The 113,849-nt window shown below is 66.5% G+C and carries 105 protein-coding genes, 1 pseudogene and 1 other annotated feature (2 of these 107 cut by a window edge); of the genes and pseudogenes, 50 read left to right on the top strand and 56 right to left on the bottom strand.

Annotated features, from left to right (window positions below; translation table 11 throughout):
• Positions 1–534, top strand: the 3' portion of a protein-coding gene (locus tag ACFTS5_RS13750; protein ID WP_378630765.1) for an SDR family oxidoreductase. Its footprint begins 303 nt before the window's first position; 534 of the gene's 837 nt are visible here — the last part of the coding sequence; the start codon falls outside the window, past its left edge; its stop codon occupies positions 532–534.
• 55 nt (positions 535–589) lie between these two features.
• A complete protein-coding gene (locus tag ACFTS5_RS13745; RefSeq protein ID WP_378630764.1) occupies positions 590–1,093 on the top strand; it encodes an SRPBCC family protein in 504 nt (167 codons plus the stop codon).
• A gap of 30 nt (positions 1,094–1,123) precedes the next feature.
• Here the strand turns inward: ACFTS5_RS13745 and ACFTS5_RS13740 are convergent, their stop codons facing one another.
• From ACFTS5_RS13740 to ACFTS5_RS13730, 3 genes are all read right to left on the bottom strand, one after another.
• Positions 1,124–1,936, bottom strand: coding sequence for an alpha/beta fold hydrolase (locus tag ACFTS5_RS13740; protein WP_378630763.1), 813 nt, complete (start codon positions 1,934–1,936; stop codon positions 1,124–1,126).
• 194 nt (positions 1,937–2,130) lie between these two features.
• Positions 2,131–2,781, bottom strand: a complete 651-nt coding sequence (locus ACFTS5_RS13735; RefSeq protein ID WP_378630762.1) for a 2'-5' RNA ligase family protein — start codon at positions 2,779–2,781, stop codon at positions 2,131–2,133.
• Positions 2,778–4,097 carry a helix-turn-helix domain-containing protein gene (locus ACFTS5_RS13730; protein WP_378630761.1) on the bottom strand — a complete coding sequence of 440 codons (1,320 nt, stop codon included), beginning with the start codon at positions 4,095–4,097 and terminating at the stop codon, positions 2,778–2,780. Before ACFTS5_RS13730 ends, ACFTS5_RS13735 begins: the two co-directional genes overlap by 4 nt.
• 92 nt (positions 4,098–4,189) lie before the next feature.
• Between ACFTS5_RS13730 and ACFTS5_RS13725 the strand changes: the two genes are divergently transcribed.
• The 4 genes from ACFTS5_RS13725 to galE are packed head-to-tail and all read left to right on the top strand — an operon-like array spanning position 4,190 to position 8,233.
• A complete protein-coding gene (locus ACFTS5_RS13725; RefSeq protein ID WP_378630760.1) occupies positions 4,190–4,864 on the top strand; it encodes a hypothetical protein in 675 nt (224 codons plus the stop codon).
• A 13-nt stretch (positions 4,865–4,877) separates the two neighbouring features.
• Positions 4,878–6,191: a phosphomethylpyrimidine synthase ThiC gene (locus ACFTS5_RS13720; RefSeq protein WP_378630759.1), complete on the top strand. Its 1,314-nt coding sequence runs from the start codon at positions 4,878–4,880 to the stop codon at positions 6,189–6,191.
• Positions 6,192–6,194: 3 nt separating this feature from the next.
• The gene (locus ACFTS5_RS13715) at positions 6,195–7,259 is read left to right on the top strand and encodes a hypothetical protein (RefSeq protein ID WP_378630757.1); all 1,065 of its coding nucleotides are present in this window, start codon (positions 6,195–6,197) and stop codon (positions 7,257–7,259) included.
• Positions 7,256–8,233: a UDP-glucose 4-epimerase GalE gene (galE, locus tag ACFTS5_RS13710; RefSeq protein ID WP_378630755.1), complete on the top strand. Its 978-nt coding sequence runs from the start codon at positions 7,256–7,258 to the stop codon at positions 8,231–8,233. The genes ACFTS5_RS13715 and galE overlap by 4 nt, the downstream gene beginning before the upstream one ends.
• 91 nt (positions 8,234–8,324) lie before the next feature.
• Here the strand turns inward: galE and ACFTS5_RS13705 are convergent, their stop codons facing one another.
• From ACFTS5_RS13705 to ACFTS5_RS13675, 7 genes are all read right to left on the bottom strand, one after another.
• Positions 8,325–9,116: a hypothetical protein gene (locus ACFTS5_RS13705; protein ID WP_378630754.1), complete on the bottom strand. Its 792-nt coding sequence runs from the start codon at positions 9,114–9,116 to the stop codon at positions 8,325–8,327.
• A gap of 486 nt (positions 9,117–9,602) precedes the next feature.
• Positions 9,603–10,877: a dihydrolipoamide acetyltransferase family protein gene (locus ACFTS5_RS13700; protein WP_378630752.1), complete on the bottom strand. Its 1,275-nt coding sequence runs from the start codon at positions 10,875–10,877 to the stop codon at positions 9,603–9,605.
• Between the two features lie 26 nt (positions 10,878–10,903).
• Complete coding sequence (locus ACFTS5_RS13695) at positions 10,904–11,887, bottom strand: alpha-ketoacid dehydrogenase subunit beta (protein WP_378630751.1); 984 nt, start codon at positions 11,885–11,887, stop codon at positions 10,904–10,906.
• A gap of 19 nt (positions 11,888–11,906) precedes the next feature.
• Positions 11,907–13,004, bottom strand: coding sequence for a pyruvate dehydrogenase (acetyl-transferring) E1 component subunit alpha (gene pdhA, locus ACFTS5_RS13690; RefSeq protein WP_378630749.1), 1,098 nt, complete (start codon positions 13,002–13,004; stop codon positions 11,907–11,909).
• Positions 13,005–13,014: 10 nt separating this feature from the next.
• Positions 13,015–14,463 (bottom strand): dihydrolipoyl dehydrogenase, encoded by a 1,449-nt coding sequence (gene lpdA, locus ACFTS5_RS13685; RefSeq protein WP_378630748.1) that lies wholly within the window; start codon positions 14,461–14,463, stop codon positions 13,015–13,017.
• Between the two features lie 160 nt (positions 14,464–14,623).
• Positions 14,624–15,790 carry a PucR family transcriptional regulator gene (locus ACFTS5_RS13680; protein ID WP_378630746.1) on the bottom strand — a complete coding sequence of 389 codons (1,167 nt, stop codon included), beginning with the start codon at positions 15,788–15,790 and terminating at the stop codon, positions 14,624–14,626.
• 100 nt (positions 15,791–15,890) lie between these two features.
• The gene (locus ACFTS5_RS13675; protein ID WP_378630745.1) at positions 15,891–16,229 is read right to left on the bottom strand and encodes a MarR family winged helix-turn-helix transcriptional regulator; all 339 of its coding nucleotides are present in this window, start codon (positions 16,227–16,229) and stop codon (positions 15,891–15,893) included.
• A gap of 264 nt (positions 16,230–16,493) precedes the next feature.
• On the opposite strand from ACFTS5_RS13675, the gene ACFTS5_RS13670 reads away from it, so the two are divergent.
• From ACFTS5_RS13670 to ACFTS5_RS13660, 3 genes are all read left to right on the top strand, one after another.
• On the top strand, positions 16,494–16,865 hold the full coding sequence (locus ACFTS5_RS13670) for a VOC family protein (RefSeq protein ID WP_378630743.1): 372 nt from the start codon (positions 16,494–16,496) through the stop codon (positions 16,863–16,865).
• Positions 16,866–16,928: 63 nt separating this feature from the next.
• A complete protein-coding gene (locus tag ACFTS5_RS13665) occupies positions 16,929–18,212 on the top strand; it encodes a class I SAM-dependent methyltransferase (protein WP_378630741.1) in 1,284 nt (427 codons plus the stop codon).
• A gap of 95 nt (positions 18,213–18,307) precedes the next feature.
• Positions 18,308–19,795 carry an SDR family oxidoreductase gene (locus ACFTS5_RS13660; protein ID WP_378630740.1) on the top strand — a complete coding sequence of 496 codons (1,488 nt, stop codon included), beginning with the start codon at positions 18,308–18,310 and terminating at the stop codon, positions 19,793–19,795.
• Positions 19,796–19,798: 3 nt separating this feature from the next.
• Here ACFTS5_RS13660 and ACFTS5_RS13655 read toward each other — a convergent pair whose 3' ends face one another.
• Genes ACFTS5_RS13655 through ACFTS5_RS13645 form a run of 3 tightly spaced genes read right to left on the bottom strand, consistent with a single transcriptional unit; the run spans position 19,799 to position 23,446 of the window.
• Positions 19,799–20,761 (bottom strand): phytoene/squalene synthase family protein, encoded by a 963-nt coding sequence (locus tag ACFTS5_RS13655; protein WP_378630738.1) that lies wholly within the window; start codon positions 20,759–20,761, stop codon positions 19,799–19,801.
• A complete protein-coding gene (gene crtI / locus ACFTS5_RS13650) occupies positions 20,758–22,284 on the bottom strand; it encodes a phytoene desaturase family protein (RefSeq protein WP_378630737.1) in 1,527 nt (508 codons plus the stop codon). Before crtI ends, ACFTS5_RS13655 begins: the two co-directional genes overlap by 4 nt.
• A 34-nt stretch (positions 22,285–22,318) precedes the next feature.
• Positions 22,319–23,446, bottom strand: a complete 1,128-nt coding sequence (locus ACFTS5_RS13645) for a polyprenyl synthetase family protein (RefSeq protein WP_378630735.1) — start codon at positions 23,444–23,446, stop codon at positions 22,319–22,321.
• 217 nt (positions 23,447–23,663) lie between these two features.
• Between ACFTS5_RS13645 and ACFTS5_RS13640 the strand changes: the two genes are divergently transcribed.
• Positions 23,664–24,290 (top strand): TetR/AcrR family transcriptional regulator, encoded by a 627-nt coding sequence (locus tag ACFTS5_RS13640; RefSeq protein ID WP_378630734.1) that lies wholly within the window; start codon positions 23,664–23,666, stop codon positions 24,288–24,290.
• Positions 24,291–24,452: 162 nt separating this feature from the next.
• Here the strand turns inward: ACFTS5_RS13640 and ACFTS5_RS13635 are convergent, their stop codons facing one another.
• Positions 24,453–25,085, bottom strand: a complete 633-nt coding sequence (locus ACFTS5_RS13635; RefSeq protein WP_378630732.1) for an NAD(P)-dependent oxidoreductase — start codon at positions 25,083–25,085, stop codon at positions 24,453–24,455.
• Between the two features lie 138 nt (positions 25,086–25,223).
• Here ACFTS5_RS13635 and ACFTS5_RS13630 point away from each other — a divergent pair, with 138 nt between their 5' ends.
• Both ACFTS5_RS13630 and ACFTS5_RS13625 read left to right on the top strand, forming a co-directional pair.
• Positions 25,224–25,862 (top strand): TetR/AcrR family transcriptional regulator, encoded by a 639-nt coding sequence (locus tag ACFTS5_RS13630; protein ID WP_378630730.1) that lies wholly within the window; start codon positions 25,224–25,226, stop codon positions 25,860–25,862.
• 180 nt (positions 25,863–26,042) lie between these two features.
• A complete protein-coding gene (locus ACFTS5_RS13625; protein ID WP_378630729.1) occupies positions 26,043–26,969 on the top strand; it encodes an SMP-30/gluconolactonase/LRE family protein in 927 nt (308 codons plus the stop codon).
• Here ACFTS5_RS13625 and ACFTS5_RS13620 read toward each other — a convergent pair whose 3' ends face one another.
• Entirely contained in the window at positions 26,970–27,182 is a 213-nt protein-coding gene (locus ACFTS5_RS13620) for a hypothetical protein (protein ID WP_378630727.1), read from the bottom strand.
• A gap of 197 nt (positions 27,183–27,379) precedes the next feature.
• On the opposite strand from ACFTS5_RS13620, the gene ACFTS5_RS13615 reads away from it, so the two are divergent.
• Genes ACFTS5_RS13615 through ACFTS5_RS13590 form a run of 6 tightly spaced genes read left to right on the top strand, consistent with a single transcriptional unit; the run spans position 27,380 to position 35,707 of the window.
• Positions 27,380–28,849, top strand: a complete 1,470-nt coding sequence (locus ACFTS5_RS13615; RefSeq protein WP_378630726.1) for a serine/threonine-protein kinase — start codon at positions 27,380–27,382, stop codon at positions 28,847–28,849.
• On the top strand, positions 28,846–30,045 hold the full coding sequence (locus tag ACFTS5_RS13610; protein WP_378630724.1) for a hypothetical protein: 1,200 nt from the start codon (positions 28,846–28,848) through the stop codon (positions 30,043–30,045). Before ACFTS5_RS13615 ends, ACFTS5_RS13610 begins: the two co-directional genes overlap by 4 nt.
• Before the next feature lie 5 nt (positions 30,046–30,050).
• Positions 30,051–31,577 carry a serine/threonine-protein kinase gene (locus tag ACFTS5_RS13605; protein ID WP_378630723.1) on the top strand — a complete coding sequence of 509 codons (1,527 nt, stop codon included), beginning with the start codon at positions 30,051–30,053 and terminating at the stop codon, positions 31,575–31,577.
• Positions 31,564–33,006 carry a serine/threonine-protein kinase gene (locus ACFTS5_RS13600; RefSeq protein ID WP_378630721.1) on the top strand — a complete coding sequence of 481 codons (1,443 nt, stop codon included), beginning with the start codon at positions 31,564–31,566 and terminating at the stop codon, positions 33,004–33,006. Before ACFTS5_RS13605 ends, ACFTS5_RS13600 begins: the two co-directional genes overlap by 14 nt.
• A gap of 3 nt (positions 33,007–33,009) precedes the next feature.
• A complete protein-coding gene (locus ACFTS5_RS13595; protein WP_378630719.1) occupies positions 33,010–34,242 on the top strand; it encodes a hypothetical protein in 1,233 nt (410 codons plus the stop codon).
• Entirely contained in the window at positions 34,235–35,707 is a 1,473-nt protein-coding gene (locus ACFTS5_RS13590; protein ID WP_378630718.1) for a serine/threonine-protein kinase, read from the top strand. The genes ACFTS5_RS13595 and ACFTS5_RS13590 overlap by 8 nt, the downstream gene beginning before the upstream one ends.
• Before the next feature lie 181 nt (positions 35,708–35,888).
• Here ACFTS5_RS13590 and ACFTS5_RS13585 read toward each other — a convergent pair whose 3' ends face one another.
• The gene (locus tag ACFTS5_RS13585) at positions 35,889–36,440 is read right to left on the bottom strand and encodes a hypothetical protein (protein WP_378630716.1); all 552 of its coding nucleotides are present in this window, start codon (positions 36,438–36,440) and stop codon (positions 35,889–35,891) included.
• A 270-nt stretch (positions 36,441–36,710) separates the two neighbouring features.
• On the opposite strand from ACFTS5_RS13585, the gene ACFTS5_RS13580 reads away from it, so the two are divergent.
• Positions 36,711–37,337 carry a TetR/AcrR family transcriptional regulator gene (locus tag ACFTS5_RS13580; RefSeq protein WP_378630715.1) on the top strand — a complete coding sequence of 209 codons (627 nt, stop codon included), beginning with the start codon at positions 36,711–36,713 and terminating at the stop codon, positions 37,335–37,337.
• 21 nt (positions 37,338–37,358) lie between these two features.
• On the opposite strand, the gene ACFTS5_RS13575 is transcribed toward ACFTS5_RS13580, so the two are convergent.
• Positions 37,359–38,423: a lipocalin-like domain-containing protein gene (locus ACFTS5_RS13575; RefSeq protein WP_378630713.1), complete on the bottom strand. Its 1,065-nt coding sequence runs from the start codon at positions 38,421–38,423 to the stop codon at positions 37,359–37,361.
• Positions 38,424–38,440: 17 nt separating this feature from the next.
• Positions 38,441–39,808, bottom strand: coding sequence for an oxygenase MpaB family protein (locus tag ACFTS5_RS13570; protein ID WP_378630711.1), 1,368 nt, complete (start codon positions 39,806–39,808; stop codon positions 38,441–38,443).
• A 107-nt stretch (positions 39,809–39,915) separates the two neighbouring features.
• Between ACFTS5_RS13570 and ACFTS5_RS13565 the strand changes: the two genes are divergently transcribed.
• The gene (locus ACFTS5_RS13565) at positions 39,916–40,584 is read left to right on the top strand and encodes a hypothetical protein (RefSeq protein ID WP_378630710.1); all 669 of its coding nucleotides are present in this window, start codon (positions 39,916–39,918) and stop codon (positions 40,582–40,584) included.
• Between the two features lie 55 nt (positions 40,585–40,639).
• Here the strand turns inward: ACFTS5_RS13565 and ACFTS5_RS13560 are convergent, their stop codons facing one another.
• The 5 genes from ACFTS5_RS13560 to ACFTS5_RS13540 form a co-directional block, all read right to left on the bottom strand.
• On the bottom strand, positions 40,640–41,809 hold the full coding sequence (locus ACFTS5_RS13560) for a serine hydrolase domain-containing protein (RefSeq protein WP_378630708.1): 1,170 nt from the start codon (positions 41,807–41,809) through the stop codon (positions 40,640–40,642).
• A 124-nt stretch (positions 41,810–41,933) separates the two neighbouring features.
• Entirely contained in the window at positions 41,934–42,674 is a 741-nt protein-coding gene (locus tag ACFTS5_RS13555; protein WP_378630706.1) for a hypothetical protein, read from the bottom strand.
• A gap of 315 nt (positions 42,675–42,989) precedes the next feature.
• A complete protein-coding gene (locus ACFTS5_RS13550; protein ID WP_378630705.1) occupies positions 42,990–43,472 on the bottom strand; it encodes a nuclear transport factor 2 family protein in 483 nt (160 codons plus the stop codon).
• Positions 43,473–43,552: 80 nt separating this feature from the next.
• Complete coding sequence (locus tag ACFTS5_RS13545; RefSeq protein WP_378630703.1) at positions 43,553–44,089, bottom strand: hypothetical protein; 537 nt, start codon at positions 44,087–44,089, stop codon at positions 43,553–43,555.
• A gap of 314 nt (positions 44,090–44,403) precedes the next feature.
• Positions 44,404–45,081 carry a hypothetical protein gene (locus tag ACFTS5_RS13540; RefSeq protein ID WP_378630702.1) on the bottom strand — a complete coding sequence of 226 codons (678 nt, stop codon included), beginning with the start codon at positions 45,079–45,081 and terminating at the stop codon, positions 44,404–44,406.
• Between ACFTS5_RS13540 and ACFTS5_RS13535 the strand changes: the two genes are divergently transcribed.
• Positions 45,055–46,254, top strand: a complete 1,200-nt coding sequence (locus tag ACFTS5_RS13535; protein WP_378630700.1) for an SMI1/KNR4 family protein — start codon at positions 45,055–45,057, stop codon at positions 46,252–46,254. The two genes, ACFTS5_RS13540 and ACFTS5_RS13535, sit on opposite strands and share 27 nt — an antisense overlap.
• Positions 46,255–46,457: 203 nt before the next feature.
• Here ACFTS5_RS13535 and ACFTS5_RS13530 read toward each other — a convergent pair whose 3' ends face one another.
• Positions 46,458–47,096, bottom strand: a complete 639-nt coding sequence (locus tag ACFTS5_RS13530; RefSeq protein WP_378631442.1) for a hypothetical protein — start codon at positions 47,094–47,096, stop codon at positions 46,458–46,460.
• 36 nt (positions 47,097–47,132) lie between these two features.
• On the opposite strand from ACFTS5_RS13530, the gene ACFTS5_RS13525 reads away from it, so the two are divergent.
• Positions 47,133–47,324: a hypothetical protein gene (locus tag ACFTS5_RS13525; RefSeq protein WP_378630699.1), complete on the top strand. Its 192-nt coding sequence runs from the start codon at positions 47,133–47,135 to the stop codon at positions 47,322–47,324.
• A gap of 126 nt (positions 47,325–47,450) precedes the next feature.
• On the opposite strand, the gene ACFTS5_RS13520 is transcribed toward ACFTS5_RS13525, so the two are convergent.
• Positions 47,451–47,627, bottom strand: a complete 177-nt coding sequence (locus tag ACFTS5_RS13520; protein WP_378630697.1) for a hypothetical protein — start codon at positions 47,625–47,627, stop codon at positions 47,451–47,453.
• Between the two features lie 615 nt (positions 47,628–48,242).
• Between ACFTS5_RS13520 and ACFTS5_RS13515 the strand changes: the two are divergent.
• From ACFTS5_RS13515 to ACFTS5_RS13500, 4 genes and pseudogenes are all read left to right on the top strand, one after another.
• A pseudogene (locus ACFTS5_RS13515) lies at positions 48,243–48,392 on the top strand (DUF1214 domain-containing protein); the annotation flags it as partial.
• Positions 48,371–48,712 carry a DUF1214 domain-containing protein gene (locus ACFTS5_RS13510; RefSeq protein WP_378631441.1) on the top strand — a complete coding sequence of 114 codons (342 nt, stop codon included), beginning with the start codon at positions 48,371–48,373 and terminating at the stop codon, positions 48,710–48,712. The pseudogene ACFTS5_RS13515 and the gene ACFTS5_RS13510, both read left to right, overlap by 22 nt.
• Positions 48,713–48,741: 29 nt before the next feature.
• Entirely contained in the window at positions 48,742–48,909 is a 168-nt protein-coding gene (locus tag ACFTS5_RS13505) for a CsbD family protein (RefSeq protein ID WP_378630696.1), read from the top strand.
• 90 nt (positions 48,910–48,999) lie between these two features.
• On the top strand, positions 49,000–49,839 hold the full coding sequence (locus ACFTS5_RS13500) for a DUF1206 domain-containing protein (RefSeq protein ID WP_378630694.1): 840 nt from the start codon (positions 49,000–49,002) through the stop codon (positions 49,837–49,839).
• A gap of 45 nt (positions 49,840–49,884) precedes the next feature.
• On the opposite strand, the gene ACFTS5_RS13495 is transcribed toward ACFTS5_RS13500, so the two are convergent.
• Positions 49,885–50,331: a MarR family winged helix-turn-helix transcriptional regulator gene (locus ACFTS5_RS13495; RefSeq protein ID WP_378630692.1), complete on the bottom strand. Its 447-nt coding sequence runs from the start codon at positions 50,329–50,331 to the stop codon at positions 49,885–49,887.
• Positions 50,332–50,462: 131 nt separating this feature from the next.
• Here ACFTS5_RS13495 and ACFTS5_RS13490 point away from each other — a divergent pair, with 131 nt between their 5' ends.
• On the top strand, positions 50,463–50,789 hold the full coding sequence (locus ACFTS5_RS13490) for a cupin domain-containing protein (RefSeq protein WP_378630690.1): 327 nt from the start codon (positions 50,463–50,465) through the stop codon (positions 50,787–50,789).
• Between the two features lie 396 nt (positions 50,790–51,185).
• Complete coding sequence (locus ACFTS5_RS13485; RefSeq protein ID WP_378630688.1) at positions 51,186–51,488, top strand: hypothetical protein; 303 nt, start codon at positions 51,186–51,188, stop codon at positions 51,486–51,488.
• Between the two features lie 250 nt (positions 51,489–51,738).
• Here ACFTS5_RS13485 and ACFTS5_RS13480 read toward each other — a convergent pair whose 3' ends face one another.
• A complete protein-coding gene (locus tag ACFTS5_RS13480) occupies positions 51,739–51,876 on the bottom strand; it encodes a hypothetical protein (protein WP_378630686.1) in 138 nt (45 codons plus the stop codon).
• Positions 51,877–51,926: 50 nt separating this feature from the next.
• Between ACFTS5_RS13480 and ACFTS5_RS13475 the strand changes: the two genes are divergently transcribed.
• Positions 51,927–53,164 (top strand): IS3 family transposase gene (locus ACFTS5_RS13475; protein ID WP_378630684.1). Its coding sequence is split into 2 segments (ribosomal slippage): positions 51,927–52,209 and positions 52,209–53,164, totalling 1,239 coding nucleotides; the frame shifts between segments, so codons are not numbered across the junction.
• Positions 52,202–52,330, top strand: a sequence feature (AL1L pseudoknot). (Overlaps the previous gene by 129 nt.)
• A 37-nt stretch (positions 53,165–53,201) precedes the next feature.
• Here ACFTS5_RS13475 and ACFTS5_RS13470 read toward each other — a convergent pair.
• Positions 53,202–53,795 (bottom strand): tetratricopeptide repeat protein, encoded by a 594-nt coding sequence (locus ACFTS5_RS13470; RefSeq protein WP_378630682.1) that lies wholly within the window; start codon positions 53,793–53,795, stop codon positions 53,202–53,204.
• Between the two features lie 723 nt (positions 53,796–54,518).
• On the opposite strand from ACFTS5_RS13470, the gene ACFTS5_RS13465 reads away from it, so the two are divergent.
• The 3 genes from ACFTS5_RS13465 to ACFTS5_RS13455 all read left to right on the top strand — a co-directional run bounded on the left by ACFTS5_RS13465 (position 54,519) and on the right by ACFTS5_RS13455 (position 57,530).
• Positions 54,519–54,785, top strand: a complete 267-nt coding sequence (locus tag ACFTS5_RS13465) for a hypothetical protein (protein ID WP_378630680.1) — start codon at positions 54,519–54,521, stop codon at positions 54,783–54,785.
• Positions 54,786–54,933: 148 nt separating this feature from the next.
• A complete protein-coding gene (locus ACFTS5_RS13460) occupies positions 54,934–56,268 on the top strand; it encodes a lipase family protein (RefSeq protein WP_378631440.1) in 1,335 nt (444 codons plus the stop codon).
• A gap of 41 nt (positions 56,269–56,309) precedes the next feature.
• Positions 56,310–57,530 (top strand): PucR family transcriptional regulator, encoded by a 1,221-nt coding sequence (locus ACFTS5_RS13455; protein WP_378630679.1) that lies wholly within the window; start codon positions 56,310–56,312, stop codon positions 57,528–57,530.
• A gap of 54 nt (positions 57,531–57,584) precedes the next feature.
• Here ACFTS5_RS13455 and ACFTS5_RS13450 read toward each other — a convergent pair whose 3' ends face one another.
• Complete coding sequence (locus tag ACFTS5_RS13450; RefSeq protein WP_378630677.1) at positions 57,585–58,358, bottom strand: sulfite exporter TauE/SafE family protein; 774 nt, start codon at positions 58,356–58,358, stop codon at positions 57,585–57,587.
• A gap of 675 nt (positions 58,359–59,033) precedes the next feature.
• Between ACFTS5_RS13450 and ACFTS5_RS13445 the strand changes: the two genes are divergently transcribed.
• On the top strand, positions 59,034–59,585 hold the full coding sequence (locus tag ACFTS5_RS13445) for a S1 RNA-binding domain-containing protein (protein WP_378630676.1): 552 nt from the start codon (positions 59,034–59,036) through the stop codon (positions 59,583–59,585).
• A gap of 14 nt (positions 59,586–59,599) precedes the next feature.
• On the opposite strand, the gene ACFTS5_RS13440 is transcribed toward ACFTS5_RS13445, so the two are convergent.
• From ACFTS5_RS13440 to ACFTS5_RS13430, 3 genes are all read right to left on the bottom strand, one after another.
• Positions 59,600–61,012 carry a phytoene desaturase family protein gene (locus tag ACFTS5_RS13440; protein WP_378630675.1) on the bottom strand — a complete coding sequence of 471 codons (1,413 nt, stop codon included), beginning with the start codon at positions 61,010–61,012 and terminating at the stop codon, positions 59,600–59,602.
• 42 nt (positions 61,013–61,054) lie between these two features.
• Positions 61,055–62,866, bottom strand: coding sequence for a DUF3556 domain-containing protein (locus ACFTS5_RS13435; RefSeq protein WP_378630673.1), 1,812 nt, complete (start codon positions 62,864–62,866; stop codon positions 61,055–61,057).
• A 90-nt stretch (positions 62,867–62,956) separates the two neighbouring features.
• The gene (locus ACFTS5_RS13430; protein WP_378630672.1) at positions 62,957–64,399 is read right to left on the bottom strand and encodes a class I adenylate-forming enzyme family protein; all 1,443 of its coding nucleotides are present in this window, start codon (positions 64,397–64,399) and stop codon (positions 62,957–62,959) included.
• Between the two features lie 161 nt (positions 64,400–64,560).
• Between ACFTS5_RS13430 and ACFTS5_RS13425 the strand changes: the two genes are divergently transcribed.
• A complete protein-coding gene (locus ACFTS5_RS13425) occupies positions 64,561–65,841 on the top strand; it encodes a helix-turn-helix domain-containing protein (RefSeq protein WP_378630670.1) in 1,281 nt (426 codons plus the stop codon).
• Positions 65,842–65,946: 105 nt separating this feature from the next.
• On the opposite strand, the gene ACFTS5_RS13420 is transcribed toward ACFTS5_RS13425, so the two are convergent.
• A complete protein-coding gene (locus ACFTS5_RS13420; RefSeq protein ID WP_378630669.1) occupies positions 65,947–66,669 on the bottom strand; it encodes a PaaX domain-containing protein, C- domain protein in 723 nt (240 codons plus the stop codon).
• A 62-nt stretch (positions 66,670–66,731) separates the two neighbouring features.
• Here ACFTS5_RS13420 and ACFTS5_RS13415 point away from each other — a divergent pair, with 62 nt between their 5' ends.
• Both ACFTS5_RS13415 and ACFTS5_RS13410 read left to right on the top strand, forming a co-directional pair.
• Complete coding sequence (locus ACFTS5_RS13415) at positions 66,732–67,595, top strand: SDR family oxidoreductase (protein ID WP_378630667.1); 864 nt, start codon at positions 66,732–66,734, stop codon at positions 67,593–67,595.
• Between the two features lie 148 nt (positions 67,596–67,743).
• Entirely contained in the window at positions 67,744–71,046 is a 3,303-nt protein-coding gene (locus tag ACFTS5_RS13410; protein WP_378630666.1) for a protein kinase, read from the top strand.
• A 13-nt stretch (positions 71,047–71,059) separates the two neighbouring features.
• Here ACFTS5_RS13410 and ACFTS5_RS13405 read toward each other — a convergent pair whose 3' ends face one another.
• A complete protein-coding gene (locus ACFTS5_RS13405) occupies positions 71,060–71,464 on the bottom strand; it encodes a MarR family winged helix-turn-helix transcriptional regulator (protein ID WP_378630665.1) in 405 nt (134 codons plus the stop codon).
• A 77-nt stretch (positions 71,465–71,541) separates the two neighbouring features.
• Here ACFTS5_RS13405 and ACFTS5_RS13400 point away from each other — a divergent pair, with 77 nt between their 5' ends.
• Positions 71,542–73,362, top strand: coding sequence for an ABC transporter ATP-binding protein (locus ACFTS5_RS13400; protein ID WP_378630664.1), 1,821 nt, complete (start codon positions 71,542–71,544; stop codon positions 73,360–73,362).
• A gap of 28 nt (positions 73,363–73,390) precedes the next feature.
• Here the strand turns inward: ACFTS5_RS13400 and ACFTS5_RS13395 are convergent, their stop codons facing one another.
• Positions 73,391–73,903 (bottom strand): hypothetical protein, encoded by a 513-nt coding sequence (locus ACFTS5_RS13395; RefSeq protein WP_378630663.1) that lies wholly within the window; start codon positions 73,901–73,903, stop codon positions 73,391–73,393.
• Positions 73,904–74,336: 433 nt separating this feature from the next.
• On the opposite strand from ACFTS5_RS13395, the gene ACFTS5_RS13390 reads away from it, so the two are divergent.
• Positions 74,337–74,879: a hypothetical protein gene (locus ACFTS5_RS13390; RefSeq protein WP_378630662.1), complete on the top strand. Its 543-nt coding sequence runs from the start codon at positions 74,337–74,339 to the stop codon at positions 74,877–74,879.
• 129 nt (positions 74,880–75,008) lie between these two features.
• On the opposite strand, the gene ACFTS5_RS13385 is transcribed toward ACFTS5_RS13390, so the two are convergent.
• From ACFTS5_RS13385 to ACFTS5_RS13365, 5 genes are all read right to left on the bottom strand, one after another.
• Positions 75,009–76,085: a family 2 encapsulin nanocompartment cargo protein polyprenyl transferase gene (locus tag ACFTS5_RS13385; RefSeq protein ID WP_378630661.1), complete on the bottom strand. Its 1,077-nt coding sequence runs from the start codon at positions 76,083–76,085 to the stop codon at positions 75,009–75,011.
• Complete coding sequence (locus tag ACFTS5_RS13380; protein ID WP_378630660.1) at positions 76,082–77,473, bottom strand: family 2B encapsulin nanocompartment shell protein; 1,392 nt, start codon at positions 77,471–77,473, stop codon at positions 76,082–76,084. Before ACFTS5_RS13380 ends, ACFTS5_RS13385 begins: the two co-directional genes overlap by 4 nt.
• Positions 77,470–79,755 carry a germacradienol/geosmin synthase gene (locus tag ACFTS5_RS13375; RefSeq protein WP_378630659.1) on the bottom strand — a complete coding sequence of 762 codons (2,286 nt, stop codon included), beginning with the start codon at positions 79,753–79,755 and terminating at the stop codon, positions 77,470–77,472. The genes ACFTS5_RS13380 and ACFTS5_RS13375 overlap by 4 nt, the downstream gene beginning before the upstream one ends.
• A 4-nt stretch (positions 79,756–79,759) precedes the next feature.
• Positions 79,760–81,181: a family 2B encapsulin nanocompartment shell protein gene (locus tag ACFTS5_RS13370; RefSeq protein ID WP_378630658.1), complete on the bottom strand. Its 1,422-nt coding sequence runs from the start codon at positions 81,179–81,181 to the stop codon at positions 79,760–79,762.
• 1,136 nt (positions 81,182–82,317) lie between these two features.
• Positions 82,318–83,070, bottom strand: a complete 753-nt coding sequence (locus ACFTS5_RS13365) for a hypothetical protein (protein ID WP_378630657.1) — start codon at positions 83,068–83,070, stop codon at positions 82,318–82,320.
• A 672-nt stretch (positions 83,071–83,742) separates the two neighbouring features.
• Here ACFTS5_RS13365 and ACFTS5_RS13360 point away from each other — a divergent pair.
• Complete coding sequence (locus ACFTS5_RS13360; protein WP_378630656.1) at positions 83,743–84,699, top strand: helix-turn-helix domain-containing protein; 957 nt, start codon at positions 83,743–83,745, stop codon at positions 84,697–84,699.
• A gap of 77 nt (positions 84,700–84,776) precedes the next feature.
• On the opposite strand, the gene ACFTS5_RS13355 is transcribed toward ACFTS5_RS13360, so the two are convergent.
• Together ACFTS5_RS13355 and ACFTS5_RS13350 are read right to left on the bottom strand one after the other, a co-directional pair.
• Positions 84,777–85,913: an acyl-CoA dehydrogenase family protein gene (locus tag ACFTS5_RS13355; RefSeq protein ID WP_378630655.1), complete on the bottom strand. Its 1,137-nt coding sequence runs from the start codon at positions 85,911–85,913 to the stop codon at positions 84,777–84,779.
• A gap of 495 nt (positions 85,914–86,408) precedes the next feature.
• A complete protein-coding gene (locus ACFTS5_RS13350; RefSeq protein ID WP_378630654.1) occupies positions 86,409–87,080 on the bottom strand; it encodes a TetR/AcrR family transcriptional regulator in 672 nt (223 codons plus the stop codon).
• A 123-nt stretch (positions 87,081–87,203) separates the two neighbouring features.
• On the opposite strand from ACFTS5_RS13350, the gene ACFTS5_RS13345 reads away from it, so the two are divergent.
• From ACFTS5_RS13345 to ACFTS5_RS13330, 4 genes are all read left to right on the top strand, one after another.
• A complete protein-coding gene (locus tag ACFTS5_RS13345) occupies positions 87,204–87,815 on the top strand; it encodes a malonic semialdehyde reductase (RefSeq protein ID WP_378630652.1) in 612 nt (203 codons plus the stop codon).
• A 69-nt stretch (positions 87,816–87,884) separates the two neighbouring features.
• Positions 87,885–90,650 (top strand): AMP-binding protein, encoded by a 2,766-nt coding sequence (locus tag ACFTS5_RS13340; protein WP_378630650.1) that lies wholly within the window; start codon positions 87,885–87,887, stop codon positions 90,648–90,650.
• Between the two features lie 11 nt (positions 90,651–90,661).
• On the top strand, positions 90,662–91,597 hold the full coding sequence (locus ACFTS5_RS13335) for an NAD-dependent epimerase/dehydratase family protein (RefSeq protein ID WP_378630648.1): 936 nt from the start codon (positions 90,662–90,664) through the stop codon (positions 91,595–91,597).
• Positions 91,594–92,007 (top strand): nuclear transport factor 2 family protein, encoded by a 414-nt coding sequence (locus tag ACFTS5_RS13330; protein WP_378630646.1) that lies wholly within the window; start codon positions 91,594–91,596, stop codon positions 92,005–92,007. The genes ACFTS5_RS13335 and ACFTS5_RS13330 overlap by 4 nt, the downstream gene beginning before the upstream one ends.
• Positions 92,008–92,059: 52 nt before the next feature.
• Here ACFTS5_RS13330 and ACFTS5_RS13325 read toward each other — a convergent pair whose 3' ends face one another.
• Positions 92,060–93,151 carry an alpha/beta hydrolase family protein gene (locus tag ACFTS5_RS13325; RefSeq protein ID WP_378630644.1) on the bottom strand — a complete coding sequence of 364 codons (1,092 nt, stop codon included), beginning with the start codon at positions 93,149–93,151 and terminating at the stop codon, positions 92,060–92,062.
• Positions 93,152–93,535: 384 nt separating this feature from the next.
• On the opposite strand from ACFTS5_RS13325, the gene ACFTS5_RS13320 reads away from it, so the two are divergent.
• Positions 93,536–93,991: an NUDIX hydrolase gene (locus ACFTS5_RS13320; protein ID WP_378630642.1), complete on the top strand. Its 456-nt coding sequence runs from the start codon at positions 93,536–93,538 to the stop codon at positions 93,989–93,991.
• A gap of 119 nt (positions 93,992–94,110) precedes the next feature.
• Here the strand turns inward: ACFTS5_RS13320 and ACFTS5_RS13315 are convergent, their stop codons facing one another.
• The 5 genes from ACFTS5_RS13315 to ACFTS5_RS13295 form a co-directional block, all read right to left on the bottom strand.
• On the bottom strand, positions 94,111–96,015 hold the full coding sequence (locus ACFTS5_RS13315; RefSeq protein ID WP_378630640.1) for an alkyl/aryl-sulfatase: 1,905 nt from the start codon (positions 96,013–96,015) through the stop codon (positions 94,111–94,113).
• A 179-nt stretch (positions 96,016–96,194) separates the two neighbouring features.
• Positions 96,195–97,637, bottom strand: a complete 1,443-nt coding sequence (locus ACFTS5_RS13310) for an NAD-dependent succinate-semialdehyde dehydrogenase (protein WP_378630638.1) — start codon at positions 97,635–97,637, stop codon at positions 96,195–96,197.
• Positions 97,634–98,758 (bottom strand): alcohol dehydrogenase catalytic domain-containing protein, encoded by a 1,125-nt coding sequence (locus ACFTS5_RS13305; RefSeq protein ID WP_378630636.1) that lies wholly within the window; start codon positions 98,756–98,758, stop codon positions 97,634–97,636. The genes ACFTS5_RS13310 and ACFTS5_RS13305 overlap by 4 nt, the downstream gene beginning before the upstream one ends.
• Entirely contained in the window at positions 98,758–99,885 is a 1,128-nt protein-coding gene (locus ACFTS5_RS13300) for an acyl-CoA dehydrogenase family protein (RefSeq protein WP_378630634.1), read from the bottom strand. The genes ACFTS5_RS13305 and ACFTS5_RS13300 overlap by 1 nt, the downstream gene beginning before the upstream one ends.
• A gap of 9 nt (positions 99,886–99,894) precedes the next feature.
• Positions 99,895–101,058 carry an acyl-CoA dehydrogenase family protein gene (locus ACFTS5_RS13295; protein ID WP_378630632.1) on the bottom strand — a complete coding sequence of 388 codons (1,164 nt, stop codon included), beginning with the start codon at positions 101,056–101,058 and terminating at the stop codon, positions 99,895–99,897.
• Between the two features lie 56 nt (positions 101,059–101,114).
• Here ACFTS5_RS13295 and ACFTS5_RS13290 point away from each other — a divergent pair, with 56 nt between their 5' ends.
• Complete coding sequence (locus tag ACFTS5_RS13290; protein WP_378630630.1) at positions 101,115–101,714, top strand: TetR/AcrR family transcriptional regulator; 600 nt, start codon at positions 101,115–101,117, stop codon at positions 101,712–101,714.
• Here ACFTS5_RS13290 and ACFTS5_RS13285 read toward each other — a convergent pair.
• Together ACFTS5_RS13285 and ACFTS5_RS13280 are read right to left on the bottom strand one after the other, a co-directional pair.
• The gene (locus ACFTS5_RS13285) at positions 101,711–102,295 is read right to left on the bottom strand and encodes a QsdR family transcriptional regulator (RefSeq protein WP_378630628.1); all 585 of its coding nucleotides are present in this window, start codon (positions 102,293–102,295) and stop codon (positions 101,711–101,713) included. The two genes, ACFTS5_RS13290 and ACFTS5_RS13285, sit on opposite strands and share 4 nt — an antisense overlap.
• Positions 102,296–102,326: 31 nt before the next feature.
• The gene (locus tag ACFTS5_RS13280; protein WP_378630626.1) at positions 102,327–102,779 is read right to left on the bottom strand and encodes a MarR family winged helix-turn-helix transcriptional regulator; all 453 of its coding nucleotides are present in this window, start codon (positions 102,777–102,779) and stop codon (positions 102,327–102,329) included.
• A gap of 63 nt (positions 102,780–102,842) precedes the next feature.
• Here ACFTS5_RS13280 and ACFTS5_RS13275 point away from each other — a divergent pair, with 63 nt between their 5' ends.
• The gene (locus tag ACFTS5_RS13275; RefSeq protein ID WP_378630624.1) at positions 102,843–103,211 is read left to right on the top strand and encodes a VOC family protein; all 369 of its coding nucleotides are present in this window, start codon (positions 102,843–102,845) and stop codon (positions 103,209–103,211) included.
• Positions 103,212–103,262: 51 nt separating this feature from the next.
• Here ACFTS5_RS13275 and ACFTS5_RS13270 read toward each other — a convergent pair whose 3' ends face one another.
• Positions 103,263–104,480, bottom strand: a complete 1,218-nt coding sequence (locus ACFTS5_RS13270; RefSeq protein WP_378630622.1) for a TerD family protein — start codon at positions 104,478–104,480, stop codon at positions 103,263–103,265.
• Positions 104,481–104,607: 127 nt separating this feature from the next.
• Here ACFTS5_RS13270 and ACFTS5_RS13265 point away from each other — a divergent pair, with 127 nt between their 5' ends.
• Positions 104,608–105,405: an EI24 domain-containing protein gene (locus ACFTS5_RS13265; RefSeq protein WP_378630620.1), complete on the top strand. Its 798-nt coding sequence runs from the start codon at positions 104,608–104,610 to the stop codon at positions 105,403–105,405.
• 6 nt (positions 105,406–105,411) lie between these two features.
• Here the strand turns inward: ACFTS5_RS13265 and ACFTS5_RS13260 are convergent, their stop codons facing one another.
• The 3 genes from ACFTS5_RS13260 to ACFTS5_RS13250 are packed head-to-tail and all read right to left on the bottom strand — an operon-like array spanning position 105,412 to position 106,959.
• Positions 105,412–106,062, bottom strand: coding sequence for a zinc ribbon domain-containing protein (locus tag ACFTS5_RS13260; protein WP_378630618.1), 651 nt, complete (start codon positions 106,060–106,062; stop codon positions 105,412–105,414).
• Positions 106,063–106,112: 50 nt separating this feature from the next.
• The gene (locus tag ACFTS5_RS13255; protein ID WP_378630616.1) at positions 106,113–106,403 is read right to left on the bottom strand and encodes a hypothetical protein; all 291 of its coding nucleotides are present in this window, start codon (positions 106,401–106,403) and stop codon (positions 106,113–106,115) included.
• Entirely contained in the window at positions 106,354–106,959 is a 606-nt protein-coding gene (locus tag ACFTS5_RS13250; protein ID WP_378630615.1) for a hypothetical protein, read from the bottom strand. Before ACFTS5_RS13250 ends, ACFTS5_RS13255 begins: the two co-directional genes overlap by 50 nt.
• 314 nt (positions 106,960–107,273) lie before the next feature.
• Here ACFTS5_RS13250 and ACFTS5_RS13245 point away from each other — a divergent pair, with 314 nt between their 5' ends.
• Positions 107,274–107,885 (top strand): hypothetical protein, encoded by a 612-nt coding sequence (locus ACFTS5_RS13245; RefSeq protein ID WP_378630613.1) that lies wholly within the window; start codon positions 107,274–107,276, stop codon positions 107,883–107,885.
• Between the two features lie 249 nt (positions 107,886–108,134).
• Here ACFTS5_RS13245 and ACFTS5_RS13240 read toward each other — a convergent pair whose 3' ends face one another.
• A complete protein-coding gene (locus tag ACFTS5_RS13240; protein ID WP_378630611.1) occupies positions 108,135–109,790 on the bottom strand; it encodes an FAD-binding dehydrogenase in 1,656 nt (551 codons plus the stop codon).
• 333 nt (positions 109,791–110,123) lie between these two features.
• Between ACFTS5_RS13240 and ACFTS5_RS13235 the strand changes: the two genes are divergently transcribed.
• Both ACFTS5_RS13235 and ACFTS5_RS13230 read left to right on the top strand, forming a co-directional pair.
• Complete coding sequence (locus ACFTS5_RS13235; protein ID WP_378630609.1) at positions 110,124–112,232, top strand: acyltransferase family protein; 2,109 nt, start codon at positions 110,124–110,126, stop codon at positions 112,230–112,232.
• A gap of 94 nt (positions 112,233–112,326) precedes the next feature.
• On the top strand, positions 112,327–113,238 hold the full coding sequence (locus ACFTS5_RS13230; protein WP_378630607.1) for an alpha/beta hydrolase family protein: 912 nt from the start codon (positions 112,327–112,329) through the stop codon (positions 113,236–113,238).
• 44 nt (positions 113,239–113,282) lie between these two features.
• Here the strand turns inward: ACFTS5_RS13230 and ACFTS5_RS13225 are convergent, their stop codons facing one another.
• Positions 113,283–113,849, bottom strand: the 3' portion of a protein-coding gene (locus ACFTS5_RS13225) for a hypothetical protein (protein ID WP_378630605.1). The gene runs 279 nt beyond the window's last position; 567 of the gene's 846 nt are visible here — the last part of the coding sequence; its start codon lies beyond the right edge, outside the window; its stop codon occupies positions 113,283–113,285.

The following is a 113,849-nucleotide window of genomic DNA, read 5'->3' as shown; positions in this document are numbered from 1 at the left end:
TTCCCCGCCGCCGCCGTCGGCATGTCCGCCAACGGATTCAAGTCGGTCGTCGACATCGACCTGCTCGGCACCTACAACGTCCTGCGCGCGAGCTACCAGTTCCTGCGCAAGCCCGGCGCCTCCGTCATCAACATCTCGGCACCGCAGTCGGAGCTGCCGACGATCACCCAGGCGCACGTGTGTGCCGCCAAGGCCGGCGTCGACATGCTCACCAAGGTCCTGGCGATGGAGTGGGGCCCGTTCGGCATCCGCGTCAACGGTGTGATCCCGGGCCCGATCGATGGCACCGAGGGCATGGCCCGGCTGGCCCCGACCGAGCAGGACCGGGCCCTGGTCACCGGCAGCGTGCCGCTGCGCCGCTACGGCACCCCCCGCGATGTCGCCAACGTCTGCCGATTCCTGGCTTCCCCGCTGGCCGACTACGTCTCCGGCGTTGTGCTTCCGGCCGACGGCGGGTGGGTCCTCGGTGGCGCGTCGCAGGCGATGGGCGTCATCGGGCAGCCGCTTCTCGACGCCGCGCACCAGGGTCAATAGGCCCGCAGCCTCAGCCACGTGAGGACAGCACCGCATTTCGGATAGGTTCGAGTCCATGAGCCGCACCACGACCGTCTTCGACAGCATCGACATCGCTGCCGATCCGGTGTCCATCTATCAGCAGGTCAGCGATCCGACACTGATGGGTCGGTGGAGCCCGGAGAACCGTGGCGCGAAGGTTGCCCAACCGCGCGAGTCCACCTATGTGGGAATGGAATTCGAAGGGTTGAACAAGCGTGGCGGTGCTCGCTGGGTGACCCGCTGCGTGGTGATCGCGGCCGAGCCGGGGAAACGGTTCGCGTTCCGGGTGGAGGCGATCGGCGTCCGGCGGCCGTGGATCCGGGCGGGCATCGCGACCTGGGAATACCGATTCGAGCCGGACAACGGTGGCACCCGGGTCACCGAGACCTGGCACGACGATCGCAAGTCATGGCCGAACGCGGCGGTTCAGGTCTTCGACCGGGTCGTCACCGGCGGCGACACGTTCGTGGAATTCCAGCGCAAGAACATCCGCCGCACGCTGCGCAACCTCAAGCAGCAGCTGGAGTCGAAGGACTGAACGCGGGCGTCGGAGGGTCCTGCCGTCTTCCTACCGGTCGGCGTCAGGGCTCGCCGACGGCACGCCCGTCACGGTGGGCACGGCACCCGTCGTCGCCAGGATCGTCGCGGCGACCAGTTTCGGATCGTCGATCATCGGCACATGTCCGACGCCCGGCAAGATCTCGAAGCGGGCCTGCGGGAAGCGCTCCTGGGCGATGCGGCCATTGACCGCCGACGGCAGGATCGCATCCTTCTCCGACCAGGCCAGGGTGACCGGACACGGCAACTCCGGCACCGACGCGATCTGCTCCCTGGTGTCGAGCACGTCTTCGGTGACCGTGCACCCGATGAGGTCAGCGGCCGCTGTCATCGCCTGCGCCGGCATCAAACGGTCAGCTCGACAAGCGATATCGCGCAGCGCGAGCCGCCGGACCACCGCCGACCGCAGGACCACCGGTTGAACTGGGCGCGACAGCTGGACCAAGGCGCCCATGCGGCGCAGCTTCCTGACCGCGTCGGTCTGTCCATGACCACCACCATCCCAGAACCCCGCAGGCGAGAGCGCGCAGACGCTCAACGCCCGACCACGCAACGCGAGCTCGATGGCCATCCACCCGCCGAGCGAGTTCCCCGCGAGATGAGCCTTCGCGATACCCCGCTCGTCCAGCATCCGCTCCGCCGCGTCGACGATGTCGCGCACCTTGACCGGGCGCTCCCGCACCGCCGGCCCGCCCCGATGCCCGAGCGCGGTCGGAGCGATCACGTCGTGATGATCGGTCAAGCACGGAACAACGTCCTCCCACGCCGCCGCCGACATGGTGACGCCATGGAACAGGACAATCGAAGACTTACCGGAACTCATGGGCAGATGCTACTCACCGCCGGTCAGCCGATGGGCAACGTTCGCGGTCGACCCAATTCCTTCAATGCAGCGCCCCAGGACCGCGCCGAGTCCTCCGTCGATATGGACGAAGCGCACGCCCCACCGGGACAACTTGTCGACAGCCTCGCGGATTGCTGGAAACGCCATCTGCTCTGGCTTCACGGTCGACGGCACTAACCCGGGAGCCCCGCTTCGGCCAAACCGCTTCGACTGTCCCGACCCAGTTCGATCCGTTCGATGACATCCCATATATAGGAGTTGTCCCGAAGTTCGAGCGAAACCAGCACGGCCTCGGTGGTCACGACATCGAAGCCGTAGATAGCACTGCCAGCCGTCGCTGCAGTCGTGGCAGCCACCTCTTCCAGACCTTCGAAAACCGGGTACGCGATCGTCACATGGGGATCCGATGTTGATTCCTTCAGCGACGCGTGCGGCAAGACGGAGATCGTTGCCGCTCGTAGCGTGTCGCGAAGCTCCATCACCGGCGCCGCGGGTGAGATCACGAAGCCGATCGCACCACGAATGTTGGTCAGCCGATCGACGGATAAGCTGAACGGGCCCAGGTCTCGGCAGGCATGCTGCGCGGCCTCCGCAATAGAAGCACGTTGCTCGAACGTGCACGTGTACGGGCGTGAGATTCGATCCAACGTCAGGTGGAGTCCGTCGGGCGGCGTGGTCTTGAAGTACGCCGGATCGATGGCCTGCTGGCATTCTTTGGTCCGCGAATGAAGTTCCGAAGCGTGATCGAAGGTCAAGAACCAGTAGTAACCGAGCGGGCCGTTTTCGAGCGGACGGGGTCGCAGGCTGTCCGAGTTTCCGGTCACTTGTCGCCGTCCTTACTGGCCAGCGCATCCCGGACGCCCTTCAACTGCGAGGTATCCCCCCACCTGTCGGCCACGTCACGGAGAAATTCCGAAGCTCGGCGCTGAACCTGGGCCATAGGCTTGTCTGGCGAAGTGTCCAGAGCATCGTGCATTATCGCCACTGCAGCATCCAGGTCGGCATCTTCGGCCAAGACATGCGAGCGGGCCACGTCGATCATCACCAGCGACCTACCCCACGGCGAGTTCGTGTTGTTCATGTCCGCCAACGCGAGCTCCGCATACTGTTCGACCTTGTCCGGCATCGCCAACGACAGATACGATGTCGCGGCATTTCCAGCCACCTGCGCCGCACTGTAGCTTCCCAGAGAGATGCTGGATGGCACTCCATCTGGGGCACTATCGCACGCGACCAGCTCGTATGCCCGGTCCACCGTGCGTCGTACGCCGTCAGTATCGCCGAGCTTACCCATTGCTCGCGCGACTCCGTTGATCGCTAGTCTTACGCTTTGCGGCCCATCTTCGGCGCGAGCGAGGCCGTCTCGAGCATAGTCCAACGCTCGTTCGTACCTCCCTGCGTAGTACTCACAGAAGCTTTGCAGCCCACGCGCCCATGCTGTGAGGTTAGCGTTCTGCGCATTGTCCCCCAGATGGAAAGACTCCAGACAGTAAGCCCGTGCCATCGAATAATGGCCAGTCCCGACGGCGATATAGCCGAGCAGTCCCGAAGTTTCGCTGGCGATGTCGAACAGCTCGCTGCGCTGTTTCGGATGGCTGCATTCATCGATGAGCCCATCGAGCCATGCCCGCTGCTGCTTCAACGCGGGAACGAGTCCGGCAGGATCTACAGTTTCATAGTTCGCGATTGCGTGGTGCGTACTGATTCGCAGCTGGTCAATGATCTCGGGATTGACAGATCGGCTCAGCTTGTGGACGCGGCCCAGGACCGCGAGCAGATCCGTCGTGATCGCCTGGTCACCGTTCTCCGGCAACCCGTCATCATCATCGCGGTCGGAGTGTGCGATCGCGGTCTGGGTGTGACGCAGCACGGTTGAATGGCGGTCCCGCCAAACGGCTTCCCCGTCCGCCACGATCTGCTCGAAGCGTTCTCTATCCGCTGGAGATGCACGCTGACGGTACGTCGTATCCAGGATCGCTTGCGCCGTGGATCTGGGTTTCACGGCGCTCAGGCCTGAGCGCCAGTTGTTGACCGTGGTCGTCTCGACACCGAGCAGCGTGGCGAACTCTCGAATCGACTTTCGCATCGCCTCTTGAAGCGCAGCTGCCTCAAAGCCTGTCCAAGCCCGCCCTCGCATCATCGCCGCTTCCTACTTTTCAGCACCTGATCTCGGAAGTCCACACGATACGCCTACGGTACGCGATCGCTACACGGTTACCTCCGATACCGCTGGTGGGCGACGCTTTTCATCAGTACCTGTTCCAGGGAATCCATGGCGAGGCCGCCAGATCGATGCCCTTCGCTGCCGGATGCGTCGCCAGGAGGCCGCACATGTCGAGCCACTTGCTCACCGATCTGATCAGGCTGGTCGAAGTGATGAGAGAAGCCGGTTGGGTCAACCTCACCCTGGCTACCCCGAGTTCCCCTGTTACCGACAATCCCCATGCTGCGGAAACTGACGGCGTTTTTCCTACCGCGCACGAACTGCCAACCGGCTACCAGCTGATCTCCGCCTTCCGTGGCGCATTTGGACACCTTCCTGGTGACCACCTGATCGCGCGCTGGGCTCAAGCCTTCGCTCACCTGCACCGCTGCCGCCACATTAACCCCGCAAACACTGCCCGAATCGACACGCGCAGAGTTGAACTCGCTGAACTGGTCGATACCTGGGTCGCGAATCACTCCCGGCTGCCCGATCGGGACTACGGCGCCGCGCTAGATGAACTGGCCGCCGCGTACATCGGATTCGAAGCGAAGTTCCACGCGAGAGCGCCCATCGACTTCGACGAGCTGCATCAAGCATGGACCACCGTCGCCGACCACGTCATCGACTGGGGCGACCTCCGTACCGGCCAGGCAGCCATGCCGCGACCACTGCAGCATTCCTCCCCCATATCCAGCGATTGAAAGGTGTACTACCATGCTCGATCTCGACTACCCGACTGATCCACAGTTCCTCGAAACCTGCGCGCGCGAAGGAATCGCAGTCACCGAGGCCGCGACCGCCATCGCGGGCGGCACTCTGGTGTTCTTGCGCTCCAACGATTCTCGCTATCACAAGGGCTTTGCCCCGATCTTCGTCGGCGCGGGTACTCGACGAAAAGTCACGGCGCTGATCGGGTTGGGCCCCAAGGACACCAACCGCGACGCGATCGTCGACAGCATGTCGGTGATCTTGGCCGCCAAACCCGACGCGGTGATCGACCTGACCACCAACCCCGAGGGCATCGCGCTGCGCCGCGAACTGAAGCAAGTGGTGGGGATTCCGTTGGGCTGCTGCCTCACCTACGACCTGTTCGCCCAACCTCGCAAGAAGCTCGGTCGTGCCGAGTTCTTGGAACGTTTCGAACTCGGCCTGGACTCCGGCGTCGACTTCGCATTGATCCACGCCGGGATCAACCCGGAGTTGGCGCGAATGAGTGAGCAGTCGACACGGATCATGCCCACCACCTCCCGCGGTGGCGGACTGATCGCGCGCTACATGCGCATGCACAACGTCGAATCGCCGTTGCATGAATACTTCGACGGCATCCTCGACATCTGCCGACGCCGCAGCGTGGTGCTCGACCTCGGCGACATTTTCCGCCCCGGCGCCACAGCCGACGCCGGTGACGATCTGAAATGGCGCGAGATCGAGTTGCTGGCCATGCTGCGACGCCGAGCCCTCGACGCCGGCGTCCAAGTCCTGTGCGAAACCGGCGGCCACATCCCGCTACACCGCATCCACGAAATCATCCCCGCCTACAAGAAGGCCCTCGGTGGCGAGCCATTGTGGCTGGCAGGCCCGATGGTCATCGACAACGCTGTCACCCTCGACTCGATCGTCAACACCATCGGCGTGGCCACCGCCGGGCAGCACGGCGGAGACATGTTCGCCTCCATCACCCAGGTCGAGCACTACCTGATGCCCACCGGTTCCGATACCGCCGAAGCCGTACGCAACGTCAAAGTCGCTATCACCGCGCTCGAACTGGGTCGCGGCAACACCGACAAAGCAGCCCGCCAGCGTGCCATCTCCGTCGCTCGGCGCGCGAACAACTGGGAGGTGCAAGCCACCCACGCGCTCTACCCACGGCTGGCCGGTAACGCCTTCATCAACGCCGGATTGAAAACCGGTGCACCGTGCACTATCTGCGGATCGCTGTGCCCACACCTGACAGCCAAGAAGGCCAACGAGGAAATTCCCCTCCCCGCCAGTACCGCTACGTTGTCGATCACTCCTGTGGAGAGCTGAGCAATGACCACGACAGCTCCTCAGCCCATCGGCACCACAGCATCCCTGGCCGCCACGATCACCCGGCGTCTCCCCGACACAGCAGAGCTGACGACGGTCGCAGCCCGCGTGGCCGATGACCTGCTCGCCCTCGGCGAACACGTGCCCGACACCGACTGGCTCATCTTGGGTGGATCAATGGCCCGCGGCGAACCGAGCTGGATTCGCTATCACCACGACCAGCACCAACTCATCAGCGACCTCGACCTGCTCTATGTCTCCTCTGGTGAGACACCGACAGCGCTCATATCCCAAATGCGCACGAGCGCTGAAAAGCGCTTCCCCACCGTGGATTTGATGACGCTGCCGCTGCGCGACTACCGCACCGTCACAACGTCACTGGGCTACGACTTCAAGAACCTCGGCGTCCCGCTGACCCTGCACGGCCTGCCAGAGCACAATCCCGTGCGACTCGACGACCGCGACGCCTACGAGATCCTGCTGTACTACATCCAGGCCTACTACTGGCATCGACTCAACTACAGGTGGCAGACCGGCCTGGACTCCACCCAATTCCACCTGCTGGCAAACCGGCTGTGCATGAAAGTGCTTCGTGCGACGGCAATGCTGGAACGCGGCGCCTACGCCCATCACGACTTCGCCCGCATGGCCCCGCATCTCGCCGAACAGATGCGCGCCGAACTGGCTTGGCGCATCGATCCACGGCAGCCGCCGTTGGACCCGTCCCGATTCTGGGTCTACGTGCACGACGCTTTCCACCGATTCGACTTCGCCTTCGGTGGCCCACGACCAGACGCAGTACGGCTGAGCAAATACGCCACCACCAGCAGCGGGCAGATCATCGCCAGCCATCAGAAGCGAGCCAGCGAGCTGGCCCGGGAAGTCGCCGCCGCGTGGGTCTCGAACCCTCGCCTGGACAAGATCGGTACCGTGGAGCGCGCAACCTGGTCACGAGTCACCGGCTGGGCAGGAACGCAGCAACAGCCCGGCCCCGACTCCTACTTCGCCAAGCACCGACGCGAAATCCACGACCACCTCCTCGCCATGAAAGTGCAGGTCGCTGCATGAAGATCCTCGTCACCGGTGGCGCCGGCTACGTCGGCGCGACCGTGACCCGGCTCCTTCTCGACGCCGGGCACCAAGTCGACGTCGTCGACGACCTCTCCCGCAACGACGACCGGCAGATCCTCGCCGAAGCACGGTTCCACCAACTACGCGTACACGACATCGCCGCCGTCCTCACCCCCGACGCCGGATTCGACGCAGTGCTCCACTTCGCCGGACTCATCGCCGCCGGCGAATCAATGAACCACCCAGAATGGCACTGGGACAACAACACCCGAGCCTCACTCGCCCTCCTCGACGCCATCCGCGCCGCCGGGATACCGCGCCTGGTGTTCTCCTCCACCGCCGCGGTCTACGGCGAGCCCGACACAGTTCCGATCACCGAGAACGCCCCCACGAACCCGGTCAACACCTACGGCGACACCAAACTCGCAGTCGACCGAGCTATCGCATCGATCACCCGCGCGAGCAAACTCGGTGCCGTCAGCCTGCGCTACTTCAACGTCGCGGGCGCGCATACCTGCGCTGACGGTTCGATGATCGGCGAACGCCACACTCCTGAAACCCATCTCATTCCCTTGGCGCTGGAAGCCGCCGCCGGCCTCCGCGACAAGTTCAATCTCTTCGGCGACGACTACCCGACTCCTGACGGAACCTGCATCCGCGACTACATCCACGTCACCGACCTCGCACGGGCGCATCTACTGGCGCTTGATTCCATTGGCTCCGGCGAGCACCGAATTTACAACCTGGGCAATGGAATCGGGTTCTCCAATCAACAAGTCCTCGACGCCGTTCGGCGCGTCACAGCCTCTCAGTTCGAAGTCGAGACAGCACCACGCCGACCTGGTGATCCTGCGGTTCTATACGCCTCCTCTGAACTAGCAGAACGTGAGCTCGGATGGTCGCCGACGAACCCCGACATCGTCGACATCGTCGGTGACGCTTGGAAATTCCACAAGACTGTCGCTGGGTAATTGGTCACCGAGGCGCGCCGCGTCCACCGCACGCGCCGTGCGGCGGTGGACACGGCGGTCGACATCGGTCGTTGAGCCCGGGCGCCAACACCTACAGTTCCCTTGTGGAACCGGTCTCGGTAAACCGGTCAGGAACGGGCGCGTCGAAGATATCGACAACCCAGTAGTGGTCAGGATCCGGGTCGTCAGGCCCGTCGTCATCGACAAACGGCACATAGTATGGGCGTGCCAGATGTATCCGGACGCGGCGACCCTTCGATGACCCTGCAAGAGCGATCTCGAGAGCGCCGTAGATATCCTCGAAGAGATGACAGGTCTCCACCAGTTCGACATGGGGAGGAAGAGTCCAGGTGCGCCGCTCCCCTGACCATGTAGTCCGATCGTTCCGGTAGGTTCCGGTAGACGTACGCACTGTGGCGATCCATTCGATCTGACAGCCACACTGAGCATTTGCGATGCGAAGGCCCAAGTCGAGATCGAATGCCGACTCCATTATTCTGGCAAGATCCTCCATCGCTCCCGTGCTGAAATGCCGGATGTCACGGACAACCTGGCCGCGCTCCTCATCGAACGAGCCTGGCTCGATCGGTGCTAACCCGTGGAGAAATGTTGCGACGGACTGCCAAACGGGCCGAGGGAGCTTAGACCTCAAGAAGTGCAGGTTCTCGTCGGTCGGCCCGGATCGCGATGGCCCACCGCACAGAAACTCGTTCATGCACCAGACCGCCCAGTCTGCATGTTCAACGTGCGGCCCAGACAGCGAGGCCACCACTGTCAGGTTCGAGATGTAGCTGGTGCCCTGCGAGTGACCTCGTGGGTGTTCGTCCAACGCGTAAATCGTTGCCCTGTTATGAGTTTTCTGTACGACGAATTGAGCAATCACGGGGATCTCCGGTCAGCAGACATGCGGAAGACTCGCGAGAGTTGCAGAGTCTTTGGCGGCTGCACCTGCGTCGGTATCGGATACGGTCCGAACCGCATAGGGCGGAGCTTGAGAATCTAGGTTCATAGGCTAGCACCTCGAATCACCCCGAACCAGAACAAATTCAGCCTTGCCGCGACAGCATCGCGGGTGTGTCACGGATGGCTTTCGAAACGTTCCATGGTGGATTCGTCGGCGAACCGTTCACCAAGGACTATCCCGCCAGGTCTTCATAGCCGCAAGCACTAACTCCATTGCTGCAGTTCGTCGCGCTGGCTTACCTCGGTTGTATGAGCTATCTGCCGACCTCGAATCCGCAAGTCGCCTGCCTGCAGGGGCTACCCGCGGACTGTGTAACCATCGCAGACAGTACGGCTCGCGTGCGACTCATCCAGCGCCGACAGTCGGCCTCCGCAGACGCATATCCGCAGAGGCCGAGTGTCCTTGTTACGTCACGATCCGTAGCGGGTTTTCGATGAGCTCCTTCAGGGTTGCCAGGAATTGGGCTGCGATCGCGCCGTCGATGGCACGGTGGTCTGCGGACATGGTGACGCGAAGGATCTTGCGGGCGACAACCTCGTCGTTGTCGAGGCGGAGTTCGTCGGCGGCAGCTCCTACGGCGAGGATCGCGGATTCAGGTGAGTTGATGACCGCGGTGAATTGTTCGATGCCGAACATGCCGAGGTTGGAGATGGTGAAGGTGCCGCCCGACATGTCCTCGGCGCGGAGTTTGCGATCGCGGGCGCGGGTCGCCTTGTCACGGCTCTCGGTCGCGATCTCGGAGACGCTCTTGCGGTCGGCGTCACGGATGACCGGGACGAGGAGCCCGACCGGGGTCGCTACCGCGACGCCGATGTGGATTCCCTTGTGGCGCAACAGCTTGTCGCCCGCGAAACTGACATTGACCGAGGGATCCTTGCGCAGCGCGGTCGCGACCGCTTTGACGAGCAGGTCGTTCACGCTGACCTTGCTGTCGCCCGCCCTGTCCAGGGTGGCGTTGATCCGTGCGCGGAAGGCGAACAGCTCGGTCACGTCGATCGCGCTGGTCAGGTAGAAGTGCGGTGCCTGCTGCTTGCTCTCGGTGAGCCGGATCGCCGAGACGCGCTGAATGTTGGTCAGCGCGACCTCCTCGAAATCCCCCGACGCCGGAACAGGCTGCACAGCAACCACATTCTCCTCACGCGAGGGCGTCACGATGTCAGTGGCCGCCGCAGTGCTGTGGGCCGCCTCCACGTCTCGTTTCGTGACCCGCCCACCGGGACCGGTGCCCACGACGGAGTCCATATCGACCTGCAACTCGCGGGCGATCTTGCGGGCGAGCGGCGAGGACTTCACCACGCCGGCCCTCGGCGAGACCGAGACGGTGTCGGTGTCGGTGTGCGAAGCGCGCTGTGGCTCAGCGTCGCGGGCCGGTGAGCCGGTATCGGGTGACACGGCGCCGGACTGCGCCACCGCAGCAGCGGCACCGGAATCCGCCGTCGAGGTGGTGCCGTCGCCGACGATCGCGATCGGTTCACCGATCGCGACCCGGACGCCCGGCTCGGCGAGGATCTTCTCGAGCACTCCGTCGTCGTAGGCTTCGAGTTCCATCAGCGCTTTGTCGGTTTCGATCTCGGCGACGATCTCGCCGCGGGTGATCTGGTCGCCGACCTGCTTGAGCCAGGCGGAGACGACGCCGTCCTCCATGGTGTCGGAGAGCCGGGGCATGACGATTTCGGGCATGATCTTGTCCGTCCTGTTCCTGGTTCTCAGCGCCGCCGGCCGACAGCGGCCAGGGTTTCCGTCACCGCGGTATAGAGCGATTCCGCGGACGGCAAGGCGAGCTTCTCCAGCGGCTTGGCATAGGGCAGCGGGACCTCGGCCATGGCGACACGACGCACCGGCGCGTCGAGGTAGTCGAAGGCACCGTCGGAGATGGAGGCCGCGATTTCCGCGCCGATGCCGTAGGTGAGCCAGTCGTCCTCGCCGATCACCGCGCATCCGGTCTTGCGGACCGAGGCCACGATGGTGTCGCGATCCAGTGGACGCAAGCTGCGCAGGTCGATCACCTCCACCGAAATCCCTTCGCCCGCAAGGCGTTGGGCGACCTCGGTCGCGACGGTGGCCATGCGGGAGTAGCCGATCAGCGTGATGTCGGTGCCTTCCCGGGTGACCGCCGCCTTGCCGATCTGGACAGGCGCAAGATCCTCGGGCACTTCGCCTTTGGTGTTGTAGAGCGACAGATTCTCCAGGAACAGCACCGGATCGTCGTCGGAGATCGCGGCCTTGAGCAAGGCCCGCGCGTCAGCGGGAGTGCTGGGCGCCACGACCTTCAGACCGGGCACGAAGGCGTAGTACAACTCGATGTTCTGCGAGTGCGTCGCGCCGAGTTGCTGGCCGCCGCCACCGGGAGTCCGGATCACCATGGGCACGTTGGTCTGGCCGCCGAACATGCCGTAGATCTTCGCGGCGTGGTTGACGATCTGGTCCAGCGCCAGCAGCGAGAAGTTGATCGTCATGATCTCCACGACCGGGCGCAATCCGAGCATCGCGGCGCCGATCGCCGCACCGACGAAACCTTCCTCGGCGATGGGGGTGTCGCGTACTCGCTTCTCGCCGAACTCCTCGAGCAGGCCGGCGGTGATCTTGTAGGAGCCTTCGAAGACGCCGATCTCCTCACCGATCAGAAAAACGTCGTCATCGCGTCGCATCTCTTCGCGCAGGGTTTCGCGCAGCGCTTCGCGATAGGTCATGACAGGCACAGTGGAGTCCTCAGTGGGTGAAGAGCGGATCGGCGGGCAGACGGCGGGAATCGCCCGGCACCGGAGTCGCGTAGGTGTAGTCGAACAGGCTCGACGGCTCCGGATGCGGGCTCGAATCGGCGAATTCGACGGCGGCGGCGACACCGTCGGCCACCTCGCGGTCGAGATCGGCCAGCGACGCTTCGGTGAGCACACCGGCGGCGAGCAAACGCTGCTGCCACAGCACGATCGGATCGTGTTCACGCACCGTGGCAACGGTTTCGGTGCTGCGGTATTTGGCCGGGTCGACCACCGAGTGGCCCTTGAGCCGGTAGCTCACCGCTTCGAGCAGTGCGGGTTTGCCTTCCCGGCGGGCGCCTTCGACGAGCTCGCTCGCCAGGTCGCGCACGGCCAGCACATCGGTGCCGTCCACCCGTTCGCCGCGCATGCGATAGGCGGCGGCGCGCTTCCACAGATCCGGTTCGGCCGAGGACTTCTCGACCGTGGTACCCATGCCGGTCTGGTTGTTGATCACCAGGAACACCACCGGCAGCCGCCACAGCGCCGCGATGTTGAGCGATTCGTGGAAGGCGCCGATATTGGTGGTGCCCTCCCCCATCTGGCACACCACGACGTCGTCGCCGTCGTGGTAGTCGATGGCCAGCGCCGCACCGATGGCCAGGGGAACCTGCCCGCCCACGATGGCGTAGCCGCCCAGCAGCCGGGTCGCGGTGTCGTACATGTGCATCGAGCCGCCCCACCCCTTGGAGGTGCCGGTCGAGCGGCCGTAGAGCTCAGCCATCACGCGGCCCGGTTCGATGCCCTTGGCCAGTGCGTATCCGTGTTCGCGATAGTTGGTGAACAGGTAGTCGGTGGGGCGCATCGCCGCGCCCAGGCCGACGACCGTGGCTTCCTCGCCGAGGTTGAGATGGCAGTAGCCGCCGATCTTGGCCTGCTGGTAGCTCTGGGCGGTGCGCTCCTCGAAGCGCCGGATGAACAGCATGTCGCGGTAGAGACCACGCAGGGTCTCGGGATTCTCGGCTGCGACAGCGGAGTCGACATCCGAAGCGGGCGTGGTGGTTTCGGCCGGCTTGCGGGCGGGCTTGCTCCGCGCGGTGGTCGTGGTCATGTCGAGCTCCTCAACGCTTGCGTGGCGCGATGTGTACCGGCAGTCCGAGTCCGGCCATGGCCGCCTCCATGCCGATTTCGCCGAGAGTGGGGTGGGCGTGGATGGTGTCGGCCAGCTCGTCGAGCGTGGCTTCCAGCGAGATCGCCAGCGCGCCCTCGGCGATCAGATCGCTGGCGGACGGGCCGATGATGTGCACACCGAGCACTTCCTGATGTGTCTGCCCCGCAACGATTTTGATGAACCCCTCGGTCTCGCCGAAAGTCTTCGCCCGGCCCAGTGCCGCGAACGGGAATTTGGCGGTGATCACCTCGTGGCCTGCCGCGCGGGCGGCGTCCTCGGTGAGACCGACGCTCGCGATCTCCGGGTGGGTGAACGTCGCGGCCGGGATGACCGTGTAGTCGATGTGGGTGTCGTGCCCGGCGATCACCTCGGCCGCGGTGATGCCCTGGTGGGAGGCGACGTGGGCGAGCAGGGCCCGGCCGGTCACGTCGCCGATGGCGTAGACGTGCTCGACGCCGGTTCGCAGTCGGTTGTCGACCTCGATGAAACCGCGCGCGTCCGTGGCGATTCCGGCCACATCGAGGCCGAGTTCCGCGGTGTTGGGGCGTCGCCCGACGCCGACGAGTACGACATCGGCGTCGAGTTCCTGCGCCGCCGGGCCGCCGACCGTCACCCGCAGCGCGTCGCCCTCGGTGATCGCCGTGACGGTGGCGCCGGTGAGCACGGTGATGCCACGCGTGCGCAACGATCGGCCGAGTGCGTGGCCGATCTCCTTGTCCTCCAACGGAACCAGGCGATCCTGCATCTCCACGACCGTGACCTGGCTGCCGAATGTGGCGAACAGGCTGGCCCATTCCGCGCCGACCGCGCTGCCGCCGATGACCACCAACCGTCGCGGTACCTCGGTGAGCCCGAACGCGCCGTCGGAGGTGACGACGCCGGGCAATCCCGCGCCCGGGATCGGCAGCTGCGCGGGCACCGAACCGGTCGCGACGATCACGTCGCGCGCGCTCACCCGGCGCATCGCCGTTCCGGCGGGCGCGGCGTAGCGGGGGCCGCCGTCGAAGATCGGTGAGGCGCCCACTTCGTGGACCTCCACGACAGTCGGTTCGACGAACCGGGCATGACCCTCGATGACCGTGACACCGTTGGCCTTCAGCAGGCCCGCGACACCGTCGGTCAGTTCTTTGACGATGGAGTCCTTGCGCTGGCGGACCGCACCGAAGTCGTAGCGCACATTGTCTGCGTGAACACCGAATTCCGCTGCGGTGGTGAGAGTCTGGAAGACCTCCGCCGAGCGGAGCATAGCCTTGGTGGGGATGCAACCCCAGTTCAGGCACACGCCGCCAGGGCGCTCCTTCTCCACCACACAGACCTTCAGGCCGCGTTGCGCGGCACGGATGGCGGCCACGTATCCGCCCGGTCCACCACCGATCACCAATAGATCGAATTCCAGCACTCGTGGTGCTCCTCAGCTCGAACGATCAACCCATCCACGGTCGTGGCTTGGATCATCTGTCGAGTCTCACGGTCCACAAATGCACAAACAACCAACCGACAGCCCAGAAATCGGAGCTCGAAAATGGGCGCAGCGCCCAACCGGTCGCGGTTGCGGGGAGTCAGCCGGGTGGGTTCACGCCCATCTCCAGCGCGGCCAAGGCGAGGGAGAGTTCCAGGTAGGACCGCTGTCCTTCCAATCGCCGACCCAGCAGGGCGGAGATTCGCTGGAGCCGATTGATCACGGTGTTGCGATGGCAGTGCAGTCGCGGCGCGGCATTCGCCGCCGAGCAGTTCTCCTCCAGCCAGATCGCCAGGGTGCGCAACAGGATCTCGCGCTCTTTGACCGGCAGTTCCAGCACCGGGCCGAGGGTGCGCGCGATCATGAGCGCGATCAGGTCGGGAGAGCGCAGCAACAGCGCTTCGGGGTAGCGCTCCTCCAACGACACCAAGCCCCGCACTGTCGCGGGCAGGGTCTCCAAGCCGAGCATCGCCAGCGCGTGGCCCGTATCGATCTGCGCCAATCCCTGCACCACCGGTGACGCCGCCGCCCGGCCCCGGATCCGGCTTCCCACCTGGTCCAGCACAGCGGAACCGTCTCGCTGCTCGAGCGAGACCAGCCCCACTGTGGTCTCGACACGGTCGTGCCAGACCGACCGAATGCCCATGGCCGCCAACGCGGTCTCGGTGCCGAACTCCACATGCGGACGGTCACCGCGCACTGCGACCACCAGATACCCACCGTGGGCGGGCAAGTTCAGCTCGCGCGCCGCACGCGCGGCGAAGGTCGCGTCGCGCGCGCTGCCCGCCAGCAGGTCCTCGATCACGCCGTGTCGGCGCCGCTCGTCGCGACGTACCTGCTCCAGTTCGGTGCTGCGATAGGAGGTGACCAGCGACGACGACATGCCGTCGATGGCCGACCAGGTCGCCACTCCGATCTTGCGGACCTCACCGGGCGGGAGTTCCCCGGCCTTGTCGAGCAGCGCCTCCCACACGATCTGACCGCCGAGCCGGAACGTCCGCAACATGACCTCCAGCGGCACGCCCTGCGCGGCCCGATTGCGGCCGATAGCGGCGGCGACATCGTCGCGGTCCGGGCTCGTCACGTCACCGGCGACCAGATCGAGCACCCTGGTCAGATACCGGCAGCACGCATGGTGCAGGTCCTCCCGGCTCACCGGCGAGTAGTCGGTCCACTCCGGGATATCGGTGAAGATCGCGGCAATCAACTGCCTGGTCAGCGCGGGAATCTCGGTTCGGCACGCGGCCACCAGCTCCCTCGTACCCACCGGGGGAAGGGTGTGCTTGGATCTCGCGGCCATATCGCTAGACGCTACGCCCGACCCCGACTACCGCGGATCAGCGTCGCCACCTGTTCGAAGCGGGAGCTCATCGGATCGTTTCGTCGGCGAGGCGTTCCAGGTAGCCGGCGAATTGGCGACGGTCGTGCTCGGTCCACGACGCGGTGAGTTGATCGAAGCATCGGCGTTGCCAGTCATGGGATGCGGCGGACAGCTCGCGGCCGCTGCCGGTGAGTCGCACGACGACCCGGCGGCGGTCGTCCGCTGAGCCCTCCCGGGCGAGGTATCCGGCCGCGACGGCGTCACGCACCATACGGCTGGCACCGGAGTGGTCGAGGCCGAGCTGTTGGGCAACGTCGGTGACGGTGGTTTCCCTGTCTGTCCGAAGCGCGGCGGCGACGGCTTCCACGACTTGGATGTGCTGCACACGCCGCCGGTCATCGTCTGACTCCGAGCTGGAGCCGGTGAATGCCTGGTTGCTCCAGCGGCGTGACCAGAAACGGACCAGCCGAAACAGTGCCGGACCTCCGTCGACCGCATGGCGGGGTTCGGTCACCGCAGGACCGGCTGTGGATGGAGAGTTTCTACCGTCGCGTGTGCCCACCCTCGACATAGTATGCGATGCGCACGTATATTTATATGCGTCTCGCATACAAATGACCTTTCCGGGTCCATTGCACAGGAGGTGGCGATGTCCATCGTTCTCAACCACACGATCATTCCGGCGACCGACAAGTGTTCCGCGGCAACCTTTTTCGCCGAGCTGATGGGACTGACGGTCTCAGTACCGAGCGGGCCCTTCGTGCCGGTGCGGGTCAACGACGATCTGACGTTCGACTTCGACGACCGCGGGCAAGTCGAGCCCGGCCACTACGCCTTCCTGGTCGATGACGACACCTTGGACGCCGTGGTGGGGCGGCTGGCTACGTGGCCTGCGGTCGAGTACGGTTCAGGGCCCGAACACGGATGGGACCGGCAGGTCAATCACCTGGCAGGTGGGCGCGGGGTCTATGTTCGCGACCCCGACGGCCACAGCTACGAGCTGTTCACCCGAGTTCCCTGATCTGGCACGGATGGCGCCGCGTCGTTGCCGCAGTGGCGGCGCGAGGCGGGCCATAGTGGTCGGATGGGTAACCAGTCCACGATCGCTACCGCGTTCCGACCTCTGCTGCGAGCCACGCTGGGCCCCCGCCCCGCGGTGGGGTTCGAGTTCTGGGACGGCAGCACGATCCATCCCGACGGTGAGAGCCCCGGCACGATGCGCGTGCGCTCCGAGGACGCGCTGCGTCATCTGGTCTGGGCGCCGGGCGAGCTCGGCTTGGCGCGGGCTTTCGTGTCCGGCGCGGTGGATCTCGACGGCGATATCTTCACGATGCTTCGAGCACTCCAGTCGACCGCGCCGAACGATGCCCGTCTCGGTCTCGGTGCGACATGGCAGGCCATCGGCGCGGCGCGCCAGCTCGGGGCGCTCGGTCGCCGCCTGGAACCACCGCCGGAGGAAGCCCGCCCGCAGCGTGGACCCCTGCACACCAAGCGGCGCGATGCGGCGGCGATCAGTCATCACTACGACGTCAGCAACGACTTCTACCGGCTGGTGCTCGGCCCGAGCATGACCTACTCCTGCGCGCGGTTCGTGCCGGACGACGACGGCTCGCTCGAGGCCGCCCAGCAAGCCAAGCACGACCTGATCTGCCGCAAGTTGGGCCTGGCCGAGCAGACGGGTCTGCGACTGCTCGACGTGGGCTGCGGCTGGGGGTCCATGGCGATCCACGCGGCGTCGACCTACGGTGCGCAGGTCGTGGGCGTCACCATCAGCAGTGCTCAGGTCGAGCTCGCCCGCAAACGAGTCGCCGACGCGGGGTTGTCGGACAGTGTCGAGATCAGGCTTGCCGACTATCGGGACCTGCGCGGCGAGGAGTTCGACGCCATCTCCTCGATCGGCATGTTCGAACACGTCGGCTCTGGGCGCGCCGCCGAATACTTCGACACCCTGCGCGCACTGCTGCACCCGCGCGGACGGCTGCTCAACCACGCCATCTCCTCGCCGGGCGGCTCCGTCATGCGCAATCGATCCTTCATCGGTCGCTACGTCTTCCCGGACGGCGAACTCGTCGATGTGGGCGAAGTCGTGCTCGCCATGCAACGCGCCGGATTCGAGGTCCGTGACGTCGAGGCCCTGCGCGAGCACTACGAACGCACCCTCCGCCAGTGGGTCGCGAATCTCGAAAACGAGTGGGAACAGGCGGTTTCGCTCGTCGGCGAAGGGCGAGCCCGAATCTGGCGGCTGTATATGGCCGCCTCCGCGCTGGGCTTCGAGGACGGCGGACTCGGGATTCACCAGGTCCTCGGCGTGGTGCCCGAAGCGACGGGCAACGCCGCGATGCCCGCGACACGACGGGACTGGGGATAGTCCGCACGGCAACAGCTCGCACAACGATCACCGTCCCGATATGATGAATCATTTATGCATCGAATAAAGCCGATGACGAGCACAGGGAACGGGTGATGAGCATGCGGTGTGTGGTTTTCGGCGCGACCGGCTACATCGGTGGACGTTTGGTGCCCGAGCTGATCCAGGCCGGCCATCAGGTCCGGGTGGTAGCCCGGACCCCGGAGAAGTTGGCAGAGGTTCCGTGGCGGGAACAGGTCGAGATCGTCCGTGGCGATGTCACCGACGATGACGAGGTGCGCGCCGCCGTCGCCGGCCAGGAGGTCGTCTACTACCTGGTGCACTCGTTGGCCCGGGACGACTTCTCCGACATCGATCGCGAGGCGGCGCGGCTCGTCGCGGCCGCGTCGAGCTCGGCCGGGGTCGACCGCATCGTCTATCTCGGCGGCATCATCCCCGAGCACGCGACGCTGTCCCGCCATCTCGCCTCCCGCGCCGAGGTCGGCGAAATTCTGCGCGAATCCGGTGTTCCCACGGCGGAACTGCGCGCCGCGGTGATCATCGGATCCGGTTCGGCCAGTTTCGAGATGCTGCGATACCTGTCCGAACGCCTGCCCGCGATGATCACCCCGCGATGGGTGCACAACCGGATCCAGCCCATCGCCGTTCGGGACGTCCTCTACTACCTGGTGCAGGCCGCGGAGTTGCCCGCCGACGTCAATCGCGCCTTCGATATCGGCGGGCCCGACGTGATGACCTACCTGACCATGATGCGCGAATACGCTGTCGTCGCCGGGCTGACTCGTCGCGTGGTGCTGCCGGTTCCGGTGCTCACGCCGTGGCTGTCGGCGCAATGGGTCAACCTCGTGACCCCGGTGCCACGAGCACTGGCCGTACCGCTCATCGAGTCGCTCGTGCATGAAGTCGTGTGCGCCGAGCACGATATCGCCACCTACATCCCGGATCCCGCCGAAGGCCTCACCCCCTACGCGCGTGCCGTGGAACTGGCGCTGACCCGTATTCGCCATGCCGACGTACCCACCCGCTGGTCCGATGCCAGCACGTTCGGCGCGCCCTCGGATCCGCTGCCCACCGACCCCGCGTGGTCGGGCGGCTCGCTCTACGAGGACCTCCGCGAGCAGCACACCGACGCCGACCCCGAAACCGTGTGGGCGGTGATCGAAGCCATCGGCGGCGAGAACGGCTGGTACTCCTTCCCTCTCGCCTGGTCACTGCGCGGCTGGATCGACCGTGTCACCGGCGGTGTCGGGTTACGCCGCGGCCGCAAGAACCCCCGCCACCTGCACTCCGGCGAAGCCTTGGACTGGTGGCGCGTCGAATACATCGACCGGCCCCATCTCCTGCGGCTGCGCGCCGAGATGCAGCTCCCGGGACTGGCGTGGCTCGAACTGGGTGTGGAACCGGACCCGACCGGCGGCTCCCGCTATCGGCAGCGGGCCATCTTCCAGCCGCACGGTCTCGCCGGACACCTCTACTGGAAAGCGATCACGCCGTTTCACAACGCCGTGTTCGGCGGCATGGTCCGCAACATCACCGGCACCGCCGAACACGACCCCGCCGACGGCGCGGTGTCGTCCAGCTGACGATCAGCCTGCCGCGTTCGTCAGTGCGCGAGCGCGGCTACCTCGCCGCGCCCACAGCGCACGAGCCAACGCCGAACCGGCAACGCGGGTGCGGCGCGCGTTGCCCACGGTGGCGCGCGCGGTGAACACCGCGAACTCGCTCTCCTCGATGCGGTCGAGAATTTCCGAGTACAGCACCGCCGCGGTGGCTACACAGGGGCGCGACACCGGATGTAGCTGCGCTATTCCGCTGTCGGCGTACCGGTACCAGCCGCGCGCGATCGCGTGTTGCTCGGCCAGCGCCGACCGGACCTTCGCGTCGGTGCGTCGGCGAGAACGACACCACTGCAACCTGGTGCGGTCCACATCATGGGCAGCCAGTTCGTCGGCCGGTAGGTACACCCGGCCACGGTCGAGATCCTCGGCGATGTCGCGCAGAAAGTTGGTGAGCTGAAACGCTTTTCCCAGCGCGGCCGCGTACGGGGCAGCATCGGCTCGTTCGCCGACGGTGCCGAGCACCGGCAGTACCTGCAAACCGATCACGTCGGCCGAACCGTGCACATAGCGGTCGAGCGCGGCCCGGTTCGGGTAGTCGGTGATGGTCAGATCCATCCGCATCGAGTCGAGGAATTCGTCGAACAGGACATGGTCTATCTCGTATCTGGCGGCGGTATCGGCCAGCGCGGCGAAGATCGGGTCGTCGACCGGGGTACCGGAAAGGCTGTCGTGCAGGTCCTTCGTCACCGCGTCCAGCCGTTGCGCCGGAGTGCCCGCTGCATCGTCGGTCGGTGGCTCGTCGACGATGTCGTCGGCCCACCGGGCGAAGCCGTAGAGAGCGTGGATCGCCGGTCGCTGGGCGGGCGCGAGCAGCCGGGTGGCGAGGAAGAAGGTGCGGCCATGGCGCGCGTTGAGTTCCCGGCAGCGCTGATACGCCTCGCGCAGTCGAGCATCGCGGATTCCGGCCGCGTCGAGTTCCGTGCGAATCATCGTCGATCGCCTCCGATCGAGGTCGAGGTCGAAGCCCGCGACGCGGACACCGTGCCGGTGACGCGGTCGGCGGCGAGGCGGCCCGACAGCAGTGCTGTCGGTACACCCACGCCGGGTACGGTGCCGCAGCCCGCCAGCACCGCATTGCTCACACCGCGAGGGAGGTTCGCGGGGCGGAAAGGGCCGGTTTGGGCGAAGGTGTGTGCGAGCGAGAACGGGGTTCCGGCCAGCAGGCCCTGCCGCTGCCAGTCGGCGGGCGTGTCCAGATGCACGACCCGGGCGTCGCTGACGAAGCCAGGGACCAACCGGTTCTCGACTATCGCGGCCAGCTCCTCGCCGTAGGCGGTGGCACGGCGATCCCAGTCGAGGTCACCGCTGCGGTAGAGGTTGGGCACCGGGGCGAGAACAGTGAACAGGTCGCGACCGGGTGGGGCCAGGGTGGGATCGGTCGCGGTCGGGCGGGTCACCAGCAACGACGGGTCGGTCATCACTTTTCCGGCACCGATCAGTTCGTCGAAGGTCTGCTCCCACGCGGCGCCGAAGACGAGGTTGTGATGAGCGGTAGGCACCGATTCGGGGACACCGACGTGCATGACGACCGCGGACGGCGCCGGGCGCCAACTGCTCGGGCGACGCGGGACGCGGTCGAGCAGCTCGTAGGCGGTGGGAAGTTCGGTCGCGAGAACGACAGCGTCGCAAGGAATTCGGCGGCCACGCTCGGTGAGCACCGCGGTGATCCGGGATCCACGCCGCTCCAGGTCGTTGACGGTCTCGCCGTAACAGAACGTCACACCGGCATCGACAGCGGCGGCGGCCAGGGCGTCGGGTAGTGCGCGCATGCCGCCGCGCGGAAAGGAGACCCCGCCCACGGTGTCCATGTAGGAGATCACCGCGTACAGCGCCAGTGCGCGTTGTGGCGAAACGCCCGCGTAGAGCGACTGGAAGGTGAAGACGCGCCGCAGCCGTTCATCGGTGAGGAACGATCCGATGGCCCTGTCGAGACGCCGGAATCCACCCAACGCGATCAACCGCGCGAACGCCGGCGTGAGCAGCCCGAGCGGAGAGTCGACATTCGCGGCGATGAACCGTTCGAATTCGACCTGGTACAGCTCGCTCAACCACGTGCGCAGCCGGCGATATCCCTCGACCTCCTTCGGTCCGGCGAACGCCAGGACCGATTCCTCCATGGCCGAGGCGTCGCTGTGGACATCGAGCCCGGTGCCGTCGGCGAAGTGGGCGCGGTAGGCCGGGGCGACGGGCAACAGCTCCAACCGGGACTCGAGACTGTCACCGACCGCGGCGAGGGTGTCGGCGACGATGTCGGGCATGGTGAGCACCGACGGTCCGGTGTCGAGCAGATAGCCGTCGACGTCGCGTCGTCCGGCCCGGCCACCGGGGACCGTATCGCGCTCCACCACCGTGACGCTGCGTCCGCGTCCTGCCAGATGCAACGCGGCGGCCAGTCCTGCCAGGCCGGCCCCGACGACGACCACCTCATCGGTTGTTCCCGATATCGTGCGCATTGCTTCCTTTCGATGGGAGCGGCGGATTCGCCGGTCAGTGCGAGCGGTGCGTGCACAACAGCGCCATTCGGTGCAGCGCGTCGGCCACCGACGGTTCGAGGTCGGCGTCCTGGAGAAGCCGACGCGCATGCTCGACGCGCTCGCCGATCATCTGCTCGGCACGCCGGCGTGCGCCGCTGTCGACGATCACGGTCTGGGCGAGCGCTACGGCCTGCTCATCGATGGACTCGGCCCGCCAGAGCTCTCGTAGCCGGGCGCGATCCGACGGCTCGGCGAGCTGATCGGCCAGCGCGATCACGGTGGTCGCCTTGCGTTCCCGGACATCGTCTCCGGTGGGTTTCCCGGTGGTCGATGGGTCGCCGAAGATGCCGAGAAGATCGTCGCGGAGCTGGAACGCTTCCCCGATCACTTCGCCGTATTCACCGAGAACGCGCATCACCGTCTCGTCGCAGCCGGCCATCGCCGCACCCAATTCGAGTGGGCGCCGCACTGTGTAGTTGCCGGACTTGCGCCGCGCGATATCCATCACCTCGCCCACGCTCGGGAGCCGGTTCGCGTCGTTGGTCAGGTCCGCGAGCTGACCTACCGCCAGTTCGCTGCGCATCGCGTCGTAGCGCGGCCATGCCCGATCCAGCGCGGCGGCAGGCAGGCCGCTCTCGCGCATCATGCGCTCCGCCCACACCAGGAACAGGTCGGCCATGAGGATCGCCGCGGACTCGCCGAATCGGGCCGGCGAGCCCGACAATCCCTGATCGCGGTGCCACGCGGCGAGCCGGAGGTGGGCTGACGGCTCTCCCCGCCGGACCGCCGACTCGTCCATCACGTCGTCTTGCACCAGCGCGAACGCGTGCAGGAGCTCCGCACCTGCGGCCGCGCGCAGGGCGGCTTCGGATTCCCCTGCGCCACCGCACAGCCAGCCGAGATAGACGAAGACCGACCGTACGCACTTGCCGCCCGACGCGAAATCGATCATCAGCCGGCTCGGGAGCGAGAATCCCGCCGGGTCGAGTTCGGCCCGGCAACGCGCGCGGACGAACTCGTCGACATGACCGCGTACCGAGATCTGTGTGCGCGCGAGCCAGTCGGCGAACCGCGCGGATCCGTCATCACCGGTTGCGGGTTCGCACGGTCGAAGCGCGATTGCTACTCGTTCGGCATCCACCCTTCGATTGTGACACCGATCGGGCAAAAATGCATCGTTTGCGCATCGTTTGAATCGGAGTCAGGCTCCTGATATCGCGGCCGCCCCACCGATCACGCGTCGTGACCGGCCATCATCGAGCTGTCCGGATTTCGGGCGCCGCCCCATTTCGGGCCGTCGCCGCCGAAACTAGACTTGCCGACGCCGAGCTTCCGATCGGCCCGGGGAGGAGGGTTCGATGCCGCCCAAATCGACCGATCGGCGTCGCCCCACCCAGGATCGGGCCAAGGCGACTCGCGAGCACATCCTCGACACGGCCGCAGAGCTTTTCGGCGAGCGGGGCATCACCAACACCTCGACCAACCGGATCGCCACTGCCGCGGGGGTCAGCATCGGAACCGTCTATCGATACTTCCCCGACCGCGCGATGATCGTCGACGAGCTCCTCTCCCGCATCCAGGGCAATATCGAGCGGCGATTCACCGAACGCGTGCGCGATCTGTCCGACACTCCGGTGCAGCAACTGGTTCTGGGCGTACTCGAAGCCATCATGGAGGAGATGTCCACCGACGTCCCTCTGGTGCGTGCGCTGATAGCGGGGTTGGACTTCTACAGCAGCGGCATGCCCGAGCTGGAAATACGGTTGCGTCTGCTGGTCAAGATGCAGGTGATCCAGATTCTCGGCCCCGGTGACGACGACGAGTACGACGTGCTGACCTTCACGATCATCAGTGCGTGTTTCGGTACGGTCCTGCGCGCCGCCGTACTGGAGGACACGCGCGTGCGCGACGAGGTGATCGCCACGACCGCGCGGTTGATAGCAACACTCGCCGACATCGAGCGGGAGACCCGCGCGGTCGACTGACCAGTGATCACCCCTGCTCGCGGCATCACCCCGAGCACGCCAACGGGGCCGCCCACCGAAAGGTGAACGGCCCCATCCCCGTTGCCGCCCTCGCCCTCCCCTCCAGGGCGAGGACAACATCGGCCGGCGCCCGCGAGTCGGGGCGGCCAGGATTGTGAGCTGTCAGTTGGCGATGCCGACCGCTGCGCGCAGGTGTTGGGACCGCTCGATGATGTCGAGCATGAAGTCGGCGGCATCGCCGCAGGTGATGGAGTAGCCCGTCGCCCGCCCGCTCGCGTCGACCTTGACGGTTCCCTTGTCGGACACCGCTTTCAAGGCCGGGAGACGCACGGCTGTCCACGCCAGCTCACTGGCCTCGAGCTGGGCTTCCATCGCCACTTTGGCGTCGAGAATGGGCGGCAGCCGACGCGCGAACAGCGGCACCAGGACGCGACGGAAAAGCACCGCACCGGAACCGGGCAGCCCCATGTTGCTCGCGCACACAAGTCGTTCGATGCCGCGCTCGCGCATCTTCTCGATGATCACCCGCGTGGCATCCGGTACGAGGTCATTGGGTTTGCCGTCACCGAGTCCGCCGACACCCAGGTACTGGATCACGGCGTCGGTGCCGTCCAGCGTGCGCTCGACGGCCGCCGGGTCCAACGCGTCACCGCGCACGACGCGAACGCCGTGTGGCGCTTTGTCGGCGCTTGTCTGGGAACGAGCGAGGACTGTCACGTCGTGCCCGCGTTCGAGCGCTTTCGCGACAACGGCGCTGCCGCCCATCCCGGTCGAACCGAAGACCACCAGTTTCATGTTCCGAGCCCCGCCTCTGTGTGGTCGCTCGAGATCGCGATCGCCCACTCGGACAACCCACCCTCACGACAGTAGTTACTGTTGTTTGAAACGACAGTAACTACTGTCGTAAGGTCGGTCAAGACGGAAGGCGGACACATGGTCAGAACGTGGGCGACAGACGATCCCAAGGCCGGGCTGATGGCGCGCAAGCGTGCCCAGATCGTCGCGGCCGCGCGCACGGCCTTCCTCGACGAGGGATACGCCGCGAGCTCGGTCAACAAGATCGCCGACGACGCCGGCGTCTCGATCAAGACCCTCTACCGCCACTTCGAGACGAAAGACGAGCTCTTCACCGCCGTCATCGCGGGACTCTGCGCACCCGAAGGCGACACCTCCCGCGACCCCGCCTGGTACACCGATCCGCCCGAGGTCGGCTTGGCTCGCGCGGGCGAGGAGTACCTTCGCCATGCCCTCTCCGACGAGCAGCTCGCGCTCTACCGGGTGGTCGCTCACGACGCGGATCGTTTTCCCGAACTCGGGCGCATCTATCGGCGGGAAGTCCTCGGCCGCGGCGGCCTGATCTTCGCGTCCTATCTGGACCGGTGGCGCGAGCAGTCGGGCTGGCGAATCGCCGACAACTACGAGGCGGCCGCGGTGTTCGGCGGACTGCTGAAGGCCGGGCTCTTCGACCAGGCGTTACTCGGCGCAGCGCAGCCCGACGCCGAAGAGATCACTCGCCGAGCGCGCCACGCGGCCGACCGACTGCTGACCATCCTCGAAGCGGGCAACCTGTGAGGCTGGGGACGCCTGCCGCACCTCCGGCTTCATTGCCCCACCGCGGCGTCGCCGACGTCCACGGCCGATCCGTTGTTTCGGTGCGAGTTCCACGACCGTCCCCCTAGGCTGGGCCCGATCTCGTCGACAACACCGCCTCCGACAACGGCAGAGCTGCCGACCCGGACCCCGAGGAATCCGATGCCCCTCTCCCCCACCATGTCTCGCGCGCTCACCGCGATCGCGGTCACCGCGACAGCCGCCGTCCTTCCCACCGCGCAGACCGCGTCCGCCGAACCGGTTTCGTGCGCACAATGGGCTCGGCACACCGTCGCGGCGGGGTACGGAATACTCGAGAACCTGGGGTTCGACGGTCGCGGAGATCTGCTGCTGGCAGAGCAATCCGCCACCGGGTCGGCCGGCACCCTGCAACGCCTCGGTGCCGACGGCTCGCGATCTGTCGCCCTCACCGACGTCGAGGGCCCCGGCTCGATCCTGACTATCGGCGACACCGCGTATTTCACGACGGGCAACAGCGTCACCGCCGCTCTCACCGACCGCGCCGACGGGACGATTCAGGCCCTGCATCTCGACAGCGGCACCGTGAAGACGGTGGCCTCCGGTCTCACGATGCCGAACGGGTTAGCGCAGTTGCCGAACGGCGACTTCGTCGTCAGCAGAGACATCGGCGCCGGCACCCTGACCCGGGTCACCCCCGACAACATCGCGACACCGTACGCGCCGACACTGAGCTCTACCAACGGCCTCGCGTTCGACGCGCAGCGCAACCGGCTCATCGTCTCGACGACGTTCAACCCCACCTCGGTCATCGCCGCCGTAGACTACGCCGATCCCGAAAGCCCGCCGCGACAGGCTGTGATTCCCGGCATCGGACCACTGAACTCGGCCGACGATCTGACCGTCGGCCAGGACGGCAAGGCCTACGTCACCCTCAACGTCGCGGGCAGTGTCCAGCAGGTCGATGTGGATACCGGCCGAACCTGCGCGATCGCCGACGGCCTGCCCTTGTCCTCGTCGGCACGATTCGGATCCGGCCCCGGCTGGGACCCGAAGTCGTTGTACGTCACCAGTTTTCTCGGCACGGTCACCAAGCTGACACCGGCCTGATCACCGGTTGAGGCAGACCGCCACGAGCAGCGGGCCGTACGGATTCTCGGCGCTGCCCACCGCGACCAGCAGGCCGCCGACCGGGCTGCAGAGCACGTCCAGACTCGACGAGCCGGTGTCCGCCACCGGCTGCTGGGCGTGCGCGGAGCCCGCGCCGACGGCGGACGCGAGCAGGAAGAGAGCGAGTGCGGACGACGCCGCGAGCTTGTTCATAGTCCCACCGTGCCGTGCGCGCTCGCGGCGCGCACGCCCCGAATTGCTGGGGCGCACACCGAGAACCACGTCCAAAGTACTCGAACTATCGACCGGTGACCCGGCCACCAGTCGGGTTATAGTCGGCCGGTCGACCATGGGTCGGTCGACTCGCGCCGGAAGGGTCCCGGCGCCGATCGGTTCGGGAAGCACGACGGTTGACTGTTTCTGAGGGCATGGATTTCGCCGGGTACCGCCTCGAGCGACGCCTCGGCATGGGCGGTATGGGCACGGTCTATCTGGCCGGTCATCCGCGGCTGCCGCGCAAGGACGCGCTGAAAGTGCTGTCCGACAAGCACTCCGGCGATGCGGTGTTCCGTGAGCGCTTCTTGCGTGAGGCCACGATCGCGGCCCGGCTGAGCCACCCCAACCTGGTCGCGGTGCGCGATCGCGGTCAGCACGACGGCCGACTGTGGATCGCGATGCAGTACGTCGACGGTGTCGACCTCGCCCAGCTGATCCGCCGTGGACCGGGCGCGCTGCCGCTGGACCGGACGGTCAGGATCATCACCGAGGCCGCCAAGGGACTCGATCTGCTGCACCGCAAAGGGGTGCTGCACCGCGACGTGAAACCGGCCAATATCCTTGTCGCCGAACAGGACGGCCGCCCCGACCGCGTGCTGATCACCGACTTCGGCATCGCCAGACCCGCTGACGCACCCACGAATTCGACCGGCGCCGGGCTCAGCGCGACCCTGGCTTATGCCGCGCCCGAGCAGATCAACGGCGGGGCGATCGATCACCGAACCGATGTGTACGCGCTGGGCTGTGTGCTCTACGAACTGCTGACGGGGTCGGTGCCGTTCCCCCGCGACACCCCGGCCGCGGTCATGTACGCCCACCTGCACGAAGCGCCGCCTGCACTCGGCAAGCCCGGGCTCCCACCCGGATTCGACGAGGTGATCGCGACCGCGCTCGCGAAGAACCCCGGCGACCGGTATCCGTCCTGCGGTGCGTTGGCAGCGGCCGCGTCCGCCGCCGCGCAGGGGACGGTCCGGCTGGCCGCGGTCCGGGCACCCACCCGGCGGCGCCCGCTCGTCTACGGCGCGCTGGCCGCCGCGGTTTTGATCGCGCTGACGGCTGGGGTGCTCGGCGTCACCCGAACCGGGTCCACCGAACACGCACCGACCGCGATCGCGCTCGGTCCACAAACCGCGGTAGACCCGGTCTCCTGGGGCGCGTACACCTATGTCGCACAAGCATTTCCGGAGCTGCTGCCCGCTTCACAGTTCGGGACCGGATATCAGGAGATGTGGGGGTGCAGGCCCTCCGACGAGAAAATGCGGGACCTGCCCGTCGATGTCTTCGTCCCGACCGGGCGGATCATGTGTTTCGGCAATCGTGAACCGGTGCAGACGATCGAACTCGTGTGCAACGCCGACCGCTCGCCGATCGCCCCGCCGCCGACCTACGATCGCGCCGAGGGCGACGAACAGTGGACCAGGCCGTCGAGCCACGGAAATCTGCACTGGGGAACCTATCTCGACCTCTACAAGGCCCCGCAGCTCACGGGTTACCTGCGGCTGTACTTCGACGATCCCGACCGCAGCTTCTGCTACATCGTCGTCACCGGTGCGCAGAACGGCACCGAGCTGCGGGCCGCCTGGTGGACGGAGGCACCGCTATGAGACTCGCGCCCCTCGCGGTCGCCCTCGGCGTGATCCTCGCCGCGGCCTCGGGTTGCACGGTGACCGGTGATCCGACGCCCGTGCCCGATCCCGCCACCCTCGATGTCGGCCCCTACAGCCGCTTCCCGTTGCGCGCGCCCGAACACGGCAGCGAGTATCACGGGCGCGTGGTCGAATCGGTTCGGCTCGGCGAGGCCATGGCCAATCCGGCCAGGGTCGACCCGGCACTGACCGTACCCCGCACGAAGTCCGGTTCGGACCCCCTGCCCACCGCCGCGAAAGCGGCGGCGCTGCTGGCCAATCCGGTGCGGGCGGTCCTGGAGCGCCACGGCATGCTGGCCGGCTACACCGTCGGCGCCACCGATACTTCCACCGAGTTCTCGATCGGCAGTGGCCGAATTCTGCAGGTCACGCTGCTGCGATTTCCCGATGCGGCGGCCGCGGGACTGGCCGCGCAGGAGATCGACTCCGCCGACGCCGCGGTGAGCGCGGACAACGTGGCCGTCTCGATCCCCGGGCACCCGGCGGCGCGCGCGCATTGGCGTCCGTCGGTGCCGACGCTGGCGGCGACGATCGCCATGGACTCGTTCGTCGTCACGGTCATGGCCGGGCACACCTCGCCCGACCTCCCCGCGCTGACAACGCTGGCGGGCAAGGCTTTCGAGGAACAGCGGCCGATGTTGCGCGATATCGTGCTCACCCCGCCCGAGCAATTCGCCGACCTGCCGCTCGACCGTGACGGCATGCTGGGACGCATGGTGCCCGAGGCACCGGGCCGCTGGCCGTATCCGGTGGTGATTCTCGGCGACTTCAGCGAAGTCGCGGGGTGGGAAAGCCTGGTGCAGGCGCGCGGCATCGTTCTCGGTCCGCGGGCGGGCCATTTCTACCAACCCACCCGCGAGGTCGCCGAATTGGTCGGCCTCAACCGATACGACCGGCTGATGCGCTTCGCCGACGCGGCGACCGCGACCGCGTTCTTCGCCAACCTGCCCGACAACAACGACCAATTCGTCGTTCCACCACCGAAGGGCATGGTCGACATCAACTGCGCGGAGTCGATGAAGAACTCGCCGATGACCAAGTTCAGCTGCCGCCTTCGATACGGCCGCTATGTCGGAGTCGTTTTCAGCCGGGACTACCAGGATGTCCTGCAACGTGCGGCCGCGCAGTACGCGCTGCTGGTGAACAGCGAGTAGAGGCGATGACCGAAACCCTTCCCCCGGGAACCGTTTTCGCCGAATACCGGATCGAGCGGGTGCTCGGCTCCGGCGGCATGGGCACGGTGTACGTGGCCGCCCATCCGCGACTGCCTCGCCGCGACGCGATCAAGGTACTGCCCGAGAATGCCGGTGCGGGCGAGGAATTCCGGGCGCGTTTCCTGCGCGAGGCCGAACTGACCGCCCGGCTCGATCATCCGAATATCGTCGCGGTGCACGACCGCGGCGAGCACGACGGCCGGCTGTGGATCGCGATGGAGTTCGTGGCGGGGACCGACGTGGCCGCGCTACTGCGCCACGAGTCGCCGATACCGCCGGCGCGGGCCGTGCACATCGTCACCGAGACCGCGCGCGGGCTGGACGAGGCGCACCGCCACGGCCTCCTGCACCGCGACGTGAAACCGGCCAATATCCTGCTCGAGCCGGTCGAGGACGCACCGGATCGTGTGCTGGTCGCCGATTTCGGCATTGCCAGGGCCGCCGGTGACGGCACCGCGCTGACCGCGGTCGGGACGGTCGTGGCGACGCTCGCCTACGCGGCGCCGGAACAGCTGACCGAACAGCGCGTGGATCATCGCGCCGATGTCTACGCCCTGGGCTGCACCCTGTTCGAACTGCTCACCGGCACGAAACCGTTCCCCCGCGATTCGGTGGTCGCGGTGATGCAGGCGCATCTGATGGCACCGCCGCCGCGGGCCACCGCCCTTCGGCCGGAACTGCCGCCCGCGATCGACGCGGTGCTGGCCCGTGCGCTGGCGAAGAACCCCGACGAGCGCTATTCGTCGTGCGGTGCACTGGCCGCCGCGGCCGCGGGTGCTTTCGGTGTGGCGGCCGATCACACCGTGGTCGCGGCCGTTCCGCCGCCCATCACCGAACGCCCTGCCGCACCCGCGCCGAAACAGTCACCACGGCAGGCGAATCCGCGGCTGCGGTACACCGCCGTGGCAGCGGCCGTCATCATGCTGGTGGTGGCACTCGCCGTCGCCGTGGCGGTGGTCCGTGACCCCGACGATTCGACGGCGAGTCCCGTCACACCGACCAGCAGCGCCGGGGTGACCTGGGGGCGTTATGCCTTCATCGTCGACGCGCTGCCCGGGCTGCTGCCCGCCACCCCGACCCGAACCGGACATCAGGGCATTCGATGCGCTGCCATGGCGGTGGGTTCCGGTGGGCCGGCCGATCTGGACCTGATGCCCGACGAAGTCGCGCGCGTCGCCTGCACCGGCAACAACAACCCCATCCGCGATGTCGACGTGCGTTGTTCGACGAACCGGAACCCCTTCATCCTCGTGAACGAACCGGGTGCCGTGGTTCTCGGTGACCAGAAGTGGGAACGCGCTACCGGGCGTGGCCGGGTGACGTGGTCGACCATGACCGTGTCCACCGGCGATCTCGGCTTGGTCGGCGTCGGATTCGACGAACCGACCCGGAACTTCTGCATGGTCGTCGTGATCGGTGCGACAACGGGCCAGGAACTCTACGACCGGTGGTGGGCAGATGCTCCGTTCTGACGACGAGTTCGCCGGGTACCGGATCGAACGGCGACTCGGTGCCGGTGGCATGGGCGAGGTGTACCTCGCGCGCCACCCTCGGCTCCCCCGGCACGATGCGCTGAAGATCCTGTCCGACCGGTACACCGACGACGAGGAATTCCGCGCGCGGTTCTTGCGCGAAGCGGAAGTCGCTGTGCGGCTGCAACATCCGAATGTCGTCGCGGTCCGTGATCGCGGTGAGCAGGACGGCCGCCTGTGGATCGCGATGCAGTTCGTCGACGGTGGCGATGTCGCCGAGCTGATCCGGCAGGAGACCGCGATTCCGGTCGAGCGGGCGCTGCGCATCGTGACCGAATCGGCGAACGGTCTCGACGAGATCCACCGGGTCGGCCTGCAACATCGTGACGTGAAGCCCGCGAACCTGCTGCTCACCGCGGAACCGGGGGAACCGGATCGGGTGCTGGTCACCGACTTCGGGATCGCCCGCACCGCCGAAGGTGACGGAGCCCTCGGCCAGGGTGCGGGATTCACCGCGACACTGGCCTACGCCGCGCCCGAGCTGATCAACGGCGACCCGGTGGATCATCGCGCCGATGTGTACTCGCTGGGGTGCACGCTCTATCAGCTGCTCACCGGGACGGTCCCGTACCCGCGCAGCAGTCCCGCGGCGGTGATGTACGCGCACCTGTCCGACGAACCGCCCCGGCCGTCGCTCGAAAACGGCCGGGTGCCGGCCGAATTGGATACGGTCATCGCCACCGCGCTGGCCAAGGACCCTTCACAGCGCTACCAGAGTTGCGGTGAGCTGGCCGCTGCCGCGCGCGCGGCCTGCGTACCGAAGACCTCCGCCGCGCCGCGCCGACTCCTGACCGGCGTGGCGATCGCTGCCGCTGTGGCTGTGGCGGCGGCGATTTCGCTGGCGACGGGGTTCGCCGGTGAGGATTCCGGTGCCGCTGCCCCGACCCGGGTCGCCACGAACTCCGACGCGTGGGGCGCGGCCGCCCTGGCCGCTGAGACCTTGCCGAACCTGCTGCCGGTCGCACCGCTTGCCGTCGGATACCAGGACGTCAACAACTGTCTGCACATCGACCAGGACGGCAATGTGCTCGCGCTCGATCAGCAGGTCGATGTCGGCGGTGTGCTGTGCCTCGGTGACCGGAACCCGGTCGAAACCCTCTCGGTCGTCTGCCGGTCGGATCGCACCCAGATTCCGGCGTGGACAGTGAATCTGGCGGTGGAGGGCGAGGAGCTGTGGACACGCGACGGTGCGAGCGGGAAGGTGCGATGGGGAACCATCACGGGCGACGACGGCTCACACATCGGCCGGCTCGACGTGATGTTCGACGGGCCCGACCGGCAGTTCTGCAGGCTGCGTATCTCCGGCAGCACCTCGGGTTCGGTGCTGTGGGAGCGCTGGTGGCCGGACGCTCCACTGGGACAGGGGTAGCCGATGTTCACACGTGGTGAGCGAATCCGAACCGTGGCTGTCCTGGCCACGGCGTTGACGGTGCTGTGCGGGTGCGTGCGTCCCGGCGAACCCGTACCCCAGCAACTCGACCTGGCCGCCCTCGATGTGGGTTCGAACAGCGTCGACCCGATGACGCCGCCGACCTCGAGTACCGAGAAGTACGGCAGGATACTGGAATCGGTGCGGATGGGTGAGGCGGTGCTCGATCCGATCGAGGTCGATCCGACGCTGACCAACGGCATCTCCAACCGGACCGCGCCGCTGCCGACACCGTTGAAAGCAGCCGGAATTCTGGCTGAACCGGTCCGCGACGTGCTCGAATCCCAGGACATGCTCGCCGGATTCGCGGTCAGTGGCAGCGATGTCAACTTCCGTGGCAAAGCACCCGAGATCGGCTCCGCCCGTTTGCTCACCGTGTTGCTGCTGCGCTTCCCGGACGACACGAAGGCGCGGCTGGCGGCCAGGCAGATGAACGCCACCGACGCCGCGGTCACCGCCGACAACGTCGCGGTGCGGATCGCGGAGTACCCGGGGGCGTTCGCGCATTGGCGCCCGACCGTGCCGACCATGGCGGCCACCCTCGCGCACGGGTCGTTCGTCGTCAGCGTGCTGGCCGCGCACACCAGCCCGGACCAGGCCGCGCTGCTCGCCATGGTGCGCAAGACCTTCGACGTCCAACTCCCCCGGCTGCAGGATTTCCAGCCGACCGCGCCGGACCGGTTCGCCGACCTGCCGCTCGACCGGGACGGCATGCTCGCGCGGGTGCTTCCCTTCGGCGCCGGGCACTGGCCTACGCCGACGGTGATCACCGCCGACACCGACGCCAATGCCGGCTGGTCGGCCTCGATCGCCATCGGCGGCGTCGTGCTCGGTCCACGAGCCACCCGGCTGATGAAGCACTTCGGTTTTCAGGATCAGATCGAAGTCGTCGCCGTGAACGGGAACAATCTGGTCGAACGGTTTCCCGACGCGGTCACCGCGCGCCGGGTCTTCACCAAGGAGCGGCAGGCCGCCGATCCCGCCACCCTGATCGACACACCGGTCGGCGTGCCGGATGTCTACTGCAACGACCTCGATCAGCACCCGGCATCGCCGTCCCAGGTCTACTGCCATGTGCTCTACGGCCGGTACACCGCTTCGGTCCTCGGCCGGAGTCCGGCGCACGCCAGGCAGCAGAGCGCTGCCCAGTACGCGCTGCTGGTGCGCAGTGAATAGCCGTCCGCTGCCGCCGGGCACGGTCTTCGCCGGGTACCGGATCGAGCGGGTTCTCGGTGTCGGTGGCATGGGCACCGTCTACGTCGCCGCCCATCCCCGGTTGCCGCGTCGCGACGCGGTGAAGGTGCTGTCCGCGGAATTCGGTGCCGACCCCGAGTTCCGGGCGCGCTTCGGTCGCGAAGCCGAACTCGCCGCGCGGCTGGACCATCCGAACATCATCGGCGTCTACGACCGTGGCATCGAGCACGGTCAACTGTGGATCGCGATGCGCTTCATCGACGGCCCCGACGCCGCCACGCTGCTGCGCGACCGCGCGCTCACTGCGCACCGTGTCGCGCATCTGGTCACCGGGGTGGCTCGCGGACTCGATCACGCGCACCGGGCCGGGATGCTGCACCGCGATGTCAAACCGGCCAATATTCTGGTCGAATCCATTCCGGGACAACCGGATCGGGTCGCGGTCACCGATTTCGGTATCGCCAAGGCCGCGGCCGCGACGACGCTGACCCAGGCCGGAACGATTCTGGCGACCGTCGCCTACGCGGCCCCCGAGCAGCTCACCGGCACGGCGATCGATCACCGTGCCGATGTCTACGCACTGGGCTGCACCCTCTACGAACTGCTGACCGGTGCCAAACCGTTCCCGCGACCGAGTGTCGACGCGGTGATCGCGGCACACCTGTACGACCCGCCGCCCCGCCCGAGCGCGGTGTCCGGGGAGCTGCCGCGGCGGATCGACGACGTGATCGCCCGCGCACTGGCCAAGGATCCGCAGCGGCGCTATCCGAGCTGCGGCGCGCTGGCCGCCGATGCAGCCGCCGCCCTCGGCGTCCCCACCGAAGCGGTGGCGGTGGCCGAGCGTGCACCGGCACGTCGCCGTAGCCTCGGCATCGTGGTCGGCACGCTGACGGCGGTGCTCGCGGCAGTCGTCACGAGTGTGGTTGTGCTGAACCGTGATTCGCCCGACGAGAGCACGGCTGCGGCCACGTCGACGGCACCGATCGACCCGAACTCCTGGGCGGCCCACCAGTGGGTCGTCGACGCTTTCCCCGAACTGCTGCCGAAAACCCAGGCAGACAGCGGCTACCAAGGCCTGCGCTGCAGCGCGGTCGACGGCAACCAACGTCCCATCGACGCGCGCCAGACCCGCGATTCGCTGAACGCACTCGCCTGCAACGGTGACCAGAACCCGGTGTTCCGCTTGTTGCTCACCTGCGGAACCGACGAACCGGCGGAGCGCTACGTCTCCTCCGCCACCGCGGTTTTCGTCGGCGAGGAGAACTGGCAACGGCCCAGCGGTCGCGGACATGCCCGCTGGAACGACACGCAAGGCATCGCGGGACCGACGGGCGAGATGCTGATCGAGTTCGAGAACGGCACCCGCTCCCGGTGCGCCCTCGGAGTCTCGGGCGGCGCCTCGGGCCAGGACCTCTACGACCGCTGGTGGCGCAGCGCCCCGCTCTGAGTCCGGCGCCGACAACTCGGATGACGACGTCGCCGGGTGAATCGCCAGTGGATTCTGGTCGAAAGACCGGCATGCATGGTCGGCGCAACCTCGGCAAGCAACTGCTCCGCATCGCGCCTCGGTCCCCGCACACACAGACCTGAGGTCGATGCGGCGAGGACCGTGGCCTCCAGCCGGTTCGCTACGTCCGGGTCCTCGGTGTCGCCGGTGGAGTTCGCGCTTCGCTGCGGTGTTGGTCCCACCAGTCGCTGTCGTGGCGGGTGGGGGTCGACTCCTTCGACGGCGGGGACTCACTCGGGATGCCAAGGACTCTCAGCCGCCAGTCGTCCTCACGGATCGCGGCCACGATGCGGACGGGAACGACCGCCGTGAGCAGCAGGTAGTTACCGACGCAGATCATCAGGCAGATCGGGGGAACCGACACCACGATCGCGGTGCCGAGAGTTCCCATCTCGATCGGATCCCGCGAGATCGACAGCAGGTTTCCGCAGATGCTCGACAGCACGGCGGCCACGAGCAACAACTCGTAGACCCGCACCAGCGAGGTGGCCTTCTCGTCCCGGATGCCCACCAATGTGATGAAAGTGCAGGCGACCAGCGCGACGGTGAGACCGACGACCACCGGCCACAGCCAGGTCAGGTGCTCGGGAACTCCGGCTACCCGCGCGAGGGTGGAGGTGAAGGTGAAGGATGCGATTGCCGCGGCGACGACCAACGCTGACCCTAAGCCCACTAGCAGCTTCGGTACCGTGACGGGAATAGGGCGGGGGAAAGGGTCCGTGTGGTCCATCAGGCTCCATCCTACGGTCTACGGTCACCAAATGTGCAGGCACTCAACAGAGTACGTGCCCGCACAGAGTGCGAATCGCCGCAGAATTCGCCCTGGGGGCGCTACCTCTCGCCGCGCACCCTGTTACCGACCAGTCAGTGTGTATCCAGTCGTCGGCCGGCACGCCGTACGCCGCGCGATAAGCTGGCCTCGACGCGCACACGGAAGGCGGCCATGACCGGAGGGACCAGGGCTTCGCGACCGGCCGAGCCGGTGTCCAAGCGCAAGGCGGCGGCGGCCGGTCGCGGGACACGCAGGCTCGGAGTCGAGGACTGGACGTCCGCCGCGCTCGGCCTGCTGCTGCGAAACGGCGTCGCCGCCATCACCATTTCCACCCTGTGCGACGAACTCGGCGTGACCAAGGGCAGCTTCTACTGGCATTTCGACGGCATCGATCAGCTCCTGGAGACCACCGCGCAGTTCTGGTGCGCCGACCACAACGACGCGGCGCGCGGCTTCCACGACCTCGACGAGCTGCCACCCCAGCAGCGATTGGCCCGCATGGGTGAATTGCTCACCGGGGAACGGGTCTGGCAGGTCGAGCTCGCGGTCCGGGACTGGGCCCGGACGAACGCCAAGGTGGCCGAGGCTGTGAAAGCGTTGGATCAGCGGATATTTCACACGCTGTCCGACACCCTCGTCGACATGGGGTTCTCGACCGAGCAGGCCCAGATGCGCGCGGGTCTGATGTGTTTCGCCGGAATCGGCTTCGTGCACGGCAACCAGAACCTGCCCGTGCCGACCGAGGAGCAACGCCGCGAGTTCTTCCGATTCATCACCAGCGGACAGGAACCGGGCTGATCGTCCAGGCACGAGTGCCGGTCAGGTCAGCGCGACCAGTTCGTGCAGGGTCGAACCGGTTCGTCGCTGCGTTCCCGCGTCGGTGCGCACGCTGAGGTCGAAGGTGGATTCGAACCGAAAGTAGCCGGGGTGCCCGACCAATCGGTGCATCAGCGGCTTGACCACCCGCGATCGCACCACCGGAAGATCGTCGAGCAGGTCGTGGGCGTGGATGACGCGAACCACGTCCAACCGGAGGTCGAGCTGATCCGGTACATGCAGTTCCACCCATTCGGGATAGGTGCGTCCCGCGGTCACATCGAAGCGTTCCGGCCCCTCGGTGAGCCGGGTCTCGCCGGTGGACAGCACGATCTGGTCGTGGTGGGCCAGCATCAGCGGGCTGATCTCGTGTCCGCCTCTGCGCTGCTGGGTCAGCACCGAGGCGAACAGCAGCGAGTAGTCCTCGACATAGAGCCGACCCCAGTGCCAGCGCTCGATGATCTTCTTCATGTCGCCGACACCCCAGTTGTGGTCGTGATAGCCACGCCCGGTGACCACGTGCCGCACGCCGTCGAGCTCGATCGTGCCGCTCACCCGCGCTCGGGGAGCGCCGACCATCCAGCCGAAGGAATCCTTGGTACCGAAGCGGGTTTCACCTTTGCCCGGCATCCAGCCGGGTACCTCGTTGTGGAATCGCAGATCGAACTCGATGCCGCCCTCGGCCATCCGCAGGTGGTGGGTCACCTGCCCGTCAACGTCGGACACGGTGCGTGCGGTGTTCTGACCGATGCGCACGTCGCAGCCCTCGGCCGAGAACGAGGTGGCCGAACGGGGGTAGCGCTGCGACACCTGACGCAAGGTGCCGTCGGGCGAATAGACCATCATCTCCACCCAGGGCCTGGCCAGGGGCAGATCCTCGGGCCTGCGTTTGATCAGGAACCCGATCACCACGTGCCCGGTGTCGAGGTGCGCGTCGAAGTACCAGTGTTCGAAAGCCAGTGTGCTCGACGACGGATGTAATGCGTTGTGCCGGGGCTCGACCGGTGTCAGCACGCCGTCGCGACGTCCCGGCCCGTTCCACACTTCGACGATGTCGGCAGTACTCATGGCTACCTTCGGTGGGTTCATCGGCGCAGTGCGCCGCTGGCGTCGAATGCGGCGGTCCGGCCCCGCATCTGGGCTCGATACCAGTTCTCGCGATGCGCGAGCATGATCTTCTCGTGCGCCCGCGCGAACGGCGGACAGAACCGGCGCACGATCTCCATCACGGTGATCAGCGGGAATCGCGCGATCGGAACGACGATCCAGGGCAACGCGGGCGGCATGGTGTAGCGGCGACGGGTTCCCGGCGCCATGTACATCGCGGAGTACACGGAATTGATCCGGTAGTTGTACATTTCGCGCAACCGGGTCAGGCCACGGTGCCCGTCGCGGGGCGCGAACGCCGCCGGATACGACTCGATCAGTTCCGTACCGTGCTCCCCCGCGTCGTAGGAGCGCGAGACCATCGTCATGGCCAGCACCCGCAGGGCGTCGCGCACGGTCTCGGGGTACCAGCGCAACCGCACACCGAGCAGGTGGCCCATGTACTTCTGGAAGTGCAGCAGCGCACGGATTTCCGAGGGCGTCGTCTGGTAGCCCAGCGCCCACAAGCCCAATCCGGGGGTCACACTGCCTGCCAGCAGGGTCAGCATCTGGTAGGTCTGGCTGATCGGCAGACCCCACCGCCGCGTGTCCCATTCGGGGTGGCCGGCGACCTTCGCCCGCACCGAAACGTGCATGACACGGACCTTCAGCGCGGTGGCCCGGCCCGCCGATCCCGGGGTGAGCAGCGCGTCGGGAGCCGAGACGTCCATCCAGAAGCGGGTGGTCTCCAGGAACCGGCGCAGCGCACTGTCTCCGGCGTAGCCGCCCGCCAGCGACAACGGGGTCGCGACCGCGGCTTCGGTGTACATCTCGAGGGTTTCGGCCCCGGCGAAACTGAACAGCATGGTGCCCCAGCGCCGCCAGATCGCCGCGCCCTGTTCCACCAGTTCGGGGACCACCCAGTCGGGCACCGTTTCGAACTCGGCGAACAACGCGCGCATGGACTCCGGTGCGTCCGCGACGGCGTCGATGCCCTCGGCCAGCGCTGTCTCCAGCATCGCCCGCCCAGCTTTCGAGCCGATCTCGCCGTGCATCACCTCGGCGACGAATCGCTCGGCCACCGGATCACCGGCGAACAGGTCTTCGCACAGGGCCGCGGCCTGTTCGTCGCTGGGGAACAGCGGTTGCCGGGTCACGGCCGTGAAAGCGCGTTCGACCCGTCGCACTGTCGGCGTGCTGCGGGCTTCCCAGTAGCGAAAAGCGGTGGGACATCTCGACGGGGCTCGCACGGTGTCCACGGTGCTCGCGACCCGATGGACCTGATCCTCGACGAACTCGGCCAATGTCGGCCTCCTGACGTGAAATTCGCTGAACGACCCACGCTGGGCGTCACGTCCACCGACCATACTATGAAGCACACTTATCCATACCTGAAAGTATGGAAGCGTGTGGCACGATCGTCGGTGCCCGCGTCCGTTGTCATCGGCCGCCATCCGACACCGGAGGAAAACCAATGGGACTCGAGAACGAGGAGTTCGACTGTGTCAGCCCACCATTGGCGCTCTCCCCCACCGACGCCCGCCGGTACTGGTTCGACCACCGCCACCACGAGTGCGAGCTCGGCGCCGCCGCGTGGGAGGTCCTCAACGGATCCCGGGGTCTCCCCTGGCCGAACGCACCCCAGCCGCACAACTCCCCGGACTGGATGAATGCGTATCGGGAGCGCGGTCTGCCGACCGCGATCACCACCGACGGGACTGGCGTGGAGCTGGTGTGCGACGACACTGTCACCGCGCTTCTGGTTCCCGCCGGACTGGCCGCCGCCACCTACGACCGCAACCCGTTGGCAGTTCCGACCCTCGCTACGGCGCCGCCCTATGTTCCGCTGCACCGCTGGGCGATGCTCACCCGAACCGCGCCCCTGTCCGACGATGCCGTCAGGACCCTCACCGATCTCCACATCACCGTCCTCACGCCCGGTGAACGTCTGCGACTACCCACCGGTCCCGACACCTGCCTCGACCCACCGCACTACTGGCACGAATGGCCCCGCCGGTCCACCTCCGGCAAGCCCTACCTTGTCCTGCTGCTCCAAGTCGCCAACATGCTGCTGAACACCGGCACAGCCGGATGTCGCCTGGCGTCGATCGACGGCCGCCTCGAAGTCCTGCGCAACCGGTGATCGCGGGCCGGTACGCCGTGCCGATCGAACCCGGCTGAAGGGCGTCGCCCGCGGCTCAGGGCACCGCCGGCGGGCGTTCGGGAACCAGGAGGGTGGCGATCTCGGTGCCGATGCCGACGGCGTTGTTCTGGTTGGAGTCGGAGGTGGGGCCGAGGGTGTCGTAGACCACGACGGTTGTCTCGGTTTTCGTGTCGTAGAAGGCGACGCCGTCGTAGCCGCCGTAGGACGGGTTCATGTACAGCCAGTCGGCGAGGTGGACCACGCCGAAGGCGAAGTATTTTTCGGTGGTGAACGGACCGAGGCCCGCGGTCGACGGGCCCATCATCTGCTGAAACTGGTCGGGGGTGAGTCGTTCGCCGGTGCCGAGGGCGCGGACCCAGCGGCCGACATCGCCGACGGTGGAGTTCATGTTGCCGCTGTGCAGGAAGGCGGTGGGGTTCCAGAACGTGGAGTCTTCGAAGAAGTTTCGTTCGTTGGTGTAGCCGTGCAGGATCGGTTCGTCGACCTGCGGGGTGAGGACAACTTTGCTGTCGTGCATGCCCAGTGGGACGGTGATGTGCTCGGCGATCAGATCACCGAGGGGCTTGCCCGCTGCCTTTTGCAGGACCTCGCCGAGCACGACCAGATCGCTGTGGGCGTAGGCGAAGCTGGTGCCCGGCTCGAACAGCGGAGGGCGCGCGTTGGCGCGCTCGAGCAGTTGCGGCGCGGTCCATTCGCGGATCGGGTTCTCGCCGAATATCTTCAGGAACTCCGGTTCGGTCACATAGTCGGAGATTCCGGAGGTGCTGTCGGCGAGCATCCGCGGAGTGATCTTGTCCGCGCGCGGGAAATCGGGCAGCCAGCGAGCGATGGGTTCGTCGAGTTTCAGCACGCCCTGTCCGTCGAGTCGCCACAGGACCGTGGACAGCATGGGCTCCATCGGCTGGCCGACACGCAAGCGCATATCCACGGTCGCGGGGACACCGAGCGGTGATCCGCCCAGCGCGCCCAAGGCGATCTGCTCGCTGCCCCGCCATGCGCCGTAGACCGCCGAGCTGAGGTCGAGTTCGGTCATCTTGGCGCGAACGATGTCGGCGATCTTCGCCGCTTCGGCACTCTCGACCGGTGAGGACGCGGCGCCGTCGGACTTGTCCTCCGTACCGCAGCCGCCCGTGGCGATGGCGAGCACGACCGCGAGCACCGCGCATGCTCTGCGGCATCGGCGATGCCTGGGCGACTTGCTCATGACAGAGATCCCTTCGTCGAGGAACGCTCACGATCACAGCAAGGTCGAATCTACGCGTCCATCGGGCTCAACCGGCTCAGGCTCGTCAGGACCTTGTCCTGCGACGCGGCTGCCGTCGCCGGATTCAGCTGAACGAACGCAGGCAGAGCACGAAGGACTCACCACCGCCGGAGCCGATGTACCCCGCGAGCTTGACGGAGTCCTCGTACTTCCGGCACTCGGTGGTCTTGTCCGTGCCCTCGATTCGGGCGATGACCTTCGCCTGGGCTCTCACGTCCGAACAGCCCACCTTCACCAACTCGGCATCGGAGAAGCCGATACTCAGGTCGTCCTCGGTCGCGACACAATCGCCGGCCGACAGCGCGCCGGGGCCGGTGGTGTTGCTGGTGTTGCCGATGACCACCGCCGTCGCGATGCCGATGACGACCACGATCGTGATCAGCAAACCGACCACGTAAGGGCGGCGGCGCAGCAGCGGCTTGCCCGGGTCTCGCGGCGGTCGCGGGCTGCCCGGTGCCGCCCCGCCGGGACTGAACCATCGGTTGGCCGATCCACCGAACAGCAGGGCGATGACGGCGATCACCGCGACCAGCCCGAAAGGCCCGGGTGACATCCGGACGAAGGCGAAACCGGCATCGGTGTCGACGTTCCCGCCGTTGAAGGCCATGGAACCGAAAGCCACGAGCCCTTCGATCACGGCGAAGACGGTCGCGGTGATCCGGACCCAGCCCCGCCGTCGCGCGAAGAACAAGGCAGTGACCGCCATCGCCCAGAAGAACAGGTACCCCTGAGCGTTCCCGCCCGCCGCATAGGGATGGCCCATCCCTATCAGCGCGACAGTGCCGGCCAGTCCGATTGCCGACATCACGACAATGATGACTCGCGCCGCCCGAACACGCCCCGGCATCTGCGAAGATGTTGTGTCACCGCGCGATTCGATACCCCCACCCGTCCGGGACGGAGACTGCTGCGGTGCCTGCTGATCCATACCTGTCGCCCCCCTGGTGATTCCGCGCTTCGCGTGCCCGATCCTATATATGACGCCACTGTCGAGGTGCGACAGAAGGATGGCGTCGAGTAGGCGTGCAAGGATCGCGTGGTCGGATGGAGAACGACGTGCTGAGTGATCACGGCCGGGCTTCTCATGTTGCGGCCGAGGGAATTCGGGAGACGACTGATTTCAGTGCTTCAGCGATGGATCCCAGCGGTTGGCGAGCAGCGTGAAGCTCGGGAGGTCTTCCAGCGAGGTCAATGCCTCGTAGATGCGCTCGTATCGCGTCGAGGCGATCCGCCAGATTCCGTCCGAGTCGCGACGATAGGTGTCGGAATAGTATCCGCCACCACGGATCTGGATCTTCGCACCCGGCACGAGGACGGTGTCCTCGAATGCCCAGGACCCCTTCGCGGTGTCGCCGTCGACCTCGATCTCGGGATGGTTGGCGATGTGGACCGTGACGATCCCGGGTCCGAGGTTCTTGCGCATGAAGGCCACGACGTCGGCGCGATTGTCGTAATGCAGTGGCTCGCCCATGGCCTGGGTGCCATAGCGCGCGGAGACGTCCTCGGCGAGGCAGTCCGCGAACTCGTCCCACAGTTTCAGGTCGAGCGTGCGGAAGTAGCGGTGCTTGAGACGCTTGATCTCCTCGATAGCAACCAGGTCCATGACCGGAGTGTAGAACGTGTTCTAGATTCGGCGCAGGAAAAGCGCGCCTCGAGCAGCTCCCCCGAGCGTTCCGCCTCGGATCAGTGCGTGAGGACGACCTTCGCCGCTACGACGGCGGTGGCCACGCAGCTGAGCAGAATCGCCCCGAGCAGGGTCGACCGATCCGGCCGCGCACCCTCGAGCCTGCGGATGACGAACGTGATTCCACCGATCCGCACCAGCATGGCGACCTCGGCGAGCACCTGGGCGGTCCGTGGTTCGAGCCACCCGACCGCCGCCGCCACGAGGATCGCGCAGGGCAGCACCGCCGAACTGAGGATCGGCAGCGAATCGCGCAGGTCGAGCCATGGCTGGGGTGGAGAGGGCGCGTCGCTCTGGCGTACCGATTGCCCGACGCTCTCGGCGAAGACATGGGCGATGAAGGTCGACAGGGCGGCCCCGAGAACGACCGCGATGCCGACATCCTCGAGGGACGGTGCGACCGGGATCAACGCGGAGAGGATCAGGACGTTCCCATAGATGTACGCGCTGATCCGGCGAGCCGCGTTCCGACGGTCGAGCGAAACGCTCCGGGAGAACAAAGGCCCGTGTAAGAGCTTGTTTTTGTCGCGTTCCATCGGTCCTCACCCGTTAGTCGCACCCTTACGAGACAGCTCTGGTGAAGCGGGGAGGTGCGGACACGCGGGGTGGGAATTCGGTGCACCTCGTCGAGAATCGCTACTGACGACGACTATATGCCCGGTGCCCTCGTCGAGCCCGGCGCACGAGGTCTTGCGCCCCTGCCCCGAACGGCGGCCAAGCCCCGGTCTGGCCGGACGAACCGCGAGGGTCGGCGTTCGAGTGCGGTGCACGACGGCCCCGCCTGCTCGGGGCGAGGCGGGACCGTGCGAGTCAATTCACTCGATCAGTAGCCCTCGGAATGGCTGCTGAATCAACGAACTCCCCCGATGTGGACCGTGCTGACACCCTCGCCGACGATGACGTCAGGCCCAATCGGCTCCAGCCGACCCCGGGGTGGTGTCGGGGTCATTTCGCGAGCGACGATTCGATACCGCCGTTGGGGGCCATCGAAGACCGTCGTGCGTCCTTCATCGAGTTCGACCTCGTGTCCATCGCTGAACTTGTCTCCAGAAATCTTCGCTGTCGCCTGGAAGATGGTCTGATAGCTGTCGATCGCCGAACTGCCGGAGTCCGGCGTGAAGGGTTCGTTCAACCTGTAACTGAACTGGTAGACCTTCCCGTCTTCGGATGCCGGGGCAGTCCCTCCGACGCCGTAGCCGTACAGCGTGCCGGTTTCGTACCGCATCCAGAAAAGCTCCACCGACCAGCCATTCTGGACGGGATCTGTTCTCCAACTCGAGCCCATGAGCGTCTCCTCACGAGATGGGGGGCGGGACTTTCGAATGAAATCCACAGAATCGATCCACCCGGAAGCGTAGATCAGCCCGGCCGGGTTGAGACCGATTGACGCTCGTCGGTCGATGCGGTCGTTCGCGACCGCGCGCTCAGCGGCATTTGCGGATATCTCGAAGAAGGGCCGGTACCTCTCCTCACCACGATCTCGGCCCGCACCCGTCCGGGCTTGTCGGCGGCTGGTCGTAGCGTTCATGAAATGAACTGGAGACCGTGGTTGGAGCTGTGGAGCGAGGAATGGATCGCCAGCAGAGATCCTGATGAGTTGGATCCCGAGGTGGTGCAGCAGCGCTGGCTCGGGTACGCCCCGGCAACCGAGGCCGACATCGCCGCGGTCGAGCTGCGCCTCGGCCTGCGGTTGCCACCCTCCTATCGCAGCTTCCTGCTGACCACCGATGGATGGCGCCATGCCGGGGAATTCGTGCGGCAGATGCGGGACACCACCGATCTGGGATGGCTGCGTGATCTCGAACCGACCTGGGAGTCCTGGGCAGACCTGATCACCGAGCCACCAGTCGACGCGCCGGGTAACCCGTTCAGCCGCGGACTACTGATCTCGCTGCACGCCGACGTCGGAGTCCTGTTCCTCGACCCGGCCGACCGCGACGACAACGGCGAATGGGCCGCCTACAGCGTGTTTTCCTGGGGCGAGATCCCGCAGCGGTATCCCTCGTTCACCGCCCTCATGGAATCGAAGTACCAAAGCCTTCATCAAATACGTCAGCCGGCGGGCAGAACCCGTGACAACTGGGATCTGGTGGCCGAACAGGCACGAAGCGAAGCCCTTTCCGGGGACATCGACACAGCCATGGCGGCCCTGGAGAAAGCCCAGCATTTCGGCCAATCACGCGCCACGGTCTTACAAACCCAGCTCCAGATGTTCCTCAGCACCTCTTCCCCCTACGACGCCTCCCGGATCCTTTCGCGCGTGCTACCGCTGGCACCCGTTCCGGAGGAATTCTTCACCGGTCCACTGTTCACCGACGAGTTCGTGCCATGCATGTTCCTGCAACACGCACACAAAGAACCCTGGTATGCCTCCGCGCTCGACGTTGCCCAGATCGTCGACGACCCCGGGGGCGAGATCAAACGTGCCATCGACGGGCACCGGGCCCGGGTAGAGCGGCCCGGCTACCAACTCTCCTACGGCAACCAGGCATTCGACGCCGCGGTACGAAAGGCGCTCGCGCAACACCACTCCGACCCGGCGGCGCTGTGGCATGCGCTCGAGGCCGCGATGGCGCATTGGCGGCCCCGTACGCCAGATCACATCGCCCCGGTCGGCTTGCTCGCCGACCCGGTGCTGGCTTACAGCCTCACCCCGGAACGCGGGCGCGCGCTGTTGAGTCAACCGCGCAGCGGCCGCTGACCCGGCGAGGCCGACCGAATCGGTTCCTTCATAGGTTGCGTGCGACCGAGCGACAACTCGGTCCTCACCGCACACCCGCACCGGCCCCTCGGATCATCTGCGAGCACACCGGAATAGCACGCTCATCGGCATTACCGGGCTTCCATGGGTCGTGGTCCGTGCACGATGATGGGGGTTGTCACTCGTGGCGGAAGTCGCCGCGGTCAGTGGTCGGGAACGTGCACCGTGATTTCCCCGCCGAGGTGATACCCCTCGGCCAGTCGCAGGTTGTCGCCGCTCCAAAATCTGCCCGGGTCATACCAATTCGGACGTCTATTCGGCAACAAGCCCATGGCCTCATACGTCATGGCGACGATCTCCGCGCAGTAGGCGTTCTCCAGACCGGCATGATCGGATTCGCGCCTTTTCGACCGTTTCGGTATCGGCACCCGGCCCAGCAACCAGCGCCCCGCCAGCGCGCCGGTGGAGGGGAAGGGCATGCCGTCCAGCCTCGCCACCACCCGCAGCGCTGCATCCTCCATCTCGCTGGTCACCGGCCGATCCAACTGACGCATCCACGCCTGTTGCCCGTACTCCTGGCTCCATCGGATGACCGCAGCCCGCAAATCGTGTAGCTGGGCTCCGCGATGATGGCTACCCGACCAGATATCCGGCAGTGCCTTACCGAGTTCGGCATGCCATATCAGCGCCGGTAGGTCATCGATGACCACTGCCATGCCGACGTGGTTCACCGGGCTGTTGGTCAACCCCCGTATCGCGCGATCCGCGCGAGAATGCCCGCGAAACAGCCATAGATCCCCCGTTCGCGTCAGCTCTACTGCTTCGTCCAAGCCGATACTCATCGGCGTTTCGTCTGGCACAGCGACTAGCCTAGGCGCATGCGCTGGTGGAAGATATTGGGTCTGGCCGGGACCGCGGGTGTCGCGGCGACCGGGGTGGTCATCGTGCGGGCCGAACGCAAACGTCGCGCATACACCCCGGACCAGGTCCGCGAACGGTTGCACGCGCGCCTCGGCGATAAATCCAACAGACCGAGCCCCACCACGCCAGTCGATGACGGCAAGTCCTGATCGAAAGATGTCCGTAGCGGTGACCGATGCTGGATCCGGTGCGCCGCCGCGCATCATCCAACGAATCTGGCGAAGTGCACTCTGGTCGACGTTTCGAGAATCGTCCCGTGATGACTCATTCCGAGGTCATCGAGACGTTGGAACGGGGGCGGCGATCGCGGCGTCGAGATCCTGGACGGCTTTGTCGTACTGATTGCGGTCGAACAGAAATGGGCCGAATGCGGCGCAGTCACGAGTGGTGCGATCGCTGATTTCGAAGGTATCGATGAGATCGGCCAGAGGGATGGTATCGATGCGGGGCATGATCTGGTAGACGCCGGGCGGTCCTGGCCGATAGTCGAATCCGATCTCGCTGATCGCTGTCGAACGGCTGCGCTGCAAGCGCTTCCGATCTCGGGTGATCGACTTACCCCCCACACAAAGCGGCGCGCGTCGGGGGGTTGGGCACTGCGGGGAATCACCGACTGAGGCGCACGACGCCCTTCCCAGTGGAAAGAATCACGGCGTCGATGTATCCAGCGCTCGCCCATCCCGCAACGGTGGGCGGACACGCTCATCGGCAGCTCAGTGCGCTCGTCGGCCGGCGGCGCAGCCCTCGGGACCGCGCGTCCGCGGCATGACAGTGCGTTCGCTGACCGACGTCTGAGCCGCCTTCCCGGACTGTGTAACTTCACCGGTCCTACCCGACCACACACTGATCGAGATCTTGGACGCAGCCGCGGCAGTCGGTGAGAAATACGCCGCCACAGTCGCTTTCAACCCCGATGACCATCTGCGGGTGTGGCCGAATCGGCATTGGACCAGCAACATGATCCCCGGCCCGTACGTCACTGCCGACCCGGAGTTCACACCGCGACCTACCAGAACTTCGACGGGCGTCTGACCTTCTTCTATTCGGCGTTCTCCACCTCGGATGCGATGTTTTTGGCGATGCGGGGCAAAGGCGCGCAATACGCGGGCGCGTTCTTCGACGCCTACGGGGAACGACCGACCGGTGAGAACCACTACACCCTGCACCTGCCCGCCGGGATGCCGGTCGTCAACTACTGGTCACTGGTGCTCTACGACGCCACACCCGCTGCCTGCTCGACAACGGTGGATTCGCCTCACTGGCATCTGACCAGAACGTCGTCACCGGCCCCGACGGTTCGGCGCAGCTGTATTTCGGCCCGGAACCGCCCGCCAGCGGTGAACAGAACTGGATCAAAACCGTGCCGGGCAGGGGGGGTGGTTCGCGGCGCTGCGTCTGTACGGACCCACCCAGGACGCACCTGGCGTTCGGGGATCTCGGCGGGCGGGTTCGTACCAGGAGGCTCGCCGCGACCACGCGGATCCCTGTGTTGAAGATCAACATCGTTGACAGCCGTGGGGTTACGGCGTTGACTTGATCCCACACAGCGAGGAAACCGCCATGAGTATGAGCAAGAAAATCGCGAATTCCGTCGAGGCCACCAAGGGTCGGATGAAGAAGGTGTTCGGTCGCGCCACCGGCAACCGAAGCCTCGAAGCCGAGGGTCGGGCCGAACAAGTCAAGGGCAACCTGAAACAGTCCGCCGCCAAGATCAAAGACGCCTTCAAGAACTAGCTTCGCCGAACGAGAGACCTCGCACTAGACCCCGCGCGCCGACCGTTGCGGACCACCTCGACGGATCCACCACACGCAGGGGTTATCACCATGCCGAACAACACCGTCTCCCCATCGTCGTACGACAACTCAGCCAGTGCCGTGGCCAAGGTGGCCCAGAACAGCGTCTTCGAACGATTCGCCCGCGCGGGCTTCGTCATGAGCGGCATCGTGCACCTGTTCATCGGCTACATCGCCATCCGGCTCGCCCTCGGCGGCGGAGGCGGAACCGCCGACCAATCGGGGGCCATGGCGGAACTGGCCGCCAAGCCGGGCGGTGTCCTCGCACTCTGGGTCGGTGTCGTCGCGTTCTCGCTGATGGCGTTGTGGCGGCTCGCCGAAGCGGCACTCGGCAGCTCCTCCAGACCCGGCTCCGACAGCAAGAAATCCGAGGCCGTCAATCGCGTCAAGGCATTCTCCCTCGCGGTGGTCTACCTCGGCTTCGCCGTCTCCGCATTCGGATTCGCCCGGGGCGCGGGCGAATCCAGTAGCGAGCAGAGTACGGGGATCACCGCTGCGATGATGCGATCGAGCGTGGGCACGATCGCCCTCGTCGCCGCCGGGTTGATCATCATCGGGATCGGCGGCTATCACGTGTACAAGGGCGCGACCCAGAGCTTCCTCGAAGACCTGCAAGGCTCCACGAGCAAGCTGGTTCGCCGGTTGGGCACGGTGGGATACATCGCGAAGGGGTTCGCCGTCGCGGCTATCGGATTGCTGGTGATACTCGCGGTCGGCCGATCCGATCCCAGCGAAGCCACCGGACTCGACGGAGCGTTCAAAACCCTGGGAGCACAGCCGTTCGGAGCTGTCTTGTTGATCGCGGCCGGCCTGGGCATCATCACCTACGGCTTCTACAGTTTCGCCATGGCGCGATACACCAAGATGTAACTGACTCTGGGTAGCGCCAGACCGGCCATCGACATATCGCTCGGCTCACAGCGGCCGGAAAGCACGTGGGTTAGCGGAATCGGTTGCAGCGTCAACGATCTCGCCGAGCACCGCCCGCACGGCGGCGATCTGATCCGCGCCCACCCGTGCGGTCAGTCTCCGCTCGTAGTCCGCGTGGAAGGTCCGGACGGTGTCGAGCATGTCGCGCCCGCGCTCGGACAGCTGCAGCAGTTTGGCGCGCTTGTCATTCGGGTCGGCGCGGCGCTCGACATAACCTTGCCGGACCATCTCATCCACCACCTTGGCCGCACCCTGCGCGGTAATCCCCAGGTGCTCGCCCAACTGGCTCGCGGTGAGCGCGTTGTCCGCGAGTGTGCGCAGCACGTACCCGTACGAGGCGCCCAGCACCTGATGTCCGTGCCCGGCCAGGTGTGCGTGTAACTCCTGCACGAACCCCTGGTAGGCCTGCCCGAGCAGTACCCCGAAATCCATGCTTGACTCCCTCCGTACCGATATGTTCAACTCACGTTGTACACCATAGTTGAACACCTTGGTTGAACATCAGGAGTAGAGCATGCCACTCATCAAATCCGCCGACGCACCCACCTTCCAGGCCCCCCCTCATGACCGCCATCGGATTGGCCGCTCCCAGCCGGGATTCCAGCGAGAACAGCGTGTGGCGATTCACCCTCGAAGCGGGCAATCCCGGTCACGCGCACGCGGTGTCGCGTGAGGAGATCTTCATCGCCCTTTCCGGGCGGGCGCAGGTGATCATCGACGGCGAGACCGGCGAGCTTTGCGCCGGGGATGCCCTGGTCATCCCCGCGCACACCGTCTTTCACCTGAGCGTCCCGGGCGATGAGCCGTTCGAGGCGGTGGCGGTGCTGCCGGTCGGCGCGTACGCCCAGGCCCCCGGCGGCAATCGCGTCAGCCCGCCCTGGGCTCAGTAGCCCACGTACACAACCTCATTCACACCGCAGAGGAGAGACCCATGGCACTCATCACCGCCGACCAGGCCCCGCGATTCGAGAACGGCCACGCCGACTTCGTGGGCCTGCCTGCCCCCAGCCGCGGTTCCACCGAGATCTGTGCCTGAGGGGCTCAGCATCAAACCCGACGTCGATGCCCCGCCGTATGCCCTGGACCGCGAGGAGATCTTCATCGCGCGGGCTACCGTCGGTCTTCGTCAGTACAGCCGCAGTCGCCAGTTGTGCACCCAACTCGGCAGTTGAGTGCGTTCGTCGGCGGGGGTCGTGGCCGTTCGGGTCGCGCGGATCGCGGCAATATAGGGCGTTGGCCAGGCGCCGAAGCGAGTATCTCTCAACTCTGCGTAGCATCTGGTCATCATGAACGGCCAGGAGATCGTAGCTACGGGTTCGTGGCTGTATGCCGACATCGTTCTCATGCCGGTGTTCGTCGTCCGTCTCGACTACGATTTCTGGTACGAAGTTGCCCAGGACGAGGGCACACTCGCGGAGGGCGAGGAGCCGATCCTCGATTCGGCCGGGCATTCCTATTACGTGTCGTTCAAAGCCCTCCGCGACGATGCGTCATTCTGGCCTGATTCCGGGCCGCACCGTTCGGTTGATGATGCGCGGATCACGGCAGAATCGAGAGTGCCCTCTCCGATCACATGGCAGTTCTGGTGAATCACTTCCCTGAAAGATCATTGTTCGAAGCGTCACGATCCGTCGGGCACGCACGCCGCAGCCCGCACTGAAATCGGCAGTAGCGCAACCGTTTTCGCAATTCTTGCGATAATCCTGACTCGCGGACGCAGAGGTATGCGTGCCGGAGAGCAGCAGTGGTACTTGGCGTTTCACCGAAGACGCCCGGCTGCCGAAGCATGTGTGAAGGCGACAGCAGCCCACACTCGGTATCCACTCCTTCCGAACAGGTCTAGGCGTGTGGGGTGCCGGGGTCTATCGGCTGCCGCCAGACGAGCACAGCGACGGTCGCGGTGAGGATTGCCGCGGTGAGCGCGAAGGGTATCGGGATGAGGGGGTCGATGAGCACGAGTAGTCCCGCGGTGGGCATGAACCGTCACGGGTTGAAGACCGCTTCCTTCTTTGAGGAAGATGGTCATCATGTCCAAGCGTTACCCGCCCGAGGTTCGCGAGAAGGCTCTGAGGTTGGCCCTGGACCACCTCGACGAGTACCCGTCCGCATATGCCGCGGCGCAAGCGATCGGTCCGATGGTCGACGTGCATCCCGAAAGCCTGCGTCAGTGGATCCTGAAAGCCCAAGCGAGTCCGGGTAAGCCCGTGGCCGCGGCGAAGACCGCCGAGCAGCTCGAGCTCGAGCAGCTGCGTCGAGAGAACCGGGAACTGAAGCAGGCCAACGAGATACTGAAGTTGGCGTCGGCTTTTTTCGCGCGGGAACTCGACCCGCGACACCGTTGATCGTCGGATTCATCGATCAATACCGCCAGGTCCACGGCGTCGAGTCGATCTGCCGCGTGCTCACCGAGCACGGCATCCAGATCGCGCCCCGGACCTACCGAAAAGCTAGATTCCGGCCGCCGTCGGCCCGCGATGTTACTGATGCCAACCTCGAACATGCACTGCGTGGGCTGGTCGGTAGCCCGGAGCAGATGTATGGGCGGCGGAAGATGACTCGCTATCTGCGTCGGCGCGGACACTCGGCAGCGTTTTGCACCGTCGACCGGCTCATGCGGGATTTGGGTATGAACGGCGTGGTCAGAGGTCGCCGCCACCGCACCACGATCCCCAGCAAGGACGGGATCCGTGCCGGTGACCGACTCAACCGCGACTTCGGTGCGCAGGCGCCGAATCTGGTGTGGGTTGCCGATTTCACCTACGTCTCGACCTGGACGGGATGGGCGTATGTGGCGTTCGTCTTCGATGTGTTCGCGAGGTCGATCGTGGGATGGACCGTGTCATCGACGAAGACGACCGCGTTGGTGTCCAAGGCCCTTAACATGGCGATCTGGCGACGCGATCACTACGGACATCCGATCGAGCCCGGACTGATCCATCACTCCGACGCCGGCAGTCAATACACCTCGGTCATGTTCACCGAATCCCTTGCCTTGCAAGGACTGTCAGCCTCGTTCGGCAGCGTTGGCGATGCCTACGACAATGCACTCGCCGAGTCGATCATCGGCCTGTTCAAGACCGAAGTCATCCCTCGGCACGGCCCGTTCAAGACCGTTGCCGATGTCGAATTCGCGTTGATGGAGTGGGTCGACTGGTACAACAACGCTCGCCTGCATTCCCGGCTCGACTACCTCACCCCGGCCGAGTACGAGACTGCCTACTACGCTCAAAACCCGCCACGCCGACCGGCGCTGGTCAACTCCTGAAGCCGGTCTTCAACCCGTGACGGTTCACCGACGGTATTCAGCGGGAGTTGCGGAGCACCACATCGAGATTGTGCCGCAGGTCGACCACGATCGGATCGTCAGATCCATAGGCAACCAGGGCCGTGCGATAGGCCTGGTCCAGGATGAGTGCGGCCCGCTGCCTATCGCCCGACTTGAACAGGCCGGACCCGACCGCTTGGGCGGTGGCCAGCGTTTCGGGGTGATCGCTCCCGAGCCCCTCCTTCTTGGCCTCGAGAACCGTCAGGAGCAGAGGGATCCCCTCGGCCCACTCGTGCATGAGTAGCAGTGCGGAGCCCAGGTTGTGCGCGGCGCCCAGCGTGAGGGCATGGTTCGGGCCGAGGGCGCGAGTGGCGCGGTGGTGGGCGTCGCGATGCCGCGCGGCGGCATCGGGAAAGTTCCGCTGCTGGTAGCAGGCGGATCCGAGGGCGTCGATCACGGTGATCGTGAAGGGGTGCTCCGCTCCGATCTCGGCTTCGCAGTCGGCGAGCAGTTCGGTCAGTGCGGACTCGGCCGATCTGTGGCGGCCGGCGTCGAGCAACTGCAGCGCATCCCGCAGGCGCCGTTCGAGTTGCGCGGGAACGCGATTCGGTCGACGCCATGTGAATCTCAATGCGGCCTCCATCGCCCGGCGTTTTCTTCAGGGTAACCCGCCGCCGCCCCCGCATTCGGCGATTCGAATCGCGACCTCGAAAAGCGATGTCGTTGCGCTGCACCCACTTCGACGCGTTCCGCACACCCACCGACCGTGCCGATTACGTACAGCGCAAGTCGCCGTCGCCGAATCCGCAGACACGTTGCGCGAGAGGCCGCGCCGAGCCTGCACCGAACCGGCGGTAGCGCTGGAGCGGATCGACGCCTCGGCTGAACGCGCCTATCAACGTCCGGCTCAACCGTGCCCGCGCCGCCGAAGACGGCGAACCACAGCAGGCTCACCACTGGCACCAGTCTTTCCCACTGTCCGACGTCCGCAACCGCATCCGCGGCAGCGTCGGCCGGAAACGCCGAGAAGCGTGTCAGATCGCTTGACGCCTCAGTGGTAGTCCACTGAGGAACTGGTTCATCCTTCGAGCTTTTGACTCGGCTGATCCAGTTGTTGTTCGCGCTTTCGCTGCTCGCTCTTCAAGAGTTCGACACGTTCAGCGAATTCAGCTAGAGCTGTCTCCGGCTCCTGAATGTGCTTGTACTGCGCTACGCCCAGTTGTAAGCTGCTGAGCTCCCCCTCAATAGAGTCAGCTGTCTGCTGGAGGTAGAATCCCCTTTCTCGAAATTTGAAATATCCAGTGAATCCAGAAGCGAGACCGACCGAAAAGGTTACGCAAACAAGGATCGTCTTTTGTATACCTACGAGGCCGCCTACCTCTACGACCTCGCCCGCTCCGCGCGCAGACCCTCGCGCACCCGAGCACGGACCAAGCCCGCCGCCCTCGCCCAGCCCGTGCAGCTACTCATCGACTCCATGGACGCCACACCGGTCATCGTCCACAACCGGTGCCTGGACGTGCTGGCCGCCAATCCGCTCGGGCGCAGTAGAGGATGTGGCGGCAGTGCTGGCGCGGTCAACCCCGAGCATCGGGCCAGCAAACCCGGTCGGACCTGGTGAAGTGCACTCGGATTCGGTTGTGCACACGCACTAATGTTGGCATTCACTGCTGGGATCGTGCCGAAGACTCCGCGCTGTGTCATGCGATGTTCTTGTTCGAGGTGCCGGGAGGCTTTCGACACTTCATGGCAATGACGCTGGAGGATCAATGGGTAAGACATGGTTGCGACACTGGACTGTCGCGACGCTATCTGCGGCAACTGTGCTGGTCAGTGCCGGTACTGCGGTGGGTGATCCCGCCGATATCGCATTCCCTCCAGACCAGAACCAACTGCCGCAACTACCGTCCGAACCGCAGATCTACGATCTGCTCCCGATTCCAACGCCCTCGGAAGACCCCTGGTACAACGACCCGGACGACCTTGCGTCCTACGCGCCCGGTCAGATCGTGCGCACCCGGGAGGTCCAGACTCGCCTGGCCGGCATCCCGTTCCCGGTTTACACCAAGCAACTGCTGTTTCGGTCCAACGATGTCCATGACAATCCCATCGTGACAGCCACGACCGTCATCATCCCGGGTATTCCGTGGCAGGGCAGTACACGGCCGGTGCTGTCGTTCCAGGAGGCCATCGACTCCACCAATTCCTCCTGCAATCCGTCCTACACGTTGCAGGTCGGCACGATGAAGGAATCCGCGCTCGCGATCTACTGGCTGATGCAAGGCTTCGCCCTCAACATCCCCGACTTCGACGGGAAGTTCAACACGTTCAACACCTTCGCCGAGGGCAAGATGGTCCTGGACAGCCTGCGCGCGGTGAAGAACGATGCGGGACTGGGTCTCGCTGATGCCGGCATCGCACTGTACGGGTACTCCGGCGGCGGCTCGGGATCGATTCGCGCAGCCGAACTGCGCGCCACCTACGCACCTGATGTGCGGCTGCTGGGTACGGCAGTGGGCGCCACCCCTGGCAGCCTCACAGGAATCGCGCGATACGCGGTGCAGCCGCAGACCGGACTCGCAGGGATCGGGAACTTCACCATGTGGCTCGGGCTCGTAGCCTTCGCGCGGGAATACCCGGATGTATTCCGGCCGGAGGAGTTGCTCACCGAGGAAGGCCAGCACCTACTCCGCGATTTCCAGTCTCGCTGCGTCATCACCCTCGCACCGTCAGGGATATACCGCCCACTCAGTGCGTACTTCAAACCGGGCAAATCACTGGAAACTGAACCCGCAATCATGCAAGTGCTGGAAGACAACAGTCTCGGCAAACACATACCGGACACCCCGATCCTGTGGTGGCACGGTATCTGGGACGAGGTCGTGCCGCCGTCGACAGTGCTGCCGACAGTGAACAAGTACTGGGACAGCGGTGCGGACCTGCGGTTCATCACCGTTCCCCTTCCTGAGCACGGGGTGAACGCTGTCACCGGCTGGATTCCGTCGGTAGCTTGGACCAGCGCGGTGTTGCGCGGCGTGCCTGCAGGCCCGACGTTCAATCTCGGGTTCCCCGCACCGCTGCCCGAAGGCTTCCCTGGCTCTTGAACCAATAGGTCGACGCGGGTATCGGCACCGTAGGAGGGCACATGACCCAGATGTATTCCCCCGAGCCCGGGCTCGCGCGCGACAAGCGGTGGCAGCAGGTCGTCGAGCGGACGCACGCCAAAGCGGCAGGCTTGGCAACCACCCTCAAGACCGATGATCTGCTGCCCCACTCCATGCTGGACGCGGACTTCGTACCCAGCGTCCAGCTCAACATTGCACTGTTCTTCCGGTCGCTCACCGTGGACCACGAGCTGTCGAGGCAAGACACTCTCCCGATCGTCGAGCGGGCGATGCGGCTGGTCCGTGACGGTATGTCCCTCGAGGAGATCCTGACCAACTACCGGGTCGGCACCGCATTCCTGTGGACTCAGTCCATCTCGGCCCTCGAACCGGACGAGTACCCGCTACTGCCCGAACTCGGGCTGCACCTGACCAACTACCTCAACCTGGTAGTCACACACATCGCCACCGCTCTCATCGAGGACAGCCGCCAGCCACGCTGGGACATCCTGGAACGCCAAGGCGAGATCGCCGCGGACCTGCTAGCCGGACGCGAGATCACCGGCTGGACAGGCGCACCCGAAATCCACATCGCGGAATCATTTCTCGTTGCCGCGGTACGGCTCGGCGAACCCGCACCCGGAACCCTCACCGCACTGCGTAACCGGCTCGGGCAGCTCCCGGGCACCTTCCTCTACCGCGACAACGGCGGCTGGATCGCGCTCGTCCCCCTGCGCCCGGTAGACGAAGGCGATCCGGCGGCTGCGCTGGCCAACCGAATCGGGTTGTCCAGCAAGACTGTTCAGCCCGAATGCTGGATCGGCGTAGCGACCGCCTTCACCCGGGCGGATATCCCCGCGGCCTATACCGAAGCGCACACCGTCGCCGAGACCGCCCGCGCCCTTGCCCGGCCCGAAACGATCTGCACCCGAAAGCACATGATGTTCGAATACTCCGTGGCGGCAGGCGGAGCCACCCTCACAGCCCTGGCCGCGCTGCTCGATCCGCTCGCCGAGCACCCTGCGCTGCTAGAGACACTCGATGCGTTCATAGACAGCGAGTTCAACCACAACGCCGCCGCCCAAGCACTGTTCATCCACCGCAACACCGTCACCTACCGGCTCTCCCGCATCACCGAACTGAGCGGCTACGACCCCCTGCTGCCCAGCGGAATTTCCACTCTCATGGCCGCGCGGGTCGCCCAGCGCATCGTCACCTACCCCGCTCACACCACGGATCCTCATCGGCGCCGCCCTGATTGATCCCGTGGTCTGAGTTTCGAAGTCCTCGCGGCATGACCGTATGTCCGAAGGTTCTCAGAGTGCTTGTGCGGCATAGATTCCCGCCGTTGCGATAGCCACCCCGCCCAGGGTGAAGCGCAGTCCTCGTTCGGGTAGTCGAGGTTGCAGGTGCGCGCCGAGATATCCGCCGACCAGGCCGCCGATCCCGCAGCTCAGTCCGATCGCCCAGGCCGGGGCGATGTCCGTGCCACCGGTCGCCACAGCGAGGCCGAGATAGGTGGCCGCGCCCGCGATCGAAGTCAGGAGCGTCGAGGTCAACGCCGCCGGTGCGACATCGGCCAAGGGAACACCCCGGCCGACCAGGATCGGGCTGAGCAACGATCCACCACCGATTCCATAGATCCCGCCGACGACACCGACTGCCAGCGCCGTGGCGGTGATGAATCGGGTGGACGGCCGCGGCCTGTCGTCCCCGGTCCGAGTGGCCGTACGCAAACATAGCCATACCCCGAGAGGCATGAGCAGTGCCGCCGCGATGAGCTTGAACACGCCCGCACTCGGGACCAGGAAGACTCGGATGATCGCGCCGACTACGACGCCGGGCAGGGTGCCTGCCAGCAGGATTCGAGTCAGCGGGCTGCGTAGCGGACCACGGCGGCTGTAGCGCCGCAATGCGCCCGGTATCGACACCACATTGAACAACAGATTCGTCGGAGTCACCGCCGGGCTGGGCACTCCCAACACGCTGATCTGTACCGGCAGCAGGAACACCGCACCCGACACCCCGACCGGTGCGGTGAGCGCCGCGACGACCAGCCCCGCCACGAACCCTGCCACCAGCACATTCACTCGCCGAACTATCCCAGCTCGCTACCGGGTCTGGATCCCTTAGCCTCCGGGTGCGTCGAATTCAGAGCACCGTGTGGGCCGAGTGAGGCAGGCACGATCATCGGCAGTTGAGTGCGTTCGCCGGCGCGGGTCGTGGCCGTCCGGGTCGCGCGGATCGCGGCATGAGCGGATGATCAGCAGTAGCGGGAGACGACCATGGAGCTCACAGCGGGCGGCGGGCAACACACTCCGGGCAGCGTTCCCACCAATCGGGAATGGGATGTGGCCACGGGAATCCGTGGGGTAGTACCCGCACGTCTGTGCCACATTCGGGTTGACCACTTCCTGCGGCCACCGCATGAGCGATAGGTGGTCCGTCGCTGACGATCTTGATGTTCGTGTAGTCCCCGGCCTTCATGGGTTGTGCGGGGTCAGCGGCGAATGCCCGCATATTCCCATGGAACCAGGTTTCGAATTCCATGATCGGATCGTAGTGGCGATGTGGCCGATGAAGTGGCCGATATACGGCAGATGCGGACGTTCGTGGTAGCGGGCCCAGCGGTATGAGAGTGCGTCGGGCCGCCAGCATTCGTGAGGTTTCGCGAAGAATGGAAGCTCCTCCGGAGGCGACCAATCCATGAGCGACGTTCCGCACGGTCGATGGACGGGCTGAGCGCGTCATGAAAGGCTGGACAGATGGACTGGCGGGCCGAGAGCCCCGAACTCTGGACGTTCCTGGGATCATTGCGGTGCGGCGAGATCCTTTCCGGCACCGTCACAGCGATTGAATCGTTCGGCGTGTTCGTGGCGCTCGACGATGGCCCCCCACATCCGCTCTACCCGGGCGTCGGGTTCATCACGTTCCCAGAATTGTCGTGGAGGCGTTTCGAGGCTGCATCCGACGTTGTTCAGGTCGGGCAGCGCGTTTCGGGTGAATTCCTGCAGTTCGATACCTGGAATGCCGAGGCCAGGCTATCTCTACGAGCGATGCGGCCCGACCCCTTCGTTGCCTTTGCCGAGCGCACCACCGTCGGCAGAGAACTACACGGGCACGTCACCCAGCTGGTGCCCTTCGGCGTCTTTGTCCGAGTGGCGGATGGGATCGAGGGGCTGATTCGTGGCCGAGACCTCACCCTGCCAGCGGACGAGGTCGTCCAGATCGGGGACGGTGTCACGGTCGTTGTCACCCATGTCGACCGAGAAAAACGTCAGCTGTTCCTCTCCCGCCAAACCGCCGGCCAGCTCTGACCTTTCGAGCTGGGTTACCGCAGTCGTCGCAAAGCTCGATCGGCGGCGTTGGCCCCGCACATGCCGTGTGCGCCGGGACCGGGTGGGGTCGCCGCCGAGCACAGGTAGTGGCCTGGGAGGCCGGTGTCGTAGGGCTGCAAGGTTTTTCGGGGGCCGAAGACCAGCTGTGGGATGTTCTTGGCGCCGGTCATGATGTTGCCGCCGACGTAGTTGGGGTTGTAGTCGGCGAATTCCGTGGTGGAGCGGGTGGTCCGGCCGACTACGCGGTCTCGGAAGCCTGGTGCGAAGCGTTCGATCTGGGCGATGATCGCTTCGGTGGCGTCGCCGGTGTAGCCGTTGGGGACGTGCGCGTAGGTCCAGACGGGGTGAACCGATCCTGCGGATCGCTGAGGGTCGGCGAGGTATTGCTGGCCGACCAGGACGAAGGGGCGCTGGGGCATTCGGCCGACGTGGATGTCACGTTCGCCCGCGGCGATTTCGGCGAAGGAGCCGCCCAGGTGCACTGTGCCGGCGCGACGGGCGGCCTCGGTGGTCCACGGGATGCCGCCGTCGACGGCGAAGTCGACCTTGAAAGCGCCGGGGCCGTAGCGGAACCGGTTGTAGGCGCGTGCAATTCGAGTGGGGAGTCGGTCGGCGAGGATCTCCGCGACCGCGGTCGGGGCGAGGTCCCAGATGGTGATGTCGGATGGCGGCAGGTCGGCCACCGAGCGCACGCGGACGCCGGTCTCGACCTTTCCGCCGTGGTCGGCCAGTACCGCGACCATGCTGTCGGCGATCTGCTGGGATCCGCCGACCGCGACCGCCCAGCCGTACCGGTGTCCCGCCGTCAGGATGCCGAGCCCGACGCTGGCGCTCAACGGGCGTTCGAGGGGCTGGAAGGCGTGTGCGGCGACGCCGCCGAACAGTGCCCGTCCCGCTTCGGTGCGAAAAGCTCGTGCGAGCAGCGTGGCGGGCGCGGTCGCCGGGATGCCGAAGCGTGCCAGGCGGATCGGATGGCGAGGAATGCGCAGCAGTGGTCGCATGATGTCGGCGTCGAATATGTCGTAGCCGGCGACCGGGCGTTCGAACAGCGTGCGCCACAGCCGTTCGTCGGCGCCGAGGCCCGCGGCGGTCTCGGTGACCGAGCGGTGCAGCACACCGGCGGTGCCGTCGTCGAGAGGGTGGACGCAGTCGAGTTCCGACCACGCCCACCGCAATCCGTACCGCTCCAGGTCGATGCGCCGCAGGAACGGCGAGCCCACGGCCATCGGGTGGATGGCCGAGCAGTGGTCGTGCAGCAGACCGGGCAGGATCGCCTCGCTCGAGCGGGTGCCGCCGCCGATCGTGTCGGCCGCTTCGAGGACCGTCACCTCCACACCCGCGCGGGCCAGGGTGATGGCCGCGGCCAGCCCGTTGGGGCCGCTGCCGACCACTGTCGCCGTTGTCATCGACGTGCCTTTCTCTTGTTCGGGATATCGTCCGGTGCTCGGCTATTCGGCCGGAGCCACCACGCCCTGCTGCGGTGCGGCGACCGCGCCGGTGACGTCTTCACGCCGCCAGGTCACGGTGTGGTCGATGGGACCGTCCGGCAGCCACGGCAGCGCCTCGACCGCGTCGGCCACCTCCCATGTTCCGCGTTCGATGACGCCCAGCGCCGCGTCGACCACCATGTATTGCTGCGTGCTCTTGTGCACCGGCTGCGACTCCACCCACACCACGATCCATTCTCCCGGAGCGAAGCCGACCCGTGCCTGCACCGCGTCGATCAGGTCGAGATTGTGCAGGTGACCGTCGCCGAAGTTGAAGCCGATCAGCGAGTTGCAGGCGAACTCGGCTTCGCGCACGGTCCAGCGATCGATGTCGGGAAGGTGCTTGTACAGCAGGGAGAACAGGCCGCGGCCCTGACTGTGCATGGAACGCCAGGCGATGGTCTGCTGCATGGTGATCTCGGCGACCGCGGGCGGGTAGCCCATGGCCAGCAGCTGGTCGACCTGGTTGTCGGCGGGACGGTGCGCGATGGTGTTGAGCTTCGCCTCGGCCCCCGGTGCGAAGGCCCACAGCGCCGAGGCCCAGTTGCCGGCGTACTGACGCATGGACGGCAGGAACGACACCAGGTCGGGGCGCAGGTTACCCAGCACGGGGAAGAAGGCGAGCCCTGCCGCGATCGCCACCGTCAACCATGGCGACGACATGTCGAAGACGCCGTACCCGTCCGAATTCGGGAAGCCGAGGAACAGGAACACGGTGAGGTAGGCGAACAGGATGTTCCACTCCAGCGGCACGGCCAGCGGGAAGGTGGAGGTGATGAACAGGTGGAAGATGACCATCATCGCGACCCCGGCCAGGGTCAGCCAGTGGTTCGTCGAGAACAGCAGCACGATCGGGGTGAGCACCTCCACGGCGGTACCACCGACATGCGCCATGAACGAGGCCACCCGCGACGGGCGGATATCGTGCGGAAAGTCGCGGTAGTGGGCGCGTTTGATCGACCGGAACGGCATCGACGGGCTGTTGGACACCATCGGGGGCACCACATTGGTGAAGTGCTTGCCGAACTTCGAGACGCCCGCACCGACCCACACGATCACGATCAGCAGCTTGGCCGCGATGATCATGTCGGTGAACGGCAGCACCGCGAAGAACAGCAGCGCGGGCAGATACTGCTCGCCGCGAGCCGCCAGGAAGATCGTCTTGTCGCGCAGCCCGCACAGGATGAAGAGCACGATCGGCGCGATCAGCAGCACGGGCCGAACCAGCCCGGAGGTGTTGTCCGGCAGCGCTTCCAGCAGTGCGACGGTGGTCCGGCCCGGTGCGACCAGGGCGATCACCAGCGAGGCGAGAAAGCCCAGGTACAAGACCACGTCGAGGGCGGTACGCGAGTCACCGTTGGTGAACGGCACCCGATACCAGGGCCGCAATCGGATACTCCCCCGTCGGGCGAAGTACAGGATGCCGCCGGTCATCGGCTTGAACTTGCCTGCCAGCGGCCCCCAGGAGCCCGCGACGCCGACGGCTTCGAGCAGCACCGTCCACAGGACCAGCTTCTGGTAGACCACCGGCTGGTTCCACCACTGCGCCACATCCCAGAACGGTCCGGTGCCCGAGGTGGCCGTCGCGATCGCGAGGCCGCCGATGATGTAGAGCACGAGCACTTTCACGAGGTACACGGTGTGGATCATCTTCGGCGTACCGAATCCGTATTCCGCCCAGTGCAATGCCAGCGTCCGCATACGTTCGCGCAGCGGCAGATCCAAGAATGTCTCGGTGTCCACCGGGGGGAAATCTCCCGTCTTGAATCCCATGGCTCGATCCCTTTCTTCCGGCTTCCGGGCGCGAGTGATCGCGACCGAAAGACTGTCTTTCGTTCGAAGTGAATTGGGGTGCTGAACAGTTCAGGTGCGCGCGGCCAGAAGCCGCAGCTGCTTCTTGTCGATCTTGCCGACCGGATTGCGTGGCATCTCCGCGGTCAACACGATCGCGGCGGGAACCTTGAATGCCGCGAGTTCCGCGCGGCAGTGCTCGATCAGCTCTTCGACGGTGACCGTGGCCTGCGGTGCGGCGACCACATGGGCGACCGGTACCTCGCCCAGCACGGCGTCGGGCACACCGACGACCGCGGCTTCGTGGACGGCGGGGTGGCGGTAGAGCGCGTTCTCGATTTCCTTGGGGTACAGGTTCTCCCCCGCCCGGATGATCATGTCCTTGATCCGGTCGACCAGCACCAGGTAGCCGTCGGCGTCGAAATAGCCGACATCGCCGGTGTGCAACCAACCGTCCACGACAGTCTTCGCCGTCTCCGTCAGCCTGCCGAGATAGCCGCGCATCACGTTCGCTCCGCGAATGACGACTTCGCCGGGTTCACCGGGCGCCGACAACGCGCCGTCGATATCCATGATCGCCACGGTCTGACCGGGCAGCGGAATCCCGACAGTTCCCGGCTTGCGTTGGCCCGCTACGGGATTGAGAGTCGACGCACAGGTTCCCTCGGACAGACCGTAACCCTCGACAATCGGCACACCGAATCGCTGCTCGAACCGGGCGATGAGCTCGCCGGGCATCGGCGCGGCACCGCAGATCGCCAAGCGCAACGAGGAATTGTCGGGACGAGGACCGTCGGGCTGGGCCACCAGCATCGCGTAGATCGCGGGCACCGCCGAGAAATACGTGGGTCGGACCCGCTCGACCGTGTCGAAAAAGCCTGAGGCGGAGAACTTTCCGGCGATAGTGGTGCGTCCACCCGCCAGCAACGGCGACAGCACACTGACCACGATGCCGTTGACGTGGAACAGCGGCAGGATCAGCAGGCTGTGGTCCGTCTCGTTCAGGCCGAGCGAGTCGATGATCATCGAGCACATGGCGGCGAGGTTCTCGTGACCGAGCAGCACACCCTTGGGCCTGCCCGTGGTGCCGCTGGTGTAGATGATCAGGGCGAGATCGTCGGAGGACGTGGTCGCCGCGACGGGGCCGGCGTGCTCGGCCAGTTCCGCGATGTCGAGAGTGATTGCGGGCCTACCGGGTTCACCGATGACGACGGCGGCGCCGGAGTCTTCGACCTGGTATCGGATGTCGTCGTCGGTGAGCCCGGGGTTCACGGGAGTGACCGCGGCGCCGAGTCGCCAGGCCGCGAACAGGGCCACCACGAGGTCTACCCGGTTGGGCAGCACCACCGCGACGACGTCGTCGGGCCGCACGCCCTCTCGATGCAGGACCGAGGCGGCGGCGTCGACCCGAGCGTGGAACTGCGCGTTGGACAGGGTGACGGTGTCGTCGGCGATGCAGTGTCCGTGCGGGTCGGCAGCGGCTCTGACCTCGGGCAATTCGGCGATGTGTCGCATGATTCCTCACCAGTGGCGAATGTGATCTGGGTTACATCACTCACGGTAGGGCGCGGATGAGGTGCCGACTACGGGCCAGCAGCCCAGCATTGGCCCGACGTGTTGTGCCACGAGCACAAACCGCGCCACACACGCGAGCGTCGGGGGTACTGTCTGCGGCCATGGCCCACGACAACGATCCACTGGTGCGTGCGGTGGCGGGCCGGATCAAAGCCGACCTGGACCACCTGTCACCGCGGATGACCACAATGTTCACCGAGGTCATCCCGGAATTCCGGCACGACGACGAAGTGCGCAGGCTGATGGTGGCCAGCACCGAGTCCAACCTGTCCGCGATCCTGGACATGCTCACCCTGGCCATCGGCCTCGACGACATCACCGTGCCACCCGCCGCCGCCGAATACGCCCGCCGCTTCGCCCAGCACGACCTGTCGCTCGAGGCACTGCTGCGCGCCTACCGGCTCGGCGAGAACATGTTCGTCCAGTGGACGATGACGCTGCTGGCCGAACTGAACCCGCCCACCGACGTCGCGATGGCCACCGCGGCCCGCATCGCCTACCTGGTCAACAGCTATATCGACCAGGTGATCGAGGGCTTGATCGATATCTACGAGAGCGAGCGCCGCCGCTGGGACGCGCGCACCGACGCCGCCCGCGCCGCGCAGGTGCGCGCCGTCGTCGACGCCGATGACCTGGATGTGGGCTCGGCCGAGCAGATGCTGTCGGCCTCCCTGCGCGGCTGGCACCAGTTCGCGACGCTGTGGACACCACCCGGAACCCGCGACCCTCGCGCGTCCCTGCGCGCGGGCACCGCCCTGCTGGCCACCGCCACCGGCAAGACGCCGATGACCGTGGAAGTCGACGATCACAACCGGTGGGTGTGGATCTCGTCGGTGGCCCGGCCCGTGCTCGACACCGAACAGCTCGCCCACGATCTGCGCGCCCATCCGAATCTGTCCATCACCCTGGGCGATCCGGCCACCGGCCTCGAAGGATTCCGCCAGACCTTCCGTGACGCACAGCAAGCCCGCGCAGTCGCACTGACCAGGCGAGAGCACGGACTCACCGTCCATGCCGATGTGGCGTTGACCGCCCTGTTCGCCGACCGGGTGCCCGAGATGAGGGTGTGGGCCGAGCGCGTGCTCGGCGCACTGCTGGGCACCGACGAGACAGCAGCACGGCTACGCGAGACCGTCCGCGCGTTCCTCGACGCCCGTGGCAGCTACACCGACGCCGCCGCCCGGCTCCACGTCCACAAGAACACCGTCCACTACCGGGTGCGCAAAGCCGAAGAGCTGCTCGGACATCCGCTCGGCGAGCGCAGGCTCGATATCGAAGTGGCCTTGCTGACCTGCGTCCAACTGGGCATACCCGAGGCTCCTCGCGAGCCACGGCGAAACCGTCGCAGGTCAGCCGAGACGGCAACGGACGACGCGACCTGACGACCAGTTGTTCACCGAGACCTTCGATTTCGGCAAGGCCGTCGACTACTGCGCCGGTGAGAACAGCCCGCGCAGTTGCCCTGACCTGGCGGCGCCGGGAACGGACTACACGTCGAGTTGACTGATCCAGGCGAGGTAGGCCGAGGTCTGTGCCCGGAGATCGTCGACCGGCCAGCCATCGGGCTGCAACGCTGCCGGAAGCGCGGGGTCGGAGGTGAGCAGATCGAGCGCGGCGCTCACGACCGCGAATCTTGCTGCCGGGTCGGGGTTTTCGATGTCGTCGAGCAGGGCGCGCCCGCGTGCCGACCAATCGGTCAGAGACCACAGCGCGGCGGTTAGTTCGACCGGGTTCTCGACCGGCCGGAGGCGGAACTGGAGTGTGGTGGCGGCCAGGTCCACGGGCAGCTCGCGGACGAGGTTGGCCGGCCGCAGCCAGACTCCCTCGCGAAGTTCGGCCAGGCGAAGCGAGAGCAGCCTGGCGCGCAGGGCCGCGCGCTCGGACGAAGGCCGTCCGGCGGCCGTGATGACGACCTGCTCCCAGTCGCCGTCCCAGGGTCGAGCGGGCGGGGCGGCGAGTTCGGCCCGACGTGCACGCAGGGCGGGGTCGAGCGTGTAAGCGCGCTGTTCGCGGATCAGTTCGCCCGCGGCGACCATCCGCGACACCGCGACACGCACCGTTGCCTCCGGATATCCGACAGCGGTCGTGGCAGCGCAGATTTCGCTCGAGGTGGTCGTCGGTGACTCGGCCGCTATCAGAATCCGGATAATCGCCGAACGGGCCGACACCGGACGGACCCGTGCGTCGAAGCCGGTAGGAGCGGATTTCACGAGCCCGAGTCTACATATTTCACTATTGCCGCGACTGTCAGAGAACTGTAACGTCACACGGTATGACCACCCCCACATCCACGACCTCGTCCTTCCCGCTGGCCGGGCGCACCATGATCATGTCGGGCGGCAGCCGCGGCATCGGGCTCGCGATCGCCGTCGCCGCCGCCCGTGAAGGCGCCAACATCGTGCTGCTCGCCAAGACCGATACGCCGGACCCCCGGCTGCCGGGCACCGTCCATACCGCCGCCGCCGAGATCGAAGCCGCAGGTGGACGGGCGCTCGCCGTGGTGGGCGATGTGCGCGACGAAACCTCGGTCGCCGACGCGGTGGCCCGCGCGGTCGAACGTTTCGGCGGCATCGACTACTGCGTGAACAACGCCTCGGCGATCGCCCTCGCCCCCACCGAGGAACTGCCGATCAAGCGATTCGACCTGATGCAGCAGATCCAGCTGCGCGGCACCTATCTGCTCTCGAGCGCCTGCCTGCCGCACCTGCGCCGCAGCGACAACGCCCACATCCTGAGCCTGTCGCCGCCGCTGAATCTCGCACCCGAATGGCTCGGCGCCTATCCCGCCTACATGCTCGCCAAGTACGGGATGTCACTGCTCACGCTGGGCTGGGCCGCCGAGTACGCCGAACACGGCATCGCCGGCAACTGCTTGTGGCCCGAGACCCTGATCGCCACCGCCGCGGTGCAGAACCTCCTCGGCGGCGACGACGCGATCGCCAAAGCCCGCACCCCGCAGATCATGGCCGATGCCGCCGTGGCGCTTTTGCGCAAGGACGCGCGATCGGTCACCGGAAACACGTTCCTCGACGTCGACGTGCTGCGTGCCGAAGGCGTCACCGATTTCTCGCCGTACGGAGGTGCCGACGGGCTGGAATACGACATCTTCGTCGACCCCCCGAACAAGCGCGGCTGAGCCGCCTACCCGCAGCGCGAGCGCAGACGCTTCCGTCGCCGCCCGAAACGCGCCTGACGTCGTCGAACACAGCCGGCTCCGGGACTATCCTCGGTAGAGGGCGGGCGCACCAGCGCACCGCCACGAGGCCGCACCGAATCGAGCCTGAATGGCCGACAACATGCCGACGCAGCGCAGCTCGGCGACAGGGATCGCCGCGGAATTGACCGCCGAGGGCTTCGAGGACGCCGAGGAGATCGGGCGCGGCGGATTCGGCGTGGTCTACCGCTGCGCTCAGCCCGATCTGGACCGTGTCGTCGCGGTGAAGGTACTGACCGCCGAGCTCGACCCCGACGGACTGCAACGCTTCGTGCGCGAACAGCAGGCGATGGGCCGCCTGTCCGGACACCCACATATCGTCGCGGTCTTCCAAGCAGGCACCACCCACGGCGGGCACCCCTACCTGGTGATGCCTTATCACGCGCGTGGCTCGTTGGAACAACGCATCCACGCCGTCGGCCCGCTGGATTGGGCGGCAACGCTGCGCTTGGGCGTGAAGATGGCGGGCGCGCTCGAGACCGCGCACCGGGCCGGCATCCTGCATCGTGACGTGAAACCGTCCAACATCCTGCTCAGCGACTACAACGAGCCCGAACTCACCGATTTCGGGATCGCCCGGATCCAAGGCGGATTCCATACGACCACCGGGATCGTCACCGGCTCCCCCGCTTTCGCCGCGCCGGAAGTCCTGCGCGGCGCGCAAGCCACGGCCGCCGCCGACGTGTACGGCCTGGGCGCAACCCTGTTCTGCGCCCTCACCGGCCATGTCGCCTACGAGCGGCGCGTCGGCGAGCAGGTGTTGTCGCAGTTCCTGCGGGTCTCCGCGCAGCCGGGGCCCGGTCTCACAGACCACGATGTGCCCGACGAGGTCAGAGCCGTCATCGAGCACGCGATGGCAACCGATCCCGCCGACCGTCCGGACAGCGCCGCCGCCCTCGGTGCGGAACTGGTTGCGGCCCAGCGCAGTACCGGCAGCCCGGTCGATGTCCTGCGGGTCCCCGATACCCAGCGACCGGTCGCGGTGCCGATCGCCCCGGGGTCACGGGCCCGCGAACGCACCACCGCACCACCCACACCCGCGACGAAGTATCGCCCGCCGACCCCGGCGCGCGCGACCCTCGCCAGAAAGCGCCTGCTCGAGCACCTGCGCACTACCGAAGGCACCCGGCTCACCGCCATCCACGCGCCCAGTGGATTCGGCAAGACGACCGTGGCTGCCCAGTGGCACGACGAGCTGGTCGAGCACGGCGCCGCGGTGGCGTGGCTGACCGTCGACGAGGACGACAACAATGTCGCCTGGTTCCTCACCCACCTCGCCGAGGCGATCAGACCCACGGTTCCCGCTCTCTCCGACGACCTCGACCGGCTACTGGAAGCCGACCCCGAAGACCCGACCCGCGCCGTGCTCACCGCACTCGTCGACGGCTTACACGCCGACGACCGGCGGGTGACACTGGTACTCGACGACTGGCAACGGGTCACCGCCTCCGCCTCGGTAGCCGCGGTCCGGTTCCTGATCGAGCACGGCTGTCACCATCTGCCCCTCGTCGTCACGAGCACCGAGCGACTCGACCTGCCGTTGAGCAGGCTGCGCATCCACGGCGAACTCGCCGAAATCGACGCCACCACACTACGTTTCAACGCCGATGAGGTACACGCGTTCCTCGCCGAAGCCGGCGGTGTACACCTGAGCACCGACGAGGTGTCCGCGCTGGCCCGCGCCACCGACGGCTGGGTCGCGGCGCTGCAGCTGACGGTTCTGTCGCTACGCGCGGGCGAAGACCCGGCGCATCTGCTCGACAGCCTCGCCGCGCACCCCGACATCGGCGCGTTCCTGGCTGAGAACGTTCTCGGCGCACTGGATCCGGACACCCTCGAATTTCTCATGACGACCTCGATCTGCGAGCGGATCTGCGGCGGACTGGCCACCGCACTGACCGGTCGCGCCGACGCCGCTGCCCTGCTCGCCGACATCGCCGACCGCGGCTTGTTCCTGCTTCCCACCGGTCCCGCCCACGACTGGTACCGCTACCACCAGTTGTTCGCCGGATACCTGTGCCGCAGACTGGCCCAGGACCGCCCGACCGAGATCACCGGGCTGCGGCTGCGGGCCGCCGACTGGTTCGCCCACCATCACCTGCTCAACGACGCGGTCGAACACGCACTCGCCGCCCACGACCCCGAACGGGCGGCGGATCTGGTCGAGCAGAGTGCGGGCTACCTGCTGGAGCGGTCGAGAATGGTGATGCTGCAAGGCATTCTGGTGAAGCTACCCAGCTGGGTATGCCGGACCAGACCCCGTATCCAGCTGTTCGACGTCTGGATCAATCTGGTGCTGCGTAGACCCGCGGCCACCGCGTCCTCCCTCACCCGCTTCGAGACCGCGCTGGCCGCGGCTCCACCCACCGAACCCGAACGCACCGATCTGCGCGCGGAAGCCGATGTCGCGATCAGTGTCCGAGAGATGTTCGCCGACCGGATATCGGAGCTGGACGGCCTGATCGGTGACGCGCTGGCCCGACCCGACGACTTCTCCCCGCGCATTCCCGGGGTGGCGGCCAATATCGCCACCTTCGCGGCGATCCAGCGCTTCGACTTCGACGAGGCGCGCCGATGGCAGCTCTGGGCGGCGCCGTACCACGAGGCGACCGGCCCGTTCCTGTCGGTGTACGGGCGGTGTTTCGCGGGTGTGGCTGCCCGCGAACAGCTCGACATACCCGGCGCGGAGGACCTGTTCACGACCGCGCTCGATACCGCACGCACGACCATGGGCGCCGGCGCCCACGCAACTCGCCTCGCCTGCGCGCAGCTCGGCGAATTGTCCTATGAGACAGGCGATCTCGAGACCGCAGCCGATCTACTCGAGCAGAGCAGGGAACTGTCCGCCGAGGGCGGTGGCGGCGTGGACTTCATGCTGGCCACCTACGCGACCGGGGCGCGGGTACGCGCACTGCGCGGCGACCGCGACGGCGCCCTGGAACTCCTCGACGAGGGCATGTCCCTCGCCGAACGCCTGGACCTACCACGCCTGGCCGCCCGAATTCGCAACGAAAGGGTGCGTCTGGGTGTCGAACTCGACCCCACCGTGTCAGCCGCGGTGATGAGCGCGCGCACGATTCGACGCGACGAGGGAATCGCCACGGCCATCGATGAATCCGATGAGGACTCCGCGATCCGGTTGTTGCTGACGACGGATCGGCTCAGGGAGGCGATCGAGCGCGCCGAGAACTTGGTCGCCGGGATAGACACGCGGCGCAGGCCGCTGGCCGCATTGCGCGCCGGGTTCCTGCTCGGCAGCGCCCTGCGCCGGGCCGACCGCGAGGCCGAGGCCGACCGGATCCTCACACCACTGATCCGGCGATGCGATCGCCTCGGCCTGGTCCGCCTGCCCGCCGACGAGATGGCGACCTAGAGGGTTCCGTACCTCAGCGGACGAGCTTGCCGAGGATGTCCCGTAACGAAGCGCGCTCGTGGTCGGTGAGTCGTCCGAAGAAGTCGTCGGCGTCCTTTGTCCGGGCGGCAGTCAGGGTGGCGAGTGTCCGCTTGCCCAGCGTGGTCACCGCAACGAGAATCGCGCGACGGTCTGTCGGGTCGGGTCGCCGTGTGACCAGGCCGGCCTCCTCGAGCGCGTCCACCACCTCCGTGGCCGACCGGGCGCTGATCCGCAACGCGTCCGCGATGGCCGACAGCCGGAGCCCCTCGTGCTCACCTGCCACGCGAAGCGCGCGGGCCTGGTGTGGCGTCAGCCCCATCGGCGCGTACGCCGCCGACCAGCGCCGACGGAGCGTCCTGGCCACCTGCATCAGGAGGTCGCTCTCGTTGTCGGGCATAAACCCGCCTCTCGCTTTGTTTTCCCTACCAGATAGTGAGGTAACCTCAGCATAAGCACAACCCAAGGGGGTTGCATATGGAAGTGAAAGTCTCCGCCGGAGGCGGCCGCACCCGCCGACCCGACCCGGCCGACCGCGCACAACTGCGCGAGTCCCCCGTGTCCCTGCGCCGCATCGCCGCGCTCTTCGCGCCGTACCGGCTTCAGCTCACCCTGCTGACCGTCCTGATCGTGGCGGGTTCGACGATCGGCCTCGCCTCGCCGTTCCTGCTGCGACTGGTGATCGATGACGCGCTCCCCCACCAGGACGTCCCGCTCCTGCTCTGGGCAGTGGGCGGCATGCTCGCCGTCACCGTGCTCACCGCCGTGCTCGGCGTGGGCCAGACACTCATCTCCACCACGGTCGGGCAGCAGGTCATGCATGTCCTGCGTGCCGACGTGTTCCGCCATCTGCAGCGGCAGTCGCTGGCGTTCTTCACCCGCACCCGTGGCGGTGAGGTCCAGTCGCGCCTGATCAACGATGTCGGCGGCATGCAGTCCGTGGTCACCAGTACCGCGACCTCCATCGCGAGCAACGTCACCACCGTGGTCGGCACCGCCGTCGCGATGGCCGTGCTGTCGTGGCGGTTGTCGCTGCTGTCGCTGGTGGTGCTGCCGCCGGCGATCTGGCTGACCCGGCGCGTAGCGCTGCTGCGCCGCGACATCACCGCCCAGCGCCAACGTCACCTCGCCGAGCTGCACGGCCAGGTCGAGGAGGGACTTTCGGTGAGCGGCGTGCAACTGGGCAAGACCCTCGGCACCGGCCCTCTCGCGTCGGCCCAGTTCGAGAAGACCTCACACGATCTGGTCGGCCTCGAAGTGCGCTCACAGCTCGCGGGCCGCTGGCGGATGGCCACCATGAGCATCCTCTTCGCGGCCATCCCGGCGCTGCTGTACCTCGCCGCCGGTCTGCCGGCGACCAGCAGCGGCATGACGATCGGCACGCTGGTCGCCTTCACCACGTTGCAGGCGGGGTTGTTCAGGCCGCTGATGGCTCTGCTCAATGTGGGTGTCGAAGTCACCAGCTCGATGGCGTTGTTCAGCCGGATCTTCGGCTATCTCGACCTTCCGGTCGAGATCGATGAACCCACCCAGCCGGTCGACCTCGACCCGCGCGATGTCGTGGGCGAAGTCCGGTTCGACGATGTCAGCTTCCGCTACGACCCCGCGGGCCCCGACGTGCTCGATGGCGTCTCGCTCGTCGTGCCTCCTGGATCGACGCTCGCGCTGGTCGGCGAGACCGGTTCCGGCAAGACCACCCTCGCCTCGCTCGTCGCGCGACTGCACGACGCGACCGGCGGCCGGGTAACTATCGACGGCGTCGACGTCCGCGATCTGGAGCTCGGCACCCTCGCTCGCATCGTCGGCGTGGTGTCTCAGGAGTCGTACCTGCTGCACACGACCATTCGTGAGAACCTTCGCTATGCCAAGCCGGGTGCGACCGATGCGGAGATCGAGCGCGCGGCCCGTGCCGCCCAGATCCACGAGCTGATCGCCTCGCTGCCCCAAGGCTACGACACGGTGGTCGGGTCGCGCGGTCATCGGTTCTCCGGCGGTGAGAAGCAACGCATCGCCCTCGCCCGCACCCTGTTGCGCGACCCGCGCGTGCTGGTGCTCGACGAGGCGACCAGCGCCCTCGACAACGAGACCGAGCGTGCGGTACAAGCCGCCATCGACATCGTCGCCCAGGGCCGCACGGTCATCACCATCGCGCACCGGCTCAGCACCATCCGCGATGCCGACCAGATCGCGGTCCTCCACCATGGCCGGGTCGCCGAGCTCGGCGACCACCGGACCCTCGTCGACGGCGGCGGACGCTACGCCCGGCTCAACGGCGCCGCCGACGTCGTGGCGGCCTGATCGGCCTACCGAGGTCGAGGCCGTCGATCTACGGACAACCGCCGAGCCACCACCACCCACCGCCCAGTTCGATTGTCGGACAGATCGGATCGCCGAAACCGTCATACGGTTCGGGACCAGGCGATTCGGTGAAGTGCGCGTAACCGACGGCGCCGTCGGGGATTCCCAGGTAATCGGGTACGAACCGCACCGGAGGTCCCCCGACCGTAGTGATAGTCGCCACTTTGCAATTCGCCGACACAAAACACAGGTGTCCCGGCAAGGGACTGCCGTAGTAGCCGCCGTCGTCCGGAGTCTCCAGTGCTGCCACCGCTGTGAACGCCGGTCGCTCGAGCCAGAATCGGGTCCGCGCCCCGACCTCGGGACAGCCGACGAACAGAACTGGTGCTCCGATGCCCACCACGGCCATCGCGGCGGTGATCGCCAGCGGCCATCGCTGTGTCTGCTTGCGGGCACGGGCCATCGCGACCGCGAACAGCGCGATCACTGTCAACCACGCCATCCCGAGCACGGGTAGCGCCAGCAGCCACAATTCCGTCATCACCCAACCCCGATGCAAGCTGATCATGATCGCCGTCAACATCAGGAATGCGGCGCATGTGGGCGCAACCGCAGGAGGGGACTTCGCCAGGAGCACGACGACAACGTATCCCGCCCGCGTGGCGGTTCCGCGGTGAGAATGTGCGGAATTAGTGTGGCTGGAACGTGGAACGCGAATTCAGCCCCGCCACAGGGACCTTCATCGAGTAGCTGCTGACTCGACCCGTCGACGAAGAAGATCTCGCGGAAGACCTCTGAGCCTCAGCAAGAAGCGGGCGTCAGCCGTGCAATCCGCCCCGGGTCTGGCGGATTTGGTGTCAAAATAGTCGTGTACCAACATCTTCGAATGGCAGGTGCTGCCGATGACTGGCATGGCCGAGGGGTGAAAGACTTGGCCGTCCAGCGGGGTGACGGCTGCCCGGTACGGGAGCGACGTGATGCTGACAGCGAGGACGCTGGCCGAGGCGACCGCCTACCTGAGCCTTGTCGCCGCATCCGATGCGGCCCGGCACGGCCCACCCGAAACCTCGCTGACCGAAGGAACGGAAGCGTGGACGGTCCACTCGCAGCTCGGTGATGTTGCCGTGCGCTACCAGTCCGAGGACGTCAGCCGGAGACTGGGGGTCGTGTACGGCCTCGGCGTTTCTCAGCTCATCGACGCCGGCCAGTGGATCATGATTTCCCAAACTTTTGCGCGCCGCGCACTCGAGGCGGACATGGCCTACTCCGCCCGGCCCGGTCAGGACCGCGCGTCTGTTGAGCTGAATTGGCAGTTCGCGGCCGAGGCGGTCGGTGAAGCGATGAAATTCTTGCCCGAGGGCGCGGACAGACTGCCGGAGAGAGCATTCTGGTCCGAGCTCGGCGAACAGTTCGCGCGCGAGCAGCCCGACGGGATCACCCGGGCAAAGCTCGTCGACGACCATGAGTACTACACAGGCACCCTCGACGACTTCCGTCAGCTCTACGGTGAAGCCTGAAATCTACCCGACAGATCCAGAGGGCGCGGCTACTCCGCCGTGGAATGCCGCCCCAGCCTCCGCCCGACCGGCCACGGCCCGATCGGAACCGTGGCCGCGATCGGGCGGTGGCATGAGAAGCGCTCGGCGTCAGCAGTCTCGGTTTGCGGCCAGTGCCGCGAGCAGGTCCAGGTCGGCCAGGGCTTCGGCGTTAGCCCCGACCTCGCTGATCGTCGACATGGCTTCCTCGTACAGTTGCCTGGCCTGCAGCCGACTCCATTCCCGCCCGCCGGCGGCTTCGACCAACTCGGCGGCACGGACCAATTCGGCGTCGTCGAGCGGCTTTTCACGGAGGTAGAGCTCGGCGAGCGCGCCCGCTTCCGGGGTGTTCGAGCGCAGCGCGAACACCACCGGCAACGACTTCTTGCGGCTCCGCAGGTCGGAGAACACCGATTTGCCGGTGACGTGGGGGTCGCCCCAGATGCCGAGCAGGTCGTCGGTGTGCTGGAAGGCACGGCCCAAGCGCCTGCCGAACTCTTGCAGCCGCAACAGCTCACCGGAGTCCGCGTTTCCGAACAGGCCACCGAGTGCGGCCGAACACCCGAACAGCGCCCCGGTCTTCTGATCGACCATGGTGAAGCACTCGTCGAGCTCGACATCGGTGCGCCGCTCGAATCCCAGGTCCGCGCACTGACCCTCGACGAGGTGCAGCACCGAGCGGCTCATCAGATTCGTCGCTTCGACGATCGGTGTGTCCGGCTCCGCGGCGAGCAGGGAATACGCCTGGGCCACCAGCGCGTCGCCGGCGAGGATGGCAGGCCCGATCCCGAACGCGGTCCACGCTGTCGGCCGGTGCCGTCGGGTGGTGTCCCGGTCCATCACGTCGTCGTGCAGCAACGAGAAGTTGTGCACCAGTTCGACCGCGACGGCAGCGCGGACGGCTTCTCCCACGTCGCCGCCGGTCAGCCGCGCGGCCGAGAGAACGAGGGCAGGGCGAATGGCCTTGCCGCCGTCGTGACGTTCCGGCCGCCCGGTCTTGTCCCACCAGCCGAAGTGGTAGCCCACGATCGTGCGGACCGTGGCAGGCATCATCTGCACGGTGGCATGCAGGGTGGCCGCGCAGGTCTCCCGACATTGATCGAGGACGTCGGCGGCCGTGCGCGAGCTGTGCGCAACAGCGGGTGTGGGCACCGGGATCGGCGTGGTCGCGACATGCGGGGTGCTCATCGATTCACCTGCACTTCGGTCAGCGCGCCGAGTGCGTCCGGAACGAGCACTGCCGCAGCATGATTGGCGCTGATCAGGTAGGAGGCGATGGCGCGGTCGTCGATGCCGGTGAAGCGGACGTTGACGCCCGGCTCGACTTCGTCGGGCAGACCGGTCTGGCGCAGGCCGATCACCCCGTCATCCGATTCACCGATCCGCATCGCCAAGATGGTGCTGGTTCCGCTCGGTGATATCGGGATCTTGTCCGAGGGCAGCAGCGGCACGTTACGCCACGCGTGCACCCGTCTTCCCTCGATTTCGGTGTGATCGGGGTAGATGCCCTGGGCTGTGCATTCGTGGCCGAACTGGGCGATGACGCGGGGGTGGGCGAGGAAGAACGCGGTCTTGCGACGGCGGGCCAGCAAGCGATCGAGGTCCTCGGGTGTCGGGCGGCCGGTGGCCGAGCACAACCGCTGACCCGGATCGACGTTGTTCAGCAGACCGTAGTCGTGGTGGGTCAGCAGGTCGCGTTCCTGACGTTCCCGCAACGCCGCGATCGACAGGCGCAGCTGCTGGTCGAGCTGGTTCATCGGCTTGTTGTAGAGGTCGGTGACCCGCGTGTGCACGCGCAGCAGCAGTTGCGCGATGCTGAGCTCGAGTTCGCGTGGTTGCTGGTCGTAGTCGACGTAGGTCCCGGGCAGCGTCGGCTCACCCTGCTGGCCCGACAGCAGTCCGATCGCCGCCTGACCGTATTTGTCGGCACCGCTTCGTTCGGCGGCGACCGCGGCCCCGAGGCCGGCGACATGAGCGGCGAGGCGGGGTTCACGGGCGCACAGGGCGTCGAATACGGCGCGCGGCAACGCCAGAACCGTACAGGCGGTGTTCGCGGTCGCCGTGTATTCCCAAATGGCCTGCCCGCCAAGGAGTGTGGAGGCACCGAGGTGGCTGCCGTCGTCGAGCACGTCGAGCTGTACCTGCTGACCGTAGTCACCGGGGCCGGTGAGCACGACCCGGCCGTGGGCGAGCACATAGGCCGCGTCGATTTCGTTGCCGAACTCGCAGATCGTCTCCCCCGCCGCGAACTCCTGCTGCGTGAACAGGTGGGCGATCTCGCGCAACGTGTCGTCGTCGTCGAAATCGCGCAGCGCTCGCAATTCGCGCAGTTCGGCGGGGACCACCTGGTATCGGCCGTTGGCCAGCGTGCAGGTGACGTAGCCGTCCCCGACGGTGTAGGTCAGGCGCCGGTTGACCCGGTAGGTTCCGCCGTCGACCTCGACCCAGGGCAGCATGCGCAGCAGCCAGCGGGGCGTGATCCCCTGCATCTGCGGAACAGATTTGGTGGTGGTCGACAGTGTGCGGGCGGCGGCGACACCGAGCGCTGTCGGTGGGTTCTGGGCGGTGCTGGTCACAAGGAGGTCCTTCCCGTCGAGGTGGCATGGGTGGCGACGGATCCGACTCGGGGTCGAACCCGGGCGGCGGCGGTGCCGATGCCCGAAGGTCCCCACGTGTGGACCGGCCGGGCGGCGGTTCGCGGTTGATGGCCGACCGGGTAGCGCAAGTTCTCGGGGCGGTAGCGGCTGGTGTCGCGATGCCAGTGCAGGATGCCCGCGATCCAATCACGCAGTTCGTCGATATAGCTGGTCAGCGCCGCGCGAGCGGCGTCGTCGAGTCGGTGATGTTCGAACAGGACGGGCAATTCGTCGTCGACGAGTCGCTGGAACTGTCGCATTCTGGCCCGCATCAGGTCGTCGACGACCGTAGCGGCGACGTCGCGGTCGCAATCGAAGAACGACTCGACCACCAGGATCGCGTTGTGCAGCTCGGATTCGTATTCGATTTCTTTTTGATAGGAGTAGAAGTCGTTGATCAAACAGCCGTAGTCCTGCGCGGCGTGTTCGATGCCGCGCATGGTGGTGGACTCGAACACCGCATCGGGGATCAGGCCGCCGCGGGCGATCTTCGACAGTGCGATCGTCAGATCCGAGCCGAACGTGCGACGGCGCATCTCCAGGTAGTCGACCGGGTCGGGGACGCGATGCTGGATGTGGTTGGCCAGCTCCCACAACCAGCTTTCGGTCATGGACTCCACCGCTTGCCGGAAGGTGCGCCGAGCCGCCGGCGACATCGGCCCCGCCGTCCGCGACCACAGGTCCACCAACGACCGTTCCAGCGGGTTGATCGGTGCGTCAGCAGGTTTCAAGTCCAGCGGCATGAACGTCGACAGCCTGGCGTTGCAGGCTTTCGCGCCGGCCATCGCGGCGGCACCCTGGGTGGGCGGGAAGACGGTGGGAAAATAGTCGTCGCCCCAGGTCCCCCAGGTGAGCCATTCGGCCGACAGCGTGAGCACGTCGACATCGGCGTCGGGGTCCAAACCGGCTGAGCACAGCGCGAAATCGAATCCGGTTGTATCGTCGCGAGTCCACAACTGCCGGCCACCGAGCTCGGGCAGCGGATCGTGGAATCCGACCTGTTGCGCCCAGTCGATGCTGGCCGAGCGCGCCACGGGCAGGTGCGGTGACAGACTCAACTCGAACGGTACGTCGAAGTCCGGCAGCGGCAATTGCCCGGTGCGGCGCAACGGAGTCCGGGTGTGGCTGCGCACGCCGCCCGGCCCGGCGAGACCCATCCAGAACCCGGGTCTGGCCAGTTCGGTGCCGATTCCCGCGGGACCGAACGACATCGGCCCCGTCGCGGCGGAGCCGTTCATGTACCGATTGGACCGCAGGTGCCATTCGTGGCCACCCGACTGCCAGTCCTGCAGACCGTGCGCGTACGACAGCGCCGCCGCGCACTGCACCGGGTCCAGCCCGTGCTCGTCGAACAGCAGGGGCAGCTCGGTGAGCACGGTGTTCTCGAACTGGTGGATCCGTGAGGTGAGCTGGTCGTTGACGATATCGGCGGCCTGCTGTGGCGAACAGTCGAAGAACCGCTCTACCACCAGGACTCCGTTGTTCACCTCGCCTTCTTCCTCGGTCTCGCGCTGATACGAGAAGATGTCGTTGCGTAAGTGGACCGCGTCGGAGAACGTGTCCTTGAGCACGCGCATCGGCCGGGTGCCGACGATGGCTTCGGGAATCTCGACGCCACGGGCGTACTCCACCAGATCAGCCGACCACGGTGCGCCGCCGACCCTGCGACGCATCTCGATGTAGTCGATGGGATTGGGAATCCGGGCGGTATTGATATTGCCTATTTCCCAGACACAGTCGAGCAGCAGGTTCCGGGTGCTTTCGCGGAACCGTTCGCGCCAGCATTCCGACATCGACGGCACCGTCCGGGTCCAGAGGTCGGCGAGACCGCGTTCGTCGGGATTGGTCGGTTCGGGCATCGCGGCACCGTCGGGCGGCATGAAGGTGGCCAGACGGTCGAGATACCGCCGTGCACCGTCCATGTCACCGGTGCGTTTGAACGCGTCGAGAAAGTGGTCGTCGAAATAGAAGACCCAGGTGTACCAGTCGGTGACGGTGTCGAGCACCGGTGCGCCGGCTTCCGGATGGGTGTAGGCGCACAGGCCGGCGTAGTCCATGCCGTCGAAGCTCGCCTCGTCCCACACCACGTCGCCGCCGACGGTGTCGCCGAGCATTCCCATCTCGTAGGCCCACTGTTTGGTATGTGCCCGTGCTTGTTCCACGTGCGCGTTCAGCCGCGCGGGATGAGCGACGTAGAACTCGGGCAGCTCGAAGGGCTGCACGATGTCAGCCCTCGGCGCCGAGCTGCACGTTCTCGAGGATCGCGAGGGCATCGGGCACCAGCACCGCACCCGAGTAGTAGGTGCTGACCAGGTAGGAGATGATCGCTTTGTCGTCGATGCCCATGAAGCGCACGTTCAGTCCGGGCTCGTACTCGTCGGGAATTCCGGTCTGGCGCAGGCCGATCACGCCCTGTGACGATTCACCGGTGCGCATCAGCATGATCGAGGTGGTGCGGCCGGCCGAGGTGCCGATCTTGTTGCACGGCAGGATCGGTACCCCGCGCCACGAGGGCACCCGATGTCCGTTCAGCTCGGTGCTCGTCGGATAGATGCCGCGGCGGCTGCATTCGGCGCCGAAGGCGGCGATGGCCTTCGGATTGGCCAGGAAGAACGCGGGTTCCTTCCAGACCAGGGCGAGCAATTCGTCCATGTCGTCCGGTGTCGGAGCCCCGGTGCGAGTACTGATCCGCTGCTGCGGTGCGGCGTTGTGCAGCAGTCCGAAGTCGCGGTTGTTGACCATCTCGTCTTCCTGGCGCTCGCGCAGGGCTTCGATGGTCAGCCGCAGCTGCTGTTCGATCTGGTCCATCGGCTTGTTGTAGAGGTCGGCGACGCGGCTGTGGACCCGCAGCACGGTCTGGGCGATGCTCAACTCGTATTCGCGCGGGGACAGGTCGTAGTCGACGAAGGTGCCCTGCAACTGCGGTTCGCCCTCGTGACCGGAGGCGAGCTCGATCGAACTCTCGCCGTAGGGGTTGGCCCGCTCATCGGCGACGGCGTCGTCGAGCTGGGCCGCCCGCACGTGCTCGCGCAATCCTTCGATCCGTGCGCTGACCTCGGCCAGAGCGCGGTCGGTGAGGACCAGGCAGGTACACGCGGTCACCGCCTTGACGGTGAAGTCCCATGGCTGCGCATCGGCACCGAGGATCCGTTCACCGATGAACCGGCCGTCGGTCATGATCTCGAGAACGGTCGACTCCCCATAGGCGCCGGTGCCGAGCTTGTCGGCCTTGCCGTGGGCGAGCACCACCAGCTCTTCGGCCGGTCGACCGGCTTCGGCGATGATGTCGCCGGGCGCGTACCGGCGTTCTACGAAGGAGTCCGCCACCGTCTGCAGGGCAGCATCGTCGGAGTAGTCACGCAGGTAGCGCAGTTCACGCAGGTCGGGTGCGAGCACCCGCGCCTGGCCCGCGGTGTCGTAGCAGGTGATCAGGCCGTCGCCGACGGTATAGGTGAGTCGGCGGTTGACGCGGTACACACCACCGTCGGCCTGCACCCAGGGCAGCAGTTTCAGCAGCCACCGCGAGGTGATGCCTTGCATCTGCGGCACGGATTTGGTGGTGGTTGCGAGGTTTCGCGCGGCGACGGTGCTGAGGCTCAGCTGGGCGGCGGCGATGGTTCCAGAGAATGGTTCAGCCAGTTCAGTCATGAGTTCTTCCTGCTTCGAGAGACATGGGAGAAACGAGATGACACACCACGGGGAGCGAACGAATCAGTTATCCACCGGCTATCGATTGTGGCAGAAGCGACTGTAGCGGATCGTGCGCGATCTACGGAGCAAAATGAATCGAAATCTGTTGTGCGCGAAGTGAATTCAAATCTTCCTTACGATTCGCGCACGTGCCCGCAGCCAGGTTCGATCAGCCCTCGTGGCCTTGCCACGAGGACGCTGGATGTCTACATCAGAGACTCATGAGCGCCTCATCGCCGCCCTCCCCGCACCCGCGCTTCCGACGACCAGCAGCAGGGCGGTGAGCGCCCAGCGTCGCTGTTCGACCGCCATGGGCTGGGCAACCACCGCCTCCGGTTCCTTCTCGGGCGGCGAGACAAACCGCACCGGCGTGGGGACCGGGACGGGTGGACTCGGCGGCGGTTCCACGGGTGACGGAATCGGGGCTGGGGGGCTGACCGACACGCTCGGCGGTGGCGGAGGAGGTTCTGGTGGAGGTGCCGGTTCAGGAACAGGCGGCACTGTCGGCTGCGGGGCCGGGACCGAGGGCGGTGGCGGTGGTACAGGCAGCGGCTTCGGCGGCGCGGGAGCAGGTAGCGGGAACGGCGGAGGAGCCGGAGCAGGCAACGGGAGCGGACGCGGGGCCTCCGGAACCGCCGCTTCCGGTCCATCGAACGGGCGGGCCGGAGCGGGCAATTCCAGACCACCGAGAGGCGGTGCCGGCACTGGCACACTCGGCCGCTCGAACGGAGGAACAGCCGGCTTCTCGAACGGCCTTCTCGGCGTGGTCGTCTCCGGTAGATCGGGCCGGTCGCCCTGACCGGGGAGCCCGGGTTCCACGAACGGCCGCCGGGTGACCTCCGGTTCCTCGTACCGCGGCACCGACCGAGGAAGCTGCCCGGTCGTCGCGAGAGGCGGCGGTACGCGTGGCGTCTCCACGGGTTCCGGTGGAGCCGTGGTCAACGTCCCGATTCGCGGCGTGTTTCGCGGTACGACGACGCTCGGTGGCTCGATCGACGGTGATACCGGACCTGGAACCGCACCGACCGAGCCGGGCGCGAACAGGCCCACCCCCGCCAGTGCGGCAGCCCAGATCCCTCTCCGCACAGTCTTTTTCACCTCAGCTGCACCAGCACGGCATCGAAGGCCGTCGGTGCGACAGCAGCCGCTCGGCCGTAGGGGTTCTGTAGCTCGAAGATGGTGAAGATCATGAACGTCACCACCGCCGCGAAGCTGGCCACCACGACGACGTGAATGCGCGCGCTGGTGCCCGAGAACAGCAGTGACAAACCCACCGACAGAATCGCGCCGAGTGCCAGCGCCAGCCACATCATCGGCGACAGCGCGCTGCCCGCGGCCTCGATCCTGGCTTGCCTTGCCTCGTAGACCTCCCACAGCCGATCGGCTGCCGCGATCTGACGCGAACGTTGCCATTCGTCGGTGGCGGGACTGGCCGCGATGCTGGTGCGCACCGCCGACAACTGGTTCCACGCCCTGTCGTCGACGCTCCCACCGGAGCTCATGGCGGGCCATTCGACCTCGATCACCTGACCGGTATAGGCGTGAACAGCCCTGGTGACAGTGCTGCGGGCAGGTTCCGACAATGCGTCGCCCGCCCACTGGAGCGCGAGCAGCCGGTCCGCTTCGTCCGATGCCGCCTTCGCCGCGCCGGCGTTGGTGTCGAGCACGCCGATGAGCAGGAACGACGCGAGCACCACCTGCAGTCCGCCGACGAGCGTGAACACCTGCCCCACCGACTCGTTGGTGGCCTCTCCGTCGCGACCCTTGCCGCGCCTGCGCAGCAGGTAGGCGGCGGTTCCGGCCAGTCCTGCGGCGACGATCACCCACAGCAGTGCTTCCCACAGCATGTCTCAGTAGTCCTTTGTCGTCGAGGTGGGCGAGGAATGCGCCGGAAATCACTGAAGATTGATTCTTTGACCACCTCCGAACAGGGAGGACACGATGAGGAATCCTGCGACCGTTGAACGCGGAATAGCAAGGGGGCCAACGGTGTCGAGGTTAGGCCGCAGGCATGAGTGCCGCAATAACCAGGCAAACCGTCGACGTGCCCCCGCGGTGGCCACCGGATGACCGAAATCGGCAGGCGGGAACCGCCTTCGAGGCAGTCCAGAGCCCGGCCCGCGCAGACCGTCCTGGCACGACATCCCGGCGAACCTGGCACGGAATGCGAGTGTCGTCCACGCGGTGACACCGAGATCCGACAGACCGTACTTTTGCATCGAATTACGCTGTTATCCTTGGCCTTTCGAGAGCAACTCTTATTGTCGACAGGTGCAGGCAACCGGTGACGGATCCGCGTCCTACCCGTTTCCGGCGACCGCGCACCCCCAGCGCGGAGGTGGAATATGCACAGCGAGGCGGACGCGCACAGGATCGAAACCGGAGGGCGAACCGAGCGCGGCGAGCAGCGCTCCGACCGAACGGAGGCCTATCCGAGGGTCCCAGCGCGGGAGAAGTCCGTTTTGTTCGAATTGGGGCAATCGGCGAGCGAATTGATTCGACCGGCAACTTTGTGCCCCTTGGAGCGACCGGGCCCCGCCGCCGACAAGGGTGTGGCCCTCCACGGGACGCGCGATTTGCAGCGGGTGGCGTTCGGCTGCCGCCTGCGCGCCCGGGAGGATTTCGCTGCCACGCTGTGGACCTCGAGCACCGGGTCAGTACTGGTCGCCCGGCTGCGATCCTCGGACATCACCGCCGAGCGCGGCGCCGGCGTCGGCGACGATCACTACAGCCAGTACCTGCAACTGGGTTTGGTGCTGGCCGGGCGGGCCACGCTCGAGCAACGGGGCCACCGGTCGACCGCAGTGGCCGGTGAGGCGTTCGCGGTGTGCCTCGACAGCCCGTTCCGGTCGACACTCGCGCGCTGCGAGGCTCCGGCCACCGATGTGCTGTACCTCTACCTACCGGTCGATTCCCTGGCCGCGTGGGGACTGGACGCGGCCGCGGCGGGCGGCTGGTCCTGGCCGCTCTCGCGCGCGGCGGTGTCGGCGCTGATGTTCGGCCGTGATATCGCCTGTGGCGCAACAAGTCCCGATCATCTGCGAATTGTGGCGCGCATCGACGAGATCTTGTTCCGGGCGGCGATAGTCGCGCTGCTCGAACGTGATCTCACGGATGCGACGAGGGAGCTGACGACCGAGGATGTGCTGCGTCGCCGCGCGGCCGACTTCATCGACCGGAATTTCGCGGACCCGGCGGTGAATCCCGATGCGGTCGCGGTCCGGCTGCACGTGAGCAGGCGGACCCTGTTCCGGGCGTTCGAACTCCAGGGTCTGTCCGTGGGGCGGCTGATCCGCACCCGCAGGCTGGCTGCCGCGGCGAGCGCGCTCAGCGATGACACCCGTGGCCTGCGCGACATTGCCGACAGCTGCGGTTTCCGTACGGTCGATCAACTCTCCCGAGCATTCCGCGCCAAGTACGGGGTAACGCCGGCCGCCTACCGCGCCGCTCGGCGCAAGGACGCCATGGCCGGATAGTGACTCCGGTAGCCCCACGTCTGACGACAGCAGTGGCACCTGAAGTATTGGACGACAACCGATCTCGACCGAGGTGATCAACTGCTCGGCGGCGGCGCACCGGCGCCGAGCACCTCCCGGCCGATCTCACCGGCCAGCACCTCGGTCGAGTACGCCATGAGCTGCCCCGCCTCGGCGTCGCGCAGGTGTCGCTGGATCGGCGACTGACGCAGATAACCCGATGCTCCACCCACGCGCACACCCAACTGGGCGACGTCCACGGCCACCTTGTTCGCCAGATACTTCGCCCGCGACAGCGTGGAGAAGAAGGCAGGGCTCGCGCTGTCGGCCTCGCGCAGACCCTGGTCGTAGAGGGCGTGGGCGGCGGCGAGCCGAACCTGCACGTCGGCGACCTCGTGTTGCACCCACTGTTGCTCGGCCAGCGGATTGCCCAGGATCATCCGCGACCGGGCGTGCGCGACCAATGCGGCGAGCGCCGCGTCGGCGATGCCGAGGGAGATGGCGGGCAACCCGGCCGGAATCACCGCGAAATCACCGGGTCCCGGTGCTCGACCACGGTATTCGGCGCGCAACACGGTGTTGTCGAAGGCCAGCAGTTGACTGCGGGTCGCGCGCAAACCGAGGGTGTCCCAGATCGGGATGATCGATACGGACTCGTCCGGTATCACCCCGAAGAACGTCGGCGCCCCCGAGACCAGCGCGTTCACCAGCAGGTAGTCCGCGATCTCACTTCCGGAGACAAACCGTTTCGCGCCGGTGAGCGACCAGCCGCCCACCACGGGGTCGGCCACCTGCTGTGGTTGCAGAAACCGGTTGCCGCTGCCCGGCTCGGACAACGCGTTGGCGAACCGTTTACCCACGAGGAACTCCTCGGCGAAGAACGACCCCGCCGAATCGCCGGTCAGCTCCGCCAACGCCACGCCCGCACCAGCGTGCATCATCCAGATCGTCGCGATGGACGGATCGGCCTTCGCCAGAATCCGCACCACTGCCCCGAACGACTGATAGCTCAGTCCGAGCCCACCCAGCCGCCGAGGCAACACCGCCCGATCAACCCCGGCATCGTGCAGCGCGGTCAACTCGGCGACCGGAATCTCGGCCCGCTCGTCATAGCCGGCCGCGTCGGCGGCAAACCCCACCGCCAGTTCGGCCACCCGATCCAGAATCTCCTGTTCGCCCACCCCTCGCGACGACCCGACCTGCGCGCTGCTCACGAATTACCCTCCGCTCGACAGGAATTCGATCACCGCGGTGACAACTGCGGAGATCATCCGACCAGGATACGCAGCGCGCCGGGCTGGAAGAAGCGGCGAAAGCATGTCCGCTCTCAACACGCTTCGTCGGCGCCGGCGCCATCACGATGGGATTCTTGTAGCTCAGCTGCTCGGACAAACGGCAATGGTCGCTGTCATGCTGTTCTCGCTGATCGGATGGATCCCCCTCCGATCTCTCAACGATCAGCGAGCGATGCGACTCGCCTCGACCGATCAACCGGCCGAGGCGAGTCTTCCCCGTGCACCCACGCGCCGCCGCCACGTCGCGGGGCAGGATCCATCTTAGGCGCTATAGCCTCGCGCACATCGATGCCGCGCCCATCCACGTTCGATCCGAGGATCGAATCCCCTGCGCAGCTCAATGACAAGCGACACAAGCCCTTTGCCTACATATTCCGCACAACCGAGACCGCCGTCCCGACAAAGTCACGACTATCAGTTCGGATCCGCGGCCGGCCGGTAGGCGCGGACGACAAGGTGGGCGGCCTCGGTGCAGATCGTTGCGGCGTCGGCGGCACGGAGTGGGATCGTGCCGTACATCGAGGCGTGCAGGCCCTGCTGGACGAGCAGTGAGACGAACTGACGGGCGGCGGTCGACGGATCGTCGACGTCGAGCTCGCCGCGGTCGCTGCGGCGGCGCAGCAGGTCGGCGATCTGCGTGACGAGCTGTTTCGGTTCGCCGTCCGCGCAGGCAGGTCGCAGCGACGGGATGCGGGCGACCTCGCTGATGACCAGGCGGCGTAGCGCGGAGGCGCGCTCGTCGAGCAGGACGCGCAAGACGAGGTGGCCGATCTCGACGAGAGCGGTGGTGGCATCGAGGTCGTCGGCCTGATCCGTGCCGGTGATGTCTGTGCCGAAATTCGCGGCGACACGGCTGCGTTCGTCATCCACGGCGGCCAGGAACAGGGTTTGTTTGTCGCCGAAATGGTTGTAGGCGGTTTGTTTCGCCACGCCGGCTCGTTCGGCGATCACGTCGAGGGTCGCCCGCTCGTAGCCGTCTCGCAGGAACGTATCGATCGCGGCATCGAGGATGGCTCGACGTTTACCCGGGTCGCCGCCGTGTGGGCGGCCACCGGATCCACTCGAGCGTATGGCCGATGTCGACATGTCCGTCTGCGCCTTTCGTGGTGAGTGACCCGCGTCACCAACAGTACGGGTGGACGAGTCAGTCTATCTACTATTTACTGGACTGGACCGACTAGTCTAATCAACTCACCCTGGAGGGTTTTCATGGCGGCGACGGTATCGACCGAGCAGCTGGCACTGGACGCGGAAGCGCAGGACTTGTTGTTCCGCACCGCCCGCACGGCCAACACCTTCACCGACGAGCCGGTGACCGACGAACAGTTCCGCGCCATCTACGAACTCGTGAAATTCGGGCCGACCTCCATGAACCAGCAACCCCTTCGCGGGGTCCTCGTGCGCTCCTACCAGGCGAGGTCGCGCCTGGTCGAGGCCATGACAGATCGCAACAAGGACAAGACCGCGCAGGCGCCGCTCGCGGTCGTCCTCGGGGCCGACCTCGATTTCCACGACGAGCTGCCCAAACTGGTTCCCTTCATGGAGAACCCGCAGAACGTCTTCGCCGACCCGGCGGTGCGCGAGAAGTCCGCCACGTTCAACGCGGCGTTGCAGGTGGCGTACCTGATCATCGGAATCCGGGCCGCGGGTCTCGCGGCAGGCCCGATGGTCGGATTCGACGCCGACGCCATCGCCCGGGAGTTCTTCCCCGACGGCAGGCACGCACCGCTGTGCGTCATCAACATCGGCAAGCCAGGCCCGGACGCCTGGATGGGCCGCCTCCCCCGGCTGGAGTACGACGAGGTCTTCGGCACTGCCTGAACATCGCGGTTCGCCGCACGTCTGATCAGTGGTTAGGTGAAAATGACTGCTACATCGATTCTTTCGACGGTGCCTGTACCGCATGCGGTACGCGACGCCGAGTCGGTACCACAAATTCTCCTGCACGCCGCGCGCCATCATCCGACCAGCGGCACGACCTATCTGCAACGCACCGGCGACGCACCCGCGGTGCGCGTCCACCGTTCTCATCCACAGCTGCTCGACGACGCCTTGCGGCTGACCGGCGCGCTGCGCGACCAGGGGCTGCGACCACAGTCGAAAGTCGTTCTCCTGCTCGATGATCACGAAGACTTCGTCACCGTGCTGTGGGCCTGTTTCCTCGGCGGGTTCGTCCCGTGTCCCATGGTCGCCCAGCCCGCCGACCCGACTCGCTGGGCGAGCGCACTGCGCCACGTCGACGAACTCCTCGAAGGCCCACTGGTGGTGACCTCGCTCGCGATGCGCGACACCATGCCCGCCGTGTCAGGACTGGCGCCGGTGACGGTGGAATCCCTGCGGTCAGGCGAACACCAACCGTTCGTGCACCACGCGAGCACCGACGACCTCGCGCTGCTGGTACTCACCTCCGGTTCCACCGGAAACGCCAAAGCGGTGTCACTCACCCATGGCAATCTGCTCAGCTCCATGGCCGCCAAGTCGGCGGTGCAGCACCTCGCCCCGGCCGATATCACCTTCAACTGGATCTCGTTCGATCACGTCGCGGCACTGCTGGAAACACACCTGCTTCCGCTGTATTCCGGAGCGCAGCAGATCCATGCTCCGAGCGAGATCGTCGCCGACGACCCGATGCAGTTCCTGCGGATCATCTCCCGCCACCGGGTGACCATGACCTTCACACCGAATTTCCTTCTCGGTCAGTTGAATTCGCTGTTCGAGCCGGAGAGCGACGGTGACCTACTCGATCTGTCCTGCCTGCGCCACATCGTGAGCGGTGGCGAAGCCAATGTGGTCGCGACGGGACAGACGTTCTTGCAGACGTTCGCCGCCTGCGGCCTGCACGACGCCGCGCTGTGGCCCGCATTCGGGATGACCGAGACCTGTGCGGGCAGCATCTACAATCGCGACTTCCCCAGTGCCGACGCCGGGCAGGAGTTCGCCGCCGTCGGGCATCCGGTGCCCCGATTGCAGCTGCGGGTCACCGATGAGGAAGACCGCCCACTACCCGACGGTGCGACCGGCGAGGTGCAGCTGCGCGGACCGATGGTCACCCACGGCTACTTCAACAACGCGGACGCCACCCGCGCCGCGTTCACCGCCGACGGCTGGTTCCGCACAGGCGATCTCGGGCGGCTGGCCGACGGCAGGCTCACGCTCGTCGGGCGCAGCAAGGACAGCATCATCGTCAACGGCGTGAACTATTTCAGCCACGAGATCGAAACGGCGATCGAGGAACTCGACGGCATCTCCCCCGGCTATGTCGCCGCGTTCCCGACGCGGCGCCCCGGCAGTGACACCGAACAGCTCGTGATCGCCGTCCACACCGAGACCGGGGCCGACGAAGCCGATCTGCATCGTCTGCTGACCGCGGTGCGTTCCACGGTCGTGTTGCTGTGCGGGTTCCGGCCCGGATTCATCCTGCCGCTGGACAAGGCCGACTTTCCCAAGACGAGTCTGGGCAAGACCCTGAGGCCACGCATGCGCCAACAGCTCGAATCGGGTGGCTACGACCAGGTCATCGCCGACACCGCGGCTGTCACAACGCGTCAGCTCGGCGGATACTCGGCACCGGAGGGGAACACCGAGTCGATCCTGACCGGCGTCTACGCGGAGCTGTTCGATCTTCCGGTCACCGACATCAGCGTCACGGCGAGCTTTTTCGATCTGGGTGGCACCTCGCTCGACATCCTTCGACTGCAGCAGCAGATCACGCGCCGCTTCGAGGTGGCGCCCCTGCCGATCATCGCCATCCTGACCGCCCCGTCGGTGCGGGAGCTGGCCGCCATCGTCGACGGCGGCGGCGACGGACCGCGCCGATACGATCCGATCGTGGCGTTGCAGACCAGTGGCGACAAAACGCCGCTGTTCTGCGTCCACCCCGGCGTCGGGGAAGTCCTGGTCTTCGTCAACCTGGCGAAGTACTTCGTCGGTGATCGGCCGTTCTACGCGCTGCGCGCCCGCGGATTCAACAGCGGTGAGGAGCCGTTCCACACCTTCGACGAGATGGTCGATGTCTATCTCAGTGCCATCCGCCGACGGCAACCGCACGGACCCTACGCCCTCGCCGGCTACTCCTTCGGTGCCGCAGTGGCTTTCGAGATCGCCAAGCGACTCGAGGCCGAGGGTGAGCGGGTCGATTTCCTCGGCAGCTTCAACCTGCCACCGCATATCAAGTACCGCATGGACGAGCTGGACTTCACCGAGACCGCGGCGAATCTGGCGATGTTCCTCGACCTGATCAGCAAGCGGCAGGCCGCCGAATTACCCGCCGAGCTGCGCGCACTGCCCAAGAGCCAGCAGCTCGCACGCCTGATCGAGCTCGCCCCACCCGAACGGATCGCCGAACTCGATCTGGACCTGACGAAGTTCACGGCATGGGCCGAGCTCGCCGACGGTCTCACCGGCCTGGGACGCACCTATTCGCCCAGTGGTGCCGTGCGCTCGATGAGCGTGTTCTGCGCGGTTCCCCTGCGCGGCACCAAACAAGACTGGATCGACAACGAACTCAGCCGGTGGGACGAGTTCACCACCGAACCCAACCGCTATATCGACGTCCCCGGCGAGCACTACACGCTGATGGGGCCACGGCACGTCACCGCGTTCCAGTCCGTTCTGCGCAAGGAACTCGACCGGGCGCTCGCCGACGCCGACCGATAGGGAGAAACACGTTGCACGGCAAGAAGATTCTGATCACCGGCGGGACCGGGCAGGTCGCCAGACCTGTCGCCGAGGCGCTCGCCGCACACAACGAGGTCTGGTGTCTCGGCCGCTTCGGGACACCCGGTGTCGAAGCCGAACTGCGCGAGGTCGGGGTGATCACGCGTCAGTGGGACATGAACGACACCACCACCGCGGGCTACGAACAGCTGCCCACCGATTTCACCCACGTGCTGCACTCCGCGGTCCATCGCGGTGACGGCAGCGATTTCGAGGACGCGCTCGGCATCAACGCCACCGCCTGCGCGCGGCTCATGACACACTGCCGCACCGCCGAGTCGTTCCTGTTCGTCTCGACCGGCGCGCTCTACAAACGGCAGACCCTCGACCACGCCTATCGCGAATCCGACCCGATCGACGGCGTCGCCGACTGGCTGCCCACCTACCCGGTCGGCAAGATCGCCGCCGAAGGCACCGTGCGGGCGATGGCCAACGTGCTCGAGCTGCCGACCACGATCGCCCGGCTCAACATCGCCTACGGTCCCGGCGGATACGGCGGTGTGCCGATGCTGTATTTCCAGCGGATGCTGGCCGGGGAACCGATTCCGGTTCCGCTGGAGGGGCAGAACTGGTGTTCGCTGCTCTACACCGACGACCTCGTCGCCCATGTTCCCGACCTGTGGAACGCGGCGTCGGTGCCGGCCCGGCTCGTCAACTGGGGTGGTGACGAATCGGTGGGTATCACCGACTGTGTGCGATACCTCGAAGAGCTCAGCGGCATCGAGGCGAAGCTCGTCCCCGCCGAGGTCACCCGTGAGACCTACCAGTTCGATCCCGAACTGCGCCGGTCCCTCACCGGCCCGTGCGCGGTCGACTGGCGCGACGGCATTCGCCGCACACTCGCCGCGCACCACCCGGCGCACGTGCGGCAGGTGACGTCGTCATGAGCCGCGCACAGGTGACGACGCCGAACATCGAGGCCATCCGCACGTCCTACGACGGTTTCGCCACGCGCGATGTCGGCAAGATCCTGTCCGTCATGCACGACGACGTGGAATGGGTCCACCCGGACGGCATGCACAAGTACGGCCTCGGCGGAACCAAGATCGGCCACGACGGGATCAAGCAGTTCCTCGCTCATGTTCCGTCGGTGCTCGGCGGCATGGCGCTTGATCCGGTCGAGTTCATCGAACAGAACAACCGCGTCATCGTCATGGGAACCCGCAGGGTCACCGCCCGCAGCGGGACGATCACCACCCTGCCGTTCCTGCACTCCTGGACCATGCGCCACGGCAAAGCCACGCGGATGGAAGACATCTTCGACACCGTGGCCTTCCACGCCGCCATCGAAAGCTGACACCGGCCGCGCCGTGGGCTACCCACGGCGCGGCCAGTGCACGTGTAGCTGTCTATCGAGGACCGGCGACTTCGGGTTGATCCAAGTTGTCGATCGCCTCGACGACGCCGCTGGCGCTGCGGCCGAACACTGCGTCGAAGAATGTGCGTAGCGAGGTGCGCTGCAGGTCGATGGATCGTTGTGGGTCGATCCCACCGACCGCCTTCGCTGTTGTGGCGGCGGGCAGTAGTCCTGCGGCGGTGAGTTGGGGCAGGATCGTTTGCTGGTCGCTGAAGGACATGTGCTCGGTGCCCGCGACGCGCAGGGGAATCTTCACCCCGGAGTTGGTGGGCCAGTTCGGTTCCCAGCCCGCGTTTCCATACCAGGGCGAGGCGCCGCTGGCGAGCATCAGTACCGGCTGGGCTGTCCCGTCGGTAGCGACCGAACCCAGAATCGGCCCGTCGAAGTTGACGCCGGCGCGAATCCTGGGTTCGTCGTGCAGCGACTGCACAGTGGTCGATCCGCCGAGCGAATGTCCGAACATTCCCACGTTGGACAGGTCGAGTCGCTCGCTCAGCCCGACGGGCAACCTCGCCGCCGACTGCCGGTCGGTCGTCGCAGCGGCGAGTTCGTCGAGGACGAAACGAGTGTCGGCCACTCGGGTGGGGACCAGAAGGTCTCGCAGGACTTCCTGGGGCGAATCGAGCGGAACGACCGTGTGCTCGACCCGGCCATCAGGGAAGTGAACAGCGAAGGCCTCATGAGTGTGGTTGATCGCGGCAACGACGTAGCCGTGGCTGGCGAGATCCTCGGCTTGCGCGGTGCTCCAGCCGGTGGTATCACCCATGCCGGGAGAGTTCAGCAGGACCGGGAACGGCCCGCCAGCTTCGCGAGCCGGTCGGTTCGGGTAGCTGTGGCCCGGCCCCAGGGACCATCGAGCTTCGGGCACCCCGAGTCCGGCGAGGTAGGCCTCCTGCGCTGAGCGGCCGCCGGGCGGCATCCACGCCGCCGTGGCCGCGTCACCGGCGGCCTGCGCCGGGTACCAGATCTGCACGAGGAGTTCGCGCGTGGCACCGGTCCAGGGGTCGGTGCGGCGAGGGTCGGTCACCTGGAGTTCGGTGACGCCGACTGTGTTCGGCCCGGTCGGCGCCGGCAGCGACACCATGACAGATGCGCCCGGCGCAGCCGGTGGTGTGCCGCAGGATGACACTCCGGCAGTGGCGGCCGCCGTGCACAGTGCCACTGCGATGGCCGCGAGACCTCGGGAACCTTTGCCTGTCAACACAACCCCCACCCCTGGATCCGGTAGTCGGTTCCCACCCTATTGGACGCAGTCCCCCATGCTGCGCCCCGCAGGCCCGTCGACCGCTCGACTGTTCCCAGCATCGACTGGATCAGCGGTCAATTGTCCAGTTTCGCTGCAGCAGAGGCCAACTCAAGCTACCCTCCGGTTCGCCCCCATCCGCGGCGTCCGGCAAGTACCGTAATAATCGGCTGTGTTCGTCGAATCCGGCCGTTGGTATCGAGTGGGTGTAGGAGTGAAGAGTCGGTGAGTCCTACGGTATCTGAGTCGGAGTTCGAGGATCTGTCCCGCCGGGCCGCGATCGACGGCACCGCACCGCGAGTCGGCGCGATCATCGATCGTGGCGGGCAGATACTACTTCTCGAGCGCCACGACACCGGGCCGATCAAGGCACCGTTGAAGCTGCCCGGCGCGACGGTGATGCACGGGGAATCCCTCGCAGCGGCGGTCGCCCGTGGCGTGCTCGAGGAAACAGGGCTGATGGTCACCGGCATCCGCCACCACGTCGGGGATTTCGACTACCTGTCCCCCGACGCCCACCCGGTTCGCCGTCTGCATTTCGCCGTCGATGTCGCCGCGACACACCCGATCCATCTCACCGCGCACGCCCGCTACGTCTGGGCACCACTCGACGGTGAGCTGCGGGTGACATCGTCCATCCGCGGCATCCTCGATACCTACCGCAACCTCGTCCTCGGATGAAATCCAGGTCTCGGCGTCACTGAACAAGATCCGGGAATTCGTGGCCCGTAGTCCGGTTGTGCCAACTCATCGACACCGCCGATCAGGATCGGTCCATCTCGCGGACCTCTCGCGGCGGATCAGGGGGTGACGATCGGGAAAGCCGGATCGAACTCGTCGAGGAGCGTGCCGAAGGTGGCGAGGACCGCCGGATCGCCCGTCCTCGTGATCTTGCCGCCGTCGGCGAGCGGGACCGCGGTCTCCGGCTTCAGCAGTGTCGAGACCAGGAACGGCTTCGGTCCGGACACTGTTGCCTGCGGGTTGTCGGACTTGCCTCGGCGTGCGTTGAGCACGCCGCGGCGAACCCACATCGTCCATTGCTCACCGGCATCGGTGAAGTCCAGATCGATGCGCAGGTCCACCTCGGCGGCACGATCGCCGATGATGTGCACCGCGACGAAGTCGAACAGGATGTCGATCGGCATGGCCAGGATGGTGTCCTGGCTGGCGACCACATACGGCGGTGGCTGAGTGCCCTCACGCAGTTCGAGTGCGGCCGAGAGGAAGATCCCTCGCCACTGCGGACCTTCCGCCTGGTAGCCCATCTGCTCGTAGGCGTCGGCTTGCAGGTCTTTGGCTCGCTGGTTGTCGGGCTGGGCGAACACCAATTTGTGCAGGATCTCGGCCGCCCAGCGGTAGTCGGCCGCCGCGATCGCGCGCTCACCCTCGGCGAGAATGTTGTCGGCGCCGGCGAATTCGACGAACCGATTTGCCGCGTCCACGGGCGTGTGGGGGTGCAGCGAGACCGGATCGCCGTCCCACATGCCGAGTTCCTTGGTGTACACCGCGCGCACATCGTGGTGCAGGGTGCCGTGGTAGCCGCGGTTGGCCCAGTTCCGGCCCAGCTCGTCGGGCAGTTCGATCACTTCGGCGGCCTCGAGCGGGGTGTAGCCCTTGTTGGCGAATCGCAAGGCCTGGTCGTGAATGAACTTGTAAGTGTCGCGCTGTGATTCCAGCAGGGCGGTGACGTTCTCGTTGCCCCAGACCGGCCAGGTGTGGGGGCCGTAGTGGACCTCGACGTCGTCGCCCCACCGCTCCAAAGTCTCGTCGAGATAGCGGGCGAAGTTGCGGGCGTCGCGGGTGCGGGCGCCGCGCAGCGTCTGGATGTTGTGCAGGGAATGGTTGGCATTCTCGGCGCAGGTCAACGCCTTCAACTGCGGAATCCAGATGTGCATCTCCTCCGGCGCCTCGGTGTCGGGGGTGTAGAGGAATTCGAACTCGACGCCCGCGATCTCGCGCCGTTGGCCGGATTCGGTGATGAGGTCGGTGGGTGAGATGTAGGAGATCGACGGCCCGTTCGTCGACGCGATGCCGATACCGCAGGTGACGAACCCGCGCTCACCGGGCGCGAGCAACCCGCCGAAAGCGTAGAAGCTTCTGCGCGCCATGGCATTACCGGCGACGACGTTCTCCCCGATCGCGAACTTGTCGAACTGCAGACCCGGGGCGATGATCGGCACTTTGCCCGACGCCACATCCTCTGCCGAGACCACCCCCTTCACGCCGCCGTAGTGGTCGACGTGGGTATGGGTGTAGATCACCGCCGCGACGGGTTTGTCGGTGACGTGCTCACGAATGAGGTCCATGCCCTGCCGCGCGGATTCGACACCGGCCATGCAGTCGATGACGATGATGCCGTCCTCGCCCTCGATCACCGTCAGGTTCGCGATGTCGTTGTCTCTGACCTGGTAGACGCCCTTGGTCACCTCGAACAGCCCGCCCAGGCTGATGAGCTGCGATTGCCGCCACAGGCTGGGGTTCACCGAGTCCGGAACCGGCGGGTCACCACGGAGGTAGTCGAACTCGGCGGGATCGAAGACCACCCGGTCCGGATCGGCGTCGGAGTAGACGGTGCCGGGAAGTGGAGCGATGAGCCCGCGCTGCGCATCGGCGAAGTCGGCCCGGTTCTCCAGGTCGTAGAGCTGCGTCGCGGCGTGGTTGAGATCGGTTGTCGCGGCGCTGGCGGGCTTCGGCTTCTCGCACATGAAGCGCTCCTGTCGGGGTCCGGGCATCGTCGGAATCGACGATCGTCGGGCACCGCCGAGATCGCATCACACGAATTGGGTGAACCTCACCGATCGGGGTCCGCGCACGATGCTGTTGTTCACCGGCGAGGACGCCGCGAATGCGGTGTGGTCGAAGCACCCGCGGCGCGCTCGGCCCGTCATCGGTCGATGGCCAGGTACTGCGATTCCTGGTATTCCTCCAGCCCGGTGCTGCCACCTTCCCTGCCCAGCCCGGAGGATTTCATCCCGCCGAAGGGTGCGGCCGGGTCGGAGATGGCACCGGTGTTCACGCCGACCATGCCGGTCTGCAGGCTTTCGGCGAATTCGAGGGTATCGCCGAGGTTTTCGCCGAAGACGTACCCAGCCAGGCCCGAGTCGGTGTCGTTGGCCAGTTGCAGGGCAACGGCCGGGTCTGTGAAGGTGCGGATCGCGGCGACGGGGCCGAACACCTCCGAATCCCAGAGACGGGTTCGGGTATCGACGTCTGTCAGGACCGCGGGTTGCAGGAAGTGGCCGGCACCTGCGGTGTCGGTACCGACGGTGTGCAGGTGTGCGCCCTGGCCGACCGCTTCGTCGATGAGCGCGGTGATCCGCCGCACCGCCGCGTCGTCGATCACGGGTCCGATGCGGGTGGCCCGGTCGAGGCCATCGCCCACCGGCAGCGCGGAAACGGCGGCGAGGAACCGTTCGGTGAACTCCGCTGCCCGCGATTCGTGGACCAGGAAGCGGTCGGCGGCGACGCAGGTCTGGCCGGCGTTGCGCAGTTTGGCGAGCAGCGCGCCGCCGACGGCCTTGTCCAGGTCGGCGGACTCCAGGACGACGAAGGGAGCGTTGCCGCCGAGTTCCATCGAAACCCGCAGGACTCCTTGCGCGGCTTGGGTCAGCAGCGTTCGGCCGACGGCAGTGGAACCGGTGAAGGTGAGCTTGCGAAGCCGCCGATCGGTGAGAATCCGCGCCGACACCAGCGGCGCGCGCGAGGTGGTGACACAGTTGACGACGCCCGGTGGCACGCCTGCCTCCGCCAGGATCTGCATGAATGCCACTGCGGTGAGCGGGGTTTGGGGTGCGGGCTTGAGAACGACGGTGCAGCCCGCGGCGAGTGCGGGGGCCACCTTGCGGGTGACCATCGCCAGGGGGAAGTTCCACGGTGTGATCGCGAAAACCGGACCCACCGGTTGTGTGCGGACCGCGATCCGGCGACCTCCGCTCGGTGCGCGGAAGTACGCTCCGCTGCCACGGGTGGCTTCCTCGGCGAACCAGCGCAGGAATTCGGCGCCGTAGGCGACTTCGCCGCGTGCCTCGGCGAGCGGTTTGCCCATTTCCAGGGTGATCGTGTGGGCGATCCGTTCGGTGTCGGCATGCAGCAGGTGAAACGCGCGCAAAAGGATGTCGCTGCGGTCGCGCGGATCGGTGGCCGCCCAGTCCTGCTGGGCGGCCGCCGCGGCGTCCAACGCGGCCGCGGCTGTCCTGTCGTCGCCGTCGGCGACGGTCGCGATCTCGGCGCCGGTGGCGGGATTGCGCACTGGCATTGTCGTCGTGCCGTCGACCCAGTCGCCGCCGATGAACTGGGCGACCGGGAGGTCGGAAAGGGTGGATGTCATCGCGGCTCCATGTCGGGTTCGAAGACGATCACCTGACGCACCGCCGCGCCGTCGGCGAGTTGATCCATCGCCTCGTTGAGGTCGTCGAGTCCGATGCGGGCGGAGATCAGTTTCTCGACCGGCAGCCTGCCTGCCCGCCACATCTGCTCGTAGCGCGGGATATCGCGCGCCGGTACCGCCGAGCCCAGATAGCTACCGACCACGGTGCGGGCCTGCGCGGTGAACAGCAGCGGCGACAGCGTCACGGTGGCCGACGGAGCCGGCAGACCGACGGTGACAGTGGTTCCTCCGGCAGCGGTGGCCAGAAAGGCGGTTTCGAACGCGTCGGGATGACCAGCGCACTCGATCACGTAGCGCGCCCGAATTCCTTGCACCGCAACCTGTTCGGGCGTGTAGGTTTCGGTCGCGCCGAGGTCGCGAGCGACCGTGAGCTTGGCGGGCAGACGGTCGACCGCCACGATGCGCCGCACCCCGATCGCGGCGGCGGTGAGCAACGCGGCCATGCCGACGCCGCCCAGTCCCACCACCATCAGGTCGTCCTCCGGCCCCGGGTCGGCGACATTGAGCACGGCGCCGCCGCCGGTCAGGACGGCGCACCCCAGCAGCGCCGCGACCTCCGGCGGCACGTCGCGGCCGACCGCGACGACCGAGGCCTGGTCGATCACCGCGTGCGTGGCGAACCCGGAAACGCCGAGGTGGTGGCGCACGGGCCGGCCGGCCCTGGTCAGTCTGCCGGGGTGGTGCAGGAGCTCGCCTGCCGTGTTCGACCGGGTTCCTTCGGTGCAGGGCAGTTCACCGCCGCGGGCACACGCCGCGCAGCGCTCGCACCGCGGCAGGAACGACATGACCACCCGGTCGCCCACTGTCAGATCGTCGACCTGGTCGCCGAGTGCCACCACGATGCCCGCCGCCTCGTGGCCGAGCAGCATGGGCAGCGGCCGCGCCCGATTGCCGTCGACCACACTGAGATCGGAATGGCACACACCGGCCGCTTCGATCCTGACCAGTACCTCGGTCGGACCCGGCTCGTCGAGTTCGAGGTCGTACACCCCGATCGGGCGCGACGACGCGAAGGGCCGCGGCCGGTCGGGGTGGTCGAGAACGGCGCCACGGATACGCATCAGATCTCTGCTTTCCGGTGCTCGCCCAGCGGGCCCGACAGGTAGCGCAGGTGATCGTTCGTGTCGCCCAGGGTGTGTTCGATGGTGGTGAGCCGGGCGGTGTAGTGCCCGACCGGGTATTCGGCGGTCATGCCGATTCCGCCGTGCAGCTGGATGGCCTCTTGGCCGATGTGTTTGCCGGAGAGGTCGATTCGCCGTTTCGCACGGGAGGCCACCGTCGGATCGACGACGCCGTCCGCCAAGGACATCGCCGCGTACAGGTTCATGCTGCGGGCCAATTCCAGCGAGACGTACATGTCCGCCGCCCGGTGGGTGAGAGCCTGGAAGGTGCGCAGCGCGACACCGAACTGCTTGCGGGTCTTCAGATACTCGGTGGTGAGTCGCAACGCCTCGGCCATCGCACCGACCGCCTCGGCGCCCAGTGCGGCCTGCGTCGTGATCACGGCTTCGTCGATTATCGCACCGGCATCGAGATCGGTGCCGAGCAATTCGGCGGGTGCACCACGGAATTCGATCTCGGCGCCGCTACCTCCGTCGTAGGTGCGGTAGGCGGTGCGCACGACCGCTGTCTCCTCGGCATCGACCAGGAACAACGCGGTCTCGCCGGTGGGTACCACGGCCGAGACGATCAACCGGTCGGCCCGATCTCCGGATGGCACAGGACTTTTGCGACCGGTCAGCGTCCACCGGTCACCATTGGCGACGGCCAGGGTTTCCGAACGCGTGTCCGGCCAGCGGACGCCGGGCTCGGCGTGGGCGAAGGCGAACAGCTGCTCGCCGTCGACGATTCCGGGCAGCAGGGACGCACGCTGGCCTGCCGTGCCGGCCCGGCCGATCACGAGGGCGGGCAGCAGGGCGCAGTCGAAGATCGGCTCCGGCGCCAGGGTGCGGCCGATTTCCTCCAGGGCGAGCATCGTTTCGATCGGGCCGCCGCCGACGCCGCCGTCCTCGGCGGACACGGTCAGCCCGAGCAGACCGACCTCGGCGAAGTCCGCCCACACCTTCGGATCCCAGCCGGGAGCGTCGGCGATCACCTCCGCGCGGCGTCCGGGGGTGTAGTGGCGGGTCAGTACGCTGCGCACCGTGTCGCGCAGCAGGGTCTGCTCAGGGGTGAAGGTGAAATCCATGGCGGTTACTCACAGTCCGAGGATCGTCGAGGCAATGATGGTGCGCTGCACTTCGTTCGATCCTCCGTAGATGGAAGTCTTGCGGTAGTTCAGGTATCCGGCGATGGTGCGACGCGCCCAGTCGTCGGTCTCCCCTACCCGGGCGACGGCAGCGGGGCCCGCGATATCGACGAGCAGTTCGGTGACGGCCTGCTGCAGTTCGGTGCCGCGCAGTTTGAGGATCGACGAGACGGGATTCGGAGCGCCGCCACTCGAACTCGCCGCGACCCGCAGCTGCACCAGCTCCAGCGCCAGCAGCTCGTTGTCGAGATCGGCGATCCGGGCGGCGAAGCTCGCGTCGTCGAGGAGCGTGCCGGTGCCGAGCCTGGTCCGGGCGGCGTATTCCTTCGCCAGCTCCAGGCGGACCTTGGTCTGCCCGACCGCGGCAATGCCGGTGCGTTCGTTGCCGAGCAGGAATTTGGCGTAGGCCCAGCCGTGGTTCTCCTGGCCGACCAGCTGATCGGCCGGGACGCGCACGTTCTCCAAGAACACCTCGTTGACTTCGAAGCCGCCGTCGATCAGCTCGATCGGCCGCACCGTCACGCCGGGGGTGTCCATCGGAAACAGCAGCATCGAGATGCCTGCCTGCTTCTTGGGCGCGGTGGGATCGGTGCGGACCAGGCAGAACATCCAGTCCGCGCTCTGGGCGGCGGTGGTCCAGGTCTTCTGCCCGTTGACCACGTAGTGATCACCGTCGCGCACCGCGACGGTACGCAGCGAGGCCAGGTCGGATCCGGCGTCGGGCTCGGAAAAGCCCTGGCACCACCAGATGTCGAGGTTCGCCGTCGCGGGCAGGAATCGCGCCTTGAGCTCCGGCGAACCGAACTCGGCGAGTACCGGGCCGATCATGTTCGTGTTGAAGGTGAGTGGCTCCGGCACCGAGGCGAGCTGCATTTCGTGATGCCAGATGTGGTGCTGCACCGCCGACCAGTCCCGGCCACCCCACTCGACGGGCCAGTGGGGTACGGCCAGCCCGGCGGCGTTGAGGATGCGCTGAGTGGTGACGAAGTCGTCCTTGCTCAGCTCGTGCATGTGTCGGTTCCGCCCGCGGATGTCTGCGGGAATCTCACGGCGGAAGAAGGCGCGCAGCTCGTCGCGGAAGGCGAGCTCGTCCTCGGTGAAGGCCAGTTGCATGGTCCAGTATGTTACATAGAGTTCCCTGTGTATCAAATGGAGGTAGGGACCCGGCCATGAGCACTTCCTTCGCAACGTCCCGATCCAGCAGCGTGCAGCGCGGTCGGCTCGTCACCGCCGCGCGGACAACGTTCACCGCGCACGGCTATCACGGCACCACGATGGACACCGTGAGTGCCGCCGCCGACGTCACCAAACCTGTTCTCTACCGCCACTTCTCGACCAAGAGCGAGCTCTATCTCGCGGTGATCCTGGAGTACCTGGACGACCTCGCCGGCGGGCTGCGCAACGCCCACGACGCGGCGACCTCAGACGTCGACCGGGTCCGGCATTGCGTGGGGGTTCTCTTCGATCTCGTCGAGTCCGGCCCGCACTCCACATCAGAGCTGGTTTTCGGTGCCGGTGCCGTCGGCGACCACACCGTCGAGTCCCGAATCGCCACGGCACGGGCGGAGTTCGTCGATACGCTGGCCGCTCACCTGCACCCGAACGAAAATCGGCCGCAGCGGACCCACCTGCTCGCCGCCGGACTCATCGGCGCAACCCTGACGGCGGCAGACGAATGGCACCGCCTGCGGCAACCGACATCGCGACAGGCGGCGCTGGACACCCTTGCCGGGTGGTACTGCGCGGGCCTGCGAGACAGTGGCGACTAGGCCCGAAGCAGGGCAGCCTGGACGCGACTCAGCCGCTCCACGTCACCTTGGAATCCAGCCACCGCGTCGTTGTACAGGAACGCTTCCCACAGCCGGACCAGGGCATACGCGAGGGTGGCGCGATCGATCGGCGGCTGATAGCCCTGCTCCTCGGCGCGCTCGAGCAGACCTTCCACGATCGAGACCGCCGCCGGGTGCACCACTCCGTCGCTGCGGGTGATCACGCGCAGTGCCGACGTGGATTCCTGATCGAAGTAGGTGCGCAGCGAACCGTCCTCGACCAGCCAGTGAATGGCGCTGTCGAGGATCTGCACGAGCCGTTCCCCGCCGGTGGCGGTGCTGCGCCGTTCGGCGTAGGCGACCATGCGCTCGAGCTGGCGTGCCAAGGCGGCTCCGAGCAGCCCGTCCCGGGAACCGAACCACCGGTAGATGCTGGTGCGGCCCAGGCCGAGTTGGGCGGCAATGGCGTTCGCGTCGACTCGATTACCCGCCAGGAAGACCTGCACGGCGGCGTCCAGCACGTCGTCACGGCTCGCCGCGGCCGGGCGGCCGGGAGCTCGGGTTCCTTCGGTGCGTGCCACGCCGACAGCATAGAGCGCGTCGGGGAACGGGCTATGCGCCGTCGCTGTCATCGCGCAGAGAACGGATCATGCTCCGCAGGATCCGGAACGCGCCCGACTGCTCGGCTTCGGTCATGCCGGCCAGCATTCTGACCTCGACGGACCGGACCGCCACGCTCGCCTGCTCGAGGCTTCTCCGTCCGCGAGGTGTGAGCCGCGTGGGAAGAACCTTCCCGACGGGCGCCTCCGCGGGCCTGGTCACATAGCCGTCTCGTTCCAGGGTCTGGAGCAGCACGTTCATCGTCTGCCGGGTGACGAACGCGCCCCGCGCGAGCTCGGAGTTGGACAAGCCCGGTCGCTGAGCCAGCAGCTCGAGGCAGGAGTAGTGCGTCACGCTCATCCCGAGCGGGCGCAGCACTTCCTCCATGGCGATGCGGAGCGCGCTCGACGCCTCTTTCAGCAGGTAGCCCAGTGACGTCTCCAGATCGACTCCGTCTTGACTCATGTCAGTATTCTGACATAGATTGGTTCGTGTCAGGATACTGACACGACCGCAAAGGAGTTCACCATGCCCGCCACCGGCCCCGACTTCCTCTCACTGCAAGCACGCGACCTCGGTGTTTCCCAGGCGTTCTACGAGCAATACCTCGGCCTCGTCCGCTCACCGACCGGCCCTCCACACGCCGTAGTCTTCGACACGAAACCGATCGCGTTCGCACTCCGCGACATCGTTCCCGGCACCGATCTCGCCTCCGTGCCCCAGCCCGGCATCGGTGCCGCGATCTGGCTCCACGCCACAGACGTCCAGGCCGTTCACGATGCTCTCGCCGCCGACGGCCACACCATCGTCTCCGCACCGATCGACGGCCCCTTCGGCCGCACCTTCACCTTCGCCGACCCCGACGGCTACCACATCACTCTCCACGACCGCACCTGACGGCCGGCCGATCTCCGGCTCCCGGAGCCCTGGTTCACCCCAGGAGCTGGGTCATCCTCGTGTGACGAATCGCCCGAGCAGGGGCACCGCTTCGCCGGGATGCCTGGCATCGAAGCCCTCGCCGAGGGCTTGCAGCTGCCAGTCTCCGTCGCCGCGAAAGACCTTCGCCATGGCCATCGCGGTGCACCGCATCCCGCCGGTCAGCGAATATCGGGCCAGTTCGGTATCGGTCGTGTTGTCCACCAGGCGACAGAACGCGTTGACGACCTTCTCGAAAGTGTGTCCCTGGTAAGAGGTCACGATGAACAGCAAGGTGGTGACGTGCGCCGGGACGCGGGTCAGGTCGACCAGGATCACCTCGTCATCGCCCTCGCCCTCACCGGTGAGGTTGTCACCCTGGTGCCGGATCGATCCGTCCTTGGACACGAGCTGCCCGTAATAGGCGACGTCGACCAGATTTCGGTCGGCGAACATCGCCACCCAGGCGTCGAGGTCGATCTCGATCGCACGGCGCCCGAACAGCCCGCCACGCCGGATCGGATCCCAGCCCAACCCCATCCGAATGAAGGTCAACGCGACGCCTCCGTCTTTGCGCAGCGTGACCCGCTGCCCTTTCGACAGGCTGACGGGTCGATTCTTCGACAGCCCGACCTCACCGGCGGAGACCGGTGGCGTCGCGCTCGGCGGTGGCGGGTGACCGGCAGACGCTGGAAGTGGCGGCGGATAGCTCTGGTCTGGTGTGGCGGGGTGGACCGGCGGCGGAGGGTCATCGACTGTGACGCCGTGATCGGTGACCAAGGCGGCGAATCCCCCCGCGTAGCCCTGTCCGACCGCGCGAACCTTCCAGCTGCCTCGGCGACGGTAGAACTCGACCGCGATCACGAGGGACTCGATCGTCAACCCGTCGATCCGGTACTCGTACAACCGAATACCGGTTCCGTCCGTCACGAACACCGACGGGGCCGCGATCCGTCCGAACGTCGCACTCGCGTCGTCGAGGGTGATCACCACTCGGATCTGGGCGACATCGGCCGGGACCTGATCCAGCGAAACCGCCAACCCTGACGGTCGCCCCGGCGAGGTCGGTTGCAGGCGAACACCGGGCCCCGCCGGCTGGTTGTAGAAGACGAAGTCCGCGTCCGAGCGAACCTTGCCCGCGTCGGTGACCAGTAGCGCCGACAGGTCCGCGGCCGCATCGATCTGCACCGCGACCACGACATCGTGGACGGTCAGCGGGCTGTTCTGCCCTTTCGACAGACTCGTCGACACCGTTGCGCCTCTCCCCCCCGACGAATACTTGCTTCCACTGTACGAGAAACCATTTCGCGACAAGGGGTGAAAGCTCGACGCCCACAACACCGCCGAGGCGTCGATCGATCGCGGATAGGCTACGGCCATGCATGAACTGGGGACAGGGTTCGGTTACTTGTGGAGCGGGCAGCGGTGGGTCGCGAGCCACGGTCGCTGGTTCGGCTTCGGGCTGTTGCCCGGACTGGTCACGTTGGTCCTCTACATCGCGGTGTTCACCGGAGCGGCGTTCGGTGTCGGGGACTTCACCGCATGGATGTCGCCGTTCGCCGACGACTGGAACTCACCGTGGCGCGGGCTGTTTCGTGGGTTGCTGGTCGTGGTGTTGTTCGGGTTCGGTGCACTGGTCGCGGTGGTGGCGTTCACCGCGATCACGTTGGTGATCGGGCAGCCGTTCTACGAGCGGCTGTCCGAGCAGGTCGACAGGTCGGAGTCGGCGAACGGCACTGCGCCGGAGTCGGGCAACGGGTTCGGTCGGGATCTGTGGATATCGACCCGCGACAGTGTTCGTCTGCTGATCAGAGTCCTGGCCTGGGCCGTGCTGTTGTTCGTTCTCGGGTTCATCCCCGTGCTCGGCCAAACCGTCGTTCCGGTGATCGGGATCGGCGTGACCGCCTTCTTCCTCGCCCAAGAACTCACCGCGGTGGCGTGGCAGCGTCGCGGCGTCGAGCTGCGCGAACAACTTGCCGTCTTGCGCGGACGCCGCATGCTCGCCTGGGGCTTCGGTGTTCCACTCGCCCTTGTCTTTCTGATCCCGTTCGTGGCCGTGCTGCTGATGCCCGGCGCCGTCGCGGGTGCGACGCTCATGGTGCGCAGCCTGAGCGAGGAGAACCGAGCGGACGGTAAACCACTGGTCGGCGAAGCGATGACGACACCGCCCCGATAACCGCGCCTATCGGGCGCAACCGCAATTCGAGCAGAACAGCGCGCCTGGACCGACCTGGGAACCGCAACCTTGGCAATCGCTGCGGATGTCGAGCGCGCCGCCACAGGACGGGCAGAACCGGCCACCTTCAGTGGCCGCGGCGCAGGTGGGGCAGGCGACCCGCGCGGGAGTACCGAGGTCGTGTTGTCCTGCCCACTCCTGACGTTGAGCCGCCTGGTGGATCTGCGCGCCACGGGCGGCGGCCTGCGCTTGCGCGATCTGGTGCCCCACCTGCGGCGAACAGTTGGTGCACTGTCCGACATGGTCGTTCCAGCAGATCCGCGCACACGTCCACGAACCGCAGCCCGCGCACAGACGGAACTCGCGCGCTACCTCGTCGACGGCCTTGGCGAACGCAGCGTCCTTGGTGCTCGACGCGGAGCCGCCCCAACTGTTGGAGTAGCTGTCCGCGGCCGAAGATACCTTGTGGAGGAGAGGGATTCGGTCCCCGAGCAGATCACGCATCGAGCGCAGCACACCGCGACCCCGAGACAGGTAGTTCTGCTGGAACGCTGACCGGTGGGCGGTAGTGCAGCGTTCGCAGCGGAACTCCCACTGGAAACCGTTGTCGTTGGACTGGTCGGAACAGTTGCTGGTGAAGACCACCGGTGCGGCCATGTGTGTTCGGTTCCTCTTCCGGCGCAGGAGTTTCGGCGTTCGCCGATTCCTTATCGCCGGGGGCCGCGAAGAACGCAACACAACCGCACGACGGCCGGATCAGTCCTTGACCAGCTGGGTGCCACCGCGAACTTGTCGTGCCAGCCCTGTTTGCTCGGGCTCGGGCGCACCGTGACCGCGATGCCGATCGCCGCGATGAACCACAGCAGCCCGCCCAGCCAAGGAATCAGGTTCAGCAGCATGTAGGCGTTGCGCTCGGCCGATTCGACGAGATCGGGCTCGGCCGCGCCGTCAGCGGGTGCTGACGCAGACCACGTAGCGGCGCTGGTCGTAGACGACACCGCGGTCGCCGATCGTGCAGACGTTCACATCCGTGGTGTCATGCCGGATCTCGAGGACGCGGACCCGACCGGGGATGTCGGCGGCGCAGTCCACGTGCCTCGCCGCGTCCCCCTCCATGTCCAGGCATTCCCCGACGGTCCAGTCGATATCCAGGCAGAGGGTCTGGTCCACGCCGCCGGGCAGCGTCCGAGGTTGGGCGCGGTCGACGTCGCCCGGGCAGTGTCCGCCCGCCGACGCCAATTCCGTCACCTTGTAGCGGGAGTGGGTGTCGCCGCACGAGACCTGGCGAATATCGTCCGGACTCGCATTCAAATCCACACAATCGCCGGCACGCAGTTCCACCCAGGGAATCTTCGTCGCGGATTTTGTCAAAGTCGACACGACGCTGCCAGAAACATCGGTAATAGTTCCCAGCGGCTGAGTTGCCGAAACCTCGGTCGGCGAAGTTTTTTCCGCGGAGGCATTGTCGGGCTCGTCGGGCTGCTCCGCCGCGAACCCCACGACGACGGAAAGCGCCAGGTAGAACGCTCCTGCCAGGGCAAACACTGCCCCCATGGACACACCGAGCAGGGCTAGGTTTCTTCGACGTGCCATCTGTGTTGTCCTACTCATCCGCTGGACATCCCCGACCGACGTCCCACTCGCCTGACAGTTCTTACACGGCACACACGAACGTGTCGAATTGTGAATATTAGTATTTTAACAATGCGAATTACTGGTCCACCGCCCAATTCGGCACGGTTCACCGACTGCCGGAAAAGGGTGCTATTGTCTGCCCGATCTCACTGGCGGACAACACGGTTCGTGCCCCGAGCAGCGGCATGCCGTTTTGCCGCGCAATCTTTCGTGATGCGTAAAGGAATTCCCTGATGAAACTCGGTTACTTCCCCGCTGCCACGCTCCTGGTCGGCGCCGCCGTCTGGATCACCGCGGGGACCGCCGCCGCGCAGCCGGTCGCACCCCCGCCCCCTGAGGCCACCACATCCGGGGTCGACCAGTCCGTGCACTACGAGGCCACCCTCACCGAGTTCTCCCGGGTGCTGACCACCACCGTCGCCGGCGGCACCTTCACCACCACCGAAGACAACACCGCGGTCACCCTCGTCGCCGACTCCGGCGCCGTCGTCACCCGTATCCCGCTCACCTACCAGATCTCCGGCAAGGAAATGCGGGTGGCGCAAACGATCTCCGACAACGGCCGTCACCTCGTCCTCGCCCCGCAGGCGAGCGCCACCGGCATCGGCGAGATGCAGGCCATCAGCCCCATGTCCCAGCTGACCAACGAGATCAACCGCAACGTGGTCGGCGTCGTCGCAGGCGGCATCCTCGGCGGCCTCATCGGCACAGTCCTCGGCTTCGGCTTCCTCAGCATCATCACCGGCCCCGTCGGCCTGGTCCTGGGCGCCATCGCCGGCGGCTACGCCATGGGCGGCCAGCCGTTCCTCGACGCCGTCACCGCCGCCGTCAGCGGTCAGCCCTGATCCACCGCTCCGGACGGGCGACCGGTTCCGGTGCGGGTCGAGCGCACCGCTGATCGGTCGTCGCCTGCGGCCGTCAACGCCTTCCTCGAGTAGCGCAGAACGGCGGCCGCGGGCCCGTCACGGGGGGCTTCGGCGCCGCGCACCGCCAGGACACGGCCGTTGGCCCGCAATACGCGCCTGGCGATTCGTCGAGAATGTCCGGGCGTTCTCGGCCACGGAGTCGACGTTCACGGCGCCGTCCTCGCGGCCTCACAGCCGACCAGCGACCGCCCGGCCGGCGGCACGTCCGGAGAAGATGCATCCGCCCAGGAAGGTGCCCTCCAACGCGCGATACCCGTGCACTCCCCCACCGCCGAAGCCCGCGACCTCGCCAGCGGCGTACAAGCCCTCGACCGCTGTTGCGTCCGGCCGCTGCACTCGCGACGACAGGTCTGTCTCCAAGCCGCCCAGCGTCTTTCGGGTGAGCAGATGCAACCGGACGGCGATCAGCGGGCCTGCCTTGGGATCGAGCAGCTTGTGTGGTGCGGCCACCCGCGTGATCTTGTCGGGCAGATAGGCACGTGCTGCATGCATCGCCGCGATCTGGAGGTCCTTGCTGAACGCGTTGCCGAACTCGCGATCCCGCGAGATCACCTCACGCTTCACACTCGCCACATCGAGCACGCTGTCGCCTGCCAGCTCGTTCATCCGGCGCACCAGGTCGTCCAGCGTGTCCTCGACAACGAAATCGGCACCTCTGCGCTTGAACGCCTCGACCGGACCCGGCGCCCCCTTCTTCACCCGTTCCAGCAACAACCTGATGTTGCGGCCGGTCAGGTCAGGGTTCTGTTCCTGCCCGGACAGCGCGAACTCCTTCTCGATGATCTTCTGGTCCAGGACCAGCCAGGTGTAGTCGAAGCCGGTCCGGTTGATGTACTGCATCGTGCCGAGCGTGTCGAAGCCGGGGAACAGCGGTGGAGGAAGCCGCGTCCCCGTCGCGTCCAGCCAGAGCGACGACGGTCCCGGACCGATGCGGATGCCATGGTTCGGCCACACCGGGGCGTAGTTGATGATGCCCTCGGTGTAATGCCACATGCGGTCCCGGTTGATCACGCTCGCGCCCGCGGACTCCGAGATCGCCAGCATCCGCCCGTCCACGTGCGCGGGAACACCGGCCAGCATGCGCTCGGGTGCGCGACCCATGCGCGTCGGCCAATTCTGACGGATCAGCTCGCGGTTGTGCCCGATACCGCCGGAGGTGACGATCACCGCCTGGGCATTGAACTCGAACTCGCCCAATGCTTTCCGAGACGACTCGATGCCTCGCGCCGCGTCCGACGGCTCCAGGACGGTGCCACGCACACCGGTGACCGCGCCGCCGGTGACGACGAGTTCATCGACCTGGTGGCGAAACCGGTATTCCACCAAGCCCTGATCGACGCCGATCCGGACACGAGACTCGATGATCTCGACGATCCGCGGCCCGGTTCCCCAGGTGATGTGGAAACGGGGCACCGAGTTGCCCGGCCCATACGCGCCGTAGCCGCCTCGTTCCGCCCAGGCAACGACCGGGAACGCCTTCCAGCCGCGCTCGGCCAGCCAGGGACGCATCTCACCGGAAGCGAATTCGACAAAGGCTCGAGCCCATGCGCGCGGCCATTTGTCCTCGCGCTCGCGATCGAATCCGGCATTGCCGAACCAGTCCTGCAGCGCCAGGTCGTAGGAGTCTTTGATACCGACCCTGCGCTGCTCGGGGCTGTTCACCAGGAATAGTCCACCGAAGGACCAGAATGCCTGTCCGCCGACATTGCCGGCGTTCTCCTGCTCGACGATGAGCACCCTTTTACCCGCGCTGACCAGCTCAGCCGCGGCGACCAATCCGGCGAGTCCGGCTCCGACGACAATAACGTCAGCAGATTCGGTCATCCATTTACGGTAGCTCCGCATCCCGACCGCAGGAAAGAGATACTCCTGCTCCCCACGGCACTGTGATCGTCTGCGGTGGCAGCATCCCGAAATGGCGCCGATCAGAGCACCCGCCCGATCCGACCGAGACCGAGACCTGACCGGCCACGCCACCACGATCGCCGCGAGTATCGACGCCGCGATGCCATCATTCGCCGTCGTCGCTGTGCCGGCGAATGGACCTGGTGGATTCGACCGTGGTAGGAGAGTTGTCATGTCCTCGTCATCGTCCGTTCTCCGGAGAACCGGCTCACCTGTACCCGATGTGAGCGCGGCGGGATGGTGTCAGGGGCTGTGACCGATGTTGACGCCGATTCGACCGGGCAGACTCGTCTCACCACCGCCACGCGAACCAACCGCGGGTTGGGGTACCGCTTCGATCTGGACGGGTTGCGGGGTCTCGCGATCGCGTTGGTCGTCGTCTTCCATGTGTGGTTCGGTCGTGTTTCCGGTGGTGTAGACGTCTTCCTGGTGCTTTCGGGGTTCTTCTTCACGGGCTTGCTGCTGCGCCGGGCGGAGTCGCCGGAGCCGTTCTGGGCTTGGTCGGTGGTGCGCCGCACTCTGCGTCGGCTCGTCCCGGCCATGACGGTCGTGCTGGCGGCGGTCGTCGTCGCGACGGTGGTGTTGCTGCCGTATACGCAATGGTCGACGGCGGCGGCGCAGGTTCTGTCTTCGCTGTTCTACTACCAGAACTGGCAGCTCGCCCTGACCTGGTCGGACTACCTGGCCGCCGATCCTTCGGTCAGTCCGCTGCAACATCTGTGGTCGATGTCGGTGCAGGGGCAGTTCTATCTGGCCGCGCTGCTGACGGTCGCGGCTATCGCCTGGTTGTGCGCGCGGCTCTCACGACCTGGTCGGATTCGCGCGACCACCGGCGCTGTCGTGGTCGCGGTGTCGGTGGCCTCGTTCGTCTACGCCGCCGACGGCGTCGCCACGAACCAGGGGTGGAACTACTACGACAGCTTCGCCCGTGGGTGGGAGTTGCTGGTCGGCGCCGGGCTCGCCGTCGTCGCGCCGACGCTGATGTTGTGGCGACAGGTGCGCGTCGCGCTCTCGGTGTTCGGTGTTCTCGGTGTCGTGCTGTGCGGATGGCTCATCATCGACGGCGCCAACCGGTTCCCCGGCCCCGCGGCTCTGCTCCCTGTCTGCGCGACGGCTGCGGTGATCCTCTCGGCGACCCAGCTGCGGGTCGCCGACTGGCCGTTGCCGAACCGGCTACTGGCACATCCGGCCATGCGGTGGCTCGGCGATATCGCCTATCCCCTGTACCTGTGGCACTGGCCGATCCTGATCTTCTTCCTCACCGAACGCGGGAACACCCACGCCGGTTTCGTGGGCGGCACCGGGGTGATCGGGCTGTCTGTTGTGCTGGCCTGGATGACACACCGCTGGATCGAACAGCCACTGCGGCAGCGCACTTCACCTGCGGACAGTAACGATGTCGGCGCACGATCGCGGCATTTGGTCGCGTCTGCGGTCGCGGTGTTGCTGGTGGCGACCATCACCGTCACCGCCGGTTGGCAGTTCGCGGTGGTCCAGGTCAAGCCACCGGTCGCGGCCGGGGACCTCGACCCGGCAAGGTACCCGGGCGCGGAGGCGCTGGCCTCCGGCGCGGCGACACCCGACGAGCCGATGCGACCCACCGTCTTCGCCGCGCCCACCGAAGTCCCCCCGCCCACGGCGGACGGATGTATCGCGAACTGGGACACCCGCGACGTCGTCACCTGTACCTATGGCGACCCGGATGCCGATCGGACACTGGCACTCGTCGGGAGCTCCCATGCCGAACACTGGCTGCCCGCGCTCCAGGTGCTCGCCACCGAACACTCGTTCCGCATCCAGGTGTACTTGAAGATGGGTTGCCCGCTCACCCTCGCCGACGACGCCACCTACAAGGGCGAGCCCATCCCGGATTGCCGGGACTGGTCCGCCGAAGTGATCGACCGCCTCGACGCCGACCGCCCCGACTGGGTGTTCACCACCGGTACCCGGCCCCGCGACGAGGGCGGCGACGAGACGCCCGCCGACTATCTCCACGTCTGGGCGGCACTGTCGGACCGCGGTCTCAACGTGGTCACCATCCGCGACACCCCTTGGCTGCGGCGCGGAACGATCCGATACAAAGCCACCGATTGCTTGGCCGGCGGCGGGAACCGAACCAGCTGCGGCATGCGCCGCGAGGACGCGCTCGATCCGGTCAACCCAGGACTGGAACCTGCCTCGGCTTTCCCCAGCGTCTTCCCGATCGACCTGACGGACGCGGTCTGCGAACCCACGCTCTGCGCGGTAGCCGAAGGCAACATCCTGATCTATCACGACGAACACCATCTGACCGCGAGCTACTCCCGGTCGCTGGCAGGACCACTCGGACGGGAGTTGCAACCGATCCTCGGGTGGTGGTGAGGCACGCCCCCGATCCGGCTGTCCCACCTCACCGTTGACCGGCCGTGGGGGCGATACGGTGCAGATTCAGAGGCGATCGAGAGGAGAACTACCGGTGGCATGTGGAGGCAAGCGTCGCATTGCCGGTCTCAGCGTGCTCGCGGTGTTCGTCCTCGCCCTGGGATATCGCGCCACGGATCTGTCGGTACCGGCCGAGACGGTCGCCGCGGAAGCTGTGGCGATTCCGCAAACCCCGATGCGCATCAGCTACGGGAGCTCACCGGAGACGTTCGGCGACCTCTATCTGCCACCGGCATCGAACACGCGGCTGCCCGTGGTGGTGCTGATCCACGGCGGCGGATGGGCGCAGAACCGCACCCTCGCACAATTCGACGCCCATGCCCGTGCGCTGGCAGGCAACGGCGTGGCCGTGTGGAACATCGAGTACCGCCGAGTGAACGGCGGCGGCGGATGGCCGGTCACACTCACCGATGTCGACGACGCCGTCGACGCGCTGGCGAACATCGTCGCACCACGCCTCGGTAACCTGCTCGACCTGCAGCGGGTTCACCTCGCCGGGCACTCGGCCGGCGGCCACCTCGCCGCCTGGACCGCCGGACACCGAGCAGGCGAACCACCGAGACATCCCGCGATTCGCATCCGCAGCCTCACCCTGATGGCCGCGGTACTCGACTTGGATCTGGCCGTCACCGAGAGCCAGGATTCGTTCGTCCCGAAGCTCCTCGGCGGTACGCCGACGGAGGTACCCGACCGCTACCGCAACGCCTCCCCCATTCACCGCCTCCCGGCGAACGACACTCGCATCGCCGCATTACACGGCGAGAACGACCGAGTTGTGGCGCCGCTACAAAGCCACCGCTACGTCGAAGCTGTCACCCGCGCCGGCGGCATCGCCGACCTACGAATCCTGCGCGGTACCGGACACGGTGAATTCGCCGACACCGAGTCTTCTGCGTGGAACACAGCGCGCGACACCATCATCGGCTACGTCGGCACCAGCAACTGACGCTCCACTCGCACGACCTCCGGCACACCGTGGTGCTGACCACGTCACTCGAAGTAGACCGCATAGTCGCCGAAAGGGACCTGGCCGGTCGGGCTCGCCTTGATGGCGTCGGCGACCTGCGGGGGTATGGGAGCCCAGTGGGCCGGCATCTCGGCCGCCAGGGCCGGGTTCAGGATGTAGATCAGCGCGAAGTTCACAATCCACAGCGGCGGGGCCATCGACATGCCGACCTCGGAGCTCACTCCGCCCTTGGTGTTGGTCACCAGCTGAGCCGCGCCCGAAATCTGTTGTGCCGCGAAGCCGTAAGCAGCTTGCACCGTGTAGGCCGATCGGTAGAGCGCGACCAGAGTGCGAAACGCACCGTTTTCCCGCAGCCAGGTGCCGACGTAACCGCCGGGCGCGAGCAAGGTGTTCACCTGTCTGGTCGGCGCGTCCACGTTGGCCGGGCTCTCCAACAGCCCGCCGGGGTTCACGTACAGTCCGTAGCCGGCCAGCACCGAGGGCGTGCTTTGTCCGTTCACCTCGGAATAGAGAGGGCGGCCGACCGTATTGGTGAGGATCTCGACGCAGGCGACGATCACCTCGGCCGCCTCGCGGCTGCCGCCGACGCC

The sequence above is a fragment of the Nocardia sp. NPDC056952 genome (assembly GCF_042674185.1).
In the GTDB taxonomy this organism is placed as follows: Bacteria; Actinomycetota; Actinomycetes; order Mycobacteriales; family Mycobacteriaceae; genus Nocardia.
This window is presented reverse-complemented; position numbering and strand designations above follow the sequence as displayed.

What these genes read in the sequence shown, in the direction of transcription:
- ACFTS5_RS13745 (WP_378630764.1), top strand. Translation starts at nt 590, where the DNA reads ATGAGCCGCACCACGACCGTCTTCGACAGCATCGACATCGCTGCCGAT.
- ACFTS5_RS13740 (WP_378630763.1), bottom strand. Translation starts at nt 1,936, where the DNA reads ATGAGTTCCGGTAAGTCTTCGATTGTCCTGTTCCATGGCGTCACCATG.
- ACFTS5_RS13730 (WP_378630761.1), bottom strand. Translation starts at nt 4,097, where the DNA reads ATGATGCGAGGGCGGGCTTGGACAGGCTTTGAGGCAGCTGCGCTTCAA.
- ACFTS5_RS13720 (WP_378630759.1), top strand. Translation starts at nt 4,878, where the DNA reads ATGCTCGATCTCGACTACCCGACTGATCCACAGTTCCTCGAAACCTGC.
- ACFTS5_RS13715 (WP_378630757.1), top strand. Translation starts at nt 6,195, where the DNA reads ATGACCACGACAGCTCCTCAGCCCATCGGCACCACAGCATCCCTGGCC.
- galE (WP_378630755.1), top strand. Translation starts at nt 7,256, where the DNA reads ATGAAGATCCTCGTCACCGGTGGCGCCGGCTACGTCGGCGCGACCGTG.
- ACFTS5_RS13700 (WP_378630752.1), bottom strand. Translation starts at nt 10,877, where the DNA reads ATGCCCGAAATCGTCATGCCCCGGCTCTCCGACACCATGGAGGACGGC.
- ACFTS5_RS13695 (WP_378630751.1), bottom strand. Translation starts at nt 11,887, where the DNA reads ATGACCTATCGCGAAGCGCTGCGCGAAACCCTGCGCGAAGAGATGCGA.
- pdhA (WP_378630749.1), bottom strand. Translation starts at nt 13,004, where the DNA reads ATGACCACGACCACCGCGCGGAGCAAGCCCGCCCGCAAGCCGGCCGAA.
- ACFTS5_RS13670 (WP_378630743.1), top strand. Translation starts at nt 16,494, where the DNA reads ATGTCCATCGTTCTCAACCACACGATCATTCCGGCGACCGACAAGTGT.
- ACFTS5_RS13665 (WP_378630741.1), top strand. Translation starts at nt 16,929, where the DNA reads ATGGGTAACCAGTCCACGATCGCTACCGCGTTCCGACCTCTGCTGCGA.
- ACFTS5_RS13660 (WP_378630740.1), top strand. Translation starts at nt 18,308, where the DNA reads ATGAGCATGCGGTGTGTGGTTTTCGGCGCGACCGGCTACATCGGTGGA.
- ACFTS5_RS13655 (WP_378630738.1), bottom strand. Translation starts at nt 20,761, where the DNA reads ATGATTCGCACGGAACTCGACGCGGCCGGAATCCGCGATGCTCGACTG.
- crtI (WP_378630737.1), bottom strand. Translation starts at nt 22,284, where the DNA reads ATGCGCACGATATCGGGAACAACCGATGAGGTGGTCGTCGTCGGGGCC.
- ACFTS5_RS13640 (WP_378630734.1), top strand. Translation starts at nt 23,664, where the DNA reads ATGCCGCCCAAATCGACCGATCGGCGTCGCCCCACCCAGGATCGGGCC.
- ACFTS5_RS13635 (WP_378630732.1), bottom strand. Translation starts at nt 25,085, where the DNA reads ATGAAACTGGTGGTCTTCGGTTCGACCGGGATGGGCGGCAGCGCCGTT.
- ACFTS5_RS13630 (WP_378630730.1), top strand. Translation starts at nt 25,224, where the DNA reads ATGGTCAGAACGTGGGCGACAGACGATCCCAAGGCCGGGCTGATGGCG.
- ACFTS5_RS13625 (WP_378630729.1), top strand. Translation starts at nt 26,043, where the DNA reads ATGCCCCTCTCCCCCACCATGTCTCGCGCGCTCACCGCGATCGCGGTC.
- ACFTS5_RS13620 (WP_378630727.1), bottom strand. Translation starts at nt 27,182, where the DNA reads ATGAACAAGCTCGCGGCGTCGTCCGCACTCGCTCTCTTCCTGCTCGCG.
- ACFTS5_RS13610 (WP_378630724.1), top strand. Translation starts at nt 28,846, where the DNA reads ATGAGACTCGCGCCCCTCGCGGTCGCCCTCGGCGTGATCCTCGCCGCG.
- ACFTS5_RS13605 (WP_378630723.1), top strand. Translation starts at nt 30,051, where the DNA reads ATGACCGAAACCCTTCCCCCGGGAACCGTTTTCGCCGAATACCGGATC.
- ACFTS5_RS13600 (WP_378630721.1), top strand. Translation starts at nt 31,564, where the DNA reads ATGCTCCGTTCTGACGACGAGTTCGCCGGGTACCGGATCGAACGGCGA.
- ACFTS5_RS13595 (WP_378630719.1), top strand. Translation starts at nt 33,010, where the DNA reads ATGTTCACACGTGGTGAGCGAATCCGAACCGTGGCTGTCCTGGCCACG.
- ACFTS5_RS13580 (WP_378630715.1), top strand. Translation starts at nt 36,711, where the DNA reads ATGACCGGAGGGACCAGGGCTTCGCGACCGGCCGAGCCGGTGTCCAAG.
- ACFTS5_RS13575 (WP_378630713.1), bottom strand. Translation starts at nt 38,423, where the DNA reads ATGAGTACTGCCGACATCGTCGAAGTGTGGAACGGGCCGGGACGTCGC.
- ACFTS5_RS13570 (WP_378630711.1), bottom strand. Translation starts at nt 39,808, where the DNA reads ATGGTCGGTGGACGTGACGCCCAGCGTGGGTCGTTCAGCGAATTTCAC.
- ACFTS5_RS13565 (WP_378630710.1), top strand. Translation starts at nt 39,916, where the DNA reads ATGGGACTCGAGAACGAGGAGTTCGACTGTGTCAGCCCACCATTGGCG.
- ACFTS5_RS13560 (WP_378630708.1), bottom strand. Translation starts at nt 41,809, where the DNA reads ATGAGCAAGTCGCCCAGGCATCGCCGATGCCGCAGAGCATGCGCGGTG.
- ACFTS5_RS13555 (WP_378630706.1), bottom strand. Translation starts at nt 42,674, where the DNA reads ATGTCGGCAATCGGACTGGCCGGCACTGTCGCGCTGATAGGGATGGGC.
- ACFTS5_RS13550 (WP_378630705.1), bottom strand. Translation starts at nt 43,472, where the DNA reads ATGGACCTGGTTGCTATCGAGGAGATCAAGCGTCTCAAGCACCGCTAC.
- ACFTS5_RS13545 (WP_378630703.1), bottom strand. Translation starts at nt 44,089, where the DNA reads ATGGAACGCGACAAAAACAAGCTCTTACACGGGCCTTTGTTCTCCCGG.
- ACFTS5_RS13540 (WP_378630702.1), bottom strand. Translation starts at nt 45,081, where the DNA reads ATGAACGCTACGACCAGCCGCCGACAAGCCCGGACGGGTGCGGGCCGA.
- ACFTS5_RS13530 (WP_378631442.1), bottom strand. Translation starts at nt 47,096, where the DNA reads ATGAGTATCGGCTTGGACGAAGCAGTAGAGCTGACGCGAACGGGGGAT.
- ACFTS5_RS13525 (WP_378630699.1), top strand. Translation starts at nt 47,133, where the DNA reads ATGCGCTGGTGGAAGATATTGGGTCTGGCCGGGACCGCGGGTGTCGCG.
- ACFTS5_RS13520 (WP_378630697.1), bottom strand. Translation starts at nt 47,627, where the DNA reads ATGCCCCGCATCGATACCATCCCTCTGGCCGATCTCATCGATACCTTC.
- ACFTS5_RS13505 (WP_378630696.1), top strand. Translation starts at nt 48,742, where the DNA reads ATGAGCAAGAAAATCGCGAATTCCGTCGAGGCCACCAAGGGTCGGATG.
- ACFTS5_RS13500 (WP_378630694.1), top strand. Translation starts at nt 49,000, where the DNA reads ATGCCGAACAACACCGTCTCCCCATCGTCGTACGACAACTCAGCCAGT.
- ACFTS5_RS13495 (WP_378630692.1), bottom strand. Translation starts at nt 50,331, where the DNA reads ATGGATTTCGGGGTACTGCTCGGGCAGGCCTACCAGGGGTTCGTGCAG.
- ACFTS5_RS13490 (WP_378630690.1), top strand. Translation starts at nt 50,463, where the DNA reads ATGACCGCCATCGGATTGGCCGCTCCCAGCCGGGATTCCAGCGAGAAC.
- ACFTS5_RS13485 (WP_378630688.1), top strand. Translation starts at nt 51,186, where the DNA reads ATGAACGGCCAGGAGATCGTAGCTACGGGTTCGTGGCTGTATGCCGAC.
- ACFTS5_RS13480 (WP_378630686.1), bottom strand. Translation starts at nt 51,876, where the DNA reads ATGCCCACCGCGGGACTACTCGTGCTCATCGACCCCCTCATCCCGATA.
- ACFTS5_RS13460 (WP_378631440.1), top strand. Translation starts at nt 54,934, where the DNA reads ATGGGTAAGACATGGTTGCGACACTGGACTGTCGCGACGCTATCTGCG.
- ACFTS5_RS13455 (WP_378630679.1), top strand. Translation starts at nt 56,310, where the DNA reads ATGACCCAGATGTATTCCCCCGAGCCCGGGCTCGCGCGCGACAAGCGG.
- ACFTS5_RS13445 (WP_378630676.1), top strand. Translation starts at nt 59,034, where the DNA reads ATGGACTGGCGGGCCGAGAGCCCCGAACTCTGGACGTTCCTGGGATCA.
- ACFTS5_RS13440 (WP_378630675.1), bottom strand. Translation starts at nt 61,012, where the DNA reads ATGACAACGGCGACAGTGGTCGGCAGCGGCCCCAACGGGCTGGCCGCG.
- ACFTS5_RS13435 (WP_378630673.1), bottom strand. Translation starts at nt 62,866, where the DNA reads ATGGGATTCAAGACGGGAGATTTCCCCCCGGTGGACACCGAGACATTC.
- ACFTS5_RS13430 (WP_378630672.1), bottom strand. Translation starts at nt 64,399, where the DNA reads ATGCGACACATCGCCGAATTGCCCGAGGTCAGAGCCGCTGCCGACCCG.
- ACFTS5_RS13425 (WP_378630670.1), top strand. Translation starts at nt 64,561, where the DNA reads ATGGCCCACGACAACGATCCACTGGTGCGTGCGGTGGCGGGCCGGATC.
- ACFTS5_RS13415 (WP_378630667.1), top strand. Translation starts at nt 66,732, where the DNA reads ATGACCACCCCCACATCCACGACCTCGTCCTTCCCGCTGGCCGGGCGC.
- ACFTS5_RS13410 (WP_378630666.1), top strand. Translation starts at nt 67,744, where the DNA reads ATGGCCGACAACATGCCGACGCAGCGCAGCTCGGCGACAGGGATCGCC.
- ACFTS5_RS13405 (WP_378630665.1), bottom strand. Translation starts at nt 71,464, where the DNA reads ATGCCCGACAACGAGAGCGACCTCCTGATGCAGGTGGCCAGGACGCTC.
- ACFTS5_RS13400 (WP_378630664.1), top strand. Translation starts at nt 71,542, where the DNA reads ATGGAAGTGAAAGTCTCCGCCGGAGGCGGCCGCACCCGCCGACCCGAC.
- ACFTS5_RS13395 (WP_378630663.1), bottom strand. Translation starts at nt 73,903, where the DNA reads ATGACGGAATTGTGGCTGCTGGCGCTACCCGTGCTCGGGATGGCGTGG.
- ACFTS5_RS13385 (WP_378630661.1), bottom strand. Translation starts at nt 76,085, where the DNA reads ATGAGCACCCCGCATGTCGCGACCACGCCGATCCCGGTGCCCACACCC.
- ACFTS5_RS13370 (WP_378630658.1), bottom strand. Translation starts at nt 81,181, where the DNA reads ATGACTGAACTGGCTGAACCATTCTCTGGAACCATCGCCGCCGCCCAG.
- ACFTS5_RS13365 (WP_378630657.1), bottom strand. Translation starts at nt 83,070, where the DNA reads ATGCTGTGGGAAGCACTGCTGTGGGTGATCGTCGCCGCAGGACTGGCC.
- ACFTS5_RS13350 (WP_378630654.1), bottom strand. Translation starts at nt 87,080, where the DNA reads ATGTCGACATCGGCCATACGCTCGAGTGGATCCGGTGGCCGCCCACAC.
- ACFTS5_RS13345 (WP_378630652.1), top strand. Translation starts at nt 87,204, where the DNA reads ATGGCGGCGACGGTATCGACCGAGCAGCTGGCACTGGACGCGGAAGCG.
- ACFTS5_RS13330 (WP_378630646.1), top strand. Translation starts at nt 91,594, where the DNA reads ATGAGCCGCGCACAGGTGACGACGCCGAACATCGAGGCCATCCGCACG.
- ACFTS5_RS13325 (WP_378630644.1), bottom strand. Translation starts at nt 93,151, where the DNA reads ATGGTGTCGCTGCCGGCGCCGACCGGGCCGAACACAGTCGGCGTCACC.
- ACFTS5_RS13315 (WP_378630640.1), bottom strand. Translation starts at nt 96,015, where the DNA reads ATGTGCGAGAAGCCGAAGCCCGCCAGCGCCGCGACAACCGATCTCAAC.
- ACFTS5_RS13310 (WP_378630638.1), bottom strand. Translation starts at nt 97,637, where the DNA reads ATGACATCCACCCTTTCCGACCTCCCGGTCGCCCAGTTCATCGGCGGC.
- ACFTS5_RS13305 (WP_378630636.1), bottom strand. Translation starts at nt 98,758, where the DNA reads ATGCGTATCCGTGGCGCCGTTCTCGACCACCCCGACCGGCCGCGGCCC.
- ACFTS5_RS13300 (WP_378630634.1), bottom strand. Translation starts at nt 99,885, where the DNA reads ATGGATTTCACCTTCACCCCTGAGCAGACCCTGCTGCGCGACACGGTG.
- ACFTS5_RS13295 (WP_378630632.1), bottom strand. Translation starts at nt 101,058, where the DNA reads ATGCAACTGGCCTTCACCGAGGACGAGCTCGCCTTCCGCGACGAGCTG.
- ACFTS5_RS13290 (WP_378630630.1), top strand. Translation starts at nt 101,115, where the DNA reads ATGAGCACTTCCTTCGCAACGTCCCGATCCAGCAGCGTGCAGCGCGGT.
- ACFTS5_RS13280 (WP_378630626.1), bottom strand. Translation starts at nt 102,779, where the DNA reads ATGAGTCAAGACGGAGTCGATCTGGAGACGTCACTGGGCTACCTGCTG.
- ACFTS5_RS13275 (WP_378630624.1), top strand. Translation starts at nt 102,843, where the DNA reads ATGCCCGCCACCGGCCCCGACTTCCTCTCACTGCAAGCACGCGACCTC.
- ACFTS5_RS13265 (WP_378630620.1), top strand. Translation starts at nt 104,608, where the DNA reads ATGCATGAACTGGGGACAGGGTTCGGTTACTTGTGGAGCGGGCAGCGG.
- ACFTS5_RS13260 (WP_378630618.1), bottom strand. Translation starts at nt 106,062, where the DNA reads ATGGCCGCACCGGTGGTCTTCACCAGCAACTGTTCCGACCAGTCCAAC.
- ACFTS5_RS13250 (WP_378630615.1), bottom strand. Translation starts at nt 106,959, where the DNA reads ATGGGGGCAGTGTTTGCCCTGGCAGGAGCGTTCTACCTGGCGCTTTCC.
- ACFTS5_RS13245 (WP_378630613.1), top strand. Translation starts at nt 107,274, where the DNA reads ATGAAACTCGGTTACTTCCCCGCTGCCACGCTCCTGGTCGGCGCCGCC.
- ACFTS5_RS13240 (WP_378630611.1), bottom strand. Translation starts at nt 109,790, where the DNA reads ATGACCGAATCTGCTGACGTTATTGTCGTCGGAGCCGGACTCGCCGGA.